Source organism: Hyunsoonleella jejuensis (genome assembly GCF_900111025.1).
In the GTDB taxonomy this organism is placed as follows: Bacteria; Bacteroidota; Bacteroidia; order Flavobacteriales; family Flavobacteriaceae; genus Jejuia; species Jejuia jejuensis.
The window spans coordinates 173,015-288,357 of record NZ_FOFN01000001.1; the positions used below are offsets into that span (position 1 = coordinate 173,015).

Sequence of the window (115,343 nt, forward strand, 5' to 3'; positions counted from 1 at the left end):
TTCTTGAACAGCGAAGACAATAGGCAAGGAATAAGGAACCACAACCGGTTTACCTAGTTGCATACCTGGCTTCATTTTTGGAAGTAATTTTACAACTCTTATCGCTTCGATTTCTAATAATGGATGAGGTGCTCTGGATTTTGCATCGATAACCTTTCCTTGTTTGTCTATTTTAAATATTACGTTTACGCGCTGCCTCCCTTCTAAACCCAAATTAGCAGCCATCTCAGTATTAAATGATTTTGCTACATGTTCTGAAATAGACTTTGAAAGACATTTCTTTTGGTTCTTAAACCCAAGAACATTTTCACACCCTGGGTAAATTGGTATTCTTTCATTGAATCCATCAGGGACCAAGGTAGGCTCAAGATTAGTGTTTGAATTATTCAAAAGCACTCCATTCTTAAATTTTACATCATCCAAATTACTTCCATCAGAGCTATATTCTGTCCACTTACCATGCAATTTCCCATCTGAGTATTTTCCCTCCCATTTTAATTTACCATTTGTATCATAGCGTTTTTCTAATCCATGTATTTTATCTTTTTTATTTTCTCCTTCTACCTTTATGTTTTGGTTTTTGTAAAATTGAGTATATCTTCCTTGTTTGTAATTATCAACATATGCCACCTCCCATTCTAATTCACCTGTTTCGTAGTACTTCTTCCAAATTCCAGATAACTCTTTGTCTACGTATTGCCCCTCTGATTTTAAATTTCCATTTATAAAATACTCTCTTGCATATCCCCCATCAACCTTCTTCTCGAAATGTAATTTCCCGGTGTCAAAGTATTTCTTGAAAACTTTATCGCCATTAATTAAAGTTCGCTCCGTTTTTACAATGCCACTTTTAAAAAACGATTTCCTCTCGGTATCCATCTTTCCATCAGTGTAACTGTAAGTCATTTTTAATTCTCCTGTTTCATAAAAATCTTGCCAATCACCAACTTTCTTGTTGTCTTCATAGTGTCCAGAAGTTTTTACCTGACCATTTTCAAAATATTTCACAAAGGGACCATCTTCAATTATTTTTTGAGAAAAACTGTAAAGCGTAGAACACAGTAATAAAAATATAAATGAATACCGCATATTTGAACAATTTGCTATTGCTAATATAGCCTTTATTTGTAGATTTTAATTTTTAAAAAAACTATAGAAACTCAATCACAGCCTCAAAAAAAGCTTTTGGATTCTCTGCATGCAACCAATGTCCAGCATTTGGAATGGTTACAATGTTAACATTTGAAAAATGATTTTTTATGATACGTTCGTCCTCTGGACCAATATATTCTGAACGATCACCACGCAGGAATAGTGTCTCTTTTCCAAACCTTGCATAACTTGGTAACGCTTCACCAACTTCTGCAACTTCCTTTTGCAATACCTCTAAGTTAATGCGTAATCCCAATTTGCCCTTTTCTACCCAATAGAGGTTTTTTAATAAAAATTGACGTGTACCAAAATCTGACACATACTCACTTAAGGCTTTATCAGCTTCACCTCTACTTTTTATCACATCAAAGTCTAATGCGCTCAATCCGTTTAAAATAGTATCATGATGCACGGGATAAAACCTTGGAGAAATATCAGCGATTAGTAATTTTGAAACCATCTCTGGATATTCTGTAGCGAATAACATTGCTGTTTTTCCACCCATAGAATGCCCTAATAGGATAATGTCTTCTAAATTTTTGACTTCACAATAGTTTTTTAAATCTTCTGCGAGTACTTCATAGCTAAAATCATTATCATGAAAACTATGCCCGTGATTTCGCTGATCTACCAAATGCACTTCATAACCTAGTTGCGCTAAATTCTTGCCATGGGTTTTCCAATTATCGCCCATACCTAAAAACCCGTGCAATATTACAAATGGTTTGCCTTCTCCTGTAATGTTTGAATGTAGAATATTTTTATCGCCCATAAAGTTCCTAATTCAACTTTTGCAAATACATCTGTATCACATTTTCTATACCTAAATACAAACTTTCAGCTATCAAAGCGTGCCCAATAGATACTTCTAAAAGATTTGGAATGTTCTCCTTAAAGAACTGTATATTATCCAAAGACAAGTCATGGCCTGCATTAATACCTAAATCCAATTCGTTCGCCAATATGGCACTCTCGGTATAAGGTAGTATGCCATCTTTATTTCCCAAACTATATTGATGGGCAAAACCTTCTGTGTACAACTCTATTCTATCTGTTCCTGTAGCTTTCGCGCCTTCAATTTGTTTTAAAACCGGATCAACAAAAATTGATGTTCTAATGCCATTGCTTTGAAATTCTTTAATGACATCAATTAAAAAATCTTTATGTCGTATGGTATCCCAACCTGCATTGCTTGTAATCGCATCTTCAGCATCTGGCACTAAGGTAACCTGCGTAGGTCTCACTTCTAAAACCAAATCCATAAATGATGTAATCGGTTTGCCCTCAATATTGTACTCCGTATAAACTTCCGGTTTTAAATCTCTGGCATCTTTATAACGGATATGGCGCTCGTCTGGTCGTGGATGAATGGTAACACCCTCTGCACCAAAACGCTGAACATCTTTAGCAAATTGCACCACATTTGGCACGTCGCCACCACGAGAGTTTCTTAAGGTTGCTATCTTGTTAATATTTACACTTAACTTTGTCATCAAATATATTTTAAAGTGCAAAAATACAAACTAGAACAGGCACAAGTAGCTTTTTTTTGATTAATTTGCAGAGTAATATATGGCATCTTATGAAACTTCAGGAATTTATAATTAACGACATTAAACCGTTAAGTAGTAACGGTAAAGTACGTGAATTGCAAGAACTTTTCAATCAGCTCACTTATTCGCACATTCCTATTATGGATGAGAATGGGATCTTTGCAGGAACTTTTTTTGAAACTGACGTTCACTGTTTTGATGGCGAAAAATTAATAAGCGATTACTTGTACAGTCTTGAAGACTTTTATGTTCGGGAAAACACCATGTGGCTTGATGTTTTAGAGGCTTTCGCCCAAAACTCCGCCAATATTATGCCTGTTTTAAATGAGAAAGGAGATTATATTGGCTATTACGAGCTTAATGACGTTATAGGATTGTTTAATGAATCGCCTTTTTTCTTCGAAGCTGGTGGTGTACTGGTGGTTGAAAAAGGCATTAACGACTATTCATTTAGCGAAATAAGTCAAATTGTAGAATCAAATAATGGAAAACTGCTAGGTGCCTTTATTTCTAAAATAAAAAACGATATTGTACAGGTTACCTTAAAAATTGGAAACACCAGTCTGAATGACATTATTCAAACGTTTAGGAGATATAGCTACAATATTGCTTCTGGGCATGAAGAAGACAGTTTTACCCAGAATTTAAAAGAACGGTCGGATTATTTGAAAAAATATTTAAATATTTAATTATGAAGTTAGCCGTTTTTGGCCGTTTTAATAATAAATACACACTTACATCTGTAGATACGCTTTTAAATTATGTAGCTAAGAAAAATGTAGATGTGCTTATAGAAGCTGAGTTTTCTGAACTTATTAAATCGGTTTCTACAAAACGAGAATTTTACAATACGTTTGAGACTTTTGATAAGCTAGATGAATCTTTTGATTTGCTGGTAAGCATAGGTGGCGATGGCACTATTTTAAGAGCCATAACCTTTGTGATGGATTTGGACATTCCAATAGTTGGTATTAATACCGGGCGACTTGGTTTTTTAGCAACCATTCAAGTTGAAGACATAAAGAAAGCCGTACAAAACATAATAGATGGCAAATACAGGATTTCAGAGCGGAGTTTACTTACCATAGAAACAACACCTGAAAACAGCGACATTACCAACTTAAATTTTGCACTAAACGAAATTGCCGTTAGTAGAAAGAATACCACTTCAATGATTACTGTGGAAACATTGCTTGATGGGCAATACTTAACATCATATTGGAGTGATGGTTTAATCGTATCGACACCAACAGGCTCTACCGGATATTCATTAAGTTGTGGTGGACCCGTAATAACTCCTGGAGCTAATAGTTTTGTGTTAACACCTATTGCACCGCATAATTTAAGTGCAAGACCTTTAGTTATACCCGATTCTACCGAAATACAATTAAAGGTAAATGGCCGTGAAGAACAGCATCTGGTATCTTTAGACTCTAGAATTGCCACGTTAAATAACGGCACTATCATAAAAATTAAAAAAGCCGACTTTAAAATTAAAATGATTGATTTGTTAGATGAAAGCTTTTTAAAAACACTGCGTAAAAAAATGCTTTGGGGTGAAGATAAACGTAATTAAAAAAGCCCCTCCTAACCTCCCCAAAGGGGAGGAACTAAATACTTTCGAACTTTTATATTAGATGCACAAAAAACAAGATTACATAAAAACTGTGTTAAACACAGAACTTAGCGGATGAAACCGCGTTAGGGATTGAACGGCATGTTTGAGCTCTCCCGCCTAAGCGGGAAGCGAGTAGTGAAAGCCCGACCTGAAAGGGAACGCCCAAAATGTATTACTAATAATTAAACAATAATTCCTTATAAAATCTGTTTTACGTTCATACTATTCAATACAAATTGCAATAGGCTCATCTTATTTATTATATTTGCAAACTTTAAATAGCTATGCGGCACGTAAACCTATTAATAATTAGCTTGTTAACGCTACAACTTAGTTTCTCTCAAATCAATGAAATTGGTATATTTGCGGGTGGTAGTAATTTTATCGGCGATGTTGGCGCTACAGATTACATATCACCTAATCAAGCCGCTATAGGAGCCATCTATAAATGGAACCGAAGTACAAGGCATTCTTATAGAATCTCGATGATTTTCTCTGAATTAGAAGGCGTAGATTTAAATTCGGACGACCCAAGACGTCAGCAACGCGGCTATAGCTTTAACAATAGTATTTTTGAGATTTCAGCTGGTATGGAATTTACATTTATGGACTTTAATTTACATAACCGTAAACCTGTAGCAACGCCATACCTTTATACTGGTATTAGTGTGGTTAGACACGATAACTATTTCTTTTTAAATGATGTTTTATCATCTGAAAACAGTAAAAGTTGGGCATTTGGTATTCCTATGGCATTGGGGTTTAAAATGCGATTTATTGATAATTTTATTTTAGGCTTAGAAGTTGGCGCTCGTTATACGTTCTCAGATAATCTTGATGGTAGCAACCCCAGTGATGGTTCTAGACAACAGTTTCGCTTTGGAAATATAAACAATAATGATTGGTACACCTTTAGTGGAATAACACTAACTTACACCTTTGGAGAAAACCCCTGCTATTGCGTTAATTAATGAGCCTTAAAAACAACATATTACTAGAAGCTTTACCCAAACACATAGCCATAATTATGGACGGCAATGGGCGTTGGGCGAAACAAAAAGGTATGATGCGGGCTTTTGGGCATGAAAATGGGACAAAATCGGTTAGACAAGTTGTAGAGGCCTCTGCTGAATTAGGTATTGAAAATTTAACGCTTTATGCGTTTTCTACCGAGAACTGGAACCGCCCAAAACTTGAGGTAAAAACATTAATGAAATTGCTGATTTCATCTTTAAAAAAGGAAATTAAAACACTACAGGATAATACCATAAAACTTTCTGCCATAGGCAACCTCAACCTATTACCAGCAAAGGTTCACAAAGAACTTCATGAGGTAATGGATGCGACGAAAGACAATTCGAGAATGACTCTTACTTTGGCGCTTAGCTATGGCTCTAGAGAAGAATTAGTAAACACTGTTAAAGAAATTAGTAATAAAGTTAAAAATAACATAATTTCGCCCGATTCTATTGATGAATCAATTATAAATAAGCATCTTTACACGCAAAATTTACCAGACGTAGACTTACTTATTAGAACAAGTGGCGAACAACGTATTAGTAATTTTTTGCTTTGGCAAATAGCTTATGCCGAATTGTATTTTACCGATACCCTTTGGCCAGATTTCACAAAAGAAGATTTGTATAAAGCTATTATAGAATATCAAAAAAGAGAAAGACGATTTGGGAAAACAAGTGAACAACTTAGCTAATACATTTCTATTGAAAACCCTCCTAAAACAATATATCACCATTCTATTTATTGCATTTGGCTTTGCTCTTCAAGCACAGGATATTGCATACGAAAATGGTAAAAAGTATATTATAGGCGGCGTTTCGGTTTCAGGAAACACGAGCTTTAATGAGCAAACCGTTGTAGCATACTCTGGCCTTCGGAAAGGTAACGAAATTACCATCCCAGGAGAAGATATTGCAAACGCCATTAAAAAACTATGGGGCTCTAAACTCTTTAGTGATATCGAAATTTACCTAAAAAATGTAGAAGGTAAAAACGCCTTTTTGGAAATTCGATTATCTGATTTACCTCAATTATTAGACGTAAAAGTTACCGGGGTTAAAAAAAGTAAAATTGAAGGCATTATAAACGACAATAAGCTAAAAAAAGGCGTTAAGGTTACCGAAAACCTTAGAACAACTACAAAAAACTTTCTAGAAAAAAACTATAGGAAGAAAGGGTTCTATAATGCCAAAGTAAACATCAATACTATTGAAGTTAAAGATACCCTTGATAAAGCTAAAGTAAACATGGTTGTTGCTATAGACAAAGGTGAAAAAGTAAAAATTAAAGACATTATTTTTGAAGGCGATTCTGCTTTAAAAGAAAAGGTGCTTAGAAAAGCAATGAAGAGCACGAAAAAAATTAATCGTCTTCGCATTTTAAAACGATCTAAGTTTATAGATTCTGCTTATCAGGCAGATTTAGCAAGTGTAATAGATAAATATGCAGAAAATGGCTATCGTGATGCCCGTATTCTTTCGGACAGTATTATTGTAAATGATGACAAAACTATATCCATCAAAATTGAATTAGAAGAAGGCGACCTCTATAAGTTTGGAAAAATTAGTTTCATAGGAAATACGGTTTACTCTGACGAACAATTAGACAGATACATTAGAATAAAAGAAGGCGACACCTATAACGGCGTAATGCTTCAAAAGCGTATTCAAGACAACACAAAACCAGACGGCGATGATATTGCCAACCTTTACCAGAATAATGGCTATTTGTTCTCATCTATAAATCCTGTAGAGGTAAGTGCTGAAGACAATGTAATTGATTTAGAAATTAGGATATCTGAAGGTAAACCTGCTTATTTTAATAATGTTTCCGTAGTTGGCAATGACAAAACCAACGACCATGTTATTTACAGGGAATTACGAACACGCCCGGGTGAATTATATAGTAAAGCAGCAGTAGTACAAACCGTAAGGGAATTGGGACAACTAGGCTTTTTTGATGCTCAAGAAATAGCTCCCGATTTTAAAAACCCTAATCCTAATGAAGGAACAATTGACATGGAATTCTCTGTAAAAGAAACCGGATCCAGCCAAATTGAACTACAAGGTGGTTATGGAGGTGGTGGTTTTATTGGTACACTTGGATTATCCTTTAATAATTTTTCCATGAAAGGCATATTCGATAAAGACGCCTACAAACCTGTACCAATGGGAGATGGTCAAAAACTAGCTTTACGTTTGCAAGCCAGCCGTTTTTTCCAAACCTATAGTTTCTCGTTTTCTGAGCCTTGGTTAGGCGGTAAGCGTCCGGTACAATTTTCGGCCTCAATATCGCACACAAAACAGTTTTTATTTAACCGATTTAACGGACGTGCCGATAGAAGTAGAAGTTTTAACATTACAGGTATCACTCTTGGTTTAGCAAAGCGATTGACTGTACCAGACAACTATTTCACGCTATCACAAGCATTAAGTTATCAGGTTTACGATTTAAACAATTACAACACAGGCCTGTTTACTTTTGGTGATGGTAGCTCCAAAAATTTATCATATACCGTAGGGTTAACAAGAAATAACACAAGAATAGACCCTATTTATCCAACTGGAGGTTCAAACTTTTCCGTTACTGCAAAATTATCTCCGCCATGGTCGTTGTTTGATGGTGTAGATTACGAAGCGTTAATTAATGAACGAAATGATAATCAAGACGTTTTAAGAGATCCGGCAAGTACCGACGCGGAAAGAATCTCTGCCAATGACAGGATTAGTGAAATAGATCAAGAACGCTTTAACTGGCTTGAATTTTATAAAATTAATTTTAAAGCAGACTGGTATACTGAATTAACTAAAGATTTAGTGTTAAGGCCTAGTCTTGAATTCGGGTTTCTAGGAGCTTACAACAACGATAGAGGGGTAATTCCTTTTGAACGTTATTTTGTTGGAGGTGATGGCTTAGGGAATTTTGCCTTAGATGGACGACAAGTAGTGCAATTAAGAGGTTACCCCAACCAGTCCTTATCCTCTCAAGACGGTGGAAGTATTTACAATAAGTTTTCTTTAGAATTAAGATATCCCATTACGTTAAAAGCTTCTGCTAAAATTTATGCGTTGGGCTTTTTAGAAGGAGGTGATTCTTATAATAGCTTTAGAGATTTCGACCCATTCAACATTAAAAGATCTGCAGGTTTAGGTGTAAGAATCTTTATGCCAGCCTTTGGTTTATTGGGTATAGATTTTGGTCATGGTTTCGACCCTGTGCCAGGACAAACAGGAAAAAGTGGATGGCAAACCCACTTTATAATTGGACAGCAATTTTAGTAAAAATTTTATTTTGGCACGATATTTTCTAATAACCTTTTGATGATTTGAATGAGAATTAAAATTTTTAAGATTAAATTTCGTTAATTTTGAAGATACGATTCAAAAGAGTGGCAGGAAATATAAATCATCTGTCGTTTTTAGAATTTATAATACCATAAATTAAACTATAACACAGATGCAAAAAAACGTTCTTTTTTTATTGACATTAGTAGTTATGCTAAGCGTTTCTGTTCATGCACAAAGAGGTGTGCGAATTGCATATATTGATACAGAGTATATCCTAGAAAATGTGCCTGAATACCAAGACGCCATGGTGCAATTAGATGAAAAAGCGCAAAAGTGGAAAAACGAAATTCAAGCAAAACTTTCGGATATTGCTCAAAAACGCAAAGACTTAAGCAATGAAAAGGTATTATTGACCAATGAACTAATTCAAGAGCGCGAAGAAGATATTATGTTTGAGGAAAAGGAAATCCTAGATTACCAACAAAAGCGTTTTGGTCCTAATGGTGATTTAATGATTCAGCAGAAACAGTTAATGCAACCCATACAAGACCAAATTTTTGCGGCAGTTCAAGATATGGCAACTAGTAGAAAGTACGATTTTATTTTTGATAAATCCGCTGATGTAGTGATGTTGTATTCTGCAGAACGCTTTGATATTAGCGAACAGGTGTTGAGAGCCATAACAAGATCTTCTAAACGAAGACAGGCTCAAACCAAAGCAGAGCGTAAAGCTGCCGAAGCCGAAGAAACAGTTCCTGATATTAATGAAGAACAAGAAGCAAGAGAAAAAGCTTTAGAAGAGAAAAAAGAAGCAAGGGAAAGCGCCGTTGAAAAACGCAGGCAAGAAATATTAGCAGCAAGAGAAGCTAAGAAAAAAGAAGCCGAAGCAAGACGCCAAAAAATATTAGAGGAACGCGAAAAAGCAAAACAAGAAAAATTAGAAGCCCGAAATAAGTCAACCGCAAATAATACAGAGAACGAAGCTACTAAAGATGAGAGCGCTTCAAAAAGTGATACCACAGAAAAGAAGACAAGAGAAGAACTTATTGAAGAGAATAGAAAAAAGAAATTAGCTGATAGAGAAGCTCGAAAAAAGGCTTTAGAAGAAAAGAAAAAGAAAATATTGGAAGACCGAAAAAAGGCTCTAGAAGAAAATAAAAAAGAAAGAGACAGTATAAACAACAGTAAATAAATTTAAAATTATAACACATTAATACTAATTTGAAAATGAAACATTTAAAATCAATTTTATTCGCAACTGCTTTATGTATAGGTATGGCTAGTTTTGTTGGGGCGCAAAGCAAAATTGCACATATAAACACCCAAGAATTAATAAAGGCAATGCCTGAGATGAAGGAAGCGCAAAACCAATTAGAAACACTTTCTAAAACCTATCAAACTGAGCTACAAAGCTTAGGAGCAGAATTTCAAAAGAAAGTAGAACTTTATGACAAAGAAGCTGCTACAAAAACTAAGGAAGAAAACACAAACCGTGCTAAAGAGGTACAAACTATGGAGCAAAGTATCCGAGAGTACCAAGCTAAAGCACAACAGGATTTACAGAAAAAAGAGTTTGATTTATTAAAACCTATTACCGAAAAGGCAAAAGCTAAAATTTTAGAAGTAGCAAGAGCGCAAGGTTTTGATTATGTTTTAGACTCTTCACAAGGTGTAACTATTATGGCAGATGGTAAGGATTTGCTAGAAGATGTAAAAAAATCTTTAGGAATTTAATCTACCCACATAAATAACTTACTTAAAGCTGCTTTTAACGAAGCAGCTTTTTTATTTTTGTTTATCATGAGCGATAAATCTATTGGCATTTTCGATTCTGGTGTTGGTGGCACTTCTATTTGGAAAGAGATTCACCAACTCCTTCCTAATGAACATACTATATATCTTGCCGATAGTATCAACGCTCCTTATGGCACAAAAGGAACTAAGAAAATTACTGAACTTAGTGTAAAAAACACAGAATTTTTACTAAAAAAAGACTGTAAACTTATTGTCGTGGCATGCAATACAGCAACTACAAATGCCATTGATTATTTACGTAAAACCTTTGATGTACCTTTTATTGGCATTGAACCAGCCATCAAACCTGCTGCATTGAATACTAAAACTAATGCTGTTGGAATTTTGGCAACTAAGGGTACGTTATCTAGCGCACTGTTTTCTAAAACCTCTGGTCGTTTTGCAAGTAACATAAAGCTTATAGAACGCGAAGGCACTGGCATTGTTGAACTTATTGAAAGCGGAAAATTAAGATCTGATGAGATGAGAACCCTATTACATCAATATTTAGAACCCATGCTAAAAGCGCATATTGATTATTTGGTTTTAGGCTGTACACATTACCCTTATCTTATTCCAATACTTTTAGAGCTATTACCTAATCATGTAAAAATTATTGATTCTGGTGAAGCAGTAGCGCGCCAAACAAAAGCAATTTTGGAGAAAAATAATTTATTGAATACTGCAAAAGTTAATCCTAAACTCGAGTTTTATACGAATGGAAGTGTAGAAGTGATGCAATCGCTTTTGGGTAATTCTTTAGATATAGATTATCTAAAATTTTAATTTTGACCTAATTTGCGTTAAGGATTGAGGCATTTGTTGAAGCTCTTTTTGTGTTGTTGCACCTATGCAACACAAAAAAGCGACTGCCGAAAGCCCGACCACTTGCACTGAGCTTGTCGAAGTGTTGTGGTAACGCCCACATACTATTCTTTAAACCAGCTTGAATACTTGATATAAGCGTCTGCAATTCGGTTAATTTCACCTGAAATGAGTTCTTCACTTATATCTTTGATTTTTTTTGCGGGTACACCTGCATAAATAGAGCCAGACGTAACAATGGTGTTTTTTGGCACTACGGCACCAGCAGCAATAATACAGTTAGATTCTACAACACAACCATCCATAATAATACTGCCCATACCTACCAAAACATTATCATGAATGGTACATCCGTGCACTAATGCATTATGCCCAATAGATACATTATTCCCAATTGTGGTAGGCGCCGTTTTATAGGTGCCATGTATTACCGCACCGTCTTGAACGTTTACCTTATTACCCATTTTTATGAAGTTGACATCGCCGCGAACTACGGCACTAAACCATATACTGCATTGATTTCCCATAGTGACATCGCCAATTATAGTAGCGTTTTCAGCAATAAAGCAATCGCTTGGTATTTGTGGAGTTTTTCCTCTTACGGTTTGAATTACTGGCATGTTATATTGACTATTTTCTGTTGATTATTTTTTTATTTGAGATTCTTCGATCATTACTTCCTCTGAATGACAAACTTATTTAAAATAAGACAACAAATCGGCTTTTTTTGAAGCAGACACCATAATTTCCTTTCCGTTACTTAATACTACGCTTCCGCCTTTTCCTTTTTGATATTTTACCACTTCATTTACATTAACCAAATACGATTTATGTACCCGGGCAAAACTAGCGTCTCGCAACGCTTCTTCAAAATACTTCAAGGTTTTGCTTACTATTTTTCTCTTGTTATTATTTAAATAAATTTCGGTGTAATTGTCATCTGCTTTGCAATACAAAATATCAGCAGTATTTAAAACTTCGAATCCGCTTTGTTGTGGAATTGTTATTTTCCCATCTACTCCTGATGTTTTTGCTACCAAAACTTCATCTTGTAATGTATTTTCTTTTATTTTAATATCAGTTACATAATCCACAGCTTTTATTAATTCATCTATAGAAATAGGTTTCATTAAATAGTAAGATGCATGCGCATTTAAGGCGTCGATGGCATAATGATTATATGCTGTAACAAAAATAGTTTCAAAACTTGCATCACCCACTTTTTCGAGTAAATCGAAAGCATTGCCATAAGGCATTTCTACATCTAGAAACACCAAATCTAAATTGTTATTTCTAATTAAAACCAAAGCTTCGTCAACATTAGCTGCTTCTCCCAAAATGTTAACGTTTGGGCAATATTTTTGTAGATAATTTTTTAGTATTTGCCTACTGGTTTCCTCGTCTTCTACTATGATTGATGCTAGTTTCATCTATGGTATTATTACTTATTTTTCATTTTATTATTCATTACTCACTCAATAATTATAGAAACAACTGAGTAAGAGTTCCCTCCTTTGGTGGGTTAGGGAGGCCTCTAATCCTTTTTAAGAGTTACTATCACTTTAGTTCCCACGTCTTCTTCATCTTGAAAATCATCAACAAACACATCTACTTTGTCTTTATACATGTCGTTTAAAATAGCTACACGTTTTTTAATATTCCCCATACCTTTTGAGTTCTGCTTCTTTTGGTTTTCTGTTTTAAGTGCTTTTGATTTTTTACGTCCAATACCATCATCGGTAATCGTGATTTTTATTTCATTCTCGTTTTCTTGAGAAATATTAATAGTAAGATGCCCTTTTTCTCTTTTGTAGCGCAACCCATGCCACACCGCGTTTTCAATATAAGGTTGTAATAACATTGGCGGAATTACAAAATCGGCTACCCTTATTTTGTCATCTACATGAATGGCGTAATCAAACTTATCTTTAAATCTAAAATGCTCTAATTGCGTATATAACTGCAACAATTCGATTTCTTTTTCTAACGGAATAAAATCTTCTTCACTATTCTCTAAAACAGCGCGCATTAGTTTAGAAAAATCGGTTAAATATTTATTCGCTGTTCTTTCATCATTGGATGCAATAAAGCTGTTTACAGAGTTTAAGGCATTAAAAATAAAATGCGGATTCATTTGACTACGTAACGATTTTAAAGCCAGCAAATTATTAGCCAAACGTTGCTGACGAATGTATTTGTACATTAAAAATGCTACTAAAAGCAATAAAAACAGTCCTCCCATAAGCGAGTAAATAATTACTTTTTGACGTTTAGATTGCTCTACCGTTAATTGGTATTGGCTCTCTGAAAGTTCACGATCGCTCTCTAAACTAGTAATCCTATTTTGTTTTGTGTTTAAATCTTTCCTGAAACGCGTTATTTGAGATATCTCCTGCTCTTTTTTTCTGTATAATTTATCTACCACATCTACATACTCTTGGTAAGCCGCTAATGCTTTTGTGAAATCTCCAGTGGTTCTATAAACTTCCGATAATTTTCTCGTGGCGTCTTTTTGAACCACCAGGTCTTCTTTAGTTTCAGCTTCTTCAATACTTTCTTCAAGGAAATTAATAGCATTCCCAAAGTCCTTTTGTTGTAAATAAGCATTCCCTATCTTATATTTTTGCTTTTGCGATGTGAGCGCACTTTCATTATTTGGTACTGAATCTGTTTCTATCTCAATATCATTAATATCATTTAAGGCTTGTTTTCTTAATTCAATTTCATCTGAAAAATTATTTACTTTATTTTGAAAATCGGCCACTTTCACCTTCTCTTCTACCGCTCTCTTCTTATTTTGCGTACTGGCCAATTTTAGCGATTTATCAAAATACACTTCGGCCTCCACTACTTCACCCTTGCTACTGTATACTTCAGCAATTTTAGAATTTAAATCGGTAATTTTTGGAGCTATTAAATGTTTTTGTGAAATCTCCAACCCGCTATTATACGCTCCGAGGGACCTGTCGAATGCACCAGTGCTTTTATAAACATCGCCTAAACCTTCATAAAGCTTTACCAATTGATAATTAGACAATGTGCTTTTATCAACATTGTTATATTCTTGGATACTCTCCTGGTAATTTTCGTTTAAACGATAAGCCTTTGCCAATTTTAAACGTGTTTCATTACTATTTTTACTTTGTAAGCTAATGCGGTAATTAGAAATGGCTAAATCGAACTGTTCCCAATACATATAGATATCGCCAAGTACTTCGTAAGCATCACCATTTTCCTTTTTTGAAGTGCTTGCTTCCAAAGCATCAGCTACAAACTGAATACTCTTCTTAGCATCTTTTTTAAGGTACGCTTCAGCAGAATCGATGTACCAATTAAATTGGGATTCGCTACGACTTTTATAGCGCTTAAACTTTGTGGTTTCTGTATTTGGTTCTACCTGAACCGTAATACGCTCATTACTTTGAATAGTATAATAAATGGTTTCAAAATCTTTATGCCTAATAGTAAGTTGGTCTCCTTTTCTGGCTTCAATTCTAAACGCTCCAAAAATATCTGTTGTGGTATACTGGCCTCCATTTATTTGAATATTTACATTAGGGATAGGGTTTCGCGTATCCTGCTCTATCACAGAACCACGCACTGTAAATCTTTGAGAATTATCTAGAATATTATTTTGTGCATTTAGGTTTACCCCAATAAACACAAGCAATAAAAACGATATGTATTTAAAATAAAATTGCATATATTATTTTACAATAGCTAAACTTACGCACTTTCGTTGGCATAATAAAATTGCACTCTTTCAAAAAAAGACTTTTCACCATCAAAATATCCTGTTTCACATAATTTACTGCTTGATTCGCTCATTCAAAACAGTGACTCACTCATTATGCCTTTTTTAAAATATACTTTGGAAATAGATTTACAGCATTAATCAAAAAACAAAAAAATCATGAAATCAGTATTTAAAATTTTAGTGATATGTATTGCTGTTATTAGCGTTACCGTATGTAACGCTAATAACAAAACACCAAATCTTGCAATAACTACTTTAGTAAACACTAATTCCGAACCTAATAAGCAATTTATAAAAGTTGCACTATTATTAGACACCAGTAATAGTATGGATGGGTTGATAGACCAAGCCAAAGCCCAACTTTGGGAAATTGTCAACGAATTGTCTTATGCTAAATGCGATAATAACAAACCAAATCTGCAAATAGCATTATATGAATATGGCAATGATAGATTAAATAACAAAGAAGGTTACATCAGGCAAGTTTTAGCCTTTAGCAATGACTTAGATGAAATTTCTAAAGAACTATTTTCTTTGACCACTAATGGCGGTAATGAGTATTGCGGACAGGTGATACAAACCTCATTAAATCAATTAAATTGGGGCAGTAATCCCGATGATTTAAAACTCATTTTCATTGCCGGCAACGAACCCTTTACTCAAGGCAAAGTAAACTACAAAGATGCTGCAACTAATGCTAAAGAAAAGGATGTAACGGTAAATACTATTTTTTGTGGTGATTATCATCAAGGAATTTCTACCTTTTGGAAAAAAGGCGCAGATTTAACCCAAGGCAATTACATGGCAATAAACCATAACAAGGCCACTGTTCATGTCGCATCACCTTATGATGACCAAATTCTTCAACTAAACGTAAAATTGAATAAAACTTATGTTGCATATGGACAAAGAGGTAAAGAAAAACGAATGATGCAAGCAGAACAGGACATGAATGCCAGTGGTTACAGTAAAGCCAATGCCGTAAGTAGAACCGTAAGTAAAAGTTCTCATTTATACAAAAACGCTACTTGGGATTTGGTTGACGCTATTGAAGAAGAAAAAATTAACGTAGAAGACCTTGAAAACGAGGCCCTTCCCGAGGCCTTAAAAAACAAATCTCCACGAGAGATAAAAGCTTATGTTGCGAACATGCAGCAAGAGCGTAAAACTATTCAAAAGCAAATTCTAGAACTAAATGAAAAACGCAAAACGTATATTTCAGAGAAAGCGAAAGATACTGAAAACGGTTTGGAAAATGCTATGACTACAGCTATAAAAACACAAGCTAAAAAGAAAAAGTATACTTGGTAATAAACACTTAAGAAGTCTGGATCTCTTTCAGGCTTCTTTTTAATTCACCGCAGGGCACTTACAATCATAGCGTTCTCTTCTACAATTAAAATTATAGCCTAGAGTAAGCTGGTGAAACCCACCGTTTGTAAAGACTACTGAGTTGGTTTGATATGTATACGTATAGGCAAACATAAACTGATTGTAGTTTACGCCAACTATAGGCGTAATTTGTTGCAGCTTTTGGCTACTTACACCTCCGGAATTGTTTAAAAACTCAGCACCATCTAAACTTTGACGGTATGACAAACCGCCCCAAAGCGTTCCAAATTCCATCTGTTTATAAGCTTTCGCGTTGAAATCTACCATAGATTCTTGGGTACCATCTCTGTATTGAAACATTATTGAAGGTTCAAAACTCCAGTCGCTACCTAATTTTCCAAAAACTCCACCTACTGATAATAAATAACGTCTCAAATTACTAGTAATTTGTATGTCGTTGTTTATGCCTTCGTTTTTAAGCACATTTTTTATCGTACCGTGAGCATAATAATCTAAATAATGGTAAGAAAACCCGAAATCTATATTAAAATTGGTTGCGCTCTGCACTACACCTTGCACTATAGGATCCTGTCCGTCAAAAGGAAAAGTGGTTTCGTCTAATTGATATTGAATAAATCCTGCACTTAGCCCAAAGGATAACATATTTAAATCAACCTCACTTCTTGAGAACATCAAATGGTGGGCATAGGTTAAATACGCTCCTGTTTGTGAGTGATAACCGTTTTTATCAGCATACAATATACCTCCAATACCAGAAGGAGAATCTCCAATACGACCATTAACACTCAGTGTCATTAAACGTGGCGCGTCTTCATGCCCAAACCATTGTTGTCTTCCGGTTAATCGTACTTTGGCACAATTAGCTGCTCCAGCCATAGATGGATGGATTAGGTAATAATTATCCGTTAAATAGTCAGTATAAATAGGGAGTCCTTCTTGAGCATTAATGCTTGAAATGCATAACATTCCAACCAGTAATAAAAAAGTATATTTCAATTTCATAGGTTACATTATCAAGGTAAACTGGTGTTTAGTTAACGTTTGTTTTGATGAAAAATTACATAAAGAAAACAATTAACTAAACTCAAATATATGCATAACTAGGTTTTCTTTTAGTATTTTTGCTAAAAAATAGCTAAAATGAGTAATTTAAAGGTTTCTGTGCAAGAAACAGCAAATAATAGCATTGTAAAATTCGAAGTTGACCAATTTATTACAAAGCATCAAAGCTTTGAATTTAACAATATAGACGAAGCAACCGCTTCCCCTTTAGCACAACAATTATTTTACTTGCCTTTTGTAAAAAAGGTGTACATCTCCGGGAATTTTATAGCAGTAGAACGCTACAACATTGTTGAATGGCAAGATGTACAAGATGAAGTAGCACAACAAATTGAGGCTTATTTAAATGACGGTGGTATTGTTATTGCTGAAAATGCAACACCTAAAAAACAAACACCCGTTACAATATATGCAGAAGCTACACCAAACCCTGCCGTAATGAAGTTTGTAGCGAATAAAAAAATTGTAACGGCAACTTTTGAGTTTACTTCTATCGATGAAGCAAAACTTTCCCCATTAGCTTCAGAGCTTTTTCATTTTCCTTTTGTAAAAAGTGTTTTTGTTGAAGAAAATTACGTTTCGGTAACAAAATACGACATGGCCGAATGGCAAGATATTACTGTTGAAGTTCGTGATTTTATAAGAAACTTTATAGCCGATGGTAAAGAGGTTGTACTTCCTGAAGCTGCAGAAAAAATGAAAACCTCAACACCTCAGCTTGATAAAAAATTTGAGGCTTTAGATGATGTTTCAAAAGAAATTGTAAATATTTTAGAAGAATACGTTAAGCCCGCAGTAGCAAGCGATGGTGGGAATATTCAATTTATGGGATACGATGCTAACCAAAAAAGTGTAAGTGTTATGTTGCAAGGTGCTTGTAGTGGTTGTCCGTCTTCAACTTTTACACTTAAAAACGGAATAGAAAACATGCTAAAACAAATGCTCCCAGGTAAAATAGAAACCGTAGAGGCAATAAATGGTTAACTTTTATACGATTGATTTAAAAAATTAGTAACTTTAGAAGTATCGGTAACTATTAATTTAAAACTTAAAATCATGGCAGTATTAAAAGTAATTGAAATTTTAGCGAACTCAGAAAAAAGTTGGGAAGATGCTACTAAAAAAGCTGTTGCTGAAGCAGCAAAAAGCGTAAAAAACATCCGTTCGGTTTATGTTAAAGAACAAAGTGCTAGCGTTAGTGGTGGTGAGATTTCAGATTTTAGAGTTAACGTGAAAATCACTTTTGAAGTCAAGTAAACTCTAAGAATTTAGACCTTAAGCGTTCAAAACTTGAACGCTTTTTTTTGCCCTTTCTTTTAACTAACTTTGATAAATGAAGTACAGTGCACTACTAATTTTGATTATGCTTATGAGCTGTAAAGATCAAAATAATAAGACAAATGATCAGCATATATACACCAACGCTTTAGTTCATGAAACTAGCCCTTATCTATTGCAACACGCACACAATCCTGTAGATTGGTACGCTTGGAACGATGCAACATTAGAAAAAGCAAAAAAAGAGAACAAATTAATGCTCATTAGTGTTGGCTACTCTTCTTGCCACTGGTGCCATGTTATGGAGCATGAAAGTTTTGAAGATAGCCTGGTTGCACAAGTAATGAACGATAATTTCGTAAACATTAAAGTAGATAGAGAGGAACGCCCTGATGTTGACCAAGTGTATATGAATGCTGTGCAGTTAATGACAGGGAGAGGAGGTTGGCCTTTAAACGTTGTTACGCTTCCCGATGGAAGACCTATTTGGGGCGATACTTATTTAGAAAAAGAGCGCTGGATAAGTGTTTTAGAACAGATTTCCAGACTTTATAAAGAAAACCCAAGTAAACTCATAGAACAAGCCGAAAACGTTCAAAAGGGTATAAACTCAATTTCAGTAATTGAAGTAAATAACGACGCTCCTGTTTTTGAAAAAACGTTTATTTCTGAAGGTGTTGCTAAATGGTCTAAGCAATTCGACCATAAGTATGGCGGTATGAATCGTGAACCCAAATTTATGATGCCAAATAATTATCATTTTTTAATGAGGTATGCACATCAAACGAATGATAAAGAGTTACTCGATTTTGTAAATTTAACGCTGACAAAAATAGCCTATGGCGGTATTTACGATCATGTAGGTGGCGGGTTTTCAAGATACTCGGTTGATGGCAAATGGCATGTGCCACACTTTGAAAAAATGCTTTATGATAATGCACAATTGGTTAGCTTGTATTCCGATGCTTATTTACTCACTAAAAACACACTATATAAAGAAGTTGTTGAAGAAACATTAGATTTTATAAAGAATGAAATGACTACTTCAGAAGGGGCATTTTATGCTTCTTTTGATGCAGATAGTGATAATACTGAAGGAGAACTAGAAGAAGGAGCATTCTATGTTTGGCAAAAAGAAGAACTGAAAGCGTTACTAAAAGAGAATTTTGATTTGTTTTCAGATTATTATAATATAAATGAAAATGGCTTATGGGAAAAAGGCAACTATGTGTTGATTAGAAAAAATGATGATAATTCTATTCTAAAAAAATATGAAATTTCTCAAAACATATTAGATGAAAAGAAAACCAAATGGAAGTCTATTTTAAAAGACGCTCGAAGTAAAAGACCAAAACCTAGAATGGATGATAAAGCATTAACTTCTTGGAATGGCTTAATGCTAAAAGCGTATGTAGATGCTTATCGCGTTTTTCAAAATATAACGTATTTAAATGCCGCCGAAAGCAATGCAAATTTTATTAAATCTAAAGTTTTACGAGAAGATGGCGGATTAAACCGCACGTATAAAAAAGGTGTAAGTAAAATTAATGGGTATTTAGAAGATTATGCTACAGTAATTGATGCGTTTATAGCGCTTTATGAGGTTACCTTAAATGAAAGTTGGCTCAACACAGCAAGAGATCTAACTAATTATACATTCGAACATTTTTATGATGAAAAAAGCAATCTGTTTTTTTACACATCGAATGAAGATGCTTCATTAGTTTCAAGAAATATTGTGTATTATGATAATGTTATTCCTGGAAGCAACTCGATGATGGCCAAAAATCTATTTAAATTATACCACTATTTTGATGATAAACTTTTTGAATACTCGGCAACTACAATGCTGAACACCATGAAACCAGAAATGCTTGAATACCCAACGTCTTTTTCTAATTGGTTCGATTTAATGCTAAATTATACCAATCCGTTTTACGAAGTTGCAATTTCAGGAACTGATGCCAAAGCAAAAATTTCAGAACTAAATCAACATTATATTCCGAATAAACTGATTGCTGGGAACACCTCTGAAAGCAATATGCCATTGCTAAAAAGTAGATACAACCCAAACCAAACTTTAATTTATGTTTGCGTAAATAAAGCTTGTAAACTTCCAGTTGTAGAAGTAGATAAAGCTATTAATCTATTACAACAATGACTACCTTTACCAAAATATTAATTGCATTTGTTGCTGTAGAACATTTTTACTTTTTAGTTTTAGAAATGTTTCTATGGACAACTAAAAAGGGCATTAAAACATTCGGTTTAAAGTCGAAGGAATTTTCTGAAGACACCAAAGTATTAGCAGCAAATCAAGGTTTGTATAATGGATTTTTAGCGGCTGGCTTATTATTTTCAATTATAGCTAATGACAGGAAAACAGCCATATTTTTTCTTATCTGTGTGACGATTGCTGGTGTTTACGGGTCTTATTCTACAAAGCAAATAAAACTATTTGTAGTACAAGCAATTCCTGCTATTTTAGCACTTACTTCTACCTTATTTATAATTAATTAATCATTTTTTTACTATTAAAACACAATAAAACTTATGTTTTGTTTTTATCTTTCAACTTTAAAAAACTTATAAATTATGAATTTAGATAATATAGATGCTGAAAAATGGCTTGAACTAGCAACCACTTATGGCCTTAAGATTCTTGGAGCCATTGTTATTTGGATTGTGGGGTCCTGGGTTATTAAAAAAATTATTAAAGGGACAAAAAAAATAATGACCAGCCGAAATCATGATGAAAGCCTTCAAAAATTCTTAACCAATCTTTTAGGTTGGGTTTTAAAAATTGTTTTAATCATTGTTGTTTTAGGTACAATTGGTGTTGAAACCACATCTTTTGCAGCAATAATTGCTGCTGCTGGTTTAGCCATAGGTTTAGCGCTACAGGGCTCTCTTGGTAATTTTGCAGGTGGTGTTTTAATTATGATTTTTAAACCATTTAAAATTGGCGACCTAATTGAAGCTCAAGGTGAAATTGGTGTTGTTAAGGAGATTGAAATTTTTACTACTAAATTAACCGGTTTATCCAATAAAGAAATAATTATTCCCAATGGTTCATTATCTAACGGAAATATTATCAACTATACGACTGAGGGCACGCGTCGTGTAGATTTAGTTTACGGGGTAAGTTATGATGCAGATATTAAACAAACTAAAGAGGTTATCATGGAAGTTCTAACCGCTCATCCTAAAGTACTAAAAGATCCGGCACCAGCTGTGACAGTTTTAGAACTTGCCGACAGTTCTATTAATTTTGCAACAAGACCATGGTGTAACAGTGAAGACTACTGGACTGTTTATTTTGACGTTACCGAAAACGTAAAAATAGCACTTGACAAAGCAGGAATAGAAATTCCTTATCCACACCAAGTAGAAATACAAAAGAAAGGTTAAGTTTTAGGCTTTATAGCTACAAAATCTTTCAAGTAATAAGGTTCAAAATAAGCGACATCTTCTATGTCGCTTATTTTATATTTATAGTATGCCAACATAGCCATTTCATTTGCAGAGGGTAATTTGTTTTCAATGTATATCGCATTTGGATGATGAATTGTTTGCTTTGTTTTCTCAACACCATTACCAATAAAATACGTTTTTCCTTTGTTTAAAAAGTCTATAAAAGACGTTTCGTCTAAAACTTCTGCCTTTGTATCACGTATTTGATTGTAATTTGAATCAAAAATCGCAGAATACACTTCCATACGTCGTGCATCAAGCATTGCCACAATCACACCATCCTTACAGGAAACTTGATGTGCTAAAACATCTAGAGTAGGCACAGAGATAAGTGGTTTGTTTAACGCAAAGGCCAACCCCTTAGCTGCTGACACCCCAATACGTAGCCCTGTATAAGAGCCAGGGCCTTTACTTATGGCAATCGCATCAATTTGTGAACGAGAAATCTTTACTTCTCTTAGAACATCATCAATAAAAACATGCAACTTTTCGGCGTGTGAATATCCGTTTCTCGCATCTTCTTTTAATGATACTATTTTCCCGTAATGAGATAAACTAACAGAACAATTAGTTGTAGCAGTTTCTAGATTGAGTATATAAGACAAATTAATTAGTTAAAGGTTTTCCCATGTAAAAGTCTAAAACTTTTGTCTTAAAAACAAAATCATATTTTGCGTTGATTAATGCAGACTCCGCATTTATAAAACGCACCCTAGACTGCTCTAATTCAAAGGCATTCATTACACCAATACTGTAACGATTTTGTGCATTCTCAAAAGCTAAGTTTTGAGATTTCATTGACTTTTCGGCTGCAACGAACGCTTTAAATGCCGCTTGTGCATCGGTATAAGCACGTTGAATATTCGACTCTAAATCTACTTTGGTTCTTTCTAAGCCTAACTTCGAGTTTTCCTCTTGTATCCTCGCTCGAGCTACAGCTGTTTTATTTTGATATCTAGAAAATATAGGAATTCCCAAATTCAAGGTAAAAGCATGGGCTTTCTGGTTATCTAACTGTGCTAATAAATCTTGCTCGTTGTCTAATACATTGGTGAAAAAAGCGTTTGATCCAAAACCATAGTTAAATGTTAACGATGGATAATATCCAGACTTCGAAATTTCAGTGCCTAATTCTGCATTTTCAATTCGCTTTTCTGCAACTTTTATTTCAACCCTATTTTCAAAAGCATAATCAATAATAGGGTTTACGTTATTATACAACAAAGCTTCCGAAGGACTATTTATCTCAACAATTTCAATATCAAAATTTTCAAAAGGTAACTGTAATAATTGAGATAACGTGAGTAGTGAAAGGTTAAAATTATTTTCAGCGATGGTTAAATTTTGTTCATCAGTACTAAATGTTGCTTCTGCATCGTAAATATTAACTTGTGGTTGGGTACCGGCATCAACCAACTCTTTTACTTGGTCTACCTGCTTTTTAGAAAACTCATACTGTGCTTTTGCCGTTTCTAAGCGTTCTCTATTAAATAGTACGTTAAGGTAAGTGTTTACAACATTTAATGAGATATCGTCTTTAATTCGGTTTAACTCTAACTTACTTGTTTCAAGATTTAACTGCGACTGTTTATATAGGTTTGTAAGCCTAAAACCATTAAAAATCGTCTGATTCGCACTTACACCTATACTTGTACTGTTATCAGTTCTATCTACAAACTGCCCTGGAAAGAGCTCTCTGTTACCAATAGATAAGTTGTGTCTAATATTTCCATTTACCGAAGGTAGAAACTGTCCTTTAGCTTCCAAGAGATCTTGTTCATTTAGAAGAATTGTATTCTCATTTTGAGAAACTGTGATATTATTCTCTAAAGCATAATTTACACACTCTTGAAGCGTCCATTTTTTCTGTTGGGAAAACCCCAGAACACTAACAAGGCATATGCCTAAAAAGATTCTATTTTTGAATTGATACATCATTTTAATTATCTTTTTCTTAATCGTTAGAAGCCTTGTTCCAAACTTTAATTTTGTCTGTTTCCTTTATGCCATCAAGAACTTCAATATTAATACCATCTGATAAACCTAGCTTAATATCTTTCTTAGCAAAAGTATTGTCGGCTTGCAGAATCTCGACATATGGTTTTTCGGTAATTCTATCAAAACGAACTAAAGATTCCTTTATACTAAAAATACTGTCTTTACTGGCGAGATCAATCTCTGCATTGGCACTATATCCTGCTCTAATCTTATCGGTTATATCAATATTAACATCGCCTTTAATAGTAAACTGCACTGCACCGGCATTATCCGAAATCCCTTTTGGCGCTATGAACGTAAGTTTTGCTGGAAGTTTCTTTTCATCAAGTGCCCCAATAACGATATTAATTGGCTGTCCTTCATTTAATTTACCTACCTCAGATTCATCAACAGTGCCCTCAAAAATCATATTACTCATATTAGCAATGGTAGCTATGGTAGTTCCTGCATTGAAGTTATTACTTTGTATAACTTGATCACCTATTCGAACAGGAATTTCCAGTACAGTTCCAGAAATCTGCGCTATAATATTTGTATTTGCAGAATTACCTCCAGATACTGACCCCTCCTTAATTATCTGGTAGTCATTCTGGGCTTGTATTAAAGTTTCTTTCGCTTGATTAAATGATAACTCGCTACTTTCAAAATCCTGCATAGATATAACACCTTTATTATAAAGCAATTTATTTCTATTAAAAAGTGTATTGGCATTATCAAACGATAATTTTGCACTATTCAATCTACTCCTAGCACTAACTAAAGACTGTTCATTAGGTACTACACGAATTGTAGCGATTAAATCCCCCTTATTCACTAAATCACCTTCTTCAACCGCAATAGTATTTACAATACCGGAAATTTGAGGTTTTAATTCAATCTCCTCTTCAGGATTTAAGCTTCCAGTGGCAACTATTTTCGTACTTATAGAAGTGTAAAAAGGCGTATTTGTATCAAAAACTTCAGGCGCTTTATTATTTGCTGTATAGAAATATTTTAACACCCAAAAAAATAATATGACTGTAACACCAATAAAAACGATTTTAATAACTTTTTTCATTTTATATATAATTTATTCTTCTCTTAATGCATCTATAGGTTTAACACTTGTTGCCTTAAAGGCAGGAATTAAACCTATTAAGGTACCTAATACAATTACAATTAACAGTGCTAAAAACACCATACCAATTGAAACAGAGGGATTACGCATAAAAGCATCTTCCCCTTGGGCAACAAAACTGTTTAACATTATTAAAATTAAACCACCACTTATAATTCCCAATAAACCGGAAATTAATGAAATGGCAACTGCTTCAACAATTATTTGTCTTTTAATCAGGTAAGGTGTAGCGCCCAATGCACGCCTTATCCCTATCTCGTTAGTGCGCTCTTTTACGGATATAAGCAAAATGCCTCCTATTGCAAAAACCCCCGCTATTAATGTGGCAATACCTACAAACCAGGTTAAAAATTGCATTCCTATTAAAAAGCCTCTGAATTGCTCAAATCTGTCCCCAAGATTAAATCCATTAAGCGCTCGGTTATCATCAGGGTGAATATTATGTATATTTTTAAGAAGTAATTTTACATCAGCATCTATCTGATTGATATCATATTCGGGTTTTCCAGTTATTGTTAGCAACGTAACATTATCCCCAAGGTTATATATTTGCTGAGCAGTTGTATAAGGTATATCAAAGTCTATTTGGGGTCCTCCCAAATTAACCACTTTATAAACACCTATAACGGTAAAGCTAACTTTATCTTCATTTAATAGTTTACCTATAGGGTTTTCGCCTTTTTCAAATAATTGCTTATATACATCCTCAGAAATAACAATTACTTTTTTTCGTTCATCAATATCATTTTGATTGATATATCGCCCCCATACCAAATCCTTCTTTCTTAAATTATCAGAAAACGGAAATTCACCTCTACCTGTGAAACTGCCTTTTAATGTTTTTCTATTGAGAGTTGTTTGGGTTTGTGCACTAGGTAATACATATTCAACACCATCAACATTCTCCTTGATTTTTTCTACATCACTTAGTCTAAGTTTAATGATTCTTCCCTCTTGGTATCCTTTAAAAGGAATAGTGGTTCTTCCACTAAATATAAAAACACTATTTGTGGCGTAATTTTGAAATCTAATATTAAAATTATTTTCTATTCCTTTTGCAGAACCCAATAAACCTATTAGTAAAAGGATACCCCACCAAACACCAACCATAGTTAAGACAGACCTTAGTTTATTCTTACTAAGGCTATCAAATATTTCTTGCCAGGTATCTTTTGCTAATAAAAATTTTATCATTTAACCATTTCTTAAGGCTATAATTGGTTTTATTTTTGCAGCTCTTTTTGCCGGCAAAAATCCTGCAAGGGCTCCCGCGATAACAAGCACTATAGTTGCACTAATAAGTATTGACGGATTTACACTTGGATCTGTAATAAAATATCGTTCTAAGCTAGACCCGACTGACTTTAGAACACCAACACCAATTAAAAGTCCAATATATCCTGTAAGTGTAGTAATTAATATAGATTCTAGTAAAATTATTGAAATAATTGCCCTTGGCGATGCTCCCAGTGCTTTACGTATACCAATTTCTTTCGTTCGTTCTTTTACAATAAAAATCATAATATTGCTAATCCCTAAAATACCCGCTATCAATGTTCCGAAACCAATAATGGGTATTAGCGCTGCCAAACCCGAAGAAATATTATCTAATCGTTTTTTAGCTGTAAGTACTCCATCGCTAATCCTAATACCACGTTGATCGTTTGGGGCAACATTAAACTTATTTTTTAAGTTAACAGTTAAATCTTTAACTAAAGCTAAAGCTTGATCTAAAGTTAATTCAGGGTTATATGTAATTGCAATATCCCCAATATCATCATTACCAAGATATAATCTTTGAATTGTGGTGTAAGGCACATAAATAATGCGTTCCTGACTATCACCGCCTCCATCAGAATAAACACCTACTACTTTATATTGAACGCCTTGTAGATTTAAATATTTACCAACTGCCGATTCATTTTGGAAAAGATCTTCCTCAACAAGTCTTCCTATAACACAAAACTTTTCTTTGCTTTCTATATCTTTTAAACTCACAAACCTACCTTGGATAACTTCGGCTTTCTCTATGTACTGATAATCTGGAGAAACGCCAATAACATTATAGGAGCCTTTTTGTTTTTTATATTTTAATTGGTAGTTTCTAGATATTCTGGTTGATACATACTCAATCTTTTCTCCAAATTCTTCTTTTAAATAATCTAAATCTTTACTTGTAGGCCGCACTTGCCTTCCTATTTGAAATCCGCCAAAAGGTTTTGATGTAGTGCCAAACCTAATGTTAACAGCATTTTCTGCAGTTCTTACAAAAAACTTCTCAAATGTGTTTTCCAGTCCATTAGCAATGCCAAAAAGAATAGTAAATAACATGATCGCAAAAGCAACAGTAAAGCCTGATAGTAAGGCCCTGATTCTATTCTTATTTATACTTTGAAATATTTCTCGCCAAAGGTCTATATCAAACATGTTGATTTGCTCTTACTTGCTTTATTTTTATGTCTTCCATAATAATCCCATCACGAAGCTTAACTATACGTTTACACATATTGGCGATATCTTCTTCATGGGTCACCATTAAAATAGTTTTGCCTTCATCATTTAATTGTTGAATGAAGGCCATGATTTCGTATGATGTTTTTGTATCCAGTGCACCTGTTGGCTCATCGGCTAGAAGCACTTTAGGATTAGCAGCCAAGGCTCTCGCGATAGCCACGCGCTGTTTTTGTCCTCCAGAAAGCTCTTTAGGTAAATGGTGTGCCCAATCCGTTAAACCAACTTTTTCTAAATGAAACATGGCTAACTCTTGACGCTTTTTTCGTTTAAGCCCTTGATAATATAATGGAAGAGCCACATTTTCTAGGGCATTTTTATAATTGATAAGATTGAAAGATTGAAAAATAAAACCTAAAAATTTGTTTCTGTAAACTGCGGCTTTTTTTTCAGTGAGGTTATCAATTGGTAAACCGTCTAAAATATACTCACCAGAGTCTGCCACATCCAACATACCAATTATATTTAACAAAGTTGATTTCCCTGAACCTGACGACCCCATAATAGCCACCATCTCCCCTTCTTCTACAGATAAATCTATACCTTTTAAAACATGTAAACTGGAGCCTCCTATTGAGTAAGACTTATGTAATGCATTGATTTTTAGCATCCTGTTTTGATTGAAGTGTTAAACTAAAAGATTTAACAAGGGTACTTTGTAATTAGACTATGAATACAAAGTAATGTTACAATACATCCTTAAAAAAACTTTTATTACTTTTTTAACTTATAAAAACGTCGGTAAATAAAGTAACCTAAACCTGCGACTAATATGTAAGGAATTGCCATTAGATACATAATACCGTTGTTTATGCCTTCGGCTGCTGTTTGCCCTTCTTCGCTTTCTAAAACAGCACGACACATCGCACATTGCGCACTAGCCTTCAAAAAGAAGATACAAGAAAAAAGAAATAACATTAGTCTGTTTTTCATGTTGTAAAAGTTAGATATAATAGGGCGAAATCATAATATAAACTACCACACCAGTAATTGCCACATAGAGCCATAGTGGAAATGTTATTCTCGCAATTTTTTTATGCTTCTCTATGTTGTTTGTAATTGCTCTTACATAGGTGATTAGTACAAAAGGAATTACAGCAACGGATAACAAAATGTGCGTAAGCAAAATAAAATAATACACATACTTAACAACACCTTCTCCACCAAATTTAGTAGAATCGCTCGTCATGTGATACGCTACATACATTACTAAAAACAATACGGACAGAATTATGGCGAACTTCATTAAACGCTCGTGCAGCTTTATTTTTTTATTTTGAATCGCTATAAAGGCAAACACCAATATAAAAGCGGTAATAGCGTTAATTGTAGCATAAATTGGTGGTAAAAATACTGGCAATTCGGCATCAATCTTAACACCAAATAAAACAGCCACAACTACTGGAATTGCAATAGAGAGCACAACGATTAATTTATTGTACTTTTTTTCGTCTAAAATTTTATTTTCAATCATATCAAAAATAGCTAATATATCATGGTTCTTCGACTCCGAATACATTCGGAATGCTCTGAATGACAAAATTTATTCATTCAGTAGCTTTTTTATGTCTTCTTTTAAAATACTTATTTGTTCCTCTTCACCATTATCATCCGTACCTTCTGTTTCCGAGGTAATGCCTCTGTAGTAAATAATAGGATTTCCAAATTTATCTTTTCTAGAACGGATAAAACCGTTTTTATCTATAAGCGCAAAATTACCTGAGTGTTCAAAACCACCTTCTACCGCCTTGTTTTCTGCTGCATAAATATAAAATCCTTCATTTGCCAATTTATAAATGGCTTCTTTTTCTCCTGTAAGCAAATGCCAATTTGGATTGGTAATACCATAGGTTTCTGCATAAGCTTTTAAAACCTCTGGTGTATCGTGCTTAGGATTTATGGTAAATGATGCCACTCCAAAATTCTCAAAATCCTTAAATGTATTTTGTACTTGCACCAAGTTATTGTTCATTCTGGGACAAATGGTAGGGCAAGTTGTAAAAAAGAACTCTATAACATATACCTTACCTTCATAATCTTTATTGGTAATAATGTCTCCATTTTGATTTGTAAAACTAAAGTTAGGTACTTTGCGTTTCTCACCATTATTTTCAATAAAAACTAAATCTGATGGTGTCGTTGAAATATCTTCACGTTTTAGGTCACTTCTACTTTCTTTTCGTGATACATCGTCGCTGTTAATTCTATCAACAATGCGTGGCACAAACCATATCCCAAAAACTAGAATAACAAATGCAATGCCTATATATGAATAATTGTTTTTTTTACTCATTTTTTAACTTTTAACAGGTTTAAACTATAGTTTATATTGAGCGTAGCGCAATTCTCAACTTAGCTCTATAGACCTAATTGATAGCTTTTTTTAAATCACTAGCTCTTCTAGTATCAGAATTAAATTCTCCTTTACGCTTTTGTCTATACTCCGTAAACAAAATACGTAAATCTTCACTCATTTTATTCTTAATAGTAGCTACCTCAATACAATCGTAACCGTTTAAACCATATATTTCGGTGTTTTTTTCAATTTCATTGTCGGTTCTGTCATCTATTCGTCCACGTTGATTCAAATCTTTATCAATAATAAAAAGTGCATCCGTAGCATAATCTTCATCCAAAGCCTCTTGGTGTTTTAAACTATTAAACACATTTTTTATTTGCTGTGGTGTTCCATAGCTTACATGTAAAAAACGTAAATCCTCGTATAAGCTTATTTCCTTTCGCAATTGTTCAGTCTCATTCTGTTTGCCCTGAGGAGCTATTAATACTACCTGAAATTTTTTAAAGCCCTTAAATTTATCATAAACTAATTCCTTTAAGTTTGAAGCTGCCGTTAAACGCTCCATAGGATTATCTCCCAAAAAGCCTAATACGGTTATATAATCCTTTAAAACAACTTTATCTTCTGAATCGGAAGAAAACCCATTTAAGTCTAAAACATTCTCGTTTACAATGTCTAGAGGCGTATAATTATGCGTTGCGGGATATAAGAATAATAAAAATGTGACCGGAAGAAAAAATAGTATCCCCAAAATTGCATACATACCTGCCTTTTTAATATTCATCGTTTCTCTTTTTTATAGGTATTGAAAACTTTTGCAAAAATAAAAAAGGTGGTTCTTAAAAACCACCTTCATTATATTTTTAACACTAAAATTTTACTTAAAAATCTCTTTTAATAAATCCATCATCATATACATCAAAAACATATCCTCCTTCTTGTAAGAGAATAAAAATTAAGTATAGAATTAAGAAAATAGCCGTCCAAACTACCATGCGTCTTAACGCTTTAGTTTCATCACGCATGTGCATAAAATCCCAAGTAATATAATACGCCTTAACGATGGTTAATAAAATAAAAATCCAGTTTAACGCCTTCATGCCCAGAATTGGAGCCATAGACCACTCTGGCTTTAAAATACCTAAAGCCACTTCAACAATCGTTACTATAGAAAGCAAAATTAAAACACCCCATATTTTTTGGGTATTAGATTTAAACTTCAATAAACCTCTAAATATTTCTAATTTATGTTCGTGTGCCATTTCTAAAAAATCTATTTGTTAAACTAGGTAGAAGAATGTGAATACAAATACCCAAACTAAATCTACAAAGTGCCAATACAATCCTACTTTCTCAACCATTTCATAGCTTTTACGCTTTTCGTATGTGCCTAATACCACATTAAAGAAGATAATGATATTTATTACCACTCCAGAAAATACGTGGAAACCGTGAAAACCTGTAATAAAGAAAAAGAAGTCAGCAAATAATGGCGAACCATATTCATTTACATGAAGGTTAGCACCTTCCACAACCACTTTGCCATTCTTCTTTATTTGCTCTAAAGATTCCGCTCTAGACAAAACCGTTTTTTCGCCTTCTTCTGTTAATGTTTGCGTTCTAACCAAAATATTAGTATTTGCCTCTAAGCCTTTGTAAACCTCATCAACTGTATATGACGGTAAAGCCCCTTCTGAAACAAACCACAAACCATTACTGCGCTCATGTTGCGTTCTATCTGTATGAGCGTCGGCAACAGCAAAATCTCTAATTGCTACGCGGTGCCCTTCTGTATCAACAAACTGTAAAATATTACCACCTTTAGTTTGTACAGCACCATAATCCCCCTTTATAAATGTATTCCATTCCCAAGCCTGAGATCCTACGAAAATTAAGCCCCCAATAATGGTTAAAAACATATACAGGGTTACCTTCGACTTATTTAAATGATGACCTGCATCTACGGCTAATACCATGGTTACAGACGACATAATAAGTACGAACGTCATAAAAGCCACGTAATACATTGGCGCATCTACGCCATGCAAAAATGGAAAGTGGGTAAATACCTCATCCGCAATAGGCCAAGAATCGATAAACTTAAACCTTGAAAATCCGTAGGCCGCTAAAAACCCAGAGAAAGTTAATGCATCGGAAACAATGAAAAACCACATCATCATTTTACCATAACTCGCTTTAAGAGGTTGGTTACCTCCGCCCCAAGTTTTGCCTTCTGCTACTACTGTGCTCATATATAATGGTTGTTATTTAAAAGTTGGACAAAAATAATCATTTTATTTATCTAACGAAATATCGCGCTCTAAAAATTAAAAACTCATTAATTTCATTTTGGGGATTACCCTCTTATACTTCCACAAGCTCAGTACAGGTGTCGGATTGGGCTTTTCGTTTGTAGTTTTGGTTCGATGCTTATCTCGCCAAAAGCTACCGCTATAATCCCTAACGCGAGCATATATGCCACAGTGCTTTTCATCAAGTACATTCAGGGTTTTTAGCAAGTTATTACCCCACAAAATACAAGAATAAAAACAAATACACCCAAAGTATATCTATAAAATGCCAAAAAGTAGCTGCCAATTCAAAACCTAATAAATTTCCAATGGTATACTTTTGTTTAAAATGATTATAAATTACTACCAATAAACAAATAAGCCCTACAACCACATGCAAAATATGCACAAAAGCTATCAAATAAATGTAAGACATGGTTACATTGCTCGTGGGGCCAGTAAAATTATAACCTAAATCTATTATCTCTTGAAATCCTGAAAACTGATTAAAAATAAATATGATGCCTAAAACTAAAGTAACCAACAGCCATACAGATGTTGCAACGCGGTTTCCTTGTTTAAGAGCGCGTTTTGCTAAAATAAAAGTGACACTACTGATAATAATTACCACAGTACTAATAATAAACGCGTCAGGTAATTGGAAACCTTCCACCCAATCTGGTCTAGATCTGCTCACCAAAAAAGCACTCGTCCATCCGCCAAAACTCATAATTAAAGACACAATACCAAACCAAAGCATCATTTTCTTAGCTCTACTGTTTTTCTCTTGTGGTGTTCCTTGGGTTAAATCCATCTTAACTTAAAAATTTATCAATTACATAAACTATTTGTACCAATGTAATGTAAGATACGCTTACCAACATTAGTTGTTTCGCAGCTTTTTCAGTCATTTGCCTAAATAAACGCACCGCATAATATATCATCCAAAGCCCCAACCCTAAAACTATGATTGCTGCTATCATAGACAATTGTAATCGTCCGGTAAATCCAAACACAGGAATTATAGAAATTATTACGGTCCAAATGCAATACATAATCGTTTGTACTGCTGTACCTCTATCTTGTTTTCCTGTAGGCAACATAAAAAATCCGCCCTTTTTATAATCGTCATACAAAAACCACCCTATAGCCCAAAAATGCGGAAACTGCCAAAAAAATTGTAGTGCAAACAAAGTCCCTGGTTCAATACCAAAATCGTCTGTAGCCGCAACCCAACCCAACATAAACGGAATAGCTCCAGGAATGGCTCCCACAAACACCGATAAGGGTGTTTTGGTTTTTAAAGGCGTATAGACACAGGTATATAAAAATATAGAAATAGCACCAAACATGGCTGTTTGTTTATTGATACTATATAAAATAATAATACCTAGTAATGTAAAAATAGACGAGATAATAAATGCGGTGGTTACACTCATGCGTCCTGCAGGAATTGGTCGGTTTTTAGTGCGATTCATCAAGGCATCCAAATCTTTTTCAATAATTTGGTTAAACCCGTTAGAAGCACCAACCATAAAATAACCGCCGAGTGCAAGTAAAATAAGCACTTTAAAATCTACTACCTCAACACCTAGCAAATATCCGGCAAGGGAAGAGAACACCACACTAATAGACAAACGCATTTTAGTAATTTCCTTAAAATCTGAAATCACAGAAGGTGCTGCTACTGAAGTTTTTGAGTTGCTCAAGGCTATATTCTTAATCGCTTTAATTTGCGAGTGCAAAGATACTCTATAAAACCAATTTCCACAATGTTAGATTCATTTTTAATATCTTTAACACATAGTGACCTAATCCAAAGCCCATGTTAATTTCAAAATCGATTCCTGCCCTATTTTTCGTTTTAATCAGCTTATCATATAACGCACAATCTCGTTTTGATAAGGTAACTATAGAAACTATTAAACTTACCGATAACACCTATATGCTTGTTGGCGCGGGCGGAAACATAGGTGTCTCTATTGGAGAGGATGGCATTTTAATTATAGATAACCAATTTGCACCTTTAACAGATAAAATTGTAGCCGCATTAAAAATCCTAAGCGATAAACCCGTGAAAATTGTAATGAATACGCATCATCATGGTGATCATACTGGAGGGAATGAAAACTTTGGAAACCTAGGAGCTACTATTATGGCTCACGATAATGTAAAAAAACGACTTAAAGAAAAAAGTCCAGCAATCGCGCTACCTGTTATTACCTTTAATGATAAACTTACTGTACAAATGAATGGTGAAGCCGTTATGGTAATTCATGTGGATAATGCACATACCGATGGTGATGCATTATTATATTTTACAGAAAGCAATGTGCTACATACAGGCGATACTTATTTTAATGGGCGCTATCCTTATATGGATTTAAAATCTGGCGGTAGTGTTGATGGTTACATCAACGCAGTAAAAACAGGATTAATGCTAATTGATGAAAACACTAAAATAATTCCCGGACATGGCGAATTATCTAATAAAACTGAATATGAAACCTTTTTAAAAATGCTTGAAACATTAAAAGCTAATGTTATGGCTGAAATTAAAAAAGGGAAAACGGAAGATGAAGTGGCATCTAACACTGAAATCACAAAAACCTATGATGACTTAGATTATGGCTGTTGTTATATTAAGTCTGAAAAGATTAGGAGGACGATTTATAGGAGTTTGAAGAAGAAATGAATAAGATTCCTGCTTCAATAGAAATATCTTAATTATCTTTTGCTAGCGCTCGTTTGTAACGAGTGCCGTTCCATACGCTTAAAGTAAAACTAGCCTAAAAACCAGTACTATCAATCTCTAAAATAGTAGCGTCATCCTGAAAGTTTCTAGCACTTGAGTATTTCCAGTCTTCTGGATTTGTTACAAATCCATTAACTACTGGGTTGTTGTGTATATAATCTATCTTTTGCTGTATCACCGACGTACTCCATAATTCAATTGGTTTATTATGATGTTGCCAAAACTGATACTTTGTAACATTGCCTTGTTTTTTTCCTGCACGCTCAAACATCCACAATAGCCATTCTTTTCTACTTTCCTGCGGATGGGTTTTTATCGCCTCTATTATTTTTTTTGCGGTATGCTTTTTAAAGTCTCGCAATAATTCCATGGGCTTGTCATGGCTAGACCTGAATACAAAATGTAAGTGACTGGGCATAAAACAATAAGCATACAACTCCAAGCCCTTTTCTGCCCTACAATGATTTACACTATCAATAAGTATATTAAAATAAATTTGCCTTATAAACACATCTATCCAATTTACCGTAGCAAAACTTACAAAGTACAAACCAGAAGGATTATGAAACTTATATTTTCTGCTCATGCACCTAAAATACAAAATGTAATTAATGTACTATTACTTTGCTCTTATTTACTATGACGGCACTCGTTACAAACGAGCGCTAGCGGGGGATTTTTAGATTAAATGTTTATAAAATGTTTAATTTGATATGGGAATGGTTTTGTGGCAGCAAAACCATTCTTTTTTATTTGGAATAGGGCATATCAAAACGGCCCTCTCGTATTTCTACAATGTCTTCACCATCAAGATGGTTTACCGCATCAAACCAAAATGTTCCTGAAATATTCTGTTCGGATTCATCTAAATGCGTAATTATTATTTCCCCTTGTTGAATTGAGTTTGTAAAATAATCACTACCTGTAAAAACATCTACAGAACTGGAGTATTCCCCCCCTCCCTTAAAATCACCATCGTTTAAGGCGTTCTTATCTAGTATTATTATTTGATTTTCACTTAATTCCATACGCAATACACCTATGCTTAAGCCTTTCATGGACTGACCTTTTTTATTTGAAAACGATAACCCAAAAAAGTACTCTCCATCAATCAACTGGTAAAATGCACTTTTTACAGGGCCCGCTAATGGGCTCCCTTTAGGTAGTAAAGCTTCGCCGTTTACCAAGCACCCAATTGTGTTTGCTCCAGTTTGTGTGGCAGGAGGGAGTTGGTCTATAGGGTTTGTTGAAGTGTCATCGTTATTATTGCAGGCATTTAAAGCCATAACCAATAGTAATAAAAGTATCTTTTTCATAGTATTTTGTATTTATTGTAAATGTAAGTAATATCCTTAAAGATAGTGTTGTGGTAAACCCGTAAATCGTATTGTCCTTTTGTTAAATTCGATATGGCGCACATTGTAATAGTTTTCATAAATTTGTGCGATTTTTAGATTAAATGTTTAATTTGATATGGGAATGGTTTTGTTGGCGCAAAACGGTTCTGCTATTTATATGGTTTATTGAGTGAATTTCATATCAAAACGACCTTCTCGTATTTCGTGTATTATACCTCTATGATCCTCTACATCAAACCAGAAAGTCCCCGATATTATATTCTTATCTAAATCTAACTTGGTTATTAACAGTTCGCCTTGGTAATCATCATTTGTATAACTAAATATACCAGCAAAAGCATAGGCGCCCGATGCTTTTGCTGGTATATTTTTCTCAAAATTTACATTTCCTGTTCAGAGACTTCCAAAGAATTTGTAACTATACCTATTAGAATAGAATGATTGTCAGAATTTCTTCTATTCCCTTGTATAGCTAAATAATATCCCCCATTTACAAATTGATATACTGCATCATTGGTTAATTGCCCTCGACCAGGCAAAAAGGCCTCTCCATCTAAAAGACACCCAAAGGTATTCGCTCCCGTTTGGGTGGCAGGAGGTAATTTGTCTATGGGATTGGTTGGGGTGTCATCATCGTCTTTACAACTTGTGGTGCTTAAAAGCATTAGGCTTAACATTAATAGTGTAAATGTGCTTAACTTTTTCATAGGTTTATTTTTTTTGATTTCAATATTTTAAACTGTTTTTTTATTGAAAGAAGTTAAGGGTTTAAATATGCAGTAGAGAGATTTTACATATTCACTAAACCAAAAAAACAGTGCTTTTTTTAAACGTAGTAAATATACTTAAACAAGTATCGTAATTTTATGACAAAAATCAGTTTAAAGATGTATTAACCTTTTTTTGATAATAATTTAAATGCCTATAATGGGAAAATGTAGTTTTTAATAGAAAAGAGATTCCTCATTTCGCAGGAATAACGATAGATGAGATGCTGAAACAAGTTCAGCATGACAATAGCAATTCGCTATATTAAGAACTCTAATTATCAAAATACCAATTAAACAAATCGGTACGAATACCAAAATTTAACCAAAACGTATTATTTTTAAATGTATTGGTAGTAGTGGCATCTGGATTAAAATTTCTAAAGGTAATGTCTGTAAATATCTTAAGGTTTGATGCTGGATTTATCAAATAACCGCCTTGTAAGTTACCATAGAACGTTTTTGTTTTTATGCCTTGCCCTATTTCAACCCCAGAGTCAAAAGGTCTATCGCCTTCAACACGATAAATATCTCCGCCATAATTAAAGTTATCAGTACCATCATTAAAATCAAACCCTCTGGTACCAAAAATAAATCTAGCATCGGCAAACCATCGGTTAAGACGATATCGACCAATAAATACTGCTTCACTAAAATTAGCACCCCATAAATGTGCCACAGGTTGATTGTTATGCCCATAATTCAACACAATAGTATTATGAGAATACGTATACGGCCTTACGCGGTTTAACTCAAATTGCAAGAATAAATTATCTACATTAAAGGCATTATAATATTTAACACCTAACTGAAATCCAAACTTATTTTTCCAACTTTTGTTACCAGCTCTAACATCACCTAAAGAAAATTCATCTAAGATAAACTGTCCGTAAGCATTAACATTATCACTAAATTTATACTTAGCCGATGCTCCTAATAACGCATTACCAGCATCTTGTCCAGTTTCAAATTCTATAGCGCGATAAAATATGATAGGATTTAAATAGTTAACATCAAAACCTCGGTTGTTGCTATTAGTCCACAATACAGACTCAAAGAACCCTAAATTAAGACGCTTTGAAACATTCCAACTTAAATAATGATTGGCGATATACTTCGTTAAAAAAGCGCCATCTTCTTTTACCTCTGGCCTAACGTCGCGCATCCACATAAAAGTATTGGTGTACTTAATCTTCCAAAAATTCGTATTTAATTTTAAAAATGGATGTGGACTCGTTACATCACTTAAAAATAAAGATCGGTAGCCATCACCTATAAAGTTTTTGCCGTGACCGAACTGTACATTCAAAAATTTAGCTGGTGAATACGACAAATACGCCTCAGCCACTGGGTAATCATAACCGTCTGTTTTAAATCGTTTTGAAACACCTCTTCCCGGAACTATAGGTTCGGAATCTGATGCTTTAATGCTTTCAATATACCTATTCACGTAATCAGCAAAACGCCCTTGACTTTCAAAAATGCTGGTGTAAAAGTTGAACTTTTTACCTAAACCACCTTGTACCAAAACGCCCCTTGTATTATTGTAAGTGCTTCCTCCTTCTGAATCGGTACCCGATTGCAAATCAAAAATAGGATCAACTGTAAACCAATAGTCTTTGCCTTGCAATTGCACCAAATGCTCATTCCACAGTTTTTTTCCAGCCCAAGTTTCTACATCTTTTGTTAGTGCTTTTCGTTCTGCCTCAAAATCGTAATATTTTGAAACATCTTCGTATAAGAAAGGTTTTTGAGCTGTATGGCTATTGGTGCCAACAAGATTCATAGCATGATCAAATCGTGTGTAATCGCTATGGGTAAATTGAATATTTAATTGACTAGATAATTGTTTATTGGTAAAGGCTGTTAAGGTTTTGTTTACGCTATCAAACTCTTGCTTAGCGGCTGCTTCCTGCTCCAAGATTGCATTATCTTTTGCCAAATCTTTTGAAGATGCCAATTTAAAATCTTCCAAAGGAATTCTTATGGGTATAGCATATTGTTTGAACGTTTTTCTTCCGCTGTAGGTAGCAGGTGCTATTTTAGGAAACAATGTAAACACGCGTTTTGTCTCAACTTTTAATTCATCATACAGCGCATCAACATACATTACCCTAAAGCTACCTGTAGTATCTACTTCAAAAAGCACTACTACTTCGCCAATATAATCGTCATCAATTACCTTTTGAGGAACTTTAAAATTCTCTTTAATCATGTTCAAGACATTTTTATCGAAACAATTTTGGAGAGAGTCTATTTTTGCATTGGCACACTCTGGAAATACAGGTGGTTTTTCATAAAGATTGGTGTCTTGACAAAAAACCGCATATTGTGTTAAAAACAGAAGAAGGGCAACAAATTGCTTCATATACTTCATATAATGGATATGATTACATTTTGGACTGAAAGATAGCATATTTTATTAAGATAGCTTGCCATTGTATTACACATAAAAAACCGCTATCTAAAAAGATAACGGCCATATGCATGCTAAATTATATGCGTTAATGTGCTATAAATGTTATAGGCAAGGTGTATCGCACACCAATGGGTTTGTTGTTTTGCTTTCCAGGTTGCATCTTCGGGATTTTATTAACTACTCTTTTCGCCTCATCGCCTAGCTTTGAATTTGAAGCATTGGTTTGAATTTCGGTAACGTAACCTGCTTTATCAATTTGAAACTGTACATAAAACTTCTGTTTACCTGATAAACCTTCTTGAGATGCTATTGCTCCACCATTGAATCTTTTCTGCACTAACCTTGTAATTTTATCTGACATGCACTTTTTGCGTGCCGCATTACCTTTTTCCTTTTCACATCCTGGATATATTGGAACTTGCTGCACAAATACAATATCAACAACTTCTTCAGGTTTTTTAATTTCACCCAATACTGAAGGATCTAGAGGAACATCAGAAGTAGCATTATTTGGTGTTTCAATATCAATAACTTTGGTTGTTACCTCATCGTTGTCAATAATCTTTGGAGGTAAGATAAGGGATGCCTTTTTAACCTTTACTTTTGATTTTACTTCTACTTTAGGCTTAACATAAACCTTAAATGGTTCTGTTGACATTTCGAACGGATCGGTCCGTTCAACAACGTCCTGACCATATTCTGAAATGGTACTTTCAAAGCGCATTTCTAATAATCCGAATGCTGCCAGTAGACACACAATTAATCCTACCTGAAAATAGAGGGTGGAGTTTTTTTGTAAATTTGCATCATGCTTTTGTGATGATTTCACGTGGCAAGCGTTTTGCCGAACGCTGTCGTGAAATTGTTTTGAATTGTTCATTTGTTGTGATTTTTCTAAAACTACAATCAAATAAAATTCACAAGACAAATTGCTGTTTCGCATGCAAAGAAAACAGTGCTTAATTCTTGTTCATTTCATTATCATAGTTCTAATGTTAATATTATGATAAAATCACAATAAGCATACCAAAAAAGAAATCCCGTTACAAATTCATGTAACGGGATTTTATGTTCCTCACTCTGCTTAAGCAGATGTTGTATTTAGTCTTGTACTTGGAAAATAATTGGCAACGAATATGGTACTGTTACCGCTTTTCCACGTTGCTTACCAGGCTTCATTTTTGGTAATAAGTTAATTACTCGTGCTGCTTCTTTTTCTAATCCTGGGTGTGGTGCTCTAGCTCTTACACCTGTAATACTTCCGGTTTTGTCAATCTTAAAGATTACGTTTATACGTTGTCTTCCTGATAAACCTAAATCTGAAGCCAATTCCGTATTAAATTTTCTATTTACAAATTTGGCAATCTTTTCAGACATACAAGCCTTTTTCGCTGCGTTGTTACCTTTTTCACATCCTGGAAAAACCGGAACATTTTCAATAACTGCGAAAGGCACCTCGATATCTTCTTCTACTTCCTCTACTTCAATTTCTTCTACTTCAACGATTTCAGTTTCCTGATCTACTTCAGTAGACTCAATTACAGTTTCCTCTACTTCTTCTTCATCTTCAACAACCTCAATAACTTCTGGTGCTGCTGGTGGTGGAGGTGGTGGTGGAGGTGTTACTATTTGCTGTGTTAATGGAATTTCCTCTTCTAATTCTTCTTCTAAATTTAATTGTCCTATATCAATTTCAGATTTGTCATAGGTTTTATAATTAATAGAATAATATGCTAAAAATAGCATAAGCGCTAAACCGATAGCAAAATACAGCGAACTGTTTCTGCCTACATTAGCTTTTGGATTTTTTTTTAGGTTCCATAATTTTATCGTTTTTCCAGATTGCTAAAATAACTACTTATTTAGGAAAAATCCAAGTGTTTACTAATTTTTAACTTGCATTTTTCCTTTCACCCATAAAAGGCTTCCCATCAATAATGCACCTAGACTGTTGGCTATGGCATCATAAACATCTAACGATCTATGAATGGTTAATGTTCCTTGTAATACCTCAAGAATTATACCAAATATTATCGCAAGAAGCACTGCGTTTAAAATAGCCTTTTTGTAAGAATGATCCATTCTATAGAAAAACACTAAATACCACAATAAACATAGGATGGCATACGCAATAAAATGAAAAATCTTATCGCCATAATTCAATTCAACTTTTGGCATTCCACTTAAATTCATTAAGCTTACCGTAGCCAATGCTATTGAATAGGTTATTGCAAGAAGCGGCGCAGCTTTTTTAAGCACCAATTAATTCTTTATAAGCTTCAGCTGATAATAACTCCTCTATTTGGGCGGCATCAGAATATTTAACTTTAATCATCCAGCCATCGCCATAAGGATCAGAATTCACACTTTCTGGAGCATCTTCTAGCTCTTCGTTAAATGCTACGATTTCACCTGATAATGGCAAAAACAAATCTGATACGGTTTTTACAGCCTCAACAGTTCCAAAAATCTCGTCGGCTTCTAAAGTTTCGTCTAGTGTTTCTACTTCAACATAAACAATGTCTCCTAGTTCACTTTGTGCAAAATCGGTTATTCCCACAATGGCAACATCACCCTCAATTTTTATCCACTCGTGGTCTTTAGTGTATTTTAATTCTGATGGAATATTCATTATAAAAATTTAAATATTGATGTGACAAATGTATCTATTCAAAATTACATTTCAAATAGATATTTGTATCATTAACATTTTAAAAAATAAAGCGTTGTCTAGATTCTTCGGTCGTGCCTCCCTCTGAATGACAAAGGTTAATTACCAAAATTATACCTCAACGTAAACCCTGAACGGATTGTAGTTTGCGGAAATGCCGTAGAAATGGCATATTCAGCGAAGGCATAATCAAAGTAAAAAATTGCGGTTAAGTTTCTACTAAACGCATAATCTGCAGAATATTTAAGTCCCCAAATGGTTTGTCCTGAGGTTACTTGATTATTTTCTAAGTCTAAATATCTAACTATCGTTTTGTTATCCCTAACTGAAATATCAGCTTTCATATTCAAGTCGCTCACAACTCGTTTTTTAGCACCTGCCAATTTAGATTTTATACGTACGTCCTTGATACGATACCCCAAACCTAGAGCATATTCGTTTCCAATAACTTCGGTTAACAGATTATTGTCAAAACTCAATGATAACAGTCTGTCTTTTCTAATCTCTGCCAAAATTTTCATAGAGTTTTTCATCTCCATATCAATTCTAACTAGCGGACTAAACATTTCTGTTAAGTTTACGTTGCTGAATAAACGCTCGTTTTTATAATTTCCAGACTGATCTTTTGTGTCATTATTTTCAGGTGCATCATACCCTAAACCATAGTCAATATCCTCATAATTCAAATTTGTTTGAAACTGATTAATATTATAACTAGAACGGTAGCCATGGGTTACCGAAAAACGCCTGAAATTCTTTTTAAACCACGCAAATTTCATAAAACCTGTGTATTTAATGTCCCAGTTAGGTATTGGCACATTTCTGAATGCCCCAAGTTTTACATTATTTGGATCTTGACCGCTATAGGCAGCTAAAAATGCTGGTAACAACACCGCTTGACTGTTTTTTCCAAAACCTCTTGGGAAACCTTCAGCATCAACGTCATTAACATCGGCGCCCCTTGCAGCGGCGACGCGTCTTGCAACAGCAAGCCTATTTGCTCTAAAATCATTAAACGCATCAGAACCCGATTCATCACTTTTGCTAAATGCAGTTTTTATGAGCACCGTTGAAATATTAAAGTTTCCAAACGTGTTTGGAGTTAAACCTATATATCTATTATTATCGTTAACATCAATACGATAATTTTCGGTAAAGTTTTCAAAGTAAGTCTTGTTCCCTGAAATATCAATTTTTAAATCTCTCACAGGTTCTAAACTTGCCGAAATATCCAATTGTTCACTATGCGTTTGCGCAAATTGCTGATTAAACTCCTGAAAAACAGTTAACCATCCTCGTCGTGCCGCTTCTTGCCTTATATCGGCCTGAGAACCAAACGTAAAACCAAATGAAGGCTTTAAAGTTCCCACAAAACCAGGTGTTCTTGTATAACCAGGTAAAAATGTACCGTTGTTTTCTGAATAGTTGATTTGCACACGTTTAACACTGGTTATAATATCAATACCGGCGTTTAACAGTTTTGTGCCAGCCTTAGTGCTACTTTTAGACTTTTTATCATCTTCGGGTTGTCCTCCCGGAGGGCCACCTGCACTTCTAGTTCGTGTTCTTACGGTTCGCGTTGGTTTCTTTTCTAAACCAATATACTTATACAAACGCCTCATATCTAAACTGGTGTTTATATTGTGAGTATTGGAGTTTTGTACGGTATGAATATCCTGCCCAAACTCCTGTCCGTATAAATCAGAACCCTTTTGCCATTGAAAATCACCATTATACTGATACGTTGCATCTATAAAACTAAATGTTGGTATTTTATTGAGCGGTAATTGATAGGTTAGCCCCAAACTTTGTGTTTGTCTATTAGGGTCGCCAATATCTAGAAATCCATCCCAAACGTCTAAGCGTTGGTCTTGCTCACCAGCAATTAAATCGTCGCCTAAAAAGTAATTTCGAACAATGTTATTGTTGGCTGCTGTAAAGTTTAACTGCAACGCCTTAGAAATATTATAGTTGATGGTATATTGAAAATCAAATGTATAATTTCTGCGGAATAGTTCTTCAATACCAATATTATTTCCAGTTAAGTCTATTTCCCTAAATTTTTGACGGTTAAACTGTCTGTTAATATCTGTATTTACTGCGAAACTAGTTGGCAATAAATTCACATTAAAGTCTTTTAAAAACTTCCAATATTTTCCAGTAAACAAAGAATCATTTTTCTTAAAAGGCTCTACCGTTACAGGGTTAAAGTTAAAGGCATAATTTGCCCCTGCTCTCACTGTTTTGTTTACCGAATTTTCAATTTCGAAATCGCGATGTTCTACTTTATTGTATGAATAATTAAATGTTAGATTTTCAACATCATAAAATCGCGGTGTTTTATCCGTAGTCCTGTTTTTTCGAACACCTATAAAATTAATACTTTGTCGTCTTGTATAATCCTCAGATTGCTCTTTTACTTGCTGACGTTCAGCCTCTGAATCTGCTGCATCAATACGGTCCTGCAATTTTAAATCCTTGTAAAACTGGTCGAATTTAGGTGTTACCAGTTCTTCGCTTTGTGCATAATTAAACGGCACTTGCACACCCCATTTCTTCGGTAATAGCTGTCCCACATTTACATTAGTTACCACATCGTATTGCTGAACATCTTCTAAAGCACGTTCGCTCGGGCCTTGTTCTAACCCTCCAAAGCCTGATGTGCTTTGTCTTCCTGTGGCACTTATATTTGCAAAATCTGCAATATTGGTATCCATACTTACCACTGCTGCCCAACCGCCCTCATTATCTAAATCTGATAAACGTAGCTCATTAAACCAAACCTTGGCGCAAGCATCGCTATTTGTTGCATTCTTTACACCAAGCATTAGTGTTCTTACATCTCCAAAACTTGGATTTCCTTTTATCGCTACACGTTGCTGACCCGTAACATAGCCCGTTAAAGGATTGGTAACTGGTATAACCTCATCACCAATTACATCGTAATATACAGGTTCTCCGTTCAGTAAAGTACCATCGGCAATACCCTCGGCTTTAATTTTTCCAAGAACATCAATTGAAAGGTTAATTTCGTTTTCGAGCGGCCATACATCTTCTCTTCGTAAAGACCCATTTGGCGATTTTACCAATGGCACTTCAATCTGATAATAATTATCATTTAAATCGTTACCAATTCTCATAAAACCAACTAAACGTTCGGCATTTGTATCGGTAAATCCATACTCATCATCTTGCGCATGCAAAAACATCCTTAAACGCTTATACTGGCGCATATCTATATTAATATTCTTGAATACAGCCCTTGAATCTTCCGATTCCAAATCACAAACATTTACCACCAAGGCCTGTTCGTTTTGTCGTACAACAGTATTATTATTGAAAAGTTGCTCTGGCTCAATCCCCGGAGGACTCACATAAGACCCCTCGTTATCAATGGTACCTACAATACCTACTGAGAAATCGGTGCCATCATCGGTAGGATCATCATTATTCGCTTGCAATGTTTGATTGTAGCGTCTCCAATCGCTTCGTACTAAATCTAAAGACCCAAACCGAAATACAGTATTTTGGTTAAAATCTTTTAAATAAGTCCTTACAAAGCGCACTGATCGAAAATCGGTAATTCCACCTATGGCTCTCGTGCTTTTTGTTACAGGTATTCTAAATAAGTACCATTTTGGATACACTACATCCCCGTTCTCAAGTAGCCTTCTGTTATCTTCACTTTGAGCTTCTACATTTTTCGTGTCTACGATAAACTCGTTATTAATGTTTAATGTTGCTGGGGTGATGTCTAACTCATATTCAAAATAACTATCAATAGTGTTCATGGTATTGTCCCTATTGATGTCTTCCACATCAGGTTGAGGATTGTTAGCCCGTTGTGTATCTGTAAATACATCTGGTGTATTACCTTCCACGCCATTAAACTGTTTATAGCGCTCGAATATGCCTCCTTCTGCATCTAAGAAAAACCTATAGTTATCATTGGATGGGTCAGGCAAATTGGCAAAATCATCAGAAATGGCATTATTATTTCTAATAAAATTCACTTCATTTTGATCGCTATAACCATCATATCCAACATCTTGATTTACACGATCTTGCCCTGTAGTATCAAACGCGTACACTAAAGACTGATTTAACGGTACTACTGAACCCCAATCGGTTTGTGGTAGCAAACTTATATCTCCATCTTGTGGTAAGCCGTTTTCGTAAAGCTTTCTACCGTCTTTGATAACGTCTTCAGAAATATTTCCTAAGTTGAATACTAACTTACCTCCAGGGTTTGCTGGATTTTCTTGAAATGGATCTTGCAACCAAAACTCAATATACTCAACATTGGCTTGTTCTAAATCTGTAGATGTTAATTGACGGGTGATACCTGCCCATGAATCCTGTGGATTATTTAACATCCCATTTTCACTTCCTGGTTGAAAGTTATACGGTCCTCTTTCATTTGGATAATATGCCAAATCTAGCGTAAATAAAATAGAATTTTGACCCTGTACTAAATCCTGCTCTGGAAACAACTCATTGATAAAAACCCTACTGGTGTATAAACTCGATAAATCCTGATCGGATACACCATCTGGTCGTCTTGCACTATAAAAAATAGGGTCTATGGTGTACCAGTTTAGGTTTGCTCTACCATATCCGTTTTGAATTCCTGATTGGTCTAACTGGTCTTCCACCCCGTCACCATCTACATCAATTGGTCTACTGGATAAAAACCACGATTGTTGCGCTTTTAAATCAATGGCATTTTGTGTACCTTCAAAATCATCAATATATGATGTCGCTTCTCCGTTTAAATTCGTTCCTTTAGGTGCTCCAGGTGCTAAATATGCAAATTCCCCTCGTAATGAAATGTTTGATGGCACATCGGTATCAATATTAGGTAGTTTGTTTACCATTCGTGTTAAGAAAGGCACTTCAGATGAAAAATTACCATTAAAACCAAAAATCGTATTATTGATAGGTTCTGAACCAAAATTCGCCTTTTGTGTTATTGGGCGTTCATTTAAATTTAAAAGCGTTCCACCAATAACAAAATTGTCATTGAATTTATGCTCTACATTTAAACCTGTAAAACGTCTTGTTTGTTGCCCAAATACTGCGTTATTTTCTGTGGATACCTGAATTGGCGTATTAGATGCCTTAAGTGCTTCATCTAATATTTGTACACGCCCTAGTTGGTAATTTACGGTATAATCCACGCCCTCAATCAAAACACGTCCACCAGCAGTTACCCTTACGGAGCCACGCGGCACATTAAACGCCCCAATAGGTATGCCATCGCCTCCACCACTAGAACTGTAACGCCCTTTTAATTTGAATTTGTTTTTATCAGCCTCTTCTAACGCGGCTATTTTGGTGCTTTTATAGAGAATATCGTAAACATATTTCTCTTGGTTTGGATTTGTAAATGTGTCTTGCTCGTAATCAAAATCATTATTATTCGGATTGCCATCATCATCTAAAACATCGAATAAATAACGTCCAAAAGGCTCTACTTTAGTAAAAATAATTTTTCCGTTTTGAGGCTGTACAGTTATACCCGGAACAAAATCAAAGAAGCCATCTCCATTACCCTGTGGGTCATTATTAAAGTTTAATTTATCCCAATTGAACAGGCGAATTAATGTTGTTTCTTGTATCTCTTTATCATCTCCAGGGATTGTTGGTGTATGATTATCAAATGGTGGAAACGTGGTGCCATCAACGGGAGTTATAAAATTTAAAGGGGATGCCTCGTTGTAAAATATATTTAATGTGAAATCTTCTTGACTCAGGTTAAATGCACCAGTGTCATAAATATTCTTCATCATTAAATCCCAAATGGGTTGTTGTACATTGGTAATACTGCTCTTCAACATTTTAAGCACTAAGGCACTATTAGTAACTTGTGTGACTTGTCCTTGGTTATTGCTATTCACATCATTTGGGTTAACACCATCGTTTGCAAATTCACCAACTTGATACACTTGCCCCCCTACCGTAAATTGATATGCCACAGCCAACACCTCATCGGCGGTTAAACGCTGGTTTAACGAGATATAACCTAAGTCTTTATTAAAAGTATATTCTTGTCCGTTTTGTAGTTTCCTAGCGTTCTCGATTTTCCCGTAATCTGAACCTTCACTCACATTATTTTGAATAGCACCAAATCCATTTTGTGCCGTTGCAATATCACGAATTGCCTCAGTTAACACTGAACCATTACCAATAGCGGTTGGGTCTAAATTATTATTGCCGTTATCAGGGAACGCCCCCGGAGGCGCCGAAACCGATACGAATGGTGAATATATATTATCACTCTCTCCCAAATCCTGTAAGGCTACAACGTTTCTTACATTATCTATCCTATTACTTCTGTTGGTTATATATACTTCCAACCGAGTAATCTGGAGCCCTCTATTATTTATAAACGGATAGTTTCTTAAAGCTTCATCATAAGTATCCCTAAAATATTGCGCTAAAAAGAAGTGCCTGTTTTCATCATAATCTCGAATGAAGAAATCAAATTCTTCTAAAGTTCCTCCTCCTTGAGCCACAACTGTATTTCCCTGTGATTGCTGTTCAGAAAACACACCAGTAACTGTAGTTCTTCCAAACTGCAATTGGGCTTTTACACCAAATAAACTCTGCGCCCCAGTTATTAATGAGCTATTTAATGGCATGTTTACGTTACCAACTTCTATTTTTTGAATAATATCATCTTCCGTTGGTGTATAATCCAATTTTATAATGTTCTGAAAATCAAATGTAGATTGTGTATCATAATTCGCGTTAACCTGAAGTCTTGTACCAACTTTTCCAAGTAGACTCAAACTGATACGTTGATCGAAATCAAAAGTAAAATTACTACGGTTTCTAGGGGAAAACGATGGATTGTCCTGCTTTGAGAATAACACCCCCAAATCCATTTCTACAGAACCTTGTGGTACTACTTCAATGGTATTACCGCCAAAAATAGTCTCAAAAAATCCTGAGTTTACGTAAAACTCTGGTAATAAATTTTTCTGTTCGTCCTCAGCCCCTTTCTTTTTACCGTCAAAAGCATCAATCTTTTCCTTGTAATAATTTCTTAGGTTTTCTTTTGCAACAAGGTCTTTAAACTCTTTCGGTGTTAATATTATGGGGTAATTGATATTAAATTCGCCAATCTTTTCTGTATAGATATATCTATCGGTAATGGGGTCGTAAGTGTATTTAGACTCTATACCATTAGGTTTTGGAAATTTAATCTTGCCTAAACTAAAGCCTGTTTTTGTAGTATCTTGAGCAGGCTGCTGCCCCCAAACCACAACAGATACCAGCAGGAGCGTAATTAGGGCAACATAGGTTTTAATGGATTTATGACAGCTATGGTTAGTTATGTTCAAAATCTATTATAAATTTTTTAAGGCTTGTTTTATAATGGTTTCAACAGTTGCATCAGGTTGTGATACCATAATTTTGTCCACAACACGTTCTGCTTGCTTTTTTACAAAACCAAGAACTTCTAAAGCAGATAACGCTTCATTCTTATTGGTATTGTCTTTAGAAACTGAAACTTCATCAATATCGTAAATCTTTAAAATTTTATCCTTTAAATCAATAATTACACGTTGTGCTGTTTTAGCGCCAATACCTTTTATAGATTGAATTAGCGCTACATCTCCAGAAGCAATTCCTTCCCTCACTTGTTTTGGCGTTAATGAAGACAGCATTGTTCTCGCTGTACTGGCGCCAATGCCACTTACTGAAAGTAATAACCTAAAAATTTCGCGTTCTGCTAAAGAGGAAAACCCAAAGAGGGTATGAGAATCTTCTTTAACTTGAAGGTGCGTGTATAACTTTAAGTGTTCCTTATCAGGAATTTGAGAAAACGTGTGTAATGAAATATTTAGTATATATCCAACGCCGTTGCAGTCTATTACAACATCGGTAGGATTTTTTTCTATTAACTTACCTTGAATGTGTGTAATCATTTAAACCCCTCTTATCCTGCCAAATGTAATGAAATTATTTACGTTTCAAAGATTAAGAAATATCTTTTTCCAATTCCCACATTTCTTTGTTTTGTGCATCTATAACTGCAACAGCCGTCATGTTTACGATTTCATCTACACTGGCGTCTAATTGCAAAATATGAACAGGCTTTTTCATTCCCATCATTATAGGGCCAATGGAATCTGCTTCGTTAAGCTCTTTTAGTAGTTTATAGGTGATATTTGCCGCATCTAGATTTGGAAATATCAAGCTATTCACCTTACGGCCTACTAATTTTGAAAACGGGAATTGATCTCTCAACATTTGATCGTTTAGTGCAAAATCGGTTTGTAACTCGCCGTCCACCACCAATTCTGGATAATGACGGTGCAACATGGACACAGCTTCTCTTACTTTTGAAGCTCTTTCATTATCAGAAGAACCAAAGTTGGAATATGATGTCATGGCTATTACTGGCTCAAAACCAAAAGTTTTTATCACCTTTGAAGTCATTACAGCAATTTTCGCTAAGTCTTTTGCTGAAGGATCAATATTAATTGAAGTATCACTCAAAAACATAGGCCCTCTTTTGGTCATCATAACATTAGTAGTTGCAATTCTCGTTGCGCCTTTTGCCATACCAATTAACTCTAACATCGGTTTCACTACTGAAGGGTAATTTCTGGAATATCCAGAAATCAACGCATCGGCATCACCCTCATTCACCATCATAGCTGCAAAATAATTGCGCTCTCGCATCAAGCGTTGAGCCGCATAATAAGTTACACCTCGCCTCTTTCTTTGCTCCCAATATACTTTAGCATAACGATTTTTACGCTCATTTTCCTCTTCCGTTTTTGGATCTATAATTGAGATATCAGCTTCAAAATCAATTTCCTTCATCAAGGTCTCTATAGTCTCCTTTCTTCCTAATAAAATAGGAATTGCAATCCCTTCTTCATGGGCAATTTGGGCTGCTTTTAATACTGCTAATTGATCTGCCTCGGCATATACTACACGCTTTGGGTTTAACTTTGCGCGACTTAAAAGTAATCTCACCAATTTATTATCAGAACCTAAACGTTCGCGTAATGAGTTTTTATATTTTTCCCAATCCGTAATAGATTCTTTTGCAACACCACTTTCCATAGCTGCTTTTGCTACAGCTGGTGGGATTTCAGCGATTAATCTTGGATCAAAAGGTTTTGGTATAATATATTTTCTACCAAACGCCAAACGTGTTTGTTCGTAAGCCACATTTACCTGTTCTGGAACCGGTTCTTTTGCTAAAGCTGCCAAAGCTTTTACTGCAGCTATTTTCATTTCTTCATTAATTTTTGAAGCACGAACATCTAATGCACCTCTAAAAATAAATGGAAAACCTAATACGTTATTTACCTGATTTGGATGGTCGCTACGTCCTGTTGCCATAATAATATCATCACGCGTATCTACGGCCAATTGATATTTTATCTCGGGATTTGGATTTGCCATAGCAAAAACTATGGGGTCTTTCGCCATGGTTTTCAGCATTTCAGGAGTAACGATGTCTGCCATAGAAAGGCCGATAAATACATCAGCATCAATCATAGCTTCTTCTAGTGTGTCTATTTTTCTATGAGTAGCGAATTCTGCTTTTTGTGAGGTAAGGTTATCTCTATCATCACGAATTACACCTTTACTATCTAGCATTACCATATTTTCGCGCTTAGCACCACAAGATTGGTATAAACGTGAGCAAGAGATGGCAGCTGCACCAGCACCACTTATTACAATTTTAACGTCTTCAATATTCTTTTTAGCAAGTTCTAGCGCATTTATTAAAGCAGCAGCAGAAATTATTGCTGTACCGTGCTGATCGTCGTGCATTACTGGAATATCCAGCTCCTCTTTAAGACGTCTTTCTATTTCAAACGCTTCAGGGGCTTTAATATCCTCAAGATTTATACCGCCAAACGTTGGGGCTATATTTTTTACCGTTTCAATAAATGCATCAACATCTTCTGTATCCACTTCTATATCAAACACATCAATATCTGCAAAAATCTTGAAAAGCAATCCCTTTCCCTCCATTACAGGTTTTGAAGCTTCAGGACCAATATTCCCTAAACCTAAAACTGCAGTTCCGTTAGAAATTACGGCTACCAAATTGCCTTTTGCTGTGTAACGGTAAGCGTTGTTTTTATCTTTTTCAATTTCTAAACAAGGCTCAGCAACTCCTGGAGAATATGCCAAAGACAAGTCTCTTTGGCTTGCATATTTTTTAGTTGGAACAACTTTTATTTTTCCTGGAGTGGGTTTTGCATGATAAATAAGGGCCTCTCTGCGCTTGCTTTCTTCGCTCATAAAAAAAGATTAATTAAGTAAACCAACAAAGATAACAAACCTATCGTTCTACAACTCGTTTTTTTGAATTTTGGGGATAATTCATTAAACGGTTATAGATATATTTTAAATTAAAGGTTAAAGAGAATTAAGTTTAGACATTAGGTCTAATAACAAAAAAACATGCCCTAATTTAATAAGACATGTTTTTAATCATTAAATAATAGTTTTGCTAAGTAATTAATTTTAGATTTTATATAAATAGAAGCTGACAACCCTCTTGGTCTGCCCTTGAGTAAAAATCACCAATCGTTAAAATACCATCTAACTCATCAATAAAGTCCTCTTCTTTTAAATGAAACATATCTACTGCTAGTTTGCACGCCCACAGCTTACATCCTGAGTCGGAAAGGATTTCTAAAAATTCGCCAATAGGTGGCATATCTAGTTTTTCCATTTCCTTTTTCATCATTTTTGTAGCTAAAGCTTCAACACCAGGTAATCCACCTAACATTGTTGGAATATGCATACCAGGGTTACCTACGGTAGCCACATGTAAATGTTCTAGTTTTTTCTTCTGAATGGCTTCTAGACCGAAGAATGTGAAAAATATTTCAGACTCAATACCTTCCATTCTTGCGCCATTTGCCATTACAAAGGCTGCGTAAGCATTCTCTATTGTTGCTTTTGATAAAATGAAAAGCATTTTTTTAACTTTTGTACTCATAGTTTTACGTTTTAATATTTTATTAAATACAGCTCTTAGGCTTAGGAATTCCAGCTATGAGTGATGCCTTTTTTAATGGCCCACCTGGAAATAGGCTATAAAATTCCTTAACGTTAATAACACCACTTTTTTTAATGCCTCTAATAGACAAAGGTTCGTCTTTTTTATACTTATCATGGATGTAATCAATAACTTCCCAATGCTGGTCTGTCATAGAAATATCCAGTTCCTCGGCCAAACTTTTGCCTACCTCTTTATCCCATTGTGTGAAGTCTAGCATATATCCTTGCTCATTAACTTCAATTTCTTTATTTGCTATTAGTTTTTTCATGATTTTAAAATTTTATGTAGTTAATTCTTTTTGTTCTGCTTTTATATCAAATATTTTACCTTTAAAGCTCATATTTCGTCCAACAAATGGAATTTGTATGCCCTTCAATAACATATTCCAATAAACCCACCTGAAGGCTAGTTTGCCCCAATGGTTAAACACGCTTTCTTTTAATAGTTTAAGAGGCCCTATTTTTGCAAACGGAAATGTACCATGTACAGGTTCTTGCTCATAGTTAAAGTCGATTAGCAACGCTTTATTGTCGCCTGTTTCAATAAAGCAATTGGCATGACCATCAAACTCCTGCTTTAATTTATAACCTTTTGTGTATAACATAATATTATCCGTAAGCGTTTCCGCTTGGAAGTGCGCTACCGATCCTGCCTTAGACGCTGGCACATTGGTAGCATCACCAATAACGAAAATGTTTTCATGTTCCTTAGACTGTAACGTATGTTTGTGCGTTGGAATAAAATTTAAATCATCACCCAAACCAGAGCGTTCAATAACTTCATCACCCATATTTGTAGGCACGGTTACTAATAAATCAAAAGGAATTTCCCTGTCTACATAATCTACAATAGCTTTCTTTTCATTATCAACTTCCATTATTGCAAAATCGGTCTCTATCTTAATCTGTTTTTCCTCCAATAAGTAATTTAATGCTTTAGTACAGGTTGGTTTTGTGAAAGCACCATCCAAAGGGGTTACATAAGTGATTTCAACCTTATCTCGCATGCCCTTTTTCTTAAAATAAGAATCGGCCAAAAACGCAAACTCTAATGGCGCCACAGGACATTTTATCGGCATCTCTGTGATATGCACTACTAATTTTCCGCCTTGCCAACCTCTTAACTTATCTCGCAGTGCTAGAGCACCTTCATAGGTATAAAAATCAAAAATATCTTTTCTCCATAACGGCCCTAATAACCCATCTGTTTCATCTGGTGCAATTTTAGACCCCGTTGCTACGATTAGGATGTCGTAATCTAAAGTTTCGTCCTCTAATTCTACTTTATTAGATTCTGGAAAAATCTGTTCAATTTTCTTCTGAATATAGTGTACGCCCTTGGGTATAAATTTCTTGCCTTCCTTTTTTACTTGGTCTTCTGTATAGGTGTCAAAAGGTAAAAACAAAAAACCTGGTTGATAATAATGGGTTTTATACTGGTCTATTATAGAAATTTTCCATTCCTTTTTTGGCAATTTATTTACCAAATGATTCGCCATCATGGTTCCTGCTGTACCTGCTCCTAGAATTACTAAATTTTTCATTTTCTTGGGTTTAAAATCAATTATAAAGCGAGAACTTTTATAATTTTAATTTTGTGTAAAACTAACCCTATTATCCTGAAAAAAATATGACAAAAATCATCATAACTCCTTGTGTAACAAAGGTTACACTACACCTATTTAAGTAGGTTTTTTTTAAAAAAATAACCTTAAAACGTGATAAATATCATAGTTGAGAATCAACTTAAAACCTAGCTTTGATAAACTATTCATTTCTTAACTAACATTCCAAATAAAATATCAAAATTTCATGGTGTTTTATTTGAAATGATTTAAATATCTCAATTATGAAAAAACTAATTCTAAACCTAGGCTTTGCTCTAATCTCTTTTGCTTTTTTTGCCCAAGCGGGCCATATTATGCAAGGTGTTGGAGCGGTTAATATGTCTATGGGCGGTGCTTCTACGGCGCAACCTCTAGATATTTCAGGAACTTTACAATGGAATCCTGCAGCCATTTCAACATTTGATGGCAATATTATAAAGCTTGATGTTGGCTTATTCTTTTCCTCTCCAGAATTAAGCTCTACCTTACCTCCAAACATGTTATGGCAACCTGGAGATCTTGGTCCTGGGGCTCCTGGATCGCCAGAAGTTACTGGAACAACAGCAGATGACAGAGGTCTTTCTCCCATGCCTGCATTGGCTATGGTTTGGAAGAAAAAGGGCAGCAAACACACTTTTGGGGCTTCTGCCTTTGGTATAAGTGGTTTTGGGGTAACATTTCCACAAGAAACCAATCTTCCACTTGATGTTTCTGGAAACCCAAATCCTGATTGGAATCCTAATGCTTCCAACCCTATCAATTGGCCGCAATCTTTTAATGGTTTTGGACGTATCGAGTCTGATTATATTCTATTGCAAGTTGGTTTAGCATATGCATTTCAAATAACCGACAAATTATCCATTGGTATTCAACCCAATTTTAATTATGCCACTTTAGAATTAGAACCTAACCCTACCGCTAACCCTAATCCCTCTGGTTACCCTACATCAGACAAAGCATCGGCCACTGGAATAGGGGCTCAATTTGGTTTATTTTATGAAACAGGCATTGGATTGAAATTAGGTGCATCCTACAAAACCATGCAAAAATTTAGCGAATTTGAATTCGAAAACACCTACTTAGACAATTCAACAGCAACCAATAATTTCCAAATGGATTATCCTTCAATTTTTTCTCTCGGTATTGGTTATTCCGAAGGCGTTTTTGACTTAGCGTTCGATTTTAGAAGAGTTAATTATGAAAACACCGATGGGTTTTCGAAAACTGGATGGACCCAAACAGCATCAGTAGCTGGATTTGGTTGGGAAGATATTTCTATTCTATCAGCAGGTTTACAATGTAAGGCTATAAATAAATTACCGTTGCGAATTGGATACACGTATAGCTCTAATCCTATTCCAGAAGAAGTAGCCTTTTTTAACGTACCCGCTACAGCAATAATTAAACATGCTTACCAATTTGGTTTTAGCTATGAAATAAATAGCAATTGGATGCTAGATGCCGTATATCATTACGGCAGTAGTGATGGCAGTACCCAAGGTAATATTTTATCTCCTATGATGGCTTCACCTGGTAATACTTTAGGTGCAATACCTGGTTCCTCTGTATCTTATAAAATGGACACCTCTATGATTATGGCAGGCATAAGTTATAAATTCAACAAGAAAAATTAAGGTAAAAAATTATAAAGACCTAATAATCATTTTTTTAAAAGATTCTAAGAACTATTTTCTTAGAATCTTTTTTATTGAAGAAATTCAATATTTCGCTTTAAGCCAGAATATTTAGTACGTTTCACCGCAGATTTTTTAAATACTTTTCTAAACGTCTCTTCTGTAATCTCTTGCCAATCTTTTTTACTCATGGAAAGCAATTCTGGATGCGGATTGAACAGCGGTTCATTATGCGCTTTTGAAAAACGATTCCAAGGGCAAACATCTTGACACACATCACAACCAAACATCCAATCATCAAATTCCCCCTTAAATTCTGATGGAATATTTTCTTTTAATTCTATGGTAAAGTATGAAATGCATTTGCTGCCATCAACCACATAGGGTTCAGTTATAGCTTCCGTAGGACAAGCGTCGATACAAGCGGTACAGGTACCACAATGGTCGGTTACTGGTGTATCATATTCTAATTCTAAATCGATTATTAGTTCTGCAATAAAATAGAACGACCCTACCTGTTGAGTGAGTAAATTACTGTGTTTGCCAATCCAACCCAAGCCTGATTTTGCTGCCCAAGCTTTATCTAAAACTGGTGCTGAATCTACAAAAGCACGTCCATTTACCTCACCTATTTCCTCTTGAATGAAATGTAAAAGTGATTTTAATTTGTCTTTTATCACAAAATGATAATCGGTTCCATAGGCATATTTAGAAATTTTATAACTCTCAGAATTTTGAACTTCTGAAGGGAAATAATTAAGCAATAGCGATACTACGCTTTTTGAATCTTCTACCAGTTTTGTTGGGTCTAAGCGTTTATCAAAATGGTTTTCCATATAGCGCATACCTCCATGCATATTTTGGTTTAACCATTGTTCTAATCGTGGTGCTTCTTCTTCTAAAAATTCTGCTTTACTGATACCACAAGACAAAAAACCGAGGCGTTTTGCTTCGGTTTTAATGAGTTTTGTGTATTTTATTTTAGTTTCAATCATCATTTAGATGCTGAATCAAGTTCAGCATGACAAGAAATTTTAGAATAGACCTCCTTGAATATTACCTTTTATTTTCCCTAAATGCTTGTATGCTTGCTCTGTAACTTCTCTACCACGAGGTGTTCGCATAATAAATCCTTGTTGGATTAAAAAAGGCTCGTAAACTTCTTCGATAGTTTCAGGACTTTCACTCACCGCGGTGGCAATCGTGGTGATTCCTACAGGGCCTCCTTTAAATTTATCGATAATTGTGGATAGAATTTTATTATCCATTTCATCTAAACCATGTGCATCTACATTTAATGCCTCTAGAGCGAATTTTGCTATTTTTATATCGATGCTTCCGTTGCCTTTTATTTGAGCAAAATCTCTAACACGTCGTAACAATGCGTTAGCAATTCTAGGTGTACCTCTACTTCGTCCTGCAATTTCTACTGCAGCTTCCATAGAAATGGGCACATCTAAAATCATGGCACTTCGTTGTACTATCGTAGTTAATAAATCGGTTTGGTAGTATTGTAATCTACTTTGAATACCGAAACGTGCGCGCATCGGTGAGGTTAACAATCCTGAACGCGTAGTTGCTCCAACCAAAGTAAACGGACTTAAATTTATTTGAACGGTACGGGCATTTGGCCCTGTTTCAATCATAATATCAATTTTGTAATCTTCCATTGCTGAGTAGAGATACTCCTCAACAATAGGGCTTAACCGATGAATTTCATCAATAAATAATACATCGCGCTCATCTAAATTGGTTAGCAAACCCGCTAAGTCACCTGGTTTATCCAGTACTGGACCTGACGTTACTTTTATACCAACGTCCAATTCATTAGCCAGAATATGTGCCAGTGTTGTTTTTCCCAATCCTGGAGGACCATGAAATAGGGTATGATCTAAAGCTTCACCTCTTAAATTGGCTGCCTTTACAAAAACTTGAAGATTTTCCAACACCTGATCCTGACCTGTGAAATCATCAAAATCTAAGGGTCTTAACTTTTTCTCTACATCTAGTTCCTCAGGTGAAAAATTTTCGTTTGTAGGGTCTAGGTTTTCGTTCATTTTTTTTAGTGTGACTTAACCCGATTGATTAATAGGGTTTTTAAAACATTTAAAAGTTTAAAACATTCGAGGCTTTTAGAACATATACAAGGACAAGAACAATTAAAGCGCTTAACCCAAGAACACCTTCCCAATGGTAGATACTCCAAAGTTCTTTTTTGTTTGGTGTTCTACCTTTTAATTTTTTAAACCTGTTGTAGGCTAATATGTGGATAGTGTAACCAACCAACACAAACAATACTAATGCAGCTATATAATACACCATATCGGTACTAATTTAATATGATAAAAATACGTAAAACAAATGACTTACTTAGAAATTAATTAATGATAGAGGCATAAACAAAAAGCCTTTCGATTCTGAGGTTGTCAGAAAGAAAGGCTCTTCGGGCTTTTGGTTGGTATATTGGTTGGTTATTTTAAGATTGTAAATTCACAACGTCTGTTAATATCATATGCTTCATCATCGCAAATACCTTCTTTTACACATTCATTAAGCGGTTGCATTTCTCCGTAACCGATACTTTTTAATCGGTCGCGTTCAATGCCTTGGCTTACCAAATATTCTAAGGTTGAAGCTGCCCTTCGCTTAGATAAATCTAAATTGTATTGGTCTGGTCCACGAGCATCGGTATGGGCAGATACCTCAACTTCCATAGATGGATATTTTTTCATTAAATCTACTAATACATTAAGCGTAATGGCCGCATCTTCTCGAATATCAGACTTATCAAAATCGAAGAAAATCTTATCTAACTCCACTTGTACTTCGCCGTCTTCTTTTTCTTTTACGCGTTCTTCAGCATCAGCAAAAGACTCTAAACTTAAGTAAATGTTATGTTGTACTTTGCCTTTACTATCTGTCGAGAACTCTACATCTTGAGGAATATATGCTTTGCGTGTTCCTCTTACTTTATACTTTTTGTTTGGTTCAATTTTGAAAATGTAATACGCATCATCTCCTACAATGGTGTCTTGTATAACAGTATTAGATTCATCAAACAAGGTTACTAAAGATCCTGCTAATAGTTCTTTACTATTTAAATCTTCTACAATACCTTCAACCTGATACATAGTTAACGGATTTTGTGCTCTAGCAAAGCCGTATAAACGGTCATATCCGCTTCTATTTGAAGACACAAAACCCTTATCATCCTTTTCTTTTACCACATAGGCAAAATCATCTAATGGGCTATTAATAGTGCTTCCAAGATTTACAGGTTTATCAAATTCACCATTCACCAAATTACTTCTAAATACGTCTAATCCGCCATAACCTAAATGTCCAATTGATGAGAAATACAATACATTATATTTACTAATGTATGGAAATTGTTCTCTATGTTTTGTGTTAATGGTTTCGCCTAAATTTTCAGGTTCGCCATACGTGCCATCATCATTAATAGCTACTTTATAAATATCAAAACTACCATACGTCCCTGGCATATCACTAGCAAAATATAGTGTCTTTTCATCGGTACTCAAAGCAGGATGTTCTGTACTATACCCATTTGATGTAAATGGTAATGCGGTAACATTTGTCCACTCGCCATCTATTAATTCAGCTTTATAAATTTTAATATGTGCAATACGCTCTTCGTCTGTCTTTTTACGACTTGTATTGGTTCTATTGAAGTACATAGTCTTACCATCTTTGGTAAACACAGCATTACTTTCATGAGATTCTGTATTTATAGATTCTGAAAATGGCTGTACATTTTCAAGAACATTTTGACTATTTAAAGTACCGCTATACAAATCTAAATACGGCAAGTTATTCCAAGAATACGCTGGGTTTTCAGAATTTCTAGCAGAAGCAAATGCTACCTTATCGTCACCATAAAACGTCAAACCAAAATCACTAATTGAATTTCTATTTTCAATTTGTTTTAATTTGAATGTATGTGGTGTGGTTTTATCCGTATCTTCAATAAAAGCCAAGGTATTTATTGGTTTATTGTAGTAGCGTGTTAAATGCTTATCGGCTTCCTTATACTCCTTTACACCCTTCAGTGCTTGGGCAAACCTAAAGTGGTATTCTATATCAATAGAATCTCCATATTGCACAAATAATTCTCTATAGGTTTTAATGGCCTTTTGCAAACTTGCATTATAATAATAACTGTCGGCTAAGTTCTGAAGCACTTCTTGATTGCGCTCTTTGGTCTCATAAATTTCGGCTGCGTCTTTGTAAGCTCGCATTTCAAAAAGCTTATTGACGCGTTTTAAATTTTTCTTTTGAGCAAAGCCTGTTCCACTAACTAATAAAAGGCTTGCGAATATGTATATAAATTTTTTCATGTTTCCTTGTATTAAATGTTAGAAGAATCTTGGTGAGCGATCATATCCGTTTTTGAATCCAAATAAATCCACATCAAACAAAATAAATATTTCGTGAGAGCCTGAATTGAAATCACCTAAATTGGTTGTTGTATAATCGTAAGCATAACCAATTCGTAAATTTGGGGTTACTCTAAAATTCACTAAAGCACTCATAGCATCTCCCAGACGATAGCCTAAACCAGCTTCTAATTTTTCATTAATCAATACATTGGCCGTAATATCTAAAGCTAAAGGCGCACCTTTGACCGATCTAGCCATAAACGCAGGTTTCAGTTTTAATTTTGAATCGATATCAAAAACATAACCTCCTGTAAAGAAATAATGTACGTTTTCAACTCCAGTAGCTTTTATACCGTTTTCATTCTCCAAATGTTTAGTCGATAACATATTAGGAGCAGAAACACCCAAATAATAATTATCTGTGAAAAAGAAAGCGCCTATTCCTAGGTTTGGGAAAGCTCTATTAATATTTTCGTTAAACGCTATATCAGTATTTGTACCACCAGATTGTAATTGCAATCCATTAAAATTGGTATCAAACATGCGAACACCAGCCTTTAATCCGAAGGATATTTTCGTTTCAATTCCAACGGGTAATACATAAGCGAAATCTGCAAAAATATTATTCTCATTTACAATATCTCCAATATTATCGTTGGTGAAAGAGATACCCATTTCTATTTTATCATTAATAGGAGTATGGGCAAAAAAGGTTCCTGTTGAAGGCGCGCCTTCTAGTCCAACCCATTGGGTTCTGTATAATCCACCGAGGTTTAAAATACCTTCTTCTGCTGTTGCATAGGCGGGGTTAATTACACTCATGTTATACATATACTGAGTGAATTGTGGGTCTTGTTGCGCAAAACTTTGTAATGACAGGAACGTCAGACTTAACAAAGCAGCTATTTTATGATATATATTTAATGTTTTCATTGTCTTAAATTTTGCTGTATCTATAAATTATCTGCTTAAGTATAAGCGTCCTTGTTCTGGAGCATCAACTCCGTTATTAAATCTAAAGATGTAGAAGTACACACCTACTGGTAAATCGCCCTTTACAACAACTCTCCCTTGGTTTGATGTTCCATCAAATCGTGGTGTACTTGCATTTCCTTTATAAACAATGTTTCCATTTCTATTGAAAATCTCTAATTCGAAATTTGGATATAAAATATCTAGATTGTCAATATCATAAGTGTCATTAGTGCCATCTCCGTTTGGCGAGAAGCCATCTGGTAAACTTATCTTACCACATGCCGTAATATCTGGTGTTACTTCTAATCGAACTGAGCTTTCACAACCTGTAGTTTGATCGATTAAGGCAGCGTAGTAGGTACTGTTTCCTAATGCAGTATCTTCAGGAATTGCTGTTCCTCCTATCGGGACATCATACCATACTATATTATTAAATGCTGAGTCGTACTCTACAATATTATCAGATAATGTCCTTAGCGTTGGTCCATCATTAATACAATAATCTTCACCAGCGTCAGCAAGTGTTGGCGTTGGTGCATCATTTACTGTTGCATCAATTTGCACTGCTACCGAAGATTCACAACCAGTACTATTGGTTTGAGTTGCGTAATAATCTTCACCATCAACTAACGTTTCTGTTCCTGCCAATGGTAAGGTTAAAGCAGCATCTTCATACCAATTAACCGTCCCAGTAAATCTTATACTGTTATTTAAATCAGTAACAGTAGGATTATCAGCTAAACAAAACGATGGATTGGGATCTAAAACTACCACTGGCAAACTATCATCAATGGTTACTGTTACTTCTGCTGTTGCATCGGGTGAACATGGTGCAACGGCTGCAACCGTATAAATGTATGTTCCTGCGTTATCTGCAGCTGGGTCAAAAACTCCAGTACTGCTTGCTAAAGCAGGAGACCAAGTTCCTCCAGTTTGTGCATCTGTCCCTAAAAGAGTAAACAAATCAGTCGTTGCATCTCCAGCACATGCTGCTAGTGTCGCATTTGCTCCAGCATTTGGTGCTTCTATAACTGTAACTACCACTTCGCTACTTACTGTACCACAAGCATTAGTTATTGTATATGTGTATGTTCCTGATGCATCAGTAGCTGGATCAAAATCACCTGTTCCGCTAGTTAAAGCTGGTGACCAAGTTCCTCCTGTATCAGCCGCTCCTAAAAGCGTAAATAAATCTATTACAGCGTCTGTACTACAAATATCTAGAGTTGTATCAGTGCCTGCATTTTGAGGCGCTTCAATAGTTACAGTTATTGTTGTACTATCATCTACACAAGGTGCAGAACCCGTTACTGTATATGTAAAATCGTATGTTCCAGCAGCTAGTCCTGTAGCATCAAGGCTATTTCCTGCTAATACGCCTGTAGCATCGTCATCATTCCATGACCCTCCTGTATCTTCTGTACCGTCTAATCCATCAAATAAATCAATATTGTTATTATCATTACATGCTACAATTGCTGTTGTATTAACATTTCCTGCATCAGGAGATTGGTAAATTGTAACATCTACTTGAGTTCTAACTGATGACTCACAAGTTGTAGTAGCGTCTGTTTGGGTAGCGTAATAGTCTTCACCATCTACTAAAGCAGTCGTTGCATCTAAAGGTGAACCACTAGTTGCAGCATCATACCACTGAATTGTTGTTCCTGTTGCTACTAAATCGGCTACTGTTGCACTATCACAAAATTCTTGTGTGGCAGAAGCGATTGGTGCCGGTGTGTCATTAATTACAATACTTACAGTAACATTAACATCATCACAACTTCCTATGGCATTAACATCGTATGTAAAATTATAAGTTCCTGCGGCAAGTCCATCAATAGTTACAGTATTTCCAGACAAAGCTCCTGAAGCATCATCATCGTTCCAAGTTCCTGCTTGATCTTCCCCTTCTAATAAATCGAATAAATTATAGGTTTGCGCTGCAGTGATTTCGGCTATACAAAACTCAACTGGAGTATTTGCAGTTCCTGATTCTGGTGCATCTTCCACAGTAATAGTTACTGTTGAACTATTTGTACAGTTATTTGCATCTGTAATAGTATAGGTAAAATTGTAGCTTCCAATTGCAAGAGAAGTTAAATCTACATCGCTACCAGTTAAAGCGCCTGATGTATTATCATCCGTCCATGTACCGCCTGTATCTTCCCCTGATAATTGTCCGAATAAACCTAATGGCGAATTCGCCGCTAAATCATTCTCACAAAATGTAGCCGATGATGGCGTACCCGTATTTGGTAGAGGATTAATGATTACTTGCACTGTTACTAAAGGATCATCACAACTACCAATAGCATCTACATCAAATGTAAAATTATAAGTTCCTGCAGTGAATCCTGATAAATCGATTGGAGTCGTTGCTGTCGCTCCTAAATTATCTGTTCCAACAAACCATGTTCCCGTTTGGTCTTCACCTACTAACAAATCAAATAAATTATAACTTGCTGGTGCTGAACCTTCACAATATTCTGGAAAGGTAGCTACTGGTGTTCCAGATTCTGGGGCGTCATCTACGGTAATGGAAATTTGTTCAGAATCTAAGCATGTACCATTATCAATTGTATATGTAAACAGGTATGGACTACCTGCTACCGTAAAACCTGTAATATCTAAAGTATTGGATATTGTGGTATTTGTAGCATCCGTCCAAGTCCCTAAGTTATTATCCTGTGAACCGTCAAGAGCATCAAATAGATTAAATGGGGAGTTCGTAGCTAAATCATTTTCACAAAAGGTTTGGTTTACTGCTACTCCTGCATTTGGATCAGCTAGTACGATAACTTGTACTGTAGTTGATTCCTCTGGACAAGGATTAGGTAATACATTTTGAGTATAAGTGAAATTATATGTTCCTGGTATAAACCCTGTTAAATCAATAGGAGATGTAACTACCGGGTCTGTACTTAACGTACCTTGGGTCCATTGTCCCCCAAGATCTTCGTTATCTAATAATGAAAACAAATCTAGAGCTGTAGGCAAGCCCGATTCACAATATGAAGCAGGATTTGCCGCAGAGGCCGTTCCAGAAGTAAGAGTTTCATAAACCTCTATAGTTACCGTTGAAACAGCATCAGGACAAGCTCCCGTACTGGGAACTGTATAGGTGAATGTATAAGTTCCAGCTGTCGTTAATGTAGAAATGTTTACCGATCCTCTAAATCCGTTTGATGTTGCTAACGGCCCTGTCCACGTTCCGGTGTTATCCGGGGTACCCCCCAATTGATCAAACAAATCAAAATCGGCAAGAGGTAAGTTGTCGTTACAATAGTTTAAATTTGCGGAGTTCCCAGCGTCTGTAGGATCATCAATAGTTACTATAACGGCAACTGGATTACTTACACAAAAAATATCATCAACCTGCACATAATATGTATTACCATTTACCAAAGGTGTACTTGGTGATAATGCTGGAGGTATAGGGCTACCTGAACCATCCAAGTTCTCGTACCAAAGAAAATTAGTAGCTGTTGTTCCTGGATCTAAATTTCCCACTAATGGATTAGTATCTGAACAGAATTCTTGTGGTGATGTTGGGGTTGGATCTGCTGGTGCTGTAAATACCCCTACTTGCCCAATCTCTATTTGACTTTTACAACCTCCATTGTCAACAAACACAATATAGTAGTTTGATGCACCTACTGGGATTGTATCTAAAGGAGATGCTTGATTGGTCAAATCAAAATCATAGTATATCTCAACAGAACCTCCTGATGGAATACTCGCTTGAAGGACATCGTTAATATAGGTTTGAATGGTTGCGCTTTCGTTACTGCAATAAATTCGTTCTAAGTTTTCGCCTGAAGGACTAACTTGAAAACTGATAGTTATAGAAGGTCTAACGCCGCAAGTACCGGAATTATCATCGGCATAATAAGTACCTTCAGCAATTAGTTCATTGGCGTTAAAAGGTGTGCCACCTGATGGCACATCGTACCATAATATACCGTTACCATTATCAGTAGCAAATGCATTTAAATCGACAAATGCATAGCCTGAGGCATCACAAATTGGAGGAGGGTTTGAATCGCTTATTGTTGGGCATTGTGCAGTCATTGAATATGACACTAACAAAAACAATAAACTAAAGTATGCACGTATCTGTGCATATTTTGAGGTAGGTTTGTTTTCCATTGTTGAATAGTTAAAAATCATGTTTAATAGCAACTGAAATCAATATCTAGGATAATATGATTACATACACCCAAATAGTTTTCGACTGCAATTTAACTGATTTTTTTGTATTTCGTCGAATTTTTTGAGTAAATTTTACTTTTTATCGAAAAAAACAAACACTTAAACGTAAAAGCCCGTCCTAATGGACGGGCTTTCAATTGTAATATTATGACTGATAAAGCTTAATGCTGTAATTCTTCCTCTCCATCTTTAAGAGGAATATTTTGAGGGACAAAGTCTTCCTCGTGCCCTGGTTTACTATAATCATAAGCCCAGCGATGTACGTGAGGAATTTCACCTGGCCAGTTACCGTGTATATGCTCTACTGGTGCAGTCCACTCTAAAGTTGTAGATTTCCAAGGGTTTTGAATAGCTTTTTTTCCAAAAAATATACTTCCAAAGAAATTATATAAATACACTAACTGAAAAGCACCTCCTATTAAAGCAAATATTGTGATGATTACATTTACATTAGCTATATCATCAAATAATGGAAAATTGGTATTAGTATAGTAACGTCTTGGTAAACCTGCCATTCCAATAAAGTGCATTGGGAAAAATACTCCATAAGCACAAACTGCTGTTACCCAAAAGTGTAAATAACCCAAGTTTTTATTTATCATTCTTCCGAACATCTTAGGATACCAATGGTAAATCCCTGCAAACATTCCGTATAATGCAGAAATACCCATTACCAAATGGAAGTGTGCCACAACAAAATAAGTGTCATGTACATTAATATCTAATGCACTATCCCCTAGAATAATTCCTGTTAATCCACCAGTGATGAATGTTGACACGAAACCAATAGAAAATAGCATTGCAGGGTTCATTTGAAGGTTACCTTTCCATATCGTTGTTATCCAGTTAAAGGCTTTTACTGCTGAAGGTATAGCAATCAATAATGTTGTAAATGTAAATACAGAACCTAAAAATGGATTCATACCTGAAACGAACATATGATGTCCCCATACAATTGTCGATAAGAAGGCAATTGCCAATATTGAAGCAATCATTGCACGGTATCCAAAAACAGGTTTTCTGGAATTAGCCGCCAATATTTCGGATACAATTCCCATTGCAGGCAATATAATAATATATACTTCAGGGTGACCTAAAAACCAAAATAAGTGTTCGAATAATACAGGAGACCCACCTTGGTAGTGTAACACCTCTCCTTGTATAAATATATCAGATAAGAAGAATGATGTTCCAAAACTTCTATCCATTATCAATAACAAGGCCGCAGATAATAATACAGGGAATGAAATTACACCAATAACAGCGGTTATAAAAAATGCCCAGATTGTTAATGGCAATCTTGTCATAGACATACCCTTCGTTCTAAGGTTGATTACAGTAACAATATAATTTAATGATCCTAACAATGAAGATGCTATGAAAATAGCCATGGATACCAACCAAAGTGTCATTCCCATCCCTGACCCTCCTTGAGCCATTGGTAATGCCGAAAGCGGTGGATAAATTGTCCAACCAGCAGCTGCTGGTCCTGCTTCTACAAATAGTGAAATTACCATAATAACACTTGATAAGAAGAACAACCAATAGGATACCATATTTAAGAAACCAGATGCCATATCTCTAGCACCAATCTGTAATGGAATTAATAAGTTACTAAAAGTTCCACTTAAACCAGCGGTTAGCACAAAGAAAACCATTATTGTACCATGAATAGTTACTAATGCCAGATAGATATCAGCATCCATAACACCGTTTGGTGCCCATTTTCCTAATAAAGCCTCAAAAATAACATTTGGTTCTTCTGGCCATGCGAGTTGAATACGGAAGACTAAAGACATTAATATTCCTATAACACCCATTATAGTACCCGTGATAAGGTATTGTTTGGCAATCATTTTGTGATCTTGACTAAATATGTATTTAGTCACAAACGTTTCTTTATGATGATGTCCGTGGTCGTCGTGAGCGTGAGTATCTGCGTGTGCTGACATAATCTATTTTCGTTTTTCTTTTTGAATTAGTTAATTAGAGAATTCTTGAAGTTCTTCTGCTCCTTTAACCAAGCATTGTATTCTTCTTCAGTTTCAACTACGATTTTCATTTGCATATTGTAATGAGATTTACCACAAATTTTGTTACAAAGTAAAAGGTAATCAAACTCATAAGGATCTAAAGGATCCCCACCTTCTCCTATTAATTTTTTACTTTTTTCTAATCTAATTTCATTTATATTCTTTACTTTTTCCTGTATCTGAGGTGTTTGCCTCATATCAGCAGTAGTAACTGTAGGAGTAAACCCAAACTGCGTAATCATACCAGGGACACAGTTCATTTGTGCTCTGAAATGTGGCATATATGCTGAATGTAATACATCCTGCGAACGCATTTTAAATAATACAGGCTTTCCAACAGGTAAATGTAACTCAGTAGTTATAATATCGTCTTGAGCATTAGGATCAGACTCATCTACACCTAATATGTTGGCGCGATCTATATCAATTAATCGCACATTTGCTTTGCCTAAAGTATTATCGGTACCGGCATATCTGGCTTTCCAATTAAACTGTTGCGCATAGAGTTCTACAACCAATGGATCTTCACTTTCATCAACACCCATAACGTTAATCCAAGTATTTAGCCCCCATATTACTAGTCCTGCTAAAACGATTACAGGAATTATCGTCCAGATAAATTCAAGTTTATTATTATCAGCAAAGAATAAGGCTTTTTTACCTTTCTCACCTTTATATTTAAAAGCATAATAATGCAAGAGAAACTGGGTAACTGTCTGCACGAAAAAAATAACTATCAACGTTACAACCATTAGATTATCAATCGTTGGTCCGTGCTCTGAAGCAGAATTAGAAAGCAATGGTAAATCTCCCCACTTAACGATTGAAACAATAGTAATTACATAAATGAAAGCTAAAAAGCCCATCATTAAATAACCATTAATCGCGTTGTCCTTATCTGAGGCTACTCCCGCCGTAGAACCTTCGTTTTTAGCTTGTGCCAAATCGAAAATCTTTACCATCTGCCAAATGGCTATGAGGATAAATACTAAAACTATAATTGTTAATAAAGCAGTCATTGTTATCAGTCGTCTTTATTTATATCTTAATTAATAATGAAAATCTTCACTTTCCTTTCTAAAAGGATACCCTTTTACAAGCAAAGGTGCTTTTGTTAAAGCTGTAAATACTATAAAAATGAATAAACCAGCAAATAATAATATTGAACCTATTTCCGGAATACCAATAAACCATCTGTCTCCTACAGTTGCAGGCATAATCATATTGAACACATCAATATAATGACCAAATAAAATTACTAAGCCTGTCATAACTACAAACCAAGGAATACGCTTATAGTCGGCATTCATCAACATTAAAATAGGAAATACAAAATTTAACACTACCATACCTAAGAATGGTAATTTATAATCTTCAAAGCGTGTTACAAAATAAGTTACTTCTTCTGGGATGTTTGAATACCAAATAAGCATGAATTGAGAAAACCAAAGGTACGTCCAGAAAATACTCATTGCAAACATAAATTTTGCAACATCGTGAAGGTGGTTTTCGTTTACAAACTCTAAATACCCACGAGATTTTAGATATATTGAAATTAATGCAATCACCGTAATACCACTAACGAACATACTTGCAAACACATACCATCCAAATAAGGTTGAAAACCAGTGAGGATCTACGCTCATAATCCAATCCCAAGACATCATAGATTCTGTATAAATAAAGAATACTAAGAAACCTGCAGCTATACGAAATGATTTTTTGAAGTTGCTTTTATCTTCTGCAGTATCCTGAGCGATAGAGAATTTGCGTGAAAAATAGCGGTAAGTTACCCAGCCTCCCAAGAAAATAAGACCTCTGATAAAGAACCATGGTTTATTTAACCATCCAGATTTACCTGCAACCAATTTATCATAATTTTCATGACCTTCAACTGTCATACCTTCTTTTAACCAAATAAATAAATGACTATCAGCAAAAAATGCTATTGCCAAAACAATCAAACCACCTGGCAAAAGATATGCAGTAATACCTTCCATAACTCTAAATAATACCGGGGACCAACCTGCTTGTGAAGCAATTTGAATAGCATAAAACGCCAACACTCCTAATGCAATCATCATAAAGAAAAATGCAGCAACATATAAAGCTGCCCATGGTCTATTATGAATTTGATGCATAACATGTTCGGCATGTTCGTCACCATGATGAGCATCCTCCTTATGTTCCGCAGCCGTTACATGAGCATCATGATCTTCATGTGATTCAGCAACTGCATGAGTGGCCTCTTCCGCATGACCGCCATGATGTGATGCTTCCTCTGCAAGCATTACTTTTACGTCTTCTAAAGATTTATGAGATGTCATAAAACCATATCCTACACCTAATGCTCCTAGTATTACAAGGATGATAGAAAATGTCTTTAATTTATTTGAAAATGTATACATATCTATATAATCTTATCTTCTTACTTTTCTAAATCTGCTTTTAACTTTAAAACGTAAGACACAACTTGCCAACGCTCTTCTTCGTTTAATTGATTTGCGTAACTTCCCATAGCGTTCTTACCATAATAAATAGTATGGTAAATACTACCTTCGTTAATTGCTCTACCAGCATCATCATAACTAGGAATACCTAATATCTTTTCGCGCTTCACCAATTTACCTTGTCCGTCACCTTTATTACCATGGCAAATACCACAATAAATATCGTATAATTCTTTACCTCTTTCTAAATCAATCTGCGTGGAATCTAATGGTGTTCTTACTGTTGCCTTAGCGAATTCATAACCTTCGGTTGAATTTTCTATATCAAAAGGCACAAAACCTCTAGGAATACTTCCTTCTGCAGGTGTTCTGGCAGCCATACCGTTTTCGTAAAGCTCATTTTCCCCGTAGGTCTCATAACCTACAGATTCGTACATATTAGGCATATATTGATAGTTTGGTGCAGTATCTTTTTTACACGATACAGCAACAAAAACAACTGCCGCTACTAAAATTTTGATTAAGCTCTTCATAATTATATTAATGCGCTTCTTTATCTACTAAATTAACTTCAACTGCTCCAGTTTCTACAAGTAAACTTTGTAATTCACTTTCATTACCATGAACAGCTATTTCCATTAAAAAATGATCATCTGTTGTTCTAGGATCTGGGTTTTCACCTTTTTTAAAGGGCCACATTCTACTTCTAAGGTAAAACGTAATTACCATTAAATGTGCTGCAAAAAACACAGTAAGCTCGAACATAATTGGCACAAATGCGGGCATATTTTCTATGTAACTAAAACTTGGTTTACCTCCAATATCTTGAGGCCAATCTTCAATCATAATAAAATTCATCATTACGATTGCAACTGTTAGTCCCACCAAACCATATAAAAATGCCGTTATAGCAATACGTGTTGGTGCAAGTCCCATAGCTTTGTCTAAACCATGTACAGGAAAAGGTGTATATATTTCTTCAATGTGATGCTTTTCTGCCTTAACCTTTTTTACGGCCGACATTAATATATCATCATCAGTATAGATAGCGTGAATAACTTTTGAAGCTTCCATTGACTATAATTAGTTTATTAATTTTTTAGCTTGTCCAGACCAATCATCACGTTCTGCTCTTCCTGGGAAAGAACCAGTAATACTGTCTAGCAAATCATATTCTTTTTTGGTCATTTTACTTACCTGAAGGAATGTATAAATACCAATACTGTTTAAAACCTCTTCCATTTTTGGTCCCACACCGCTAATCTTCTTCAAATCATCGGCTGTTTGAGTTGATGGATCGAATGTACCTATGCTTCCCAACAGTGCACTTGTCATTTCAGACTTATCTCCTTCAATAACTGTTGGCTTCGGTTCCGTTGCAATAACATGAGACACCTTAGCTGATGTTCTAGCATCAGCACCTGTTCCCACTAAACTCTTACCTGCCTCTCTTAAGTTCTTGTATCTTTCACCAGAGGATTTTAATATTGTTTTTACCTCCGCCTGCGCAATCACTGGGAATGTTCTTGAGTATAATAGGAACAATACAAAAAAGAACCCAATAGTACCAATGAAAATTCCAATATCTACAAAGGTTGGAGAAAACATCGTCCATGATGATGGTAAGTAATCTCTATGCAATGATGTTACAATAATTACAAAACGCTCAAACCACATCCCAATGTTTACTACAATTGAGATAAAGAACGAAAACATAATACTTGTTCTTAACTTTTTAAACCACATAAATTGTGGAGAAAATACGTTACAAGACATCATCATCCAATAGGCCCAAGCATAAGGACCTGTTGCTCTATTTAAGAATGCGTATTGTTCGTACTCAACGCCTGAATACCATGCTATAAATAACTCTGTGATATAAGCCACACCTACTATAGAACCTGTAATCATAATTACAATGTTCATCAATTCAATATGCTGTACAGTGATGTAGTCTTCAAGGTTACACACTTTTCTCATAATAATTAAAAGTGTATTTACCATGGCAAACCCTGAGAAAACAGCACCAGCAACGAAATACGGTGGGAAAATTGTGGTATGCCATCCCGGAATTACCGAAGTGGCAAAATCGAAGGATACAATAGTGTGTACAGAAAGTACAAGTGGTGTTGCTAAACCTGCTAACACTAAAGACACCTCTTCAAAACGCTGCCAATCTTTAGCACGACCAGACCATCCAAAACTTAATAATGAGTAAATTTTCTTTTGAAAAGGCCTAATTGCTCTATCACGTAACATTGCAAAATCCGGTAATAATCCCGTCCACCAGAAAACTAATGATACCGATAAATAGGTAGATATTGCGAACACATCCCAAAGTAGGGGTGAGTTAAAATTTACCCATAAGGAGCCAAATTGGTTTGGTATTGGTAATACCCAATACGCCAACCAAGGGCGACCCATGTGAATAATTGGAAACAAACCCGCTTGAACTACCGAGAAGATAGTCATCGCTTCTGCAGAACGGTTAATAGCCATTCTCCATTTTTGACGGAATAATAAAAGTACTGCAGAAATTAATGTTCCTGCATGACCGATACCTACCCACCAAACAAAGTTGGTAATATCCCAAGCCCAGTTTACTGTTTTGTTTAGACCCCAAGTTCCAATACCTGTGGAAACTGTGTAAATAATACATCCAATTCCCCAAAGAAAGGCTGCTAGAGCAATACCAAATACTATCCACCATTGCTTATTGGCTCTTCCTTCAACAGGTTTTGCTACATCCACAGTAACGTCGTGGTATGACTTTTCACCTGTAACTAAAGGTCTTCTAATAGGTGCTTCGTAATGAGACGCCATAATTATATAATTGATTCTTTAATTAGATTATACTTCAGTTGTATTTCTCACCTTGGTATGGTACATCACGTTTGGTTTTGTCCCAACGTGCTCTAACAAGTGATACATACGTTTATCTTCTGTAAGTTTTGCAACTTTACTATCTTTATCATTGATGTCTCCAAACACCATCGCACCATTGCTACATGCCGCAGAACAAGCTGTTTGAAATTCTCCATCCTTAATTTTTCGTCCGTCACGTTTTGCATCAAGAATTGTTTTTTGTGTTTTTTGAATACACATAGAACATTTCTCCATAACACCTCTTGAACGTACAACAACATCTGGATTCAATACCATACGACCTAGGTCATCATTCATGTAATAATCAAACTCATCATTACCGCTGTATAAGAACCAGTTAAAGCGACGTACTTTGTATGGACAGTTGTTTGCACAATATCTAGTACCTACACAACGATTGTACGCCATATGATTCTGCCCTTGACGACTATGCACAGTTGCAGCAACGGGACAAACTGTTTCACAAGGTGCATGATTACAATGCTGGCACATTACTGGCTGAAAAGACACCTGAGGATTAGCTGATGGGTCTTCCATTTCACCAAATCCGCCTAAAGATCCGTTATCACCCCATAATCCAGAAAATTCATCTTTCTTAGTGTTATCAGCTTCAAACGACTCATCGGATGAGTAATACCTATCAATACGCAACCAATGCATATCTCGGCTACGACGCACTTCAGTTTTACCTACAACAGGCACATTGTTTTCAGAATGACATGCAATAACACAAGCACCACAACCTGTACAGGCATTTAAATCGATTGACAGGTTAAAATGATGCCCTATTGAACGATCAAATTCATCCCATAAATCAACTTCTGGAGACGTAACTGGCGTTTCTTCATGATTCAAAGATACTTTTGGAACAGGGTTCCAATATTCTTTATCTTTTGTATTAAATATCTCTAATGTAGTTTCTTTAATAATATCGCCACGACCCATTAGCGTATTGTGCAATTGTACACAAGCGAACTCATGTTCACCTGAAACAGCCTCAATAGTTACATTTTGAACATTATTAAAGTTGTGATATAACGCATAAGCGTTAACCCCCGTTTGCATTTCTTCTTTTAAACCAACGGTTCTGCCATAACCGAATGCCAAACCAACCGAACCTTTTGCTTGTCCAGGCTGAATGATAACTGGAGCAGTAACAGACACACCATTTACAGTAACTTTTGCGTAGTTACTATTTAATGCACCATTAGCAACGTTGGTGTTAGTTAGACCTAATTCGTTAGCATCAGCTTTAGATACTGTTAAATAGTTATCCCAAGATGTTCTAGTAATTGGATCTGGAAACTCTTGTAACCATGGGTTATTTGCTTGCTGCCCATCACCCATGCCAATTTTAGGATATAGCGTTAATTCTAAACCATTAGATTTGGCTCCTGCCACTAATGTTTGAGCTGCCGCTACACCTGAAACAACCTCTTCAGTTTCTGTATTAGTAGTTTTAGATTCTAAAACATCTATATCATCTAATTCAGCAACCTCACTTACAAAGAAACCATCATGTAATGCTTGGTTAAATGAAGTACCTTTAAGGATGTCTTCATTCCAAATTAGCTTAATATAATCGCTGTAAGATTGATCATTATTGGTCCACGCTAATAACGCGTCCTGAAACTGTCTTGTATCAAATAAAGGACGAATTGTTGGCTGTGTTAAGGCATAATGGCCTACTTTGATTTCCGCATCACCCCATGACTCTAAATAATGAGGCGCTGCTGCAATATATTGTGTTTGAGTAGACGTTTCATCTTCTTTCATTGAAAACGCTACAGATAATTCTGTTTTCTTCAATCCTTCAGCAAAATCTGCTGCATTAGCAAGAGTATATAAAGGGTTTACACCACTCATGATAATGGCCCCAACTTTTCCAGCATTCATATCTGCCACAAGTTGCATAACATCTTCTACACTACCTTGTCTAGTTTTTATCGCTGTTTTAGTGTTGAAAGCCTTACTTGCCAAGTACTCATTAATCTCTAATACTACAGTTTGTGCATTTACATCCTGAATTCCTGTAACTACAACACCTTTACTTCCTGCTTTTTTCAATTGAGCTGCTGCACTTTTTAAAGCTGCCTCAACTTGCTCTGGCAAACCATTAACAGTAACATTATTTCCTGTTACTAAACTATAAATTTTGGCTAGAGCCAGTTTTTGTTGGGTTGGTGTTAACGAAACACGTTTATCTGCATTAGCCCCTGTTAAAGACATATTAGATTCAAACTGAATATGACGAGACATTTTACCGTGATCTGGCACTCTGTTTTTTGAATATCCAGCATCAAAGCCACCACCCTGCCAATCTCCTAAGAAGTCCGCACCAAAGGAAACAATGGTCATAGCTTCTGAAAAGTCATAATCAGCCAAACCTCTTTTTCCATATTTTTTCTGAAACGCATCTGTGGCAGCTGATTCTGAAATAGCATCATAAACCACATGACGCACATTACCATATTCCTCTTTGAAATCCGCTATCAGATTTCTTGTTGATGGACTAGCATAAGTTTGTGTTAGCAGCACTATTTCCTTATCAGAACCTTTTAGGCTTTCTAAAACCTTAGTTGTTTCAGTATCGAAATCACTCCAAGAAATATCTTGTCCGTCTTTTTTAGGCCCTTTAACCCTTAAACTATCGTAAAGACCTAAAACTGAAGCATTAACCCTAGCATTGGCACTACCATTGGTAGTAGCCATTGCATTGTTTTCTATTTTTATGGGACGCCCTTCTCGGGTTTTTACTAAAACACTTGCAAAATCAAAACCATCAGCAATTGTTGTTGCGTAGTAATTTGCAACTCCAGGAATAATCTCTGTAGGTTGAACTACGTAAGGTATTGATTTTTTTACAGGTCCTTCACATGCTGCCAATGAAGCAGCAGCAGTCGTAAAACCAACATACTTTAAGAAATCACGACGCGTTGTTGAAGTAGCCTCTAATGTATCTTTATCACCTAAAAATTCATCAGTAGGAATTTCTTCAACAAATTCATTTTGTTTTAGCGTCTCAACAATAGAGCTGTTTTCGTTTAGCTCTTCAACACTTTTCCAGTATTTCTTGTTTGATGACATATTGTTTACTAGTTATTAGTTGATGGTTGTTAGTTGTTAGTTTCTTTTGACTAAAAACCGTTACTTTTTAATTATTAATAGTGACACTTACCACATTCTAAACCACCCATTTGTGCAGCAGTTAAATTCTCTACACCATATTTTTTGGATAATTCTTCATGAATTTTTTCGTAATAAGCATTATCTTTTACTGCAACGTTTGTTTCTCTATGACAGTTAATACACCAGCCCATAGTTAATGGCGAATATTGATACATTACTTCCATTTCCTCTACAGGACCATGACATGTTTGACACTCTACTCCAGCAACTGTAACGTGCTGTGAGTGGTTGAAATATGCAAAATCTGGCAGATTATGTATTCTTATCCATTTAACAGGCTTAGTTTCTCCCGTATATTTTTGATTTTCATCATCCCATCCCGCAGCAGCATAAAGCTTTTTGATCTCAGCATTATAATCAACACCATACTCCTGTAATCCTTCTTGCTGAGTCTCTTCTGCAACTTGGTAAATGGACTTGTGACAATTCATACATACATTAAGCGAAGGAATACCTGAATGCTTGCTCACTCGTGCCGAGGAATGACAGTATTTACAGTCGATACCATTTTCTCCTGCATGAATTCTATGCGAGTAATGAATAGGCTGTATTGGTTCGTAACCTTGATCCACTCCTATTTGAGATAAATAACCATAGACAAAGTAAGCACTTGATAACAAGAAAAAGATCGCCACAACAATCATTAAAAACTGATTTTGTACAAACGCTTTCCAAAGAGGTCTTCTAGTAGATTCTGGTAAATCTATATTTTGTGCCTGTGCAAAACGACGTAATGTTTTGTTCACTAAGTACAATCCGAGAGCTAGTAAAATAAAAAGAATTGCAAGCGCGCCAAGAATTATCTCGTTTGAAATACCTCCTGCACTAGCACTAGCATCTTGCGCAGCCGCAGGAGCTGCAGCAGCGGCAGGTGCTTTCTTCTCTTCTGCTGTATAGGCTAAAATATTATTTAAATCATCATCCGATAACTGTGGAAAAGCCGTCATTGCAGCACCACCGTACTCATTATAAATCTTATTTGCATAAGTATCCCCAGACTTGATAACTCCGGCACTGTTGCGAATCCAAGCATATAACCACTCTCTATCTAGACCTTCTTCTTCTGATAAACGCGTTTCTACATTACGCAATGCAGGCCCCGTCATCTTTTTATCTAATTGGTGACAAGCCGCACAATTGGCGTTAAATAAAGCTTTTCCTTTTGCTGGGTCTCCTTCCTGAGCCGATATCGATGTAGTAAACGCTAATAATACAATTAAGCCTAAATGAAGAATAGAGTTGCTTAATCTTCGGTGTATCACCTGTTTCATATTGTTAGTTATATTAACTTCTAAACTTTGGTATGATTTTTTCATAAATATAGTGAAAAAACGCAGTTATAAAATCTCAGGCAAAAGTAATACTTAAAGTCGATTCGCAAAATGTTAGCGAACTGTTAATTGTTAATTTAGAGCAATTCTAAATAATAAAATGACCAATGTTTTAGTTTATGTCGTATATATTTGTATAAGTTATTTAAAAACAAAAACTATGTATCTTAAAAACAGCTATCTTTCTTTACTTCTAGTGGTTTTCTTGTTCGGTTTTGGGCATTCTCAAGAAGGTAAAGTTACTATAAATCAGGACGAAAGAATTCCCGAACTTTTAGAATTAAAAAAGCAAATGAACCGAGACGAAACTAGTTCTCGGCGCTATAAAATTCAGGTGTATTCTGGAAACAGAAATGGTGCGCAAAACGCCCAAAATGATTTTTCTGATACTTTTGGAGAATGGCGACCGGTGATGCATTACGAAACACCTAATTTTAAAGTTTGGGCTGGTAATTTTAGCACACGTTTAGAAGCCGATAGAGCTTTGAAACGAATAAAACTTAAATTTCCTTCAGCCTTTATTTTTAAACCCAAGAAAAAGAATTAAACAAAAAAAGCGAACTTAAAAGTTCGCTTTTTTTGTATTGAAACTATATTTATTTTAATTTCTTTTTTACCTCAACTTCGTGGAAGGCCTCAATTATGTCACCTTCTTTAATGTCGTTGTAATTCTTCACTTGCATACCACAATCGTAACCTTTGGATACTTCCTTAACATCATCTTTAAATCGTTTTAATGATGACAATTCACCTGTATGCACAACAACACCATCTCTAATTAAACGTACACCCGAGTTTCTAAATATTTTACCATTGGTTACCATACAACCGGCAATACTTCCAATTTTAGAGACTTTAAACACTTGTCTGATTTCTGCAGTACCAGTAACTTCTTCCTTCAACTCTGGAGACAACATGCCTTCCATCGCATCCTTAAGATCATTAATGGCATCATAGATAATAGAATATGTTCTAATATCTATTTCTTCCTTATCAGCAATATCTCTAGCGTTTCCAACAGGACGCACGTTAAACCCAACAATAATTGCATCTGATGCAGACGCTAACAACACATCACTTTCAGTAATAGCACCCACACCTTTATGAAGAATATTCACTTGGATTTCTTCGGTAGATAATTTTTGGAATGAATCTGTTAATGCTTCTACAGAACCATCCACATCGCCTTTAAGTATAATGTTTAATTCTTGGAAATCACCAAGTGCGATACGACGACCAATTTCATCAAGTGTGATATGACGTTGTGTTCTAACAGATTGCTCACGTTGTAGTTGAGAACGTTTCGCCGCAATTTGTTTCGCCTCACGCTCGTCTTCAAATACATTGAACTTATCACCCGCTTGTGGCGCACCATCTAAACCTAGGATAGATACTGGTGTTGATGGGCCAGCTTCCTTAATATCGTTGCCCCTTTCATCATGCATTGCTTTAACCTTACCACTGTGCTGACCTGCTAGCACGTAGTCGCCTACGCGAAGCGTGCCTGCTTGCACTAAAATTGTAGACACATATCCACGTCCTTTATCTAAAAATGCTTCAACCACAGTACCTACCGCAGGCTTGTCAGGATTAGCTTTTAATTCTAACAACTCTGCTTCAAGCAATACTTTTTCTAACAACTCCTTTACGCCAGTTCCAAACTTTGCCGAAATATCATGTGATTGGATTTTTCCACCCCAATCTTCTACCAGTAAGTTCATGTTGGCTAATCCTTCCTTTATTCTATCAGGATTTGCATCTGGTTTATCTATTTTATTTATTGCAAATACAATGGGTACTCCAGCAGCTTGCGCATGCGAAATAGCCTCTTTTGTTTGCGGCATGATATCATCATCCGCAGCAGCAACAACAATTGCAATATCTGTAACCTGAGCGCCACGTGCACGCATTGCCGTAAACGCTTCGTGACCAGGCGTATCTAAGAATGCTATTTTTTGCCCGCTATCCAGTGTTACACCATAAGCACCAATATGTTGTGTAATTCCACCGGACTCTCCTGCGATAACATTTTCTTCACGGATGTAATCTAGAAGCGATGTTTTACCATGATCCACGTGTCCCATTACTGTAACAATAGGAGCGCGCGGTTTTAAATCTTCCGGCTTATCTTCAACTTCCTCTATTGATTCTTCAATATCTGCAGTAACGAATTCTACTTCATAACCAAACTCTTCAGCAACAATAGATAAGGTTTCAGCATCTAAACGCTGATTCATAGTTACCATCATCCCCAAGGACATACATGCCGAAATAATCTCGGTTACACCAACATCCATCATGGTAGCTACCTCACTTGCCGTAACAAACTCTGTTACTTTAAGTACTTTACTTTCTGCTGCCTCTGCTTGTAATTCCTTTTCGGTTTGATCTCTATGTTGATCTCTTTTTTCTCTTCGGTATTTTGCGCCTTTCCCTTTTGAAGATTTTCCTTGTAATTTTTCAAGTGTTTCACGCACTTGTTTTTTTACATCTTCTTCACTAGGTTCTTCCTTAACTGGACTGCGACGCCCCTTTCCTTTAAATCTATCATTGCGGTTACCTCCAGATCTTTGTCCTGGTCCAGCTTGTCCACCTGGACTAGCTTTACTAATACGGCGACGTTTTTTCTTAGCATCACCAGATTTGGCATCACCCTTTTTCTCTTCTTTTTTCTTTTTAGGCTTATTAAATTGAGATAAGTCAATTTTATCTCCAGCAATTTTAGGGCCTGTAAGTTTTTGATATTGTGTTTTTACCTTTTCATCAGGCGTCACTAACTCACCATCTACAACAACTTTTTTAGGAGTTTCTTTGGCAGCAGCCGGTTTTTCCTCAACAACTTTTGCTGCAGGTTTCTCTTCTTTTTTTGGTGTAGCTTCTTTTGCTTCTATTACGGGAACAGGTTTTTCTGCTTGCTTTTCTACTGGTTTTTCTGCCGGTTTTTCTGCTGGCTTTTCCACAGCTTTTTTACCATCTAAATCTATTTTCCCAACAGTTTTAGGGCCAGAAAGTGTTTTAGCAGCCTTAACCACCTCTTCTTGCTGCGCTTTTTCAATGGCTTCTTGAGCTTTTTGCTTTTCTTCCAGCTCTTTTTCACGTTTAATACGTAGATCTTCCTTTTCCTTTAGCTTAGCTTCACTAACTTTTTGCGACCTCATTTTCTTGTTTGCATCCGTCTCAAACTCATCTGCCAAAACATTATATGTTTCCTCAGATATTTTTGTTGTAGGACGCTTCTCTATTTCTATGCCTTTGGAATCTAAAAATTCCACAGCACGATCTAAAGAAATATTCAGTTCGCGTAAAACTTTATTTAATCTAATTGTGTCAGCCATAAATTGCCTTTAAAATCTCAAATATACTATGAATACCTATACTGTTAAAACTTCTTTTAATTTAACTTAAGTATTACTCTTCGAATTCTTCTTTAAGAATTCTAATAACATCATTAATTGTTTCTTCTTCTAAATCAGTACGTTTAACTAAATCGTCAACATCTTGCTCTAGAACACTCTTTGCGGTATCTAACCCAGCTTTACTGAATTCTTGAATGATCCAATCTTCTATTTCGTCTGAGAATTCGCTTAACTCCACATCCTCTTCTGCGCCTTCTCTAAATACATCAATTTCGTAACCTGTTAATTGGCCTGCCAAACGAATGTTATGACCTCCTCTACCAATAGCTTTACTTACTTCCTCTGGCTTTAAAATTACCTCGGCTCGCTTCGCTTCTTCATCAATTTTAATAGAAGTTACACGCGCAGGACTTAATGCTCTTGTAATGAACAATTGCAGGTTATTTGTATAATTGATAACATCAATGTTTTCATTTCCTAACTCACGCACAATGCCATGAATTCTAGAACCTTTCATTCCAACACATGCACCAACAGGGTCTATTCTATCATCATAAGAATCTACAGCTACTTTTGCTTTTTCACCAGGAATCCTTACTACTTTTTTAATGGTAATTAAGCCATCAAACACCTCTGGTATTTCTTGTTCGAATAATTTCTCAAGGAATACTGGGGAGCTTCTAGACATAATAATAGTAGGTTTTGCTCCTTTTAGTTCAACAGAATCAATTACACCTCTAACATTGTCTCCTTTTCTAAAGAAATCTGAAGGGATTTGCCTGTCTTTTGGCAATACAATTTCATTACCTTCATCGTCTAGCAAAATTACAGCACGGTGACGAATATGGTGCACCTCTGCCGTATAAATCTCTCCTACTAAATCCTTAAACTGTTTATAGATTATGGTATTATCGTGCTCATGAATCTTTGAAATTAGGTTTTGGCGCAATGCTAAAATAGCACGTCTTCCTAAATCTACTAATTTTACCTCTTCTGATACATCTTCGCCAACTTCAAAATCTGGCTCTATCTTTCTTGCTTCGCTTAAGGAAATCTCCTGGTTTTCATCTTCAACCTCACCATCAGCAACCACTACACGGTTTCTCCAAATTTCTAAATCTCCCTTGTCTGGATTTACAATAATATCAAAATTATCGTCATCTCCAAATTTTCGTTTTAAAGCGCTTCTAAAAACATCTTCTAAAATCGCCATTAGCGTAACACGATCAATTAACTTATCGTCTTTGAATTCTGAAAAAGATTCAATTAACGCAACATTCTCCATAACTCTACTTGAATTAAAATTTAATCATAACTTTTGCTTCTACAATATCGTCGTAAGCCACATGGGCTTGTTTTTTTACAGTGACCTTGCCTTTTCCTACGGGTTTTGGCTCTCTAGTTTTCCACTCTAATAGGATGTTGTCATCGCTAGCCTCAGCCAAAACACCTTCTATATTGTCAGAAGAGGTTTTAACCTTTAAGGTCCTGTTTATATGTCTTTTGTACTGCCTCTTATTTACCAAAGGCGATGCTGCACCTGCCGACATCACTTCTAAAGAAAAATCTTGTTCTTCCCTATCCAAATTATGTTCAATCGCTCTGCTTAAAAACATGCAGTCTTCCACCAACACGCCGTTGTCGCCATCTACAATAACTTTAATATGATTCGCTTCATTAACGTTAAAGTCTATCAAAAACAAATCTGGACGTTCTATTAACGCCGTATCCAACAACTCTTGTACTTTGTTTTTAAACATTTTAGTATAAAAAGAGGGGACTTTCCGTCCCCTCATAATTTAATTTCGCCTTTTCAACGGCGCAAATATAACATATTAAATTGATTTTTAAAGAATTTATACCTATTTTTATCTTGTACTCATGTTAACTTTTCTGTCTGCTAACAAAAGGCAAAACCCTTTCAATAATGAAAAAAATACTTGTTCCAACCGATTTTTCCGATCAAGCTGAAAAAGCCTTAGAAGTAGCCGCCCAACTAGCCAAACAATACCATTGTGAAATTTACTTATTAAATGTCTTAGATTTACCTTTACATGAGGTTGACCCATTAAAAGGCTACAACGATTTACCCGAAGCTGTATTCTTTATGAAGTTGGCACATAAAAAGTTTGAAGCCTTATTAAAAAAAGAGTATTTAAAAGGTATTACTGTTCATGAAACCGTTGAATTTCATGACATTTACAAAGCTATAAATCAAGTATGCAAAAAAAACAGTATTGATTTAATTATTATGGGGTCTCATGGTACTAGTGGGTTTAAGGAATTACTTATCGGGTCTAATACCGAAAAAGTAGTGCGCTCATCACAAACACCAGTACTCGTTGTAAAACAACGCCATGAGGCCTTTAAGGTAGAGCATTTTGTATTTGCTTCAGACTTTAAAGAGGAATCTAAAGTACCTTTTTTAAAAGCTCTAAAATTTGCTGAATTATTTAATGCTGAAATGCATCTGCTAATGGTGGTTACCGCCAATAAATTTGTAACAACGGCTAAAGCAAAGAATAGAATTCAAGGGTTTTTAGACACTGTAACACATAATTTCTGTACTATTCATATTTACAACGATGAAACTATAGAAAAAGGCATCATGAACTTTTCTCAATCGGTGAATGCCGACTTAATTGGCATGAGCACTCATGGACGCCAGGGGTTATCGCACTTCTTTAACGGCAGTATTAGTGAAGATTTGGTAAATCATGCAAAACGACCTGTGATAACATTTAAGATTTAAAACAACTACAGGCTATGTAATTAGCTGAATTTCTGTACTAATACAATCAAATAATTAGTATTGATATTAGTGTAACTGCTAATAAATTGTACTTTTGCACCCTAAAATATTTCGTAACTCTTAAAATTAGTATAGCATGCAACTGTACAATACATTAAGTGCGAAAGAAAGAGCTGAATTAATCGAGAAAGCAGGCAAAGATCGATTAACGCTTTCTTTTTACCAATATGCCAAAATTAAAAACCCTCAAGATCTTAGGGACCAACTATTTATCGCGTGGAACAACCTAGATGTTCTGGGGCGGATTTATGTGGCGAACGAAGGCATAAATGCACAATTATCACTTCCTGCCGATAGATTTCAAGAATTTAAATCTCATTTAGACACCTTTGATTTTTTAAAAGATATCAGGTTGAATATTGCCATTGAGCAAGACAATATGTCGTTTTTAAAACTAAAAGTTAAGGTGCGGCACAAAATTGTCGCCGATGGTTTAAACGACGACACTTTTGATGTTACCAATAAAGGTGTGCATGTTGGGGCAGATAAATTCAATGAACTTATTGATGACGAAAACACTGTTTTAGTGGATATGCGAAACCATTACGAGAGTGAAATTGGCCATTTTAAGAATGCCGTAACACCAGATGTTGATACGTTTAGGGAATCTTTGGATATCATTGAGGATGATTTAAAGGCACATAAAGAGGACAAGAATTTAGTAATGTACTGCACAGGCGGTATTAGATGCGAAAAGGCTAGTGCCTATTTTAAACACAAGGGTTTTAAAAATGTGTTTCAGTTAGAGGGAGGTATTATTGAGTACACTAGACAGGTGAAATCTCAAAACCTTGAAAACAAGTTTATTGGTAAAAACTTTGTGTTTGATGAACGCAGAGCGGAAAAAATTAGTGATGATGTCATTGCGCAATGCCATCAATGTGGCGCTCCATTTGATGTGCACACTAATTGCGCCAACGATGCGTGCCATTTGTTATTCATTCAGTGTGATGCTTGTAAAGAAGAAATGGATAATTGTTGTTCTACCACTTGCAAAGAGGTTAATGCACTACCCTACGAAAAACAAAAAGAATTACGAAAAGGCCAAGGCAATAGTAATGATATCTTTAAAAAAGGACGAGCAGACCATTTGCCATATAAAAAGGATTTAAGGAATATTTTTGAGACTTTAAAAGCTGATAAACCAAAAATCTAAGTTATGCAAAAGATAGAATTAATGGCACCCGCCGGAAATTTTGAGTCGTTACAGGCGGCATTAGATAATGGTGCAGACTCGGTGTATTTTGGTGTAGAACAATTGAATATGCGTGCTAGGGCATCCATAAACTTTACTTTAGATGACCTTGATGAAATTTCAAAACGATGTAAGGCAAATAACGTAAGGACATATTTAACCTTAAATACCATTATTTACGACCACGATTTATCTATCGTAAAAACTTTGATAAACAAGGCTAAAGAAGCTGATATCACTGCCGTAATTGCCATGGATCAGGCTGTAATTGCCGCGGCAAGAGCTGTTGGCATGGAAGTGCATGTTTCTACGCAAATTAATATCACTAATATTGAAACGGTAAAATTCTACGCTATGTTTGCCGATACCATGGTATTAAGTCGTGAGTTGAGCTTACGCCAAGTAAAAAAGATTACCGAGCAGATTGAAAAAGAGCAACTAAAAGGCCCTTCAGGAAGATTAATAGAGATAGAAATTTTTGGACATGGCGCACTTTGTATGGCTGTTTCAGGAAAGTGTTACATGAGTTTGCATTCTCAAAATTCATCGGCAAACCGGGGTGCTTGTAAACAAAATTGCAGAAAAAAATATACGGTTATTGATCAGGAAACTGGTTTTGAAATGGAGTTGGATAATGAATACATTATGTCTCCAAAAGATTTGTGTACTATTGATATTTTAGACCAAGTGGCCGATGCTGGCATTAAAGTATTGAAAATTGAAGGCAGAGGGCGCGCACCGGAATATGTTGCAAAAGTTATTAAATGCTATCGAGAAGCTATTGATAGTATTGCAAATGGCACTTACAATAAGGAGGAAGTAGTTTCTTGGATGAAAACTCTTGAAACCGTTTATAATCGTGGTTTTTGGAATGGATATTATTTGGGGCAAAAACTAGGCGAATGGAGTAATGGTTCAGGTTCTCATGCCACACAAAAGAAAGTATACATTGGTAAAGGCGTGCATTTTTATACTAAGGCGAGTATAGGGGAATTTCAAATTGAAGCCTATTCTGTAGCTATCGGCGACACTGTTTTGATTACTGGACCAACCACGGGGGCAAAGGAAATGAAAATCACAGAAATGCTTGTTAATGATGCCAAATTACAAACGGCTAACAAGGGCGATTCAATTACTATACCGTTAGAATTTAGAATTCGCCCATCGGATAAAATTTATAAAATTGTTGAAAATAAAGTTGAGGTTTAATGGTGGTAGTTACGTTACAACGCAATAAGTGTATTGGCTGCAATTATTGTGTGGAATTGGCACCACAACAGTTTCAAATGTCTAAAAAGGATGGAAAAAGTGTGTTGTTAAAATCTACTGATAAAAAAGGGTTTTTCACTTTAAAATCTAACGACGATTTAATTTATAACGATTGTGATAATGCGGCTAAAGCATGTCCTGTTAAAATTATTTCGGTAAAACAACGATAGAGATATTGTTAATACCCTTTTTTTAGTACTGAGATAATCATATATTTACATTTCAGAAATCAGGTATGAATCTTCATTCGTAATAATCTAATTATTAACGAATTCAATATATAACATATGGCTTGTGCAAGTTGCTCAACAAAAGACGGCTCTCCTAAGGGCTGCAAAAATAATGGTACTTGTGGAACGGACAGTTGTAATAAACTAACCGTTTTTGACTGGTTAGCCAACATGTCGCTTCCAAATGGCGAAACACCTTTTGATTGGGTGGAAGTGCGTTATAAAAACGGTAGAAAAGATTACTATAAAAACACCGAAAATTTAACATTGAGCATTGGCGATATTGTAGCCACACAAGCGCAAGCAGGTCATGATATTGGCATGGTTACGCTTACGGGTGAATTGGTACGTGTGCAAATGAAACGTAAAAACGTTTCACCTGAAGGCGATGATGTTTTAAAGATATATAGAAAAGCTACTCAGAAGGATATTGATATTTGGCAAAAATCCAGAGATAAAGAGGAGCCCATGAAAGTCAAAGCACGTCAGTTTGCGATTGACTTAAAGTTACAAATGAAAATCTCGGATATTGAATTTCAAGGCGATGGTAGTAAAGCCACATTTTACTACACTGCCGAAGAACGTGTAGATTTTAGGGAACTTATAAAAGTATTTGCTCGCGAATTTAGAACGCGTATTGAAATGCGTCAAGTAGGCTTTCGTCAAGAAGCGTCACGCTTAGGAGGTATCGGCTCCTGTGGGCGCGAGTTATGCTGTTCTACTTGGCTGACTGATTTTCGTTCGGTAAGTACCTCGGCCGCACGTTATCAGCAATTATCTTTAAATCCTCAAAAATTAGCAGGCCAATGCGGAAAGCTGAAATGTTGTTTAAATTATGAGCTGGATGCTTATTTGGATGCATTAAAAGAATTTCCTAAAACCGATATAAAACTTAAAACGGAAAAAGGTATTGCAGTATGCCAAAAAACCGACATTTTTAAAGGTCATATGTGGTATGCCTATGAAGGCGAATGGATGAATTGGCATAAAATAACCGTGCAACAAGCTAATGAAATTATAGAACTAAACACTCAAAATAAACCCGTAACCAGCCTTGAAGAATATGCCTTAGATTTAGCCGAAGATACTAAAGTTGAGTTTGAAAACGTTGTTGGACAAGACAGTTTAACCCGTTTTGATAGTCCAAAACGCCATAAAAAACGTAGAAATAATAGGCGCAAGGGGAATCAAGCAAATAAAAATAACCAAGGCAATAGAAAGCAAACGTCTAATAACAATACCAATCAAAATAAAAAAAGACGAAACAATAAAAAGAAACCGCAGAATGCTAAAAACAATCAAAAATAGCGCTCTAGTATTGGCATTGGTTTTTTGTTTCACATCTTGCGATAAACATCGTGTTTTTGGTGCGTATAAAGCAGTACCAAATGCATGGCATAAAGACTCTATCGTAAGTTTTAAAATTAACCCACCAGATACTATTAACCCATATAATTTATTTGTTAACCTTAGAAACACCAATGCTTATAAATACAACAACTTATTTTTAATTGTGGAAATGAATTTCCCTCATGGTAAAACCATTAAAGACACCTTAGAGTATCGTATGGCAGACCCTTCGGGTAAACTTTTGGGAACAGGCATTACTGACACAAAAGAAAATAAATTGTGGTATAAAGAAAATGTTATTTTTAACGAATCTGGCGAATATGTTGTAAATATTCAGCATGCTATGCGAGAAAGCGGTAAAGTGCATGGTGTTACTAATTTAGAAGGTATTACAGATGTTGGTTTTAGGATTGAAAAACCACAACAATAATATAAATGTCACATCGAGTGATTTCGCCCAAGCGAAATAGTATCGAGATGTATTAAAATTGCATTACATGGCAAAAACAAAAAAACAAACTGGGGAAGTTCAATCGTTTTCAAAATACGTTAGATGGTTTTGGATGGTTTTTTTAGGTGGAACTCTTGCAGTGATACTCATATTTTTATTGGCCTCTTGGGGCGTTTTTGGTGAAATGCCAGACCATACTGTTCTTGAAAATCCGAAAACAAATCTAGCAACTGAAATAATTTCTTCCGATGGAAAAACTTTAGGGAAATTCTATTTTAATGATAATAGGACACCTGTTGGATATGAAGAATTACCGGGAAATTTAGTTGATGCATTAATTGCTACCGAAGATGCTCGATTCCACGATCATGCTGGTATTGATGCTAGAGGCACTTTGAGAGCAGCTATTTTTCTTGGCAGAAACGGTGGGGCGAGCACCATATCTCAACAACTTGCTAAGCAACTTTTTCATAGAAGAGAAAAGGCGAATTTAGTCGAAAAATTATCTCAAAAAGTACGGGAATGGATTATTGCTACACGTTTAGAGCGACAATACACCAAAGAAGAAATAATTGCACAATACTTCAATATTTATGATTTCGGTAATAACGCCGATGGTATAAGAAGTGCTGCTAGTATATATTTTGACAAGGAACCTAACGAATTGGCATTAAAAGAATCTGCAATGTTGGTTGGTATGTTTAAAAATTCATCCTTGTACAATCCTAGAAGAAATCCTGTTGGTGTTAAAAATAGACGCAATGTAGTTTTAGCTCAAATGGAGAAGTATGGATATATTGACGAGAAATTAAGAGATTCATTACAACAAACGGAGCTTGATTTAAAATACACTCCGCAATCGCATCGTGATGGTATGGCTACCTACTTTAGAGGGTATTTAGCTGGTTTTATGAAAGATTGGATAATGAAAAACCCAAAACCAGACGGTACAAAGTGGAGTTTATACAATGATGGATTAACGATTTACACTACTATCGATTCACGGATGCAAAAATATGCAGAGGATGCAGTACAACAACATATGCCAAGGTTACAAGCTGAGTTTTTTGTACAGAATACACCAAAACGAAATCCTACTGCACCGTTTTTAGAATTGGAAAAAGAAGAAATCAAGGACTTAATGAATCGCTCTATGAAGCAATCTGAACGTTGGCGACATATGAAGTACGATTTAAAGAAATCCGATAAAGAAATTGTAGAGTCGTTCCAAAAACCTGTACCAATGTCAGTTTTTGCATGGATAGATGGTGAACCAAGTGAGATAGATACCATAATGAAGCCAATGGATTCTATGCGGTACTATAAGTCGTTTTTGAGAACAGGAATGATGTCTATGGATCCACGAACAGGACACGTAAAAGCTTGGGTTGGCGGAATGGACTATAAGCATTTTCAATATGATATGGTAAAGCAAGGGAAGCGACAAATAGGTTCTACCTTTAAACCATTGGTGTATACCGCAGCTATTGATCAATTACATTTTTCGCCCTGTGATGAATTTCCTGACACACCCTTTTGTATTGAGGCCAACAAATATGGCAACCCTGAGGAATGGTGCCCAAAGAATTCTAATAATGATTATGGGGGCAATCGTACCCTAAAAAATGCCTTGGCGAATTCGGTAAATACGGTTACTGCGCGTTTAATTGATAAAGTTGGACCACAAACAGTAGCAGATTTAGCTGCTAAATTAGGTATAGAGTCTGAAGTTCCTCCAGTACCTTCTATTGCCTTAGGAACACCAGATATTAGCGTTTATGAAATGGTAGGAGCATATGCCACATTTGCTAACAAGGGTGTTTACACAAAACCTGTGATGGTTACTAGTATTGAGGATAAGAACGGTACTATTTTATATCAATTTAAGCCTGAAACTAGAGATGTATTAAGCGAAGAAACAGCTTATGTGGCTACAAAATTGATGGAAGGTGTAACACAATCTGGTTCTGGTGCCAGGTTAAGAACTCGCGGTGCAGATTCATACAGAGCAGATTATAAAGAGATTGTTACTGGATACCCGTATGAGTTTACCAATCCTATTGCCGGTAAAACAGGAACAACCCAAAACCAAAGTGATGGCTGGTTTATGGGCATGGTACCAAATTTAGTTACTGGTGTTTGGGTAGGTGGTGAAGACAGAGCTGTACATTTTAGAACGATTACTTATGGCCAAGGAGCTGCAATGGCCTTGCCTATCTGGGGTATTTACATGAAAAGTTGTTATGCAGATGAATCTTTAGATATTTCAAAAGAAGATTTTGAGGAACCTGAGAACCTCTCTATCATAGTAGATTGCTCTAAAACTACCGGTAAAACAGTAATTAATTCTGACGATCAGTTGGAAGATGACGTACCAGAAGATTTAGAGTTTTAATTACATCTGTTTTGCGAATTCGATAAAAAAGTCAACCGACTCAGGATTACGCATTGCATCTAAATTGATTGAGGTTTCAAGAGGCATCTTCATTAAAATCTTTTTCACAGGAGCTTCCATTTTTTTGCCACTTATGGTATATGGAATATCGTTTACCTCAATAATGTCGTCAGGAATATGGCGAGGAGAATAATCAGTTTTTAGCTGTTGGTTTATTTCCGACTTTAATGTTTCAGTAAGCTCAAAATTAGGTTTAAGCTTTACAAACAATGGCATATAATGCTTACCCTTGTCTAACTCAATATTCACTATTAAGGCATCTTCCACAGCACTAATCTTATTTACACCACTATAAATTTCACTGGTACCAATTCTAATACCGTGACGGTTTAATGTAGCATCCGAACGTCCGTAAATCACTAGTCCGTTTGTTTTTGAATTTACTTTGATGAAGTCGCCATGACGCCATTTCCCCGGATAATCTTCAAAATAGCTTGATATATAGCGCGCATTGTTTTCATCATTCCAAAAATAAATAGGCATTGAGGGCATAGGTTTATCGATAACCATTTCACCTAATTCATCGGTAACAGCCTCTCCTTTATGATTTAAAGCATGTAACGAAACGCCCAAAGCCCTACATTGTATTTCCCCAGAATATACAGCATACGTTGGAGTACCTCCTACAAAGGCAGTACAAACATCGGTACCACCAGCCATGGAGCATAACCAAACATCGGTTTTTATGGCATTGTAAACATAATCAAATGCTTCTGAAGGTAAAGGCGCTCCTGTAGAACTTATGGATCGCACAGAGGACAAATCATGATTAGCGTTTGGTTGTATATTCTTTTTCATATTGGCAACTAAGTACGGTGCACTTGTTCCAAAATGATTGATGTTAAGCGTATCTGAAAACGCCCAAAGCGCATCAAATTTTGGATAGGTTGGAGAACCATCATACAATACAATAGAAGCACCCATTAATAACGCAGACTGTAAAAAGTTCCACATCATCCAACCCGTTGTTGTAAACCAAAAATATCGTTCGCCTTCATGAACATCATTATGAAATGCCATGTACTTGTAATGTTCTAACAAAATACCGCCGTGTGAATGCACAATAGCCTTAGGTAATCCTGTTGTACCAGAAGAATAGAGTACCCAGATAGGATCGTTAAAATCTACTGGTTGAAATTGTAACGGTTCCCCTCCCTTTTCAAAAACAGAATTAATATCAACAAAATCACTAGAAAATTTATCTAAAGCAGCTTTATTCAAATAAGGTAAAACAATAACTTTTTTTAAAGTTGGTAGTTCTGAAACAATGGCTTGTACAATATCAGTTTTATCGTAAGATTTACCATTGTAACAATAACCATCAACTGCAATAAGTACTTTAGGCTTTATTTGCGCAAACCGATTTACCACACTTTCAGTACCAAAATCTGGTGACGTACTGGACCAAATAGCACCTAATGCATTGGCGGCCAAAAAGCATATGGTAGCTTCAGGTACATTTGGTAAAAAAGCAACCACTCTATCTCCTTTTGAAACGCCTAAAGACCTTAAGTAAGTGGCCATAGCCGCAACTTTTTGTTCCAATTCATGCCACGAAATTTCTTGGTAAACACCACTTTCGCTACTAAAAAAAATGGCAGTTTCCTTTGGTTTTGAGGCTCTAAAAATATGTTCAGCATAATTTAAAGTAGCTCCTTCAAACCACTTACAGTTTGGCATGTTGTAAGTTGACAATACTTTAGAATACGGCGTATGTGATTTTATTTTGAAATAATACCAAACACTCTCCCAAAAATCTTCAACATTATCTGTAGACCATTGCCATAATTCATGATAATTCGCAAATTTTAAATCACGCTTATCTTCTAGCCATTTAATGTAAGCGTATAAATTACTTTTTGATTTGAATGTATGTGACCCTTCCCAAAGTTTCTTCATAACATAAGTGTTTATTTCGTGTTATCAAAGATAAAGATTTATGTGTGCTATACATAGCTAAATACTAGCGTGGATTTTGAATTTAACTATGCCTCATTCAGACAAATTTGTTAAAATAAAATGTATTTCATCGATTTTATATGTTTTTTGTCGTATATTTTGAAAATAAAGTAGATATTAGCAGTCCCTAAATCAACCTATAAAAATAGATTTTCCCCAAATCTATCATAAACTTAAAAAACTTATAGATATGGCACCAAATCTACCTGAACAACCTACAAGAAAGGAGAGTAAAATTAAGGAAACTTTAAACGAGCAAATACGATTTGTAAAAGGGTTTCTTTACCTTACAAAAAAAATATTTATGCTTTAGTCATTAACTGTAAAGCATAAATATTCTATAAAAATCCTTGCTCTAGTTTTTTAAAAACTTTTGCAAGGTTTTTTGGTTTATACTCCTTTTGGAATGGCGTCAATCAATTTTTTGGTGTATGCTTTTTTGGGTTTGGCATATATATCGTCGGCATCACCTAGTTCCTCTATTTGTCCTTTATTCATTACTAAAAGTTGATCTGCCATATACTTTACAACTGCCAAATCGTGAGATATAAAAATATATGTAAATCCAAAATCTGCTTTTAACTCATTTAATAAATTCAATACCTGTGCCTGTACGGATATATCTAAAGCAGAAACAGACTCGTCGCAAACAATTAATTTTGGTTGAAGCGCAATAGTTCTGGCAATACCAATACGTTGGCGTTGTCCGCCAGAAAACTCATGAGGATATCTATTGAAATGGACTTTGGATAAGCCTACACGTTGTAAAATTTCTAACACTTTTTCTTGACGTTCTTCATCTGAATTAAAAAGCTGATGTACTTTCATGGGTTCCATGATAGCTTTTCCTATTGGTATTCTTGGGTTTAGAGATGCAAACGGGTCTTGAAAAATAATTTGAATATCTTTTCTCAATTTCCGAGTATCAATTGCCGATAATTTAGTGATGTCAACACCCTGATACAAAATAGTTCCGGAAGTAGCTTTATCTAATTGCAATATGGCATTTCCAAGTGTTGATTTACCGCAGCCTGATTCTCCAACCAAACCTAAGGTTTCACCTTCATAAAGTTTAAAACTTACGCCATTTACTGCTTTAAACATTTTAGGCTTAGAAAACCATCCTGATTTTGAAATATATGTTTTCTCTACATTATGCACTTCTAACAATGGAGGCTTACTATACAACACAGCATGCGCTTTTTTCCTTTCTTCCGAAGTTATGATTTCAGACTTAGGTTTTTTGTTTAAAAAATCTTGAATTGTTGGTAATACTTTAAGTCGCTCATTAAGAGAGGGACGGGAATTTATTAGCGCTTTTGTATAATTATTTTTTGGGTTTTTAAAAATGCGCTCTACATTTCCCTGTTCCACAATTTCACCTTTATACATTACTAACACTCTATCTGCAATTTCAGAGATTAAAGCCAAATCATGTGATATAAAAATAATGCTCATTTTAGTATCCTCCTGCAGTTCTTTTAGTAAGCCAATAATTTCATTTTGAACTGTCACGTCCAAGGCCGTTGTTGGTTCATCAGCAATTAAAACATCTGGCTTACAGGCAATAGCCATAGCAATCATTACCCGTTGCTTTTGTCCACCAGAAATTTCATGTGGGTAAGAGGAAAACACACGCGCGATATTAGGCAGCTTCACCTTATCAAATAAGGATAAGGTTTCGTTCTTAGCTTCAGTATTTGAAAGATTAGTGTGCTGTAATAGAATTTCTTGTACCTGTTTCCCACAGGTCATAGATGGATTTAACGAACTCATTGGTTCTTGAAAAATCATCGCTATTTTATGCCCTCTAATATTTTGAAGCCCTTTATTTGAAAGTTGTGTTAAATCCAAGCCATTAAAAGAAATACTACCAGTTGGAATAGTAGCAATACCTTTTGGAAGCAATCCTAAAATAGCCAAAGATGACACCGATTTTCCAGAACCGGATTCACCAACAATACCAAGAATTTCATTTTTTTTAAGGTGATATGAAATGTTGTGTATCACTTCATTTCCTTTAAAGGCAATAGAAAGATTATTTATTGATAAAATGGAATTCATTAAAAAGCTTATGGCTACAATCCCAAAGATACTCATTTGAGTCATCACGGTGCAATGTAGAATAAAATTTAAACGTAAGTTTTTTCTTCAGTATAAATAAGGATAACCCATAAATTACACATTCATCTGAAAATCAACAAATAAAGTCAGGGTTTTCTGAAATAAAAATACTATTTTCATCACCTATTAACCTTGTTAACCAACCCAAATGAAAAAGATTGCTTTTACCCTCGTGGTAGTCTTCAATGTTTTGTTTACTTTTTCTCAACAAAACCAAAGTCCAAAAAGAATATCAATTGCTAACCCTTCGCAAAACACCCTTCAAAAAATTCAAAAAGCAGGTATAGACTTATCCTGTGGCCCAAGATTTATTAATAATAATTTAGAAATGGAGCTGGGATATGAAGAACTACAAGCTTTAAAGAAAAATGGCATATCCTATCAAGTGCTCATCAATAATCTAACAAAGTATTATAGCGATAGAAATACTTTTGATTTACCGATTGCTAAAAATGAATTAAGAAGCTTAAAGAAAAAACCAAAGAAACAATTTGACGGTTCTACATCAACCCAAAAAAGTTTAAGCCTTCAAAATATTTTGGTTGGTAACCCAACACAACATGATGAGTGTAGCGAAATCAATTGGCCAGTTCCTTCAAACTTTCAATTGGGAAGTATGGGAGGCTGCTTAACAGTTAGTGAAGCTCTGGCCCAGTTAGATTTAATGCGCAGCTTATATCCCAATATTATTTCAGTTAAAACAGATGCTTCCCCTACAGGACAAACTACTCACGGGAATTCAACTGGAAGCACTACATGGCCAGGACAGACAGTTTATTATGTTAGGATTTCTGATAATCCAGATATTGACGAACCATCAGAACCTGAAACACTAATTACAGGAATGACGCACTCGAGAGAAGTGAATAGTTTAATGAATGTAATGTACTTCATGTGGTATATCCTTGAAAATTATAATAGTGATCCTTTTATAAAAAATGTTGTTGATAACCAAGAACTATACTTCATTCCTATTGTTAATCCTGATGGTTTGAGATGGAACGAGGTAATTGCTCCTAATGGAGGCGGTTTGCAACGTAAAAATTTAAGACCTGGAGTTGCAGATAACGGTTCAACTGGAACCTCAAATAACGTTAGAGGAGTAGATTTAAATAGAAATTTCAATTACTATTGGGGTTGGGATGATGCAGGCTCATCTCCAACATCTAGCAGTAACACCTACAGAGGACCTTCTGCAGGTTCTGAACCAGAAACACAAATATTACAAGATTTCGTGCTAAATCATGACATAAAAGTAGCTGTTAACCATCATGGTGGACTAAACTCAATAGTAACGTCATCCTACAATGGTAGTGTTTCAGCAGCCGATTCTGGCAGAGAAGATGAATATGCTAAAATATGTCATGATTTAACCCACTACAACAGATATATTTATGGATCTGCTCCAAACACGTTATATGAAGCTAACGGAGACACAAATGATTGGATGCTTGGAGGTTCACCCGTATCATCGGGTGGACAAACTAGTTCTGGTTCAGGAAAGGATGTTTTAGCATTTGCTCCCGAAAATGGAGATGATTTTTGGCCTGCTCCTTCTCAAATTACACCTATTGCACAAAGAGCATTACGAATGAATTTTCTTTCCGTATTATATTCTGGAAAATTTGCCAAACTTCATGACTTAAACTTAAGTACTATTTCTTCCACTTCCGGAAATTTAACGTTTGGTGTTGAATACTTAGGAAAAACGTACGATGATATAACACTAAGCGTAACTCCTGTTTCTTCAAATATAACCTCTATCAGCTCCCCTTCAACCCAATCTGGATGGACAAAACTAGAACAAAGAAACTTAAGTGTGCCATATACTCTTGATCCCGGTATTCTACCTAATGATGAAATAGAATTTCAGGTAACTTTGAGTAATAATGAATTTGTACTTTATCAGGCTAACTATGTTAAATATTATCAGGCTAACGTATTATTTTCTGATAATCCTGATGTTACCGGTACTTCTAACTGGACGACCTCAGGAGGCAGTTGGGGAACAACTTCAGATGCTTATTCTGGTTCTACAGCTATTACAGATTCTCCATCAGGCTCATACAATAACAATGAAAATAAATCCATAACCTTAAATTCAACTATTGACTTATCAGGAACTTCACAGGTGTTAGTTCAATATTATGCAAAATGGGATTTAGAACGTAATTATGATTTAGTACAAATTGAGGCTAGTACAAATAGTGGTGGCAGTTGGACAGCTCTTTGTGGCAATTACAATAAACCTGCTGCTGGATTTGATACCAATTTTCATTTAAACAAAAATACCTCAACCTTTAGAAACCATCAATCCGCCAATGGAGATATAATTTATGACGGAGATACCATGGATAAATGGGTGATGGAAGAAATTTATATTAATGCTACAGAAAACACGTTTCTGCTAGGGCAAAACAATGTACAATTTCGTTTTAGATTAAAAAGTGATAGCCTAAACAGAGAAGATGACCTAACCACTACTTTTGATGGCTTCATTTTTGATGATTTTAAGATAATAAGTATTCAAACACCTTGTGTTTTATCAGTTCCTGCAGCGGTTGCAATAAACAGTATAGCGGAAGCTTCAGCTGCTATTTCATGGGATCTTATTCCATCTGCGACATACGATTTAAGATATCGCGAAGTTGGTTCTCAAAACTGGACAGATGTAAACGGATTATCTACCCCGAATTATGATATCACAGGTTTAACAAACGTAACTGATTACGAAGTGCAAGTACGTTCAAACTGTAGCACTAATAGTTCAGCTTATTCTAGCGTAATTACATTCACCACTTTAGATGTTCAATTAAATTATTGCGCCTCTGCAAGCACCAATGTAAACGACGAGTTTATTAGTAGAGTACAACTAAATACGATAAATAATACCTCTGGAGCCCAATTTTATTCAGATTTCACTAATATTTCTACATCATTAGAAAAGGGTACTCAGTATACTATTACAATCACCCCAACTTGGACTGGACAGGTATATACTGAAGCTTACTCTGTTTGGATAGATTACAATAGAGATGGAGATTTTGAGGATGCAGGGGAACAAGTCTTTACCCAAAGTCCTACTAATGCCTCAAGTGTTAGTGGAAGTTTTACTGTTCCTGCAAGTGCGGTGGAAAATTCAACAAGAATGCGTGTATCTATGCAGTATAATGCTATACCAACTTCTTGTCAAACCTTCCAATTTGGTGAGGTAGAAGATTATACAATAATCGTTGAAGGTGCTGGTCCAGATGTTACACCACCTGTTATTACCTTAAATGGAGCATCACCCGTAAGCGTTACAATCGGAGGAACATATTCAGAAGAAGGCGCTACTGCAACAGATAATATAGATGGAGATATTTCGGCAAACATAGTTGTTGGTGGAGATACTATTGATGTTAACACATTAGGAAGCTACACTATAACGTATGATGTGAGCGATGCAGCAGGAAATGCAGCAACACAAGTAACTAGGACTGTAAATGTAGTAGAAGCTGTTCCTGGATGTTCTGGAGGTATTGCCGTATTTCCGTACACACAAGGTTTTGAAGGCTCTATTGGGGATTGGAGTCAATCTTCAGCTGATGACTTAGATTGGTTGGTAAATTCAAATAATACACCATCTAATAACACAGGACCTTCTGGAGCAGTTCAAGGGAGTAGTTATATTTATGTAGAAGCATCAGGAAACAATACAGGATACCCAAACAAAAGAGCCATTATTAATTCACCTTGTTTTGATTTGTCAAATGCAACAGGAGCAGATTTTTCATTTCAGTACCATATGTTTGGAGCTGCTGATATGGGAACAATCGATTTGGAAATTAGTAATGATGATGGTGCTTCTTGGATTAGTATTTGGAATCAATCTGGAAATCAAGGCAATTCATGGTTTGTAGTTAATTTAGACTTGAGCACCTATGCAGGTGGAAGCATCCAACTTAGATTTAATCGATTCGTTGGAAGTACATGGCAAGCAGATATTGCCATAGATGATATAAACTTAACAACTATTGAAGAAGATACTATAGCTCCGGTGATTACATTAATAGGCGCTTCGAGCATAGATCTAGATGTTGGAGGCACCTATAACGAACAGGGAGCTACCGCAACCGATAACATTGATGGCGATATCTCTGCAAGTATCGTAATTGGTGGTGATGTCGTGGATACTAATATTGCAGGTACATATATGGTTACCTATAACGTTAGCGATGCCGCTGGAAATGCTGCAACGCAGGTAACACGAACCGTAAACGTTATTCCGGATACCACCGCGCCAGTGATTACCTTAATAGGCGCTTCGAGCATAGATCTAGATGTTGGAGGTACGTATAATGAACAAGGCGCTACCGCATCCGATAACATTGATGGCAATATCTCTGCAAGTATCGTAATTGGTGGTGATGTCGTGGATACTAATATTGCCGGCACCTATGTGGTTACCTATAATGTAAGCGATGCCGCTGGAAATGCTGCAACACAAGTAACACGAACCGTAAACGTTATTCCGGATACCACCGCGCCAGTGATTACCTTAATAGGCGCTTCGAGCATAGATCTAGATGTTGGAGGTACATATACCGAACAGGGCGCTACCGCAACCGATAACATTGATGGCGATATCTCTGCAAGCATTGTAATTGGTGGTGATGTCGTGGATACTAATATTGCAGGTACCTTTATTGTTACCTATAACGTTAGCGATGCCGCTGGAAATGCTGCAACACAAGTTACACGAACCGTAAACGTTATTCCGGATACTACAGCTCCGGTGATTGCCTTAATAGGTGCTTCAAGCATAGATCTAAATGTAGGAGGTACATATACCGAACAGGGCGCTACCGCAACCGATAACATTGATGGCGATATCTCTGCAAGTATCGTAATTGGTGGTGATGTCGTGGATACTAATATTGCAGGTACATATATGGTTACCTATAACGTTAGCGATGCCGCTGGAAATGCTGCAACGCAGGTTGCTCGAACTATAAATGTAAATGCCATTCCAACAGATGTTGTACTCCATCAAGGTTTCTTTGAAACAGGACTTGACGGCTGGACAGACGGAGGAAGTGATTGTGCACGACGTCAGGACACAAGGTCTTATGAAGGAATTTATTCAGTAAGAATACGGGATAATTCTGGTACAGCTTCAGCAATGACATATTCAAATGTTGATATAACAGGATTCGCAGAAGTGCAGGTTAACTTTTATTTCTATGTGGTTAGTATGGAAAATAATGAAGACTTTTGGTTGCGTTACTATAATGGATCGTCTTGGACTACTATAGAAACATGGGCTAGAGGTATAGATATCAACAATGACACGTTTTACAATGCTACCGTTGTGATTCCTGCTTCTGTTTACAATTTTGCTTCTAATTCAGGGTTTAGATTCCAATGTGATGCATCAGGTAATAACGACCAGATTTTTATTGATCAGGTAACAATTACCGGGTTGTCTTCAGCAAGTGGAAGTAATAATACCTTAACTAACTTAGGAGGAACTACCAAAACAGGTACCGATAAATATTTTGATGAAGAAGAGGAATTCATAGTTTATCCAAATCCGGTTAAAGGTATTGAACTTAATGTATTTGTACCTGGAACAGATATCTTTGACTTCAAGATTATAAATATGCTAGGACAAATAGTAGCAGAAGGAAAATCTGAAGGCAAGATTATGGTTGATAGAATAGAAAGTGGCGTCTATATCATAGAAGTTAATGATGGTGATGAATTAATGACCAAGCGCTTTATTAAGGAATAATTAATAGCAATTATTACAAAAAAAGTCCAGATTTAAAATCTGGACTTTTTTTATATATGAATAATTTCATCTTCATTTAATAAGTCATCTCCTCTTAGCCTCAGAAATATCTGCGCTACAGCAATAGTATCTTTTTCGCAATAGGTAATAATTCTATCAATATTACCTTCCTCATAATACACACTATAAACTTCGCTGCCATCAATATCATCTTTAGGCGATGGAATGCCTAAAACGTTAGTTAATAATTTTAAGGAGGTATACGTTTTATAATCACCAAACTTCCAAAGCTCTAGTGTATCTAGATGTGGAACTTCCCATGGCTTTTTACCAAAAAGGTTCAATTTATATGGCAGTTCGATATTATGGATAATCATACGGCGGGCGATATATGGAAAGTCAAATTCCTTGCCATTATGTGCGCACAATAGGTGTTTGTTTTGACTAAAATGTGTGATTAGCAGATTTTTAAAGTCTTTTAGAATTGTAATTTCGTCACCATAAAATGAGGTGCCTCTAAACATGCGTCGCTGTCCTTGAAAATTAAAATACCCTACCGAAATACATATAATTTTTCCAAATTCTGCCCAAATTCCAGCTCTATCGTAAAACTCTTCAGGTGTAAATTCGTCTTTTCTTTGATATTGCGATTTACTCTCCCAAAGCGACTGCTTTACTTCATCTAACTCAGAAAAATATCGGGTTTCTGGGACCGTTTCAATATCTAAAAATAATATGTCTTCAAGATTAAGTTTACGAATCATTATGCATCATTTTATAAGCTTCTTCAATATAAATATCAACGTCAGACTGAAATTCTCCAACGTACGATTGAGGCACTCGTTTATGGCCCAACCGAACAATAATTACATTATCTTTTCTATTAACGATTACCAACTGGCCTAAATGCCCTCGCATTACAAAAAAATCGTTCCCTTTTGAGTTATAAAGCCACATCCCATATCCATATTCTGGACTTTCAGGAAAACGTGGTTTTATGGATGTTTCAATAAAAGTAGAATCCAACAATTCCTTATCTTTCCATTTACCATGGTCTTTATAAAGCTTTCCTAATCGCGCAAAATCTTTGGCATTACTAGCTATACAGCAATAGGCTTTTACCAAATCGTTTTCCTCACTATCTATTTGCCAAAGCGCCTCGTTTTCTGAACCTAAAGGTTTCCAGAGCTTATCTTCTAAATACTTATAAAGTTTTTGGCCTGTTGCCTTTTCTATAACTAATGCTAACAATTGTGTGTCTCCACTAGCATATTTAAACCGTTGCCCCGGCTCGTCGACAACCTTTAGCCCAAGCATTACTTTTTTTAAATCATCATCAAAGTAAGCTCTAGTGGTAATTGACAATGGTGAGTAGTAAGCTTCGTCCCAATTGGTACCTGAGGCCATAGAAGATAAATCTCCTACCGTCATTTTTTTTGCTTTTCCTTCACAAAATTCTGGTAGAAAATCACAAACAGGCTGATTTAAACTCTTTATATACCCTTCCATAATGGCTTTTCCTAACATGGCAGACACATAGCTTTTTGCCATGGAAAAAGAATTGGATTTAGAATTTTCATCAAAACCATCATAATAGTTTTCAAACCAAATACTATCGTTTTTAATTATAACATAAGCAATGGTGCCATATTCATTATTTACTTCTTTTAAAGCTTCGGTTTCAGAAACGATATTATAATTTTTATGATTTGGCCATGGCTGAGGTGTAGCATTTTCAATTAGTTGATTATCGAAATACTGGTAGTCTTCTAAATAAGCAGTTGTGTGCCCCTTTAAATATATAGTTCTTACGGCTTTGATGAGGTAATCTGTATCAGTGATGTATAATATGATAATTAGCGCAACAATAAATATGAGTACCCATTTAAGAATTTTTCTTAAGAATTTCATTATGTAAAATTAAACGTACATAAATATAGGAATTAAAGTTGAACCTACGCTTAAAATAAAGATTGCTGTTTATAAGGGCTCTCAAGCTCTAACAACCATTGTTTTCTATGAATTCCGCCTGCATATCCCATTAAACTACCATCACTCCCAATCACGCGATGGCAAGGCACTACAATCCATAACGGATTTTTACCATTGGCATTGGCCACAGCTCTAATAGCCTTTATATCTCCGTATTGTTGTGCCAACTCCAGATACGAGATGGTTTTACCATATGGTATCGTTTTAATTATGTCCCAAATTTTATTTTGAAAATCAGTACCTATTGGATTTAATTTTAGATGGAATACTTTTCGGGTACCATCAAAATATTCATTTAATTGTATGACGCAATCTTCGAGTATCTCAGGAATGACGTCTGTAATTTTTTCTTCGGAATTTAAAATGGAAACAGAAGAAATCCCATTTGCATCACCAATAATTTTGGTATAACCCAAGGGGGAGTTGATGATGCACTCTTCCATTATTTTGTAGGCTTATCCTCTTCTAAAATACCTAATTTTTTAGCACGTGCTTCCCAACTTTTTCTTGCTAAACTTTGAAGATCTGAAACGTTATCGCTTTCATCCATAATCTCTAAACCTAATAAGGTTTCAATCACGTCTTCCATAGTAACCAAACCACTTACAGAACCATATTCATCAACAACAAGCGCCATATGATTTCTACTTTCTACCAATTTTTCAAATAAGGTTGGAATAGGTAAATTTCTGCTAACAACAATAATATTTCGTTTTAATTCAGACAGCTTTTTGGAGTTATTATCCAAAGCCATTTCCTTAAAAATTTCATCTTTAAGAACAAGCCCCGTAATATTATCTGTATCGTCTGTATAAACAGGAATTCTGGAAAAACGAAGGTTTAAATTACGTTTAAAAAAATCCTCAACCGTTGTGTCTTCATTTTCAGTTTTCATTACCGTTCTGGGTGTCATCACATCTTTGGCAAAAATTTCTTTAAACGTCAATAAGTTTTTAATAATCTTACTTTCGTTTTCTTGAAATACACCTTCTTCATGTGCAATTTCAGTCATTGCCATAAAGCCTTCTCTACTCAAAACACTACCATGCCCCTTACCGCCAATGAGTTTTGTCGTTAATTGGAGTAACCATAAAATCCCTGTCCATTTCAAAGGAAAAATTAAAATTATCAATGTTTTTGAAGCAAAATTTGCCAATCCTTTCCAATAGGTTGCTCCAATAGTTTTAGGTATAATTTCAGAGGCAACCAAAATTAAAAACGTCATAATTGCAGAAACTACGCCAACCGTATTTATGCCCCAAAGTTCAATTTTATAAGGTAAACTTTCAGCTTCAATACCTACCATCATAGCACCTAAAGTGTGCGCAATTGTATTTAGTGTAAGTATGGCAATTAGCGGTTTATCTACGTCTTTTTTTAATTCTTCTAAAGTGGTTGCATAATCTTTACCTTCCTGTTTTTTAACATTAATAAATGTTGGCGTTACGCTTAATAGAACAGCCTCAAGGATAGAACATAAAAAAGAAAAGAAAATGGAGATTGTTGCCCAAAAAATTAGTGCACTCATTGAATATGTTTTAGTTAAGGCTAATTTACGAAATCAATTTTACAACATCCTTAGCAAAGTAAGAAGCAATAATATCCGCGCCAGCACGCTTAAAGGCAGTTGTGGTTTCTAGCATAATTTGGTCGTGGTCTAGCCAGCCTTTTTCAGCAGCAGCTTTTATCATAGCATATTCACCAGATACTTGATATACGGCTACTGGCACATCAACTTCATTCTTAATTTCACGAAGAATATCTAAATAGGAAATTCCAGGTTTTACCATCACAATATCTGCACCTTCATCAATATCCATTTCAGTTTCTTTAATGGCTTCAAAACGGTTACCATAATCCATTTGATAGCTTTTTTTATCTTTTGGAATATCTTGGATATCTACAGGAGCAGAATCTAAAGCATCACGAAAAGGACCATAAAAAGCCGATGCATATTTAGCCGAATAACTCATAATGCCTGTGTTTATAAAACCTTCATCTTCCAGAGCTTCACGAATGGTTAAAATACGACCATCCATCATGTCACTTGGTGCCACAAAATCAGCTCCGGCTTGGGCGTGTGATAAACTCATTTCTGCTAAAACCTCAGCAGTTTCATCGTTGATGATTTGTCCATTTTCAATGATGCCGTCATGTCCATAAGCCGAATATGGGTCTAGAGCAACATCAGTCATTACTAGCATTTCTGGGCACACGTTTTTAACTGTTTTAATGGCGCGTTGCATCAGCCCGTTTGGATTTAACGCTTCAGTACCTTTATTGTCTTTTAAGTTGTCAGGTACTTTAACAAAAAGTAACACCGATTTTAAACCTAGTTTCCAAAGTTCTTTTACTTCGGCTTCCAATAAATCTAAACTGTAACGAAAGTAATTTGGCATTGATGGAATTTCATCTTTTACGCCCTTACCTTCTACAACAAAAAGAGGTACTAAAAAATCGTTTGGTGTTATAATGGTTTCACGAACTAAAGCGCGAATAGCTTCGTTGGTTCTTAATCTTCTATTTCTTCTAAGTGGATACATTGCGTAAATGTTTATTTGTTAATACGTTTATTTGTTAACCCAATCAACAGGATTTTGTAAAACGGCTATTAATTTTTCTTCATCACTCCCAGTTTCTGGGTGGTGGTCGTACACCCATTGTACATGCGGCGGTAAACTCATTAGAATACTTTCTATACGACCGTTGGTTTTCAATCCAAATAATGTGCCTTTGTCATGTACTAAATTGAATTCTACATAACGTCCGCGACGGATTTCTTGCCAGTCGCGTTGTGCTTCGGTATATGGCAATGCTTTTCGTTTTTCAACAATAGGCACATATGCCTCTAAGAAACTATCGCCCACTTCGGTTACAAAGTTATACCAATTTTCCATTGTCATGGTTTCTGAAGCTTTACAATAATCGAAAAATAGTCCGCCTATGCCTCTGCCTTCGTTACGGTGAGCATTGTAAAAGTATTCATCACAACGTTTTTTATACATTGGATAAAACTCCGGATTGTGTTTGTCACAAGCAGTTTTACAGATTTGATGAAAGTGTTTAGCATCTTCTTCAAACAGATAATAAGGTGTTAAATCTTGTCCGCCACCAAACCATTGGGCTATAATTTCTCTTGGCTCACCTGCCCTGAGCGGAGTCGAAGGGTACATTTCAAAATAACGCCAATTTGCATGAACGGTTGGCACCATTGGATTTTTTGGATGTAACACCAAACTCAGTCCACAGGCAAAAAAATCAACATCACCTACTTTAAAATACGCTTGCATAGATTTTGGAAGTTTCCCATGAACACCTGAAATATTTACACCACCTTTTTCAAAAACGTTACCGTTTTCAATCACGCGAGTACGCCCACCGCCGCCTTCTGGTCGTTTCCAAATATCTTCTTGAAATTTAGCTTTTCCATCAATGTCTTCCAGTTTAGAAGTAATGCGGTCTTGCAATTCTTGGATGTATTGGTAGAATTTATCTTTCATTGATTGATTGTCTTTCAAACCTACAAGTTCTTTGAGACCTTTCAGGTTAAGTGAAGAATTAGAGTTTTCATGACCTGCAAGGTTTTCAAAACCTTGCAGGTCTTCTTTATGCGCGTATTGAAAATTATCAATATCTTCAAATAAGCCTAAGATATATTCTTTTTCTTTAGCTACTGTGTTTTCTAAATAAGAATGAAAAGAAGTGAATTCATAGTTTTCAAAATTTTCAACTAACCCATGATTTTCGGGGTTTTTATGAACATAGATAATTAAATTTTTCAGGTAATTTTCATCTTGTATTTTTTTTCTTTTGAAGTGTTTTTCAAAGAGGCTTCCAGTTCTATTTTGTTGTTTATTATAAGCTTTAGCGTAAGCATTAAAGAGATTTGAAAATGATTGGATTGCTAATGATTCTTCCGAAATAATTTTTACAACTAGATGAAAATGATTGTTCATCAAACAATATGCAATAATATCAACTTTATTATTTAAATGTTTTTCAATCAATTTTAAGAAATAAAACATATTATCTTCATTCTGAAAAATAATATCGCTATTAATTCCTCGATTAAAAATATGATAATAATGATCTTTTTCTAATATTTCGAGGTTCATTTTAATCTTTAGATTTAGACCTACAAGGTTTTTAAAACCTCGCAGGTCTTATTAAGCTTATAGGTTAAATATTTACTCAATCTCTTTATACAATTCATACAAATCCATATCCAACGGCGCTTCTCCTAGAGGTGTATGTTCGTTTTTTAATGTCTTAATGTATGTGAAATTACAATTATCGGCAACTTTTACACTGCCTATATTACTTTTGTGTACAATAATTTGAAGTGTTTCTATGCCTAAATTTTCAAAAGCATATTCTGATAGTTGCTGAATAGCCTCCGTCATGATGCCTTTGCCTTCTACATTATAATCAATACAATAGGCAAACTCACCCTTTTTTTTAGTCCAATCTAGCGCTTTTATATAAATTAAACCGACTAACTTATTCGATTCATTTTTCTTAATAGTAAATAGAAATTCTGCTTTAGTGTTGAATTGTTTTACTTTCTTTTGAACAAAAATATTCGATAAATCTGGGGTTAAATTTTGCTCTAAAGTTTTAGGGAAATAACGCTTTAAACGGTCTTCATTGGCTACAACAAGGTTGCAGATGTGCCATGCGTCTCTTAATTCTATTGGTGATATGTAATACGACCCTAAACTAAGCTGCATGTACAGGTTTGTTTTTAAGTTCTAAGGCTTCTACTGTTCGTGTAGAAGCAGCAGTTACTGACAAGGGTAAAACTAAAATAACACCAATAACCGGAATTAATAAAAATAGAATAAACACAATACCATTGCCAATGGCTAAACCACGATGTTTACGCACAAATTGCAGGCTTTCTTTATATTGAAAATGACGTTCTAATGTATAATCCATATTACCAAAACCTGCATAATAGGCTTGTACCATAAACAACAAAACGGTTGAAAATATATTGACAATAGGAATGAACTTTAAAAGTAAAATAGGAATAGTAAGTAATAATTCCATTAATAAGTTTCTACCATTAATGCGGATACCACGCCAAAGTTGTTGCATAAAGGTAGTGTCTCTATGTGAATGCGGTGGGTTTCCTGTAAAGTGAGCTTCAATTTTTTCTGAAACGGGACTCATAAAAGGCGCTGATAATGCCATTATGATGTGTTTAAAGAGAATAAGACCGATAACTATAATAATAAGTCCGCCTATAAAATTACTAATAGACGAAAAGGCGTCCTTACCCCAATCCCAAATCCAAATTTTTGAAATGAAGCCACCTATATTATCTGATAATCCATAAGCTGATCCAAAAATAATAATCGCTGTTACAAAACTAATAAGCATAGGAATAGCAAAATACTTCCAGAGTTTTAATTTTGAAATTAAACTGAAAGCACCGAAGTATGCTTTAATTCCAGAAATGATGTTTTTTATCATAGTCTAAACCGCTATATCATCCTTTAAAAACGAAGTTTCATTCTCGTCTTTTGTACTTCTAGACCAAATAGCCAAACCAAAAGTTAATACACCTAATCTCCCTATAAACATTAATACAATTATAACAATTTTACCAAATGTATTAATGTCTCCAGTAATGCCTGTGCTGATTCCTACTGTTCCTAAGGCTGAAGCTACTTCAAATAATATGTTTTCAAATTTAAAATCGTTTGTAATGGTAATCAAAAATGTACCAATTAAAATAATAACTGTATAAAAAATAAAGGCTGATGTGGCAATATATAGCCTTTCAAACGGAATTATTCTCCCTAAGAATGTTATGTTTTTACTGCCCGTTAACTGACTTTTCATTATAGCGAATACAGCGGTTAATGTTGTTATTTTTATACCTCCAGCAGTTCCTGAAGGTGATGCACCTATATACATTAAAAAGATACAAATAAGCATCATAGCTTGTGTAAACAAACCAAAATCTACAGTGTTAAATCCAACCGTTGTCATTGCTGTCATAGTTTGAAAAAATGCGCCTAAGAAACGTGATGAACCCGATAGCTCTGAAATAGTAGGCTCAAAGAAATAAAAGAATGTTGTTCCGAAAGTTAGCAGTATTAAAAAACCGTACAGAATAATTTTGGTTGTAAAACTAAGTTCGTGTGCTTTCTTCTTTATCCATAAACCAAAGTCGGTAATCACAATAAACCCTAAAGAACCACAAATAGCAAGCATGGATATAATGAAATTGATGAAATGGTCATCAACATAATCCATAAAGCTATTGTTGAACAAGCTAAAACCAGCGGTACAAAACGTACTCACACTATGAAATACTGAAGACCAAACAGCTTCCCAAAGTGGCATACCATTACTTTTAAAAGCTATAAAAAATAGAATTGCTCCGATAAGTTCCATAATTAAAGTAAAGAGAATTACGGATTTTATAAAGTCGTTAATCTTTATGGTTTTTGGTAATGTAAATTCTGTAGAAAGAATTTTTTTGTGCCATAGGGTCATTTTTCTGGTGGTAGATAGCAACATAAATGTAGTAAAGGTTAAGTAACCAATACCACCAAGTTGAATCAAAATCATGATAATTAGCTGACCAAAAAAATTGTAAGTATCAAAAATTGAAACCGTCACTAATCCCGTTGTTGAGACAGCCGAAGTTGAAATAAATAAGTGATCTAAAATAGAGGCATTTCCTTTTTGAAAAATCGGCAGGCATAGTAGAATGAAACCTAAAATAATATATGTTGAAAACCCATAAAACAAATTTTGTTGTGGTGTCCAACCCTTTTTTAATAAGGCATATTTTTTAGCAAGCTGCTGAAATTTATTAGGCATGACTCTACATATTATACTCTTTTACAGCATCAATAAACGCCTTGGCATTGTCTAAGCCAATGTTAGGTAAAATACCATGGCCAAGGTTTACGATATATTTGTCTTTACCAAATTCGTTAATCATTTGGTGTACCATTTTTTTGATTTCAGCAGGCGGAGAAAACAGACGGGTAGGATCAAAATTGCCCTGCAATGTAATATTGCCTCCTGTTAAATAACGTGCGTTTTTTGGAGAACAGGTCCAGTCTACTCCTAAAGCTGAAGCACCAGATTTTGCCATTTCGCCGAGTGCAAACCAGCAGCCTTTTCCGAAAGCGATAACAGGTGCGTCGTCCTTTAAAGCATCAATAATTTGCTGGATATACTGCCACGAAAATTCTTGATAATCAACCGGAGACAGCATCCCTCCCCAAGAATCGAACACCTGAACAGCGTTACAACCTGCTTTTACTTTTTCCTTTAAATAAGCAATAGTTGTATCAGTAATTTTTTGTAATAATTGGTGTGCTGCAACTGGGTTTGTAAAACAAAACTCTTTGGCTTTATCGAAGTTTTTACTGCCTTGTCCTTGCACACAATAGCATAAAATAGTCCAAGGTGAACCTGCAAAACCTATCAACGGGATTTCATCATTAAGCTTTTCTTTAGTTGCTTTTATAGCTTGATACACGTAATCTAATTCTACAGTAACGTCTGGCACAATAACATTATCCACATCTTTTTGAGAGCGCACAGGGTTTGGCAAATACGGTCCAAAATTAGGTTTCATTTGTACCTCAATATTCATCGCTTGTGGAATCACTAATATATCACTGAATAGGATTGCAGCATCCATACCATAACGTCGTATTGGCTGCACGGTAATTTCACTGGCTAATTCTGGCGTTTGGCAACGTGTAAAGAAATCGTATTTTGCCTTTATTTCCATGAATTCTGGCAAGTAACGACCTGCTTGACGCATCATCCATACTGGTGGGCGGTCTACAGTTTCTCCTTTTAATGCTCTTAAAAATAAGTCGTTCTTCATAACTGGCTTTTGGCTGTTAGCCTTTAGCTTTTAGCTCAAGGTTATCAGCTATTTTTGATTTTATTTATTAAACTATTTATCATTCTTGCTTCTTTTTGTATTAAAGTAAAAATGGTTTCGAGTTTATTTACTGTTATAAAATTTAATTCTTGTGCGATAACTAATTGTGTTTCAACTTCAAATAAAGAACCTATTGCAATTTCTAAAAATCGTTTAAATTCAATATCACTATTTCTACTGCAACCTTCTGCAATATTTGATGGAATAGAAACTACTGCTCTTGTTATTTGACTTCTTAAACCAAACTTTTCTTCGGAAGGCAATTCATCAGATAGTTGATAAACTTGTTTTACAAGTTCAATGCCGTTTTTCCAAATGTCTAGTTTTCTAAAGTCTCTCATGTTTTCTAGCTTTTGGCTATTGACCTCCAGCTATTAGCTTTTTTCGTAATCGCGATGCTAACAGCTAAGAGCTAATGGCTAAAAGCCATCACACGTAATGTTCATTAACCAACTCAATTACACTCTCCACAGTTGGTACCTTTGCAATCCTAACATCCTTAAAGTGCTTTTTAGCTTCTTTCGCTGTGGTTTCACCAATACAAAAAGCAATCACTTCGCATTTATTACTGCGTACAAAACTTTCTACCGTTGAGGGACTGTAAAACATAGCGCCTTCAACAGTGTCATCAACTTTGTGTCCATCATATTTTGTTTGGTAGGCTTCTACCTCGTTTACCGTGATATTGTTGTCACTTAAAATTGTCGGCAAAGCATCTAATCTAATATCACTGCAAAAATAAGTTACTGCTGTACCTTCAATATATTCTACTAAATATTCGGCCAGTTTTTTAGCATTCTTTTCAGAGTGTTTAACCTTACCTATTTTCTTTTCTATAAGGCGTTTTGTTCTACGACCTACACAGTATATATTTTTGAATTGTAACTCTACCGCTGAATAGTTTGTCACCAAAGCTTCAACAGCATTTTTACTGGTAATAATCACATTTTCTATTTCAGATTTTAAGATTTGTGGCCGAATACGATTCAAACTTATCTTAATGAAATCATCACTTTTAGAGGTAACCTTTTCATGAAATAGTTTTCTCTGATCTTCAGTTAACTTTTTAGTAGAAAACACATTGGTTACTCTGTGCGAGTATTTAATATCATCCATTAAGCGTTTGCCGCCACGTTCGATAATATAATCTGCACAAAATACAGCTAAGTCCTCATGTTTACCTAAAGGTTCAGTACGTTCTATTTGTATTTTTTTAGAACCATCTTTACTTAAAAGGACACCTTTAAAATTGACTTCCTCATTTTTAATATAAGCCAAAGCCCCTATAGGTGCTGTACATCCACCTTCTAATCGGTTTAAAAACTTGCGTTCTATGGTTGTGCAAATTTCGGTTTCCTCATGGTTAAGTGGCGCACAAGCTTCTTTTGTAAAATCATCTTCTTCTAACGCCGTAATCATAATGGCACCTTGGGCTGGTGCAGGAATCATCCAGTCCAAATTAATGGCCTCTTCTGGTCTAACACCAATTCTGCCAATACCTGCAGCGGCGAAAATAGCACCATTCCAATTGCTATCTTGAAGTTTTTGCAAACGGGAATTAACGTTACCACGTAAATCTGTAATAGTGTGCGTTGGATATCTGTTGAGCCATTGTGCTTTTCTACGTAAACTACCCGTAGCAATTACTGCATCTTTTGCACTTAAAAACTCTTCATTATCCTTAAACACCAGAGTATCATTTACATTACCGCGTTTTAAAACGGCGGCCTGAATAATACCTTTTGGCAAAACTGTTGGTACGTCTTTTAGTGAGTGTACCGCAATATCGATATCATGATTTAACATGGCAATATCTAAAGTGCGCGTAAAAATACCGGTAATGCCTAATTCGTACAGCGGTTTATCCAGCACTAAATCACCAGTAGATTTCACGGGGACCAATTCGGTTTGATGGCCTTCTTTTTCGAGTAAACTTTGTACAATTTTGGCTTGCCACAGTGCTAATTCACTGTCGCGCGTACCAATTCTAATGGTTTTAGACATTTGTTTTCTGAGGTTCTTCTAATTGGAACACTTTTTTAATAAGTTCCAAGCTATCATCGGTAGAAACAGCATCATCCTTTAAATGATGTGCAAAATGATTCGTGATTTTTTGAATGATTTTATTGCTGATTAATTCGGCTTGAGCCTCATTAAAATCGCTTAACTTTTTCCGTTGCGTATCTAATTCTGCAGCTGCAAAACCATTAAGTTTATGCTTCAATGCTTTTATTGTGGGTGCAAACTTTCTAGTTTCTAGCCAATTATTAAATTCTCCTTTCACCTCTTCAATAATAGCCTCTGCTACAGGAATATCTTCTTTTCGCTTTTCTAAAGTCTCATCGGTAATTTTAGAAAGATGGTCTAAATGCACCAACGAAACATTGTCTAATTCCTGAACGTTTTCATTTACATTCTTTGGAATAGATAAATCTAGAATTAAAAGTGGTTTTTTTGTTTGAATGATGTACTTGTCAATTGTAGGGCGATGTGCTCCAGTAGCTACAATCAAGATATCTGATTTTCCGATTTCTTCCTGTAGATTCGCATAATCCTTTACAATTAAATTAAATTTTCCAGCAATACGCTCTGCTCTGTCTTTAGTTCTATTTATTAAGGTAATATGCTCGTTTTCTGTATGTTTTACTAGATTTTCACACGTGTTTCGCCCTATTTTCCCAGTTCCAAATAATAAAATATCTTTATTGGAAATATCTTCAACATTATTAAAAATATACTGCACCGAAGCAAAAGATACTGATGTTGCCCCAGAAGATATATTTGTTTCAGTTTTAATACGTTTACTTGCTTGAATCACTGCATTTATCAAACGTTCGGAAAAGTGGTTTAATAAGTTGTAAGATCTAGATAGTTTACTACTTGCTTTAAGTTGACTAATAATTTCAAAATCACCTAAAATTTGACTATCTAACCCAGAGCCAACACGAAACATATGGGCTATGGCTTCTTTGTTTTTATAAATGTAAGCTACATCCCTAAATTCTTCAACTGTTCCGCTTGTATTATCGCAAAGCAATTCAATAAGTTGGTAAGGGTGTTGTGAAAAACCATAAATTTCAGTACGGTTGCAGGTAGACGTAACAATTAAGCTCTCAATGCCATTTTCTTTAGCTTGACGCAATAACGCATGCTTAGCGTCTTCGTCTAAACTAAAACGACCTCTAATATCGGCATCCGCTTTTTTATAACTTAAGCCAATGGCGTAAAAAGAACTACTTCTGCTAATATTATACTGATGCATTGCTATACCCAAAAATTACCACACAAAAGTAGAGCGATTGATAATAAAAAAATAACGCTAGAAGAACTTTTAATATCGTTTGTGGTTTTTTAAGCCTTTTTCTATTAAAAATATGATATTTGTCATATTTTTGCAGTGTATTTGCGTGTTTCGAATGCTTTAATTTAGAATAAATCTAAATAAAACGAAAAAATGACTGGTCAAAATCATATAAAAAGTGTCGCTAAAAGTACTTTTGAAGAAACAAAGGTAGATGAAGGGTTTTTAATATTAATGTTTAAAAACGAAAAAAGTGTCGCGCAAAGTGTTGCAAAAGAAATAGATAGCTCCTTTATTCAATTTCATTTTTGCATTAAGGGTGGCACTAGGTTTGTTTTTAACCAAGGACGCTATAGCTTAAATATTAGCGAAGAAAACTCGTTATTATTATATAACCCCCAGCGCGAATTACCTGTAAATCTTGAGGTAGAGCCTAATTCTTGGATAGTATCCATATTAATATCCATTCAGAAGTTCCATGGACTATTCTCGCAAGAAGCCGATTACATTTCGTTCTTAAATTCTGAAAACAAAGACAAAAAATATTATAAAGATGGTGTAATTACACCGTCTATGGCTATTGTTTTAAATCAATTAATCAATTACAGCTTAAACTCATCCATAAAACAATTGTATTTTAAAGGAAAAGCGTACGAGTTATTAAGCTTGTACTTTAATAGAAGTGAAGACGCCGATATTGAACAGTGTCCGTTTTTAGTAGATGAAGGCAGCGTTACCAAGATTAGAAAAGCAAAAGATATTATTGTATCTAGAATGGCGGAACCCCCAACGTTGCAGGAACTGGCCGACGAAATAGGTTTGAATATTAAAAAATTAAAAGAAGGCTTTAAACAAATTTATGGCGATTCGGTATTTAGTTTTTTATTTGACTATAAAATGGAAGTGGCTCGTAAATTACTAGAATCTGGCACACACAATGTTAACGAAGTAGGCCATAAAGTTGGTTATAGTACATCCAGTCATTTTATTGCAGCATTTAAAAAAAAGTATGGTACAA

Annotated in this window: 93 protein-coding genes (2 of these 93 running past the window's edge); 26 read left to right on the plus strand and 67 right to left on the minus strand. The window is 35.3% G+C overall.

Going from position 1 to position 115,343, the window contains the following annotated elements; all coding sequences use genetic code 11:
• The 3 genes from BMY39_RS00780 to BMY39_RS00790 form a co-directional block, all read right to left on the minus strand.
• Positions 1–1,089 carry the 5' portion of an energy transducer TonB gene (locus tag BMY39_RS00780; protein WP_143064724.1) on the minus strand. It extends 15 nt beyond the left edge of the window, so only the first 1,089 of its 1,104 coding nucleotides appear in the window; the start codon lies at positions 1,087–1,089; the stop codon falls past the left edge of the window.
• Between the two features lie 61 nt (positions 1,090–1,150).
• Positions 1,151–1,924 carry an alpha/beta fold hydrolase gene (locus BMY39_RS00785; RefSeq protein WP_092574182.1) on the minus strand — a complete coding sequence of 258 codons (774 nt, stop codon included), beginning with the start codon at positions 1,922–1,924 and terminating at the stop codon, positions 1,151–1,153.
• A 7-nt stretch (positions 1,925–1,931) separates the two neighbouring features.
• A complete protein-coding gene (locus BMY39_RS00790) occupies positions 1,932–2,645 on the minus strand; it encodes a pyridoxine 5'-phosphate synthase (RefSeq protein ID WP_177176511.1) in 714 nt (237 codons plus the stop codon).
• Between the two features lie 89 nt (positions 2,646–2,734).
• Here BMY39_RS00790 and BMY39_RS00795 point away from each other — a divergent pair, with 89 nt between their 5' ends.
• The 8 genes from BMY39_RS00795 to murI all read left to right on the plus strand — a co-directional run bounded on the left by BMY39_RS00795 (position 2,735) and on the right by murI (position 11,207).
• On the plus strand, positions 2,735–3,394 hold the full coding sequence (locus BMY39_RS00795; protein WP_092574187.1) for a CBS domain-containing protein: 660 nt from the start codon (positions 2,735–2,737) through the stop codon (positions 3,392–3,394).
• 2 nt (positions 3,395–3,396) lie between these two features.
• Positions 3,397–4,281, plus strand: a complete 885-nt coding sequence (locus BMY39_RS00800; protein ID WP_092574189.1) for an NAD kinase — start codon at positions 3,397–3,399, stop codon at positions 4,279–4,281.
• Between the two features lie 326 nt (positions 4,282–4,607).
• Complete coding sequence (porG, locus tag BMY39_RS00805; RefSeq protein WP_092574193.1) at positions 4,608–5,294, plus strand: type IX secretion system protein PorG; 687 nt, start codon at positions 4,608–4,610, stop codon at positions 5,292–5,294.
• Positions 5,294–6,034 carry an isoprenyl transferase gene (locus BMY39_RS00810; RefSeq protein ID WP_092574199.1) on the plus strand — a complete coding sequence of 247 codons (741 nt, stop codon included), beginning with the start codon at positions 5,294–5,296 and terminating at the stop codon, positions 6,032–6,034. The genes porG and BMY39_RS00810 overlap by 1 nt, the downstream gene beginning before the upstream one ends.
• A 10-nt stretch (positions 6,035–6,044) precedes the next feature.
• Positions 6,045–8,618, plus strand: a complete 2,574-nt coding sequence (gene bamA / locus BMY39_RS00815) for an outer membrane protein assembly factor BamA (protein WP_245738115.1) — start codon at positions 6,045–6,047, stop codon at positions 8,616–8,618.
• Between the two features lie 178 nt (positions 8,619–8,796).
• Entirely contained in the window at positions 8,797–9,819 is a 1,023-nt protein-coding gene (locus BMY39_RS00820; RefSeq protein ID WP_092574205.1) for an OmpH/Skp family outer membrane protein, read from the plus strand.
• A 35-nt stretch (positions 9,820–9,854) separates the two neighbouring features.
• The gene (locus tag BMY39_RS00825; RefSeq protein ID WP_092574208.1) at positions 9,855–10,361 is read left to right on the plus strand and encodes an OmpH/Skp family outer membrane protein; all 507 of its coding nucleotides are present in this window, start codon (positions 9,855–9,857) and stop codon (positions 10,359–10,361) included.
• Positions 10,362–10,427: 66 nt separating this feature from the next.
• The gene (gene murI, locus BMY39_RS00830; RefSeq protein WP_092574210.1) at positions 10,428–11,207 is read left to right on the plus strand and encodes a glutamate racemase; all 780 of its coding nucleotides are present in this window, start codon (positions 10,428–10,430) and stop codon (positions 11,205–11,207) included.
• Positions 11,208–11,350: 143 nt separating this feature from the next.
• Here the strand turns inward: murI and BMY39_RS00835 are convergent, their stop codons facing one another.
• The 3 genes from BMY39_RS00835 to BMY39_RS00845 all read right to left on the minus strand — a co-directional run bounded on the left by BMY39_RS00835 (position 11,351) and on the right by BMY39_RS00845 (position 14,949).
• Positions 11,351–11,866 carry a gamma carbonic anhydrase family protein gene (locus BMY39_RS00835; protein WP_092574212.1) on the minus strand — a complete coding sequence of 172 codons (516 nt, stop codon included), beginning with the start codon at positions 11,864–11,866 and terminating at the stop codon, positions 11,351–11,353.
• Positions 11,867–11,941: 75 nt separating this feature from the next.
• Entirely contained in the window at positions 11,942–12,676 is a 735-nt protein-coding gene (locus BMY39_RS00840) for a LytR/AlgR family response regulator transcription factor (RefSeq protein ID WP_092574214.1), read from the minus strand.
• Positions 12,677–12,780: 104 nt separating this feature from the next.
• Positions 12,781–14,949 (minus strand): histidine kinase, encoded by a 2,169-nt coding sequence (locus BMY39_RS00845; protein WP_092574216.1) that lies wholly within the window; start codon positions 14,947–14,949, stop codon positions 12,781–12,783.
• Positions 14,950–15,159: 210 nt separating this feature from the next.
• Between BMY39_RS00845 and BMY39_RS00850 the strand changes: the two genes are divergently transcribed.
• Positions 15,160–16,314 (plus strand): vWA domain-containing protein, encoded by a 1,155-nt coding sequence (locus tag BMY39_RS00850; protein ID WP_092574218.1) that lies wholly within the window; start codon positions 15,160–15,162, stop codon positions 16,312–16,314.
• Between the two features lie 39 nt (positions 16,315–16,353).
• On the opposite strand, the gene BMY39_RS00855 is transcribed toward BMY39_RS00850, so the two are convergent.
• Positions 16,354–17,358, minus strand: coding sequence for a PorP/SprF family type IX secretion system membrane protein (locus BMY39_RS00855; RefSeq protein ID WP_092574220.1), 1,005 nt, complete (start codon positions 17,356–17,358; stop codon positions 16,354–16,356).
• Between the two features lie 138 nt (positions 17,359–17,496).
• Here BMY39_RS00855 and BMY39_RS00860 point away from each other — a divergent pair, with 138 nt between their 5' ends.
• The 5 genes from BMY39_RS00860 to BMY39_RS00880 all read left to right on the plus strand — a co-directional run bounded on the left by BMY39_RS00860 (position 17,497) and on the right by BMY39_RS00880 (position 22,107).
• Positions 17,497–18,402, plus strand: a complete 906-nt coding sequence (locus BMY39_RS00860) for a NifU family protein (RefSeq protein ID WP_092574222.1) — start codon at positions 17,497–17,499, stop codon at positions 18,400–18,402.
• Positions 18,403–18,474: 72 nt separating this feature from the next.
• A complete protein-coding gene (locus BMY39_RS00865; protein ID WP_092574224.1) occupies positions 18,475–18,675 on the plus strand; it encodes a dodecin family protein in 201 nt (66 codons plus the stop codon).
• Between the two features lie 76 nt (positions 18,676–18,751).
• On the plus strand, positions 18,752–20,857 hold the full coding sequence (locus BMY39_RS00870; RefSeq protein WP_092574226.1) for a thioredoxin domain-containing protein: 2,106 nt from the start codon (positions 18,752–18,754) through the stop codon (positions 20,855–20,857).
• The gene (locus tag BMY39_RS00875) at positions 20,854–21,216 is read left to right on the plus strand and encodes a DUF1304 domain-containing protein (RefSeq protein ID WP_092574228.1); all 363 of its coding nucleotides are present in this window, start codon (positions 20,854–20,856) and stop codon (positions 21,214–21,216) included. Before BMY39_RS00870 ends, BMY39_RS00875 begins: the two co-directional genes overlap by 4 nt.
• Before the next feature lie 75 nt (positions 21,217–21,291).
• Positions 21,292–22,107: a mechanosensitive ion channel family protein gene (locus BMY39_RS00880; protein WP_092574230.1), complete on the plus strand. Its 816-nt coding sequence runs from the start codon at positions 21,292–21,294 to the stop codon at positions 22,105–22,107.
• Here the strand turns inward: BMY39_RS00880 and tsaB are convergent.
• The 14 genes from tsaB to cyoE form a co-directional block, all read right to left on the minus strand.
• The gene (gene tsaB / locus BMY39_RS00885; protein ID WP_092574232.1) at positions 22,104–22,775 is read right to left on the minus strand and encodes a tRNA (adenosine(37)-N6)-threonylcarbamoyltransferase complex dimerization subunit type 1 TsaB; all 672 of its coding nucleotides are present in this window, start codon (positions 22,773–22,775) and stop codon (positions 22,104–22,106) included. The two genes, BMY39_RS00880 and tsaB, sit on opposite strands and share 4 nt — an antisense overlap.
• 1 nt (position 22,776) lies before the next feature.
• A complete protein-coding gene (locus tag BMY39_RS00890) occupies positions 22,777–24,108 on the minus strand; it encodes a TolC family protein (RefSeq protein ID WP_092574235.1) in 1,332 nt (443 codons plus the stop codon).
• A gap of 16 nt (positions 24,109–24,124) precedes the next feature.
• Positions 24,125–25,225 (minus strand): efflux RND transporter periplasmic adaptor subunit, encoded by a 1,101-nt coding sequence (locus tag BMY39_RS00895; RefSeq protein WP_092574241.1) that lies wholly within the window; start codon positions 25,223–25,225, stop codon positions 24,125–24,127.
• Between the two features lie 12 nt (positions 25,226–25,237).
• Positions 25,238–26,479: an ABC transporter permease gene (locus BMY39_RS00900; protein ID WP_177176512.1), complete on the minus strand. Its 1,242-nt coding sequence runs from the start codon at positions 26,477–26,479 to the stop codon at positions 25,238–25,240.
• A complete protein-coding gene (locus tag BMY39_RS00905) occupies positions 26,480–27,712 on the minus strand; it encodes an ABC transporter permease (RefSeq protein ID WP_092574247.1) in 1,233 nt (410 codons plus the stop codon). It abuts the gene before it with no gap.
• Positions 27,705–28,406 carry an ABC transporter ATP-binding protein gene (locus BMY39_RS00910; protein ID WP_092574252.1) on the minus strand — a complete coding sequence of 234 codons (702 nt, stop codon included), beginning with the start codon at positions 28,404–28,406 and terminating at the stop codon, positions 27,705–27,707. The genes BMY39_RS00905 and BMY39_RS00910 overlap by 8 nt, the downstream gene beginning before the upstream one ends.
• Before the next feature lie 104 nt (positions 28,407–28,510).
• Complete coding sequence (locus BMY39_RS00915; protein WP_092574254.1) at positions 28,511–28,729, minus strand: hypothetical protein; 219 nt, start codon at positions 28,727–28,729, stop codon at positions 28,511–28,513.
• 10 nt (positions 28,730–28,739) lie between these two features.
• Positions 28,740–29,270, minus strand: coding sequence for a DUF420 domain-containing protein (locus BMY39_RS00920; RefSeq protein ID WP_092577484.1), 531 nt, complete (start codon positions 29,268–29,270; stop codon positions 28,740–28,742).
• Positions 29,271–29,339: 69 nt separating this feature from the next.
• The gene (locus BMY39_RS00925) at positions 29,340–30,089 is read right to left on the minus strand and encodes an SCO family protein (RefSeq protein ID WP_092574257.1); all 750 of its coding nucleotides are present in this window, start codon (positions 30,087–30,089) and stop codon (positions 29,340–29,342) included.
• Between the two features lie 73 nt (positions 30,090–30,162).
• Positions 30,163–30,879, minus strand: coding sequence for a hypothetical protein (locus BMY39_RS00930; RefSeq protein WP_092574259.1), 717 nt, complete (start codon positions 30,877–30,879; stop codon positions 30,163–30,165).
• Positions 30,880–30,976: 97 nt separating this feature from the next.
• Positions 30,977–31,357, minus strand: coding sequence for a cytochrome C oxidase subunit IV family protein (locus tag BMY39_RS00935; protein ID WP_092574261.1), 381 nt, complete (start codon positions 31,355–31,357; stop codon positions 30,977–30,979).
• 18 nt (positions 31,358–31,375) lie between these two features.
• A complete protein-coding gene (locus BMY39_RS00940) occupies positions 31,376–32,347 on the minus strand; it encodes a cytochrome c oxidase subunit 3 (protein WP_092574262.1) in 972 nt (323 codons plus the stop codon).
• Positions 32,348–32,618: 271 nt separating this feature from the next.
• Entirely contained in the window at positions 32,619–33,200 is a 582-nt protein-coding gene (locus BMY39_RS00945) for a cytochrome c oxidase subunit 3 (protein ID WP_092574264.1), read from the minus strand.
• 1 nt (position 33,201) lies between these two features.
• Positions 33,202–34,095, minus strand: coding sequence for a heme o synthase (cyoE, locus tag BMY39_RS00950; RefSeq protein ID WP_092574266.1), 894 nt, complete (start codon positions 34,093–34,095; stop codon positions 33,202–33,204).
• A 116-nt stretch (positions 34,096–34,211) separates the two neighbouring features.
• Between cyoE and BMY39_RS00955 the strand changes: the two genes are divergently transcribed.
• Positions 34,212–35,081 carry an MBL fold metallo-hydrolase gene (locus BMY39_RS00955; protein WP_092574268.1) on the plus strand — a complete coding sequence of 290 codons (870 nt, stop codon included), beginning with the start codon at positions 34,212–34,214 and terminating at the stop codon, positions 35,079–35,081.
• A 94-nt stretch (positions 35,082–35,175) separates the two neighbouring features.
• On the opposite strand, the gene BMY39_RS00960 is transcribed toward BMY39_RS00955, so the two are convergent.
• From BMY39_RS00960 to sqr, 14 genes are all read right to left on the minus strand, one after another.
• Positions 35,176–35,727: an REP-associated tyrosine transposase gene (locus tag BMY39_RS00960; RefSeq protein ID WP_092574270.1), complete on the minus strand. Its 552-nt coding sequence runs from the start codon at positions 35,725–35,727 to the stop codon at positions 35,176–35,178.
• A gap of 163 nt (positions 35,728–35,890) precedes the next feature.
• Positions 35,891–36,457, minus strand: coding sequence for a Riean_0653 family protein (locus tag BMY39_RS00965; RefSeq protein WP_092574273.1), 567 nt, complete (start codon positions 36,455–36,457; stop codon positions 35,891–35,893).
• A 422-nt stretch (positions 36,458–36,879) separates the two neighbouring features.
• A complete protein-coding gene (locus BMY39_RS00970; protein ID WP_143064725.1) occupies positions 36,880–37,206 on the minus strand; it encodes a Riean_0653 family protein in 327 nt (108 codons plus the stop codon).
• A gap of 334 nt (positions 37,207–37,540) precedes the next feature.
• Positions 37,541–39,634, minus strand: a complete 2,094-nt coding sequence (locus BMY39_RS00975) for a gliding motility protein RemB (RefSeq protein WP_092574277.1) — start codon at positions 39,632–39,634, stop codon at positions 37,541–37,543.
• A 136-nt stretch (positions 39,635–39,770) separates the two neighbouring features.
• Positions 39,771–40,565: an energy transducer TonB gene (locus BMY39_RS00980; RefSeq protein ID WP_177176513.1), complete on the minus strand. Its 795-nt coding sequence runs from the start codon at positions 40,563–40,565 to the stop codon at positions 39,771–39,773.
• 221 nt (positions 40,566–40,786) lie between these two features.
• A complete protein-coding gene (locus tag BMY39_RS00985; protein ID WP_245738118.1) occupies positions 40,787–41,431 on the minus strand; it encodes an energy transducer TonB in 645 nt (214 codons plus the stop codon).
• Positions 41,432–41,569: 138 nt separating this feature from the next.
• On the minus strand, positions 41,570–41,944 hold the full coding sequence (locus BMY39_RS00990; protein ID WP_245738119.1) for a VanZ family protein: 375 nt from the start codon (positions 41,942–41,944) through the stop codon (positions 41,570–41,572).
• Positions 41,937–42,317, minus strand: coding sequence for a glycine cleavage system protein GcvH (gene gcvH, locus BMY39_RS00995; protein WP_092574283.1), 381 nt, complete (start codon positions 42,315–42,317; stop codon positions 41,937–41,939). Before gcvH ends, BMY39_RS00990 begins: the two co-directional genes overlap by 8 nt.
• A gap of 137 nt (positions 42,318–42,454) precedes the next feature.
• The gene (gene sov, locus BMY39_RS01000) at positions 42,455–49,705 is read right to left on the minus strand and encodes a T9SS outer membrane translocon Sov/SprA (RefSeq protein WP_092574285.1); all 7,251 of its coding nucleotides are present in this window, start codon (positions 49,703–49,705) and stop codon (positions 42,455–42,457) included.
• 6 nt (positions 49,706–49,711) lie between these two features.
• Positions 49,712–50,293 (minus strand): Holliday junction branch migration protein RuvA, encoded by a 582-nt coding sequence (ruvA, locus tag BMY39_RS01005; RefSeq protein WP_092574287.1) that lies wholly within the window; start codon positions 50,291–50,293, stop codon positions 49,712–49,714.
• A 52-nt stretch (positions 50,294–50,345) separates the two neighbouring features.
• Entirely contained in the window at positions 50,346–52,640 is a 2,295-nt protein-coding gene (locus BMY39_RS01010; RefSeq protein WP_092574290.1) for an NADP-dependent malic enzyme, read from the minus strand.
• A gap of 232 nt (positions 52,641–52,872) precedes the next feature.
• On the minus strand, positions 52,873–53,346 hold the full coding sequence (locus tag BMY39_RS01015; RefSeq protein ID WP_092574292.1) for a DsrE/DsrF/DrsH-like family protein: 474 nt from the start codon (positions 53,344–53,346) through the stop codon (positions 52,873–52,875).
• 22 nt (positions 53,347–53,368) lie between these two features.
• Positions 53,369–53,677 (minus strand): TusE/DsrC/DsvC family sulfur relay protein, encoded by a 309-nt coding sequence (locus BMY39_RS01020; RefSeq protein ID WP_092574294.1) that lies wholly within the window; start codon positions 53,675–53,677, stop codon positions 53,369–53,371.
• Between the two features lie 12 nt (positions 53,678–53,689).
• Positions 53,690–54,952: a type III sulfide quinone reductase, selenoprotein subtype gene (gene sqr / locus BMY39_RS01025; protein WP_092574297.1), complete on the minus strand. Its 1,263-nt coding sequence runs from the start codon at positions 54,950–54,952 to the stop codon at positions 53,690–53,692.
• A 305-nt stretch (positions 54,953–55,257) separates the two neighbouring features.
• Here sqr and BMY39_RS01030 point away from each other — a divergent pair, with 305 nt between their 5' ends.
• Positions 55,258–56,649, plus strand: coding sequence for an OmpP1/FadL family transporter (locus BMY39_RS01030; RefSeq protein WP_092574299.1), 1,392 nt, complete (start codon positions 55,258–55,260; stop codon positions 56,647–56,649).
• Between the two features lie 71 nt (positions 56,650–56,720).
• Here the strand turns inward: BMY39_RS01030 and queG are convergent, their stop codons facing one another.
• The 14 genes from queG to BMY39_RS01100 all read right to left on the minus strand — a co-directional run bounded on the left by queG (position 56,721) and on the right by BMY39_RS01100 (position 78,068).
• A complete protein-coding gene (gene queG / locus BMY39_RS01035) occupies positions 56,721–57,644 on the minus strand; it encodes a tRNA epoxyqueuosine(34) reductase QueG (protein ID WP_092574300.1) in 924 nt (307 codons plus the stop codon).
• A 39-nt stretch (positions 57,645–57,683) separates the two neighbouring features.
• Complete coding sequence (ruvB, locus tag BMY39_RS01040; protein ID WP_092574302.1) at positions 57,684–58,706, minus strand: Holliday junction branch migration DNA helicase RuvB; 1,023 nt, start codon at positions 58,704–58,706, stop codon at positions 57,684–57,686.
• Positions 58,707–58,755: 49 nt separating this feature from the next.
• Entirely contained in the window at positions 58,756–58,971 is a 216-nt protein-coding gene (locus BMY39_RS01045; protein ID WP_092574304.1) for a hypothetical protein, read from the minus strand.
• A 149-nt stretch (positions 58,972–59,120) separates the two neighbouring features.
• Positions 59,121–61,007, minus strand: coding sequence for an OmpA family protein (locus BMY39_RS01050; RefSeq protein WP_092574306.1), 1,887 nt, complete (start codon positions 61,005–61,007; stop codon positions 59,121–59,123).
• Between the two features lie 18 nt (positions 61,008–61,025).
• Entirely contained in the window at positions 61,026–61,982 is a 957-nt protein-coding gene (locus tag BMY39_RS01055) for a PorP/SprF family type IX secretion system membrane protein (RefSeq protein ID WP_092574308.1), read from the minus strand.
• Positions 61,983–62,009: 27 nt separating this feature from the next.
• A complete protein-coding gene (locus tag BMY39_RS01060) occupies positions 62,010–66,176 on the minus strand; it encodes a T9SS type B sorting domain-containing protein (protein ID WP_177176514.1) in 4,167 nt (1,388 codons plus the stop codon).
• Between the two features lie 224 nt (positions 66,177–66,400).
• Positions 66,401–68,191 (minus strand): cytochrome c oxidase subunit I, encoded by a 1,791-nt coding sequence (locus tag BMY39_RS01065; RefSeq protein ID WP_092574312.1) that lies wholly within the window; start codon positions 68,189–68,191, stop codon positions 66,401–66,403.
• Between the two features lie 26 nt (positions 68,192–68,217).
• The gene (locus tag BMY39_RS01070; RefSeq protein ID WP_092574314.1) at positions 68,218–69,291 is read right to left on the minus strand and encodes a cytochrome c oxidase subunit II; all 1,074 of its coding nucleotides are present in this window, start codon (positions 69,289–69,291) and stop codon (positions 68,218–68,220) included.
• A gap of 30 nt (positions 69,292–69,321) precedes the next feature.
• Complete coding sequence (locus BMY39_RS01075; RefSeq protein ID WP_092574316.1) at positions 69,322–70,680, minus strand: quinol:cytochrome C oxidoreductase; 1,359 nt, start codon at positions 70,678–70,680, stop codon at positions 69,322–69,324.
• Between the two features lie 20 nt (positions 70,681–70,700).
• Positions 70,701–71,255: a c-type cytochrome gene (locus BMY39_RS01080; protein ID WP_177176515.1), complete on the minus strand. Its 555-nt coding sequence runs from the start codon at positions 71,253–71,255 to the stop codon at positions 70,701–70,703.
• Between the two features lie 7 nt (positions 71,256–71,262).
• Complete coding sequence (locus BMY39_RS01085) at positions 71,263–71,796, minus strand: DUF3341 domain-containing protein (RefSeq protein ID WP_092574318.1); 534 nt, start codon at positions 71,794–71,796, stop codon at positions 71,263–71,265.
• Between the two features lie 9 nt (positions 71,797–71,805).
• The gene (gene nrfD / locus BMY39_RS01090) at positions 71,806–73,545 is read right to left on the minus strand and encodes an NrfD/PsrC family molybdoenzyme membrane anchor subunit (RefSeq protein ID WP_092574320.1); all 1,740 of its coding nucleotides are present in this window, start codon (positions 73,543–73,545) and stop codon (positions 71,806–71,808) included.
• A 27-nt stretch (positions 73,546–73,572) separates the two neighbouring features.
• Positions 73,573–76,695: a TAT-variant-translocated molybdopterin oxidoreductase gene (locus tag BMY39_RS01095; protein WP_092574324.1), complete on the minus strand. Its 3,123-nt coding sequence runs from the start codon at positions 76,693–76,695 to the stop codon at positions 73,573–73,575.
• Between the two features lie 74 nt (positions 76,696–76,769).
• The gene (locus tag BMY39_RS01100) at positions 76,770–78,068 is read right to left on the minus strand and encodes a c-type cytochrome (RefSeq protein ID WP_092577494.1); all 1,299 of its coding nucleotides are present in this window, start codon (positions 78,066–78,068) and stop codon (positions 76,770–76,772) included.
• 220 nt (positions 78,069–78,288) lie between these two features.
• Here BMY39_RS01100 and BMY39_RS01105 point away from each other — a divergent pair, with 220 nt between their 5' ends.
• On the plus strand, positions 78,289–78,675 hold the full coding sequence (locus BMY39_RS01105; protein WP_092577496.1) for an SPOR domain-containing protein: 387 nt from the start codon (positions 78,289–78,291) through the stop codon (positions 78,673–78,675).
• Positions 78,676–78,724: 49 nt separating this feature from the next.
• On the opposite strand, the gene infB is transcribed toward BMY39_RS01105, so the two are convergent.
• The 3 genes from infB to rimP all read right to left on the minus strand — a co-directional run bounded on the left by infB (position 78,725) and on the right by rimP (position 83,244).
• Positions 78,725–81,463 (minus strand): translation initiation factor IF-2, encoded by a 2,739-nt coding sequence (gene infB, locus BMY39_RS01110; protein WP_092574328.1) that lies wholly within the window; start codon positions 81,461–81,463, stop codon positions 78,725–78,727.
• Positions 81,464–81,536: 73 nt separating this feature from the next.
• Positions 81,537–82,769 (minus strand): transcription termination factor NusA, encoded by a 1,233-nt coding sequence (gene nusA, locus BMY39_RS01115; RefSeq protein ID WP_092574331.1) that lies wholly within the window; start codon positions 82,767–82,769, stop codon positions 81,537–81,539.
• A gap of 13 nt (positions 82,770–82,782) precedes the next feature.
• Entirely contained in the window at positions 82,783–83,244 is a 462-nt protein-coding gene (gene rimP, locus BMY39_RS01120; RefSeq protein WP_092574336.1) for a ribosome assembly cofactor RimP, read from the minus strand.
• A gap of 167 nt (positions 83,245–83,411) precedes the next feature.
• Between rimP and BMY39_RS01125 the strand changes: the two genes are divergently transcribed.
• The 7 genes from BMY39_RS01125 (at position 83,412) to BMY39_RS01155 (ending at position 91,186) form a co-directional block, all read left to right on the plus strand.
• Positions 83,412–84,236, plus strand: a complete 825-nt coding sequence (locus BMY39_RS01125) for a universal stress protein (protein ID WP_092574340.1) — start codon at positions 83,412–83,414, stop codon at positions 84,234–84,236.
• Between the two features lie 136 nt (positions 84,237–84,372).
• Positions 84,373–85,452, plus strand: a complete 1,080-nt coding sequence (trhO, locus tag BMY39_RS01130; RefSeq protein ID WP_092574342.1) for an oxygen-dependent tRNA uridine(34) hydroxylase TrhO — start codon at positions 84,373–84,375, stop codon at positions 85,450–85,452.
• A gap of 3 nt (positions 85,453–85,455) precedes the next feature.
• Entirely contained in the window at positions 85,456–86,700 is a 1,245-nt protein-coding gene (locus BMY39_RS01135) for a U32 family peptidase (protein WP_092574344.1), read from the plus strand.
• Positions 86,700–86,930, plus strand: a complete 231-nt coding sequence (locus tag BMY39_RS01140) for a ferredoxin (protein WP_092574346.1) — start codon at positions 86,700–86,702, stop codon at positions 86,928–86,930. Before BMY39_RS01135 ends, BMY39_RS01140 begins: the two co-directional genes overlap by 1 nt.
• Before the next feature lie 117 nt (positions 86,931–87,047).
• A complete protein-coding gene (locus BMY39_RS01145) occupies positions 87,048–88,298 on the plus strand; it encodes a PSP1 domain-containing protein (protein ID WP_092574349.1) in 1,251 nt (416 codons plus the stop codon).
• Complete coding sequence (locus BMY39_RS01150; RefSeq protein WP_092574354.1) at positions 88,276–88,770, plus strand: gliding motility lipoprotein GldH; 495 nt, start codon at positions 88,276–88,278, stop codon at positions 88,768–88,770. The genes BMY39_RS01145 and BMY39_RS01150 overlap by 23 nt, the downstream gene beginning before the upstream one ends.
• Positions 88,771–88,837: 67 nt before the next feature.
• Positions 88,838–91,186 (plus strand): penicillin-binding protein 1A, encoded by a 2,349-nt coding sequence (locus BMY39_RS01155; protein WP_092574360.1) that lies wholly within the window; start codon positions 88,838–88,840, stop codon positions 91,184–91,186.
• On the opposite strand, the gene BMY39_RS01160 is transcribed toward BMY39_RS01155, so the two are convergent.
• Positions 91,187–93,145, minus strand: a complete 1,959-nt coding sequence (locus tag BMY39_RS01160; protein WP_092574364.1) for an acetoacetate--CoA ligase — start codon at positions 93,143–93,145, stop codon at positions 91,187–91,189.
• Between the two features lie 450 nt (positions 93,146–93,595).
• Positions 93,596–95,269, minus strand: a complete 1,674-nt coding sequence (locus tag BMY39_RS01165; RefSeq protein ID WP_092577500.1) for an ABC transporter ATP-binding protein — start codon at positions 95,267–95,269, stop codon at positions 93,596–93,598.
• 208 nt (positions 95,270–95,477) lie between these two features.
• Here BMY39_RS01165 and BMY39_RS15180 point away from each other — a divergent pair, with 208 nt between their 5' ends.
• Entirely contained in the window at positions 95,478–101,105 is a 5,628-nt protein-coding gene (locus BMY39_RS15180; RefSeq protein WP_245738121.1) for an immunoglobulin-like domain-containing protein, read from the plus strand.
• Between the two features lie 50 nt (positions 101,106–101,155).
• On the opposite strand, the gene BMY39_RS01190 is transcribed toward BMY39_RS15180, so the two are convergent.
• The 13 genes from BMY39_RS01190 to hemA all read right to left on the minus strand — a co-directional run bounded on the left by BMY39_RS01190 (position 101,156) and on the right by hemA (position 114,286).
• Positions 101,156–101,869 (minus strand): 3'-5' exonuclease, encoded by a 714-nt coding sequence (locus BMY39_RS01190; protein WP_092574369.1) that lies wholly within the window; start codon positions 101,867–101,869, stop codon positions 101,156–101,158.
• Positions 101,859–103,016, minus strand: a complete 1,158-nt coding sequence (locus BMY39_RS01195; RefSeq protein WP_092574374.1) for a serine hydrolase domain-containing protein — start codon at positions 103,014–103,016, stop codon at positions 101,859–101,861. Before BMY39_RS01195 ends, BMY39_RS01190 begins: the two co-directional genes overlap by 11 nt.
• A 50-nt stretch (positions 103,017–103,066) precedes the next feature.
• Positions 103,067–103,540 carry a methylated-DNA--[protein]-cysteine S-methyltransferase gene (locus BMY39_RS01200; RefSeq protein WP_092574376.1) on the minus strand — a complete coding sequence of 158 codons (474 nt, stop codon included), beginning with the start codon at positions 103,538–103,540 and terminating at the stop codon, positions 103,067–103,069.
• Positions 103,540–104,625, minus strand: a complete 1,086-nt coding sequence (locus BMY39_RS01205) for a CNNM domain-containing protein (protein ID WP_092574378.1) — start codon at positions 104,623–104,625, stop codon at positions 103,540–103,542. Before BMY39_RS01205 ends, BMY39_RS01200 begins: the two co-directional genes overlap by 1 nt.
• Before the next feature lie 25 nt (positions 104,626–104,650).
• Positions 104,651–105,640, minus strand: a complete 990-nt coding sequence (gene hemB / locus BMY39_RS01210) for a porphobilinogen synthase (RefSeq protein ID WP_092574380.1) — start codon at positions 105,638–105,640, stop codon at positions 104,651–104,653.
• Between the two features lie 27 nt (positions 105,641–105,667).
• A complete protein-coding gene (hemF, locus tag BMY39_RS15185; RefSeq protein WP_245738190.1) occupies positions 105,668–106,597 on the minus strand; it encodes an oxygen-dependent coproporphyrinogen oxidase in 930 nt (309 codons plus the stop codon).
• Positions 106,598–107,284: 687 nt separating this feature from the next.
• On the minus strand, positions 107,285–107,827 hold the full coding sequence (locus BMY39_RS01220; RefSeq protein ID WP_092574383.1) for a GNAT family N-acetyltransferase: 543 nt from the start codon (positions 107,825–107,827) through the stop codon (positions 107,285–107,287).
• Positions 107,817–108,575 (minus strand): EI24 domain-containing protein, encoded by a 759-nt coding sequence (locus BMY39_RS01225; RefSeq protein ID WP_092574385.1) that lies wholly within the window; start codon positions 108,573–108,575, stop codon positions 107,817–107,819. Before BMY39_RS01225 ends, BMY39_RS01220 begins: the two co-directional genes overlap by 11 nt.
• Positions 108,576–108,578: 3 nt before the next feature.
• Positions 108,579–109,937 (minus strand): TrkH family potassium uptake protein, encoded by a 1,359-nt coding sequence (locus BMY39_RS01230; RefSeq protein WP_092574387.1) that lies wholly within the window; start codon positions 109,935–109,937, stop codon positions 108,579–108,581.
• 4 nt (positions 109,938–109,941) lie between these two features.
• On the minus strand, positions 109,942–110,964 hold the full coding sequence (hemE, locus tag BMY39_RS01235) for a uroporphyrinogen decarboxylase (protein WP_092574389.1): 1,023 nt from the start codon (positions 110,962–110,964) through the stop codon (positions 109,942–109,944).
• Positions 110,965–111,008: 44 nt separating this feature from the next.
• Positions 111,009–111,365 (minus strand): four helix bundle protein, encoded by a 357-nt coding sequence (locus tag BMY39_RS01240; protein WP_092574391.1) that lies wholly within the window; start codon positions 111,363–111,365, stop codon positions 111,009–111,011.
• Positions 111,366–111,453: 88 nt separating this feature from the next.
• Positions 111,454–113,028 (minus strand): hydroxymethylbilane synthase, encoded by a 1,575-nt coding sequence (gene hemC / locus BMY39_RS01245; protein ID WP_092574393.1) that lies wholly within the window; start codon positions 113,026–113,028, stop codon positions 111,454–111,456.
• Entirely contained in the window at positions 113,021–114,286 is a 1,266-nt protein-coding gene (gene hemA / locus BMY39_RS01250) for a glutamyl-tRNA reductase (protein ID WP_092574395.1), read from the minus strand. Before hemA ends, hemC begins: the two co-directional genes overlap by 8 nt.
• Positions 114,287–114,478: 192 nt before the next feature.
• Between hemA and BMY39_RS01255 the strand changes: the two genes are divergently transcribed.
• Positions 114,479–115,343, plus strand: partial view of an AraC family transcriptional regulator gene (locus BMY39_RS01255; protein WP_092574397.1) — the 5' portion only. Its footprint extends 32 nt past the window's final position; the window shows 865 of its 897 coding nt (coding positions 1–865); the start codon lies at positions 114,479–114,481; its stop codon lies beyond the right edge, outside the window.

Coding starts and splice junctions, on each gene's coding strand:
- BMY39_RS01015 (WP_092574292.1), bottom strand. CDS start 53,346: ATGAGTACAAAAGTTAAAAAAATGCTTTTCATTTTATCAAAAGCAACA.
- BMY39_RS01160 (WP_092574364.1), bottom strand. CDS start 93,145: ATGAAGAAACTTTGGGAAGGGTCACATACATTCAAATCAAAAAGTAAT.
- BMY39_RS01150 (WP_092574354.1), top strand. CDS start 88,276: ATGCTAAAAACAATCAAAAATAGCGCTCTAGTATTGGCATTGGTTTTT.
- BMY39_RS01140 (WP_092574346.1), top strand. CDS start 86,700: ATGGTGGTAGTTACGTTACAACGCAATAAGTGTATTGGCTGCAATTAT.
- BMY39_RS01100 (WP_092577494.1), bottom strand. CDS start 78,068: ATGAAACAGGTGATACACCGAAGATTAAGCAACTCTATTCTTCATTTA.
- ruvB (WP_092574302.1), bottom strand. CDS start 58,706: ATGAACGAAAACCTAGACCCTACAAACGAAAATTTTTCACCTGAGGAA.
- murI (WP_092574210.1), top strand. CDS start 10,428: ATGAGCGATAAATCTATTGGCATTTTCGATTCTGGTGTTGGTGGCACT.
- BMY39_RS01135 (WP_092574344.1), top strand. CDS start 85,456: ATGCAAAAGATAGAATTAATGGCACCCGCCGGAAATTTTGAGTCGTTA.
- BMY39_RS01165 (WP_092577500.1), bottom strand. CDS start 95,269: ATGAATTCCATTTTATCAATAAATAATCTTTCTATTGCCTTTAAAGGA.
- BMY39_RS01075 (WP_092574316.1), bottom strand. CDS start 70,680: ATGTATACATTTTCAAATAAATTAAAGACATTTTCTATCATCCTTGTA.
- BMY39_RS01050 (WP_092574306.1), bottom strand. CDS start 61,007: ATGAAAAAATTTATATACATATTCGCAAGCCTTTTATTAGTTAGTGGA.
- BMY39_RS01055 (WP_092574308.1), bottom strand. CDS start 61,982: ATGAAAACATTAAATATATATCATAAAATAGCTGCTTTGTTAAGTCTG.
- BMY39_RS00850 (WP_092574218.1), top strand. CDS start 15,160: ATGAAATCAGTATTTAAAATTTTAGTGATATGTATTGCTGTTATTAGC.
- BMY39_RS01190 (WP_092574369.1), bottom strand. CDS start 101,869: ATGATTCGTAAACTTAATCTTGAAGACATATTATTTTTAGATATTGAA.
- BMY39_RS01010 (WP_092574290.1), bottom strand. CDS start 52,640: ATGAGCGAAGAAAGCAAGCGCAGAGAGGCCCTTATTTATCATGCAAAA.
- BMY39_RS00800 (WP_092574189.1), top strand. CDS start 3,397: ATGAAGTTAGCCGTTTTTGGCCGTTTTAATAATAAATACACACTTACA.
- nusA (WP_092574331.1), bottom strand. CDS start 82,769: ATGGAGAATGTTGCGTTAATTGAATCTTTTTCAGAATTCAAAGACGAT.
- BMY39_RS00855 (WP_092574220.1), bottom strand. CDS start 17,358: ATGAAATTGAAATATACTTTTTTATTACTGGTTGGAATGTTATGCATT.
- BMY39_RS01070 (WP_092574314.1), bottom strand. CDS start 69,291: ATGACTGCTTTATTAACAATTATAGTTTTAGTATTTATCCTCATAGCC.
- BMY39_RS01200 (WP_092574376.1), bottom strand. CDS start 103,540: ATGGAAGAGTGCATCATCAACTCCCCCTTGGGTTATACCAAAATTATT.
- BMY39_RS00890 (WP_092574235.1), bottom strand. CDS start 24,108: ATGATGTATCAATTCAAAAATAGAATCTTTTTAGGCATATGCCTTGTT.
- BMY39_RS00970 (WP_143064725.1), bottom strand. CDS start 37,206: ATGAAAAAGTTAAGCACATTTACACTATTAATGTTAAGCCTAATGCTT.
- BMY39_RS00920 (WP_092577484.1), bottom strand. CDS start 29,270: ATGATTGAAAATAAAATTTTAGACGAAAAAAAGTACAATAAATTAATC.
- BMY39_RS00930 (WP_092574259.1), bottom strand. CDS start 30,879: ATGAATATTAAAAAGGCAGGTATGTATGCAATTTTGGGGATACTATTT.
- sqr (WP_092574297.1), bottom strand. CDS start 54,952: ATGAAAAATTTAGTAATTCTAGGAGCAGGTACAGCAGGAACCATGATG.
- BMY39_RS00945 (WP_092574264.1), bottom strand. CDS start 33,200: ATGGATTTAACCCAAGGAACACCACAAGAGAAAAACAGTAGAGCTAAG.
- BMY39_RS01085 (WP_092574318.1), bottom strand. CDS start 71,796: ATGGAAGCTTCAAAAGTTATTCACGCTATCTATACTGATGATGATATA.
- BMY39_RS00925 (WP_092574257.1), bottom strand. CDS start 30,089: ATGAGTAAAAAAAACAATTATTCATATATAGGCATTGCATTTGTTATT.
- BMY39_RS00875 (WP_092574228.1), top strand. CDS start 20,854: ATGACTACCTTTACCAAAATATTAATTGCATTTGTTGCTGTAGAACAT.
- gcvH (WP_092574283.1), bottom strand. CDS start 42,317: ATGAATATTCCATCAGAATTAAAATACACTAAAGACCACGAGTGGATA.
- BMY39_RS01060 (WP_177176514.1), bottom strand. CDS start 66,176: ATGGAAAACAAACCTACCTCAAAATATGCACAGATACGTGCATACTTT.
- BMY39_RS00860 (WP_092574222.1), top strand. CDS start 17,497: ATGAGTAATTTAAAGGTTTCTGTGCAAGAAACAGCAAATAATAGCATT.
- BMY39_RS00975 (WP_092574277.1), bottom strand. CDS start 39,634: ATGAAGCAATTTGTTGCCCTTCTTCTGTTTTTAACACAATATGCGGTT.
- BMY39_RS01225 (WP_092574385.1), bottom strand. CDS start 108,575: ATGATAAAAAACATCATTTCTGGAATTAAAGCATACTTCGGTGCTTTC.
- BMY39_RS00940 (WP_092574262.1), bottom strand. CDS start 32,347: ATGAGCACAGTAGTAGCAGAAGGCAAAACTTGGGGCGGAGGTAACCAA.
- BMY39_RS00965 (WP_092574273.1), bottom strand. CDS start 36,457: ATGAAAAAGATACTTTTATTACTATTGGTTATGGCTTTAAATGCCTGC.
- BMY39_RS01125 (WP_092574340.1), top strand. CDS start 83,412: ATGAAAAAAATACTTGTTCCAACCGATTTTTCCGATCAAGCTGAAAAA.
- BMY39_RS01105 (WP_092577496.1), top strand. CDS start 78,289: ATGTATCTTAAAAACAGCTATCTTTCTTTACTTCTAGTGGTTTTCTTG.
- BMY39_RS01080 (WP_177176515.1), bottom strand. CDS start 71,255: ATGAAGAGCTTAATCAAAATTTTAGTAGCGGCAGTTGTTTTTGTTGCT.
- BMY39_RS15180 (WP_245738121.1), top strand. CDS start 95,478: ATGAAAAAGATTGCTTTTACCCTCGTGGTAGTCTTCAATGTTTTGTTT.
- BMY39_RS00870 (WP_092574226.1), top strand. CDS start 18,752: ATGAAGTACAGTGCACTACTAATTTTGATTATGCTTATGAGCTGTAAA.
- nrfD (WP_092574320.1), bottom strand. CDS start 73,545: ATGGCGTCTCATTACGAAGCACCTATTAGAAGACCTTTAGTTACAGGT.
- BMY39_RS00985 (WP_245738118.1), bottom strand. CDS start 41,431: ATGCTATTTTTAGCATATTATTCTATTAATTATAAAACCTATGACAAA.
- BMY39_RS01065 (WP_092574312.1), bottom strand. CDS start 68,191: ATGTCAGCACACGCAGATACTCACGCTCACGACGACCACGGACATCAT.
- BMY39_RS00895 (WP_092574241.1), bottom strand. CDS start 25,225: ATGAAAAAAGTTATTAAAATCGTTTTTATTGGTGTTACAGTCATATTA.
- BMY39_RS01230 (WP_092574387.1), bottom strand. CDS start 109,937: ATGCCTAATAAATTTCAGCAGCTTGCTAAAAAATATGCCTTATTAAAA.
- hemA (WP_092574395.1), bottom strand. CDS start 114,286: ATGCATCAGTATAATATTAGCAGAAGTAGTTCTTTTTACGCCATTGGC.
- BMY39_RS00835 (WP_092574212.1), bottom strand. CDS start 11,866: ATGCCAGTAATTCAAACCGTAAGAGGAAAAACTCCACAAATACCAAGC.
- BMY39_RS00820 (WP_092574205.1), top strand. CDS start 8,797: ATGCAAAAAAACGTTCTTTTTTTATTGACATTAGTAGTTATGCTAAGC.
- BMY39_RS00935 (WP_092574261.1), bottom strand. CDS start 31,357: ATGGCACACGAACATAAATTAGAAATATTTAGAGGTTTATTGAAGTTT.
- BMY39_RS00785 (WP_092574182.1), bottom strand. CDS start 1,924: ATGGGCGATAAAAATATTCTACATTCAAACATTACAGGAGAAGGCAAA.
- BMY39_RS00900 (WP_177176512.1), bottom strand. CDS start 26,479: ATGATAAAATTTTTATTAGCAAAAGATACCTGGCAAGAAATATTTGAT.
- infB (WP_092574328.1), bottom strand. CDS start 81,463: ATGGCTGACACAATTAGATTAAATAAAGTTTTACGCGAACTGAATATT.
- BMY39_RS00910 (WP_092574252.1), bottom strand. CDS start 28,406: ATGCTAAAAATCAATGCATTACATAAGTCTTACTCAATAGGAGGCTCC.
- BMY39_RS00845 (WP_092574216.1), bottom strand. CDS start 14,949: ATGCAATTTTATTTTAAATACATATCGTTTTTATTGCTTGTGTTTATT.
- trhO (WP_092574342.1), top strand. CDS start 84,373: ATGCAACTGTACAATACATTAAGTGCGAAAGAAAGAGCTGAATTAATC.
- BMY39_RS00795 (WP_092574187.1), top strand. CDS start 2,735: ATGAAACTTCAGGAATTTATAATTAACGACATTAAACCGTTAAGTAGT.
- hemF (WP_245738190.1), bottom strand. CDS start 106,597: ATGAAAGATAAATTCTACCAATACATCCAAGAATTGCAAGACCGCATT.
- rimP (WP_092574336.1), bottom strand. CDS start 83,244: ATGTTTAAAAACAAAGTACAAGAGTTGTTGGATACGGCGTTAATAGAA.
- hemC (WP_092574393.1), bottom strand. CDS start 113,028: ATGTCTAAAACCATTAGAATTGGTACGCGCGACAGTGAATTAGCACTG.
- BMY39_RS01195 (WP_092574374.1), bottom strand. CDS start 103,016: ATGAAATTCTTAAGAAAAATTCTTAAATGGGTACTCATATTTATTGTT.
- hemB (WP_092574380.1), bottom strand. CDS start 105,640: ATGTATCCACTTAGAAGAAATAGAAGATTAAGAACCAACGAAGCTATT.
- porG (WP_092574193.1), top strand. CDS start 4,608: ATGCGGCACGTAAACCTATTAATAATTAGCTTGTTAACGCTACAACTT.
- BMY39_RS01220 (WP_092574383.1), bottom strand. CDS start 107,827: ATGCAGCTTAGTTTAGGGTCGTATTACATATCACCAATAGAATTAAGA.
- BMY39_RS00825 (WP_092574208.1), top strand. CDS start 9,855: ATGAAACATTTAAAATCAATTTTATTCGCAACTGCTTTATGTATAGGT.
- BMY39_RS00915 (WP_092574254.1), bottom strand. CDS start 28,729: ATGAAAAACAGACTAATGTTATTTCTTTTTTCTTGTATCTTCTTTTTG.
- BMY39_RS01030 (WP_092574299.1), top strand. CDS start 55,258: ATGAAAAAACTAATTCTAAACCTAGGCTTTGCTCTAATCTCTTTTGCT.
- BMY39_RS01045 (WP_092574304.1), bottom strand. CDS start 58,971: ATGGTGTATTATATAGCTGCATTAGTATTGTTTGTGTTGGTTGGTTAC.
- BMY39_RS01205 (WP_092574378.1), bottom strand. CDS start 104,625: ATGAGTGCACTAATTTTTTGGGCAACAATCTCCATTTTCTTTTCTTTT.
- BMY39_RS01240 (WP_092574391.1), bottom strand. CDS start 111,365: ATGAGAGACTTTAGAAAACTAGACATTTGGAAAAACGGCATTGAACTT.
- queG (WP_092574300.1), bottom strand. CDS start 57,644: ATGATTGAAACTAAAATAAAATACACAAAACTCATTAAAACCGAAGCA.
- BMY39_RS00865 (WP_092574224.1), top strand. CDS start 18,475: ATGGCAGTATTAAAAGTAATTGAAATTTTAGCGAACTCAGAAAAAAGT.
- BMY39_RS00880 (WP_092574230.1), top strand. CDS start 21,292: ATGAATTTAGATAATATAGATGCTGAAAAATGGCTTGAACTAGCAACC.
- BMY39_RS00905 (WP_092574247.1), bottom strand. CDS start 27,712: ATGTTTGATATAGACCTTTGGCGAGAAATATTTCAAAGTATAAATAAG.
- BMY39_RS00980 (WP_177176513.1), bottom strand. CDS start 40,565: ATGAACAATTCAAAACAATTTCACGACAGCGTTCGGCAAAACGCTTGC.
- BMY39_RS01155 (WP_092574360.1), top strand. CDS start 88,838: ATGGCAAAAACAAAAAAACAAACTGGGGAAGTTCAATCGTTTTCAAAA.
- BMY39_RS00955 (WP_092574268.1), top strand. CDS start 34,212: ATGTTAATTTCAAAATCGATTCCTGCCCTATTTTTCGTTTTAATCAGC.
- hemE (WP_092574389.1), bottom strand. CDS start 110,964: ATGAAGAACGACTTATTTTTAAGAGCATTAAAAGGAGAAACTGTAGAC.
- BMY39_RS01145 (WP_092574349.1), top strand. CDS start 87,048: ATGGCTTGTGCAAGTTGCTCAACAAAAGACGGCTCTCCTAAGGGCTGC.
- ruvA (WP_092574287.1), bottom strand. CDS start 50,293: ATGATTACACACATTCAAGGTAAGTTAATAGAAAAAAATCCTACCGAT.
- BMY39_RS01095 (WP_092574324.1), bottom strand. CDS start 76,695: ATGTCATCAAACAAGAAATACTGGAAAAGTGTTGAAGAGCTAAACGAA.
- BMY39_RS00840 (WP_092574214.1), bottom strand. CDS start 12,676: ATGAAACTAGCATCAATCATAGTAGAAGACGAGGAAACCAGTAGGCAA.
- BMY39_RS00960 (WP_092574270.1), bottom strand. CDS start 35,727: ATGAGCAGAAAATATAAGTTTCATAATCCTTCTGGTTTGTACTTTGTA.
- BMY39_RS01020 (WP_092574294.1), bottom strand. CDS start 53,677: ATGAAAAAACTAATAGCAAATAAAGAAATTGAAGTTAATGAGCAAGGA.
- BMY39_RS00790 (WP_177176511.1), bottom strand. CDS start 2,645: ATGACAAAGTTAAGTGTAAATATTAACAAGATAGCAACCTTAAGAAAC.
- BMY39_RS00810 (WP_092574199.1), top strand. CDS start 5,294: ATGAGCCTTAAAAACAACATATTACTAGAAGCTTTACCCAAACACATA.